At 60.1% G+C, this 113374-nt stretch carries 110 protein-coding genes, 3 tRNA genes and 1 pseudogene (1 of these 114 cut by a window edge); 58 read left to right on the top strand and 56 right to left on the bottom strand.

Annotated features, from left to right (window positions below; genetic code table 11):
• Positions 1 to 325: 325 nt before the first annotated feature.
• Positions 326 to 1990 carry an electron transfer flavoprotein-ubiquinone oxidoreductase gene (locus ASB58_RS08115; protein ID WP_096006488.1) on the top strand — a complete coding sequence of 555 codons (1665 nt, stop codon included), beginning with the start codon at positions 326 to 328 and terminating at the stop codon, positions 1988 to 1990.
• A 228-nt stretch (positions 1991 to 2218) separates the two neighbouring features.
• Here the strand turns inward: ASB58_RS08115 and ASB58_RS08120 are convergent, their stop codons facing one another.
• The 3 genes from ASB58_RS08120 to ASB58_RS08130 are packed head-to-tail and all read right to left on the bottom strand — an operon-like array spanning position 2219 to position 9099.
• Positions 2219 to 3127 (bottom strand): transglutaminase family protein, encoded by a 909-nt coding sequence (locus tag ASB58_RS08120; protein ID WP_118130531.1) that lies wholly within the window; start codon positions 3125 to 3127, stop codon positions 2219 to 2221.
• A 10-nt stretch (positions 3128 to 3137) separates the two neighbouring features.
• Positions 3138 to 5723, bottom strand: a complete 2586-nt coding sequence (locus tag ASB58_RS08125; protein ID WP_118130039.1) for a circularly permuted type 2 ATP-grasp protein — start codon at positions 5721 to 5723, stop codon at positions 3138 to 3140.
• Positions 5724 to 5778: 55 nt separating this feature from the next.
• A complete protein-coding gene (locus tag ASB58_RS08130; RefSeq protein WP_118130040.1) occupies positions 5779 to 9099 on the bottom strand; it encodes a transglutaminase family protein in 3321 nt (1106 codons plus the stop codon).
• Positions 9100 to 9313: 214 nt separating this feature from the next.
• Between ASB58_RS08130 and ASB58_RS08135 the strand changes: the two genes are divergently transcribed.
• The 3 genes from ASB58_RS08135 to ASB58_RS08145 are packed head-to-tail and all read left to right on the top strand — an operon-like array spanning position 9314 to position 12892.
• On the top strand, positions 9314 to 10768 hold the full coding sequence (locus ASB58_RS08135; protein ID WP_118130041.1) for a circularly permuted type 2 ATP-grasp protein: 1455 nt from the start codon (positions 9314 to 9316) through the stop codon (positions 10766 to 10768).
• Between the two features lie 3 nt (positions 10769 to 10771).
• Complete coding sequence (locus ASB58_RS08140; protein ID WP_096006484.1) at positions 10772 to 11728, top strand: alpha-E domain-containing protein; 957 nt, start codon at positions 10772 to 10774, stop codon at positions 11726 to 11728.
• Positions 11729 to 11743: 15 nt separating this feature from the next.
• A complete protein-coding gene (locus ASB58_RS08145) occupies positions 11744 to 12892 on the top strand; it encodes a zinc-binding metallopeptidase family protein (RefSeq protein WP_407920677.1) in 1149 nt (382 codons plus the stop codon).
• Positions 12893 to 12928: 36 nt separating this feature from the next.
• Here the strand turns inward: ASB58_RS08145 and ASB58_RS08150 are convergent, their stop codons facing one another.
• Positions 12929 to 13306 (bottom strand): YkgJ family cysteine cluster protein, encoded by a 378-nt coding sequence (locus ASB58_RS08150; RefSeq protein ID WP_096006482.1) that lies wholly within the window; start codon positions 13304 to 13306, stop codon positions 12929 to 12931.
• A gap of 208 nt (positions 13307 to 13514) precedes the next feature.
• Here ASB58_RS08150 and ASB58_RS08155 point away from each other — a divergent pair, with 208 nt between their 5' ends.
• Positions 13515 to 14732 carry a serine hydrolase domain-containing protein gene (locus ASB58_RS08155; protein WP_118130042.1) on the top strand — a complete coding sequence of 406 codons (1218 nt, stop codon included), beginning with the start codon at positions 13515 to 13517 and terminating at the stop codon, positions 14730 to 14732.
• 30 nt (positions 14733 to 14762) lie between these two features.
• A complete protein-coding gene (locus ASB58_RS08160) occupies positions 14763 to 15194 on the top strand; it encodes a hypothetical protein (RefSeq protein ID WP_118130043.1) in 432 nt (143 codons plus the stop codon).
• Positions 15195 to 15508: 314 nt separating this feature from the next.
• Here the strand turns inward: ASB58_RS08160 and ASB58_RS08165 are convergent, their stop codons facing one another.
• Positions 15509 to 16480: an IS110 family RNA-guided transposase gene (locus tag ASB58_RS08165; RefSeq protein ID WP_118130044.1), complete on the bottom strand. Its 972-nt coding sequence runs from the start codon at positions 16478 to 16480 to the stop codon at positions 15509 to 15511.
• A 321-nt stretch (positions 16481 to 16801) separates the two neighbouring features.
• Here ASB58_RS08165 and ASB58_RS08170 point away from each other — a divergent pair, with 321 nt between their 5' ends.
• Positions 16802 to 17848, top strand: coding sequence for a DUF2817 domain-containing protein (locus tag ASB58_RS08170; protein ID WP_118130045.1), 1047 nt, complete (start codon positions 16802 to 16804; stop codon positions 17846 to 17848).
• A 75-nt stretch (positions 17849 to 17923) separates the two neighbouring features.
• Complete coding sequence (locus tag ASB58_RS08175) at positions 17924 to 19672, top strand: alkaline phosphatase D family protein (RefSeq protein WP_118130046.1); 1749 nt, start codon at positions 17924 to 17926, stop codon at positions 19670 to 19672.
• On the opposite strand, the gene arfB is transcribed toward ASB58_RS08175, so the two are convergent.
• The 3 genes from arfB to ASB58_RS08190 are packed head-to-tail and all read right to left on the bottom strand — an operon-like array spanning position 19669 to position 21854.
• Positions 19669 to 20082, bottom strand: a complete 414-nt coding sequence (gene arfB, locus ASB58_RS08180; protein ID WP_096005350.1) for an alternative ribosome rescue aminoacyl-tRNA hydrolase ArfB — start codon at positions 20080 to 20082, stop codon at positions 19669 to 19671. The genes ASB58_RS08175 and arfB overlap by 4 nt on opposite strands.
• Positions 20083 to 20135: 53 nt before the next feature.
• Positions 20136 to 20852: a glutamine amidotransferase-related protein gene (locus ASB58_RS08185; RefSeq protein WP_118130047.1), complete on the bottom strand. Its 717-nt coding sequence runs from the start codon at positions 20850 to 20852 to the stop codon at positions 20136 to 20138.
• Positions 20853 to 20867: 15 nt separating this feature from the next.
• Complete coding sequence (locus tag ASB58_RS08190; protein ID WP_118130048.1) at positions 20868 to 21854, bottom strand: Lnb N-terminal periplasmic domain-containing protein; 987 nt, start codon at positions 21852 to 21854, stop codon at positions 20868 to 20870.
• Positions 21855 to 22020: 166 nt separating this feature from the next.
• On the opposite strand from ASB58_RS08190, the gene ASB58_RS08195 reads away from it, so the two are divergent.
• From ASB58_RS08195 to ASB58_RS08210, 4 genes are all read left to right on the top strand, one after another.
• Positions 22021 to 22995, top strand: coding sequence for a hypothetical protein (locus tag ASB58_RS08195; RefSeq protein WP_118130049.1), 975 nt, complete (start codon positions 22021 to 22023; stop codon positions 22993 to 22995).
• 405 nt (positions 22996 to 23400) lie between these two features.
• Complete coding sequence (locus ASB58_RS08200; protein ID WP_181977894.1) at positions 23401 to 25566, top strand: sensor histidine kinase; 2166 nt, start codon at positions 23401 to 23403, stop codon at positions 25564 to 25566.
• Entirely contained in the window at positions 25563 to 25994 is a 432-nt protein-coding gene (locus ASB58_RS08205; protein WP_118130051.1) for a response regulator, read from the top strand. The genes ASB58_RS08200 and ASB58_RS08205 overlap by 4 nt, the downstream gene beginning before the upstream one ends.
• A 13-nt stretch (positions 25995 to 26007) precedes the next feature.
• Positions 26008 to 28434, top strand: coding sequence for an EAL domain-containing protein (locus ASB58_RS08210; protein ID WP_118130052.1), 2427 nt, complete (start codon positions 26008 to 26010; stop codon positions 28432 to 28434).
• A gap of 12 nt (positions 28435 to 28446) precedes the next feature.
• Here ASB58_RS08210 and ASB58_RS20030 read toward each other — a convergent pair whose 3' ends face one another.
• Positions 28447 to 28608: a hypothetical protein gene (locus tag ASB58_RS20030; RefSeq protein WP_165771295.1), complete on the bottom strand. Its 162-nt coding sequence runs from the start codon at positions 28606 to 28608 to the stop codon at positions 28447 to 28449.
• A 251-nt stretch (positions 28609 to 28859) separates the two neighbouring features.
• Between ASB58_RS20030 and ASB58_RS08215 the strand changes: the two genes are divergently transcribed.
• Genes ASB58_RS08215 through ASB58_RS08230 form a run of 4 tightly spaced genes read left to right on the top strand, consistent with a single transcriptional unit; the run spans position 28860 to position 32156 of the window.
• Positions 28860 to 29462, top strand: a complete 603-nt coding sequence (locus tag ASB58_RS08215; RefSeq protein WP_118130053.1) for a PepSY-associated TM helix domain-containing protein — start codon at positions 28860 to 28862, stop codon at positions 29460 to 29462.
• 14 nt (positions 29463 to 29476) lie between these two features.
• On the top strand, positions 29477 to 29986 hold the full coding sequence (locus ASB58_RS08220) for a DUF2271 domain-containing protein (protein WP_118130054.1): 510 nt from the start codon (positions 29477 to 29479) through the stop codon (positions 29984 to 29986).
• Positions 29987 to 30003: 17 nt separating this feature from the next.
• Positions 30004 to 30858, top strand: coding sequence for a DUF4198 domain-containing protein (locus ASB58_RS08225; RefSeq protein WP_118130055.1), 855 nt, complete (start codon positions 30004 to 30006; stop codon positions 30856 to 30858).
• Entirely contained in the window at positions 30858 to 32156 is a 1299-nt protein-coding gene (locus ASB58_RS08230) for an NADPH cytochrome P450 oxidoreductase family protein (protein ID WP_118130056.1), read from the top strand. The genes ASB58_RS08225 and ASB58_RS08230 overlap by 1 nt, the downstream gene beginning before the upstream one ends.
• Before the next feature lie 121 nt (positions 32157 to 32277).
• Here the strand turns inward: ASB58_RS08230 and ASB58_RS08235 are convergent, their stop codons facing one another.
• Entirely contained in the window at positions 32278 to 34404 is a 2127-nt protein-coding gene (locus ASB58_RS08235) for a TonB-dependent receptor family protein (protein WP_118130057.1), read from the bottom strand.
• Between the two features lie 215 nt (positions 34405 to 34619).
• A complete protein-coding gene (locus ASB58_RS08240) occupies positions 34620 to 36701 on the bottom strand; it encodes a TonB-dependent receptor (protein ID WP_118130058.1) in 2082 nt (693 codons plus the stop codon).
• A 203-nt stretch (positions 36702 to 36904) separates the two neighbouring features.
• Here ASB58_RS08240 and ASB58_RS08245 point away from each other — a divergent pair, with 203 nt between their 5' ends.
• Both ASB58_RS08245 and ASB58_RS08250 read left to right on the top strand, forming a co-directional pair.
• Entirely contained in the window at positions 36905 to 38002 is a 1098-nt protein-coding gene (locus ASB58_RS08245) for a helix-turn-helix domain-containing protein (protein WP_181977895.1), read from the top strand.
• Positions 37938 to 39260, top strand: a complete 1323-nt coding sequence (locus tag ASB58_RS08250) for an amidohydrolase (protein WP_118130060.1) — start codon at positions 37938 to 37940, stop codon at positions 39258 to 39260. Before ASB58_RS08245 ends, ASB58_RS08250 begins: the two co-directional genes overlap by 65 nt.
• A gap of 183 nt (positions 39261 to 39443) precedes the next feature.
• On the opposite strand, the gene ASB58_RS08255 is transcribed toward ASB58_RS08250, so the two are convergent.
• The 4 genes from ASB58_RS08255 to ASB58_RS08270 form a co-directional block, all read right to left on the bottom strand.
• On the bottom strand, positions 39444 to 40394 hold the full coding sequence (locus ASB58_RS08255) for a pyridoxamine 5'-phosphate oxidase family protein (protein ID WP_118130061.1): 951 nt from the start codon (positions 40392 to 40394) through the stop codon (positions 39444 to 39446).
• 33 nt (positions 40395 to 40427) lie between these two features.
• Positions 40428 to 41057 (bottom strand): glutathione S-transferase family protein, encoded by a 630-nt coding sequence (locus ASB58_RS08260; protein WP_096005368.1) that lies wholly within the window; start codon positions 41055 to 41057, stop codon positions 40428 to 40430.
• A gap of 136 nt (positions 41058 to 41193) precedes the next feature.
• Positions 41194 to 42099: a LysR family transcriptional regulator gene (locus ASB58_RS08265; protein ID WP_118130062.1), complete on the bottom strand. Its 906-nt coding sequence runs from the start codon at positions 42097 to 42099 to the stop codon at positions 41194 to 41196.
• Entirely contained in the window at positions 42099 to 43013 is a 915-nt protein-coding gene (locus ASB58_RS08270; protein WP_118130063.1) for a LysR family transcriptional regulator, read from the bottom strand. Before ASB58_RS08270 ends, ASB58_RS08265 begins: the two co-directional genes overlap by 1 nt.
• Positions 43014 to 43185: 172 nt before the next feature.
• Between ASB58_RS08270 and ASB58_RS08275 the strand changes: the two genes are divergently transcribed.
• The 6 genes from ASB58_RS08275 to ASB58_RS08300 all read left to right on the top strand — a co-directional run bounded on the left by ASB58_RS08275 (position 43186) and on the right by ASB58_RS08300 (position 46928).
• Positions 43186 to 43686 (top strand): YHS domain-containing (seleno)protein, encoded by a 501-nt coding sequence (locus ASB58_RS08275; protein WP_118130064.1) that lies wholly within the window; start codon positions 43186 to 43188, stop codon positions 43684 to 43686.
• 69 nt (positions 43687 to 43755) lie between these two features.
• Positions 43756 to 44211 (top strand): DoxX family protein, encoded by a 456-nt coding sequence (locus ASB58_RS08280; protein WP_118130533.1) that lies wholly within the window; start codon positions 43756 to 43758, stop codon positions 44209 to 44211.
• A 50-nt stretch (positions 44212 to 44261) separates the two neighbouring features.
• Positions 44262 to 44549 (top strand): BufA1 family periplasmic bufferin-type metallophore, encoded by a 288-nt coding sequence (locus ASB58_RS08285; protein ID WP_118130065.1) that lies wholly within the window; start codon positions 44262 to 44264, stop codon positions 44547 to 44549.
• A 9-nt stretch (positions 44550 to 44558) separates the two neighbouring features.
• Positions 44559 to 45407 (top strand): MNIO family bufferin maturase, encoded by an 849-nt coding sequence (gene bufB, locus ASB58_RS08290; RefSeq protein WP_118130066.1) that lies wholly within the window; start codon positions 44559 to 44561, stop codon positions 45405 to 45407.
• Positions 45397 to 46140, top strand: a complete 744-nt coding sequence (locus tag ASB58_RS08295) for an HvfC/BufC family peptide modification chaperone (protein WP_118130067.1) — start codon at positions 45397 to 45399, stop codon at positions 46138 to 46140. Before bufB ends, ASB58_RS08295 begins: the two co-directional genes overlap by 11 nt.
• Positions 46141 to 46304: 164 nt before the next feature.
• Entirely contained in the window at positions 46305 to 46928 is a 624-nt protein-coding gene (locus tag ASB58_RS08300) for a hypothetical protein (RefSeq protein ID WP_118130068.1), read from the top strand.
• A gap of 15 nt (positions 46929 to 46943) precedes the next feature.
• Here ASB58_RS08300 and ASB58_RS08305 read toward each other — a convergent pair whose 3' ends face one another.
• Positions 46944 to 49001, bottom strand: coding sequence for a TonB-dependent receptor (locus ASB58_RS08305; protein ID WP_118130069.1), 2058 nt, complete (start codon positions 48999 to 49001; stop codon positions 46944 to 46946).
• A gap of 111 nt (positions 49002 to 49112) precedes the next feature.
• Here ASB58_RS08305 and ASB58_RS08310 point away from each other — a divergent pair, with 111 nt between their 5' ends.
• Complete coding sequence (locus ASB58_RS08310) at positions 49113 to 50261, top strand: acetyltransferase domain-containing protein (protein ID WP_118130070.1); 1149 nt, start codon at positions 49113 to 49115, stop codon at positions 50259 to 50261.
• Between the two features lie 116 nt (positions 50262 to 50377).
• On the opposite strand, the gene ASB58_RS20525 is transcribed toward ASB58_RS08310, so the two are convergent.
• The 18 genes and pseudogenes from ASB58_RS20525 to ASB58_RS08395 all read right to left on the bottom strand — a co-directional run bounded on the left by ASB58_RS20525 (position 50378) and on the right by ASB58_RS08395 (position 65662).
• A complete protein-coding gene (locus tag ASB58_RS20525) occupies positions 50378 to 51145 on the bottom strand; it encodes a methyl-accepting chemotaxis protein (RefSeq protein WP_425221983.1) in 768 nt (255 codons plus the stop codon).
• Positions 51146 to 51232: 87 nt separating this feature from the next.
• Positions 51233 to 52318: pseudogene (locus tag ASB58_RS20530) on the bottom strand (cache domain-containing protein); the annotation flags it as partial.
• A gap of 502 nt (positions 52319 to 52820) precedes the next feature.
• On the bottom strand, positions 52821 to 53420 hold the full coding sequence (locus tag ASB58_RS08320) for a hypothetical protein (protein ID WP_118130072.1): 600 nt from the start codon (positions 53418 to 53420) through the stop codon (positions 52821 to 52823).
• An 86-nt stretch (positions 53421 to 53506) separates the two neighbouring features.
• Positions 53507 to 53698, bottom strand: coding sequence for a 4-oxalocrotonate tautomerase (locus ASB58_RS08325; RefSeq protein ID WP_088277039.1), 192 nt, complete (start codon positions 53696 to 53698; stop codon positions 53507 to 53509).
• Between the two features lie 10 nt (positions 53699 to 53708).
• A complete protein-coding gene (gene dmpH, locus ASB58_RS08330; RefSeq protein ID WP_118130073.1) occupies positions 53709 to 54512 on the bottom strand; it encodes a 2-oxo-3-hexenedioate decarboxylase in 804 nt (267 codons plus the stop codon).
• Entirely contained in the window at positions 54509 to 55543 is a 1035-nt protein-coding gene (dmpG, locus tag ASB58_RS08335) for a 4-hydroxy-2-oxovalerate aldolase (protein ID WP_118130074.1), read from the bottom strand. The genes dmpH and dmpG overlap by 4 nt, the downstream gene beginning before the upstream one ends.
• Before the next feature lie 10 nt (positions 55544 to 55553).
• On the bottom strand, positions 55554 to 56492 hold the full coding sequence (locus tag ASB58_RS08340) for an acetaldehyde dehydrogenase (acetylating) (RefSeq protein ID WP_118130075.1): 939 nt from the start codon (positions 56490 to 56492) through the stop codon (positions 55554 to 55556).
• Positions 56493 to 56556: 64 nt separating this feature from the next.
• Positions 56557 to 57342: a 2-oxopent-4-enoate hydratase gene (gene dmpE, locus ASB58_RS08345; protein WP_118130076.1), complete on the bottom strand. Its 786-nt coding sequence runs from the start codon at positions 57340 to 57342 to the stop codon at positions 56557 to 56559.
• Between the two features lie 2 nt (positions 57343 to 57344).
• Positions 57345 to 58199, bottom strand: coding sequence for an alpha/beta fold hydrolase (locus ASB58_RS08350; protein ID WP_118130077.1), 855 nt, complete (start codon positions 58197 to 58199; stop codon positions 57345 to 57347).
• A 7-nt stretch (positions 58200 to 58206) separates the two neighbouring features.
• Entirely contained in the window at positions 58207 to 59667 is a 1461-nt protein-coding gene (locus ASB58_RS08355; protein WP_118130078.1) for a 2-hydroxymuconic semialdehyde dehydrogenase, read from the bottom strand.
• Positions 59668 to 59693: 26 nt separating this feature from the next.
• Positions 59694 to 60617: a catechol 2,3-dioxygenase gene (locus tag ASB58_RS08360; protein ID WP_088277025.1), complete on the bottom strand. Its 924-nt coding sequence runs from the start codon at positions 60615 to 60617 to the stop codon at positions 59694 to 59696.
• Complete coding sequence (locus tag ASB58_RS08365; RefSeq protein ID WP_088277023.1) at positions 60617 to 60946, bottom strand: 2Fe-2S iron-sulfur cluster-binding protein; 330 nt, start codon at positions 60944 to 60946, stop codon at positions 60617 to 60619. The genes ASB58_RS08360 and ASB58_RS08365 overlap by 1 nt, the downstream gene beginning before the upstream one ends.
• A gap of 99 nt (positions 60947 to 61045) precedes the next feature.
• The gene (locus ASB58_RS08370; RefSeq protein WP_118130079.1) at positions 61046 to 62107 is read right to left on the bottom strand and encodes an NADH:ubiquinone reductase (Na(+)-transporting) subunit F; all 1062 of its coding nucleotides are present in this window, start codon (positions 62105 to 62107) and stop codon (positions 61046 to 61048) included.
• Positions 62108 to 62117: 10 nt separating this feature from the next.
• Complete coding sequence (locus tag ASB58_RS08375) at positions 62118 to 62477, bottom strand: phenol hydroxylase subunit P4 (RefSeq protein ID WP_088277019.1); 360 nt, start codon at positions 62475 to 62477, stop codon at positions 62118 to 62120.
• A 62-nt stretch (positions 62478 to 62539) separates the two neighbouring features.
• Positions 62540 to 64084, bottom strand: a complete 1545-nt coding sequence (locus ASB58_RS08380) for an aromatic/alkene/methane monooxygenase hydroxylase/oxygenase subunit alpha (RefSeq protein WP_118130080.1) — start codon at positions 64082 to 64084, stop codon at positions 62540 to 62542.
• Between the two features lie 10 nt (positions 64085 to 64094).
• The gene (locus ASB58_RS08385) at positions 64095 to 64367 is read right to left on the bottom strand and encodes an MmoB/DmpM family protein (protein ID WP_118130081.1); all 273 of its coding nucleotides are present in this window, start codon (positions 64365 to 64367) and stop codon (positions 64095 to 64097) included.
• Positions 64364 to 65365, bottom strand: a complete 1002-nt coding sequence (locus tag ASB58_RS08390; protein ID WP_118130082.1) for an aromatic/alkene monooxygenase hydroxylase subunit beta — start codon at positions 65363 to 65365, stop codon at positions 64364 to 64366. Before ASB58_RS08390 ends, ASB58_RS08385 begins: the two co-directional genes overlap by 4 nt.
• Positions 65366 to 65410: 45 nt before the next feature.
• Entirely contained in the window at positions 65411 to 65662 is a 252-nt protein-coding gene (locus tag ASB58_RS08395; RefSeq protein WP_118130083.1) for a phenol hydroxylase subunit, read from the bottom strand.
• Positions 65663 to 66026: 364 nt separating this feature from the next.
• Between ASB58_RS08395 and ASB58_RS08400 the strand changes: the two genes are divergently transcribed.
• The 5 genes from ASB58_RS08400 to ASB58_RS08420 all read left to right on the top strand — a co-directional run bounded on the left by ASB58_RS08400 (position 66027) and on the right by ASB58_RS08420 (position 74751).
• Positions 66027 to 67742 (top strand): sigma-54-dependent Fis family transcriptional regulator, encoded by a 1716-nt coding sequence (locus ASB58_RS08400; RefSeq protein ID WP_118130084.1) that lies wholly within the window; start codon positions 66027 to 66029, stop codon positions 67740 to 67742.
• A gap of 301 nt (positions 67743 to 68043) precedes the next feature.
• Complete coding sequence (locus ASB58_RS08405; protein ID WP_118130085.1) at positions 68044 to 69039, top strand: WD40/YVTN/BNR-like repeat-containing protein; 996 nt, start codon at positions 68044 to 68046, stop codon at positions 69037 to 69039.
• 9 nt (positions 69040 to 69048) lie between these two features.
• On the top strand, positions 69049 to 71484 hold the full coding sequence (locus tag ASB58_RS08410) for an efflux RND transporter permease subunit (protein WP_118130086.1): 2436 nt from the start codon (positions 69049 to 69051) through the stop codon (positions 71482 to 71484).
• A 44-nt stretch (positions 71485 to 71528) separates the two neighbouring features.
• A complete protein-coding gene (locus ASB58_RS08415; protein WP_118130087.1) occupies positions 71529 to 73418 on the top strand; it encodes a DUF1302 family protein in 1890 nt (629 codons plus the stop codon).
• 13 nt (positions 73419 to 73431) lie between these two features.
• Positions 73432 to 74751: a DUF1329 domain-containing protein gene (locus ASB58_RS08420; protein WP_118130088.1), complete on the top strand. Its 1320-nt coding sequence runs from the start codon at positions 73432 to 73434 to the stop codon at positions 74749 to 74751.
• A 557-nt stretch (positions 74752 to 75308) separates the two neighbouring features.
• Here the strand turns inward: ASB58_RS08420 and ASB58_RS08425 are convergent.
• From ASB58_RS08425 to uvrB, 11 genes are all read right to left on the bottom strand, one after another.
• Positions 75309 to 75385 (bottom strand) — tRNA-Pro (locus ASB58_RS08425).
• Positions 75386 to 75462: 77 nt separating this feature from the next.
• Positions 75463 to 75822, bottom strand: a complete 360-nt coding sequence (locus ASB58_RS08430; RefSeq protein ID WP_083727851.1) for a MerR family transcriptional regulator — start codon at positions 75820 to 75822, stop codon at positions 75463 to 75465.
• The gene (gene ihfA, locus ASB58_RS08435; protein ID WP_083727852.1) at positions 75803 to 76105 is read right to left on the bottom strand and encodes an integration host factor subunit alpha; all 303 of its coding nucleotides are present in this window, start codon (positions 76103 to 76105) and stop codon (positions 75803 to 75805) included. The genes ASB58_RS08430 and ihfA overlap by 20 nt, the downstream gene beginning before the upstream one ends.
• 5 nt (positions 76106 to 76110) lie before the next feature.
• Complete coding sequence (gene pheT / locus ASB58_RS08440; RefSeq protein ID WP_118130089.1) at positions 76111 to 78489, bottom strand: phenylalanine--tRNA ligase subunit beta; 2379 nt, start codon at positions 78487 to 78489, stop codon at positions 76111 to 76113.
• A 39-nt stretch (positions 78490 to 78528) separates the two neighbouring features.
• A complete protein-coding gene (gene pheS / locus ASB58_RS08445) occupies positions 78529 to 79533 on the bottom strand; it encodes a phenylalanine--tRNA ligase subunit alpha (protein ID WP_118130090.1) in 1005 nt (334 codons plus the stop codon).
• Between the two features lie 107 nt (positions 79534 to 79640).
• Positions 79641 to 79997, bottom strand: coding sequence for a 50S ribosomal protein L20 (gene rplT, locus ASB58_RS08450; RefSeq protein WP_083727855.1), 357 nt, complete (start codon positions 79995 to 79997; stop codon positions 79641 to 79643).
• 31 nt (positions 79998 to 80028) lie between these two features.
• Positions 80029 to 80223 (bottom strand): 50S ribosomal protein L35, encoded by a 195-nt coding sequence (gene rpmI, locus ASB58_RS08455; RefSeq protein ID WP_083727856.1) that lies wholly within the window; start codon positions 80221 to 80223, stop codon positions 80029 to 80031.
• 61 nt (positions 80224 to 80284) lie between these two features.
• Complete coding sequence (gene infC, locus ASB58_RS08460) at positions 80285 to 80836, bottom strand: translation initiation factor IF-3 (protein ID WP_174704263.1); 552 nt, start codon at positions 80834 to 80836, stop codon at positions 80285 to 80287.
• Positions 80833 to 82758 (bottom strand): threonine--tRNA ligase, encoded by a 1926-nt coding sequence (gene thrS / locus ASB58_RS08465; protein ID WP_118130091.1) that lies wholly within the window; start codon positions 82756 to 82758, stop codon positions 80833 to 80835. Before thrS ends, infC begins: the two co-directional genes overlap by 4 nt.
• Before the next feature lie 180 nt (positions 82759 to 82938).
• Positions 82939 to 83015: transfer RNA gene (locus ASB58_RS08470), tRNA-Val, on the bottom strand.
• Positions 83016 to 83174: 159 nt separating this feature from the next.
• The gene (gene uvrB / locus ASB58_RS08475) at positions 83175 to 85184 is read right to left on the bottom strand and encodes an excinuclease ABC subunit UvrB (protein ID WP_118130092.1); all 2010 of its coding nucleotides are present in this window, start codon (positions 85182 to 85184) and stop codon (positions 83175 to 83177) included.
• 280 nt (positions 85185 to 85464) lie between these two features.
• On the opposite strand from uvrB, the gene ASB58_RS08480 reads away from it, so the two are divergent.
• On the top strand, positions 85465 to 86667 hold the full coding sequence (locus ASB58_RS08480) for an amino acid aminotransferase (protein ID WP_118130535.1): 1203 nt from the start codon (positions 85465 to 85467) through the stop codon (positions 86665 to 86667).
• 78 nt (positions 86668 to 86745) lie between these two features.
• Positions 86746 to 86821, top strand: a tRNA-Asn gene (locus ASB58_RS08485).
• Positions 86822 to 86870: 49 nt separating this feature from the next.
• Here ASB58_RS08485 and ASB58_RS08490 read toward each other — a convergent pair.
• Together ASB58_RS08490 and ASB58_RS08495 are read right to left on the bottom strand one after the other, a co-directional pair.
• Positions 86871 to 87470 (bottom strand): FMN-dependent NADH-azoreductase, encoded by a 600-nt coding sequence (locus ASB58_RS08490; protein WP_118130093.1) that lies wholly within the window; start codon positions 87468 to 87470, stop codon positions 86871 to 86873.
• A 103-nt stretch (positions 87471 to 87573) separates the two neighbouring features.
• Positions 87574 to 87894 carry a 3-phosphoglycerate kinase gene (locus tag ASB58_RS08495; RefSeq protein WP_118130094.1) on the bottom strand — a complete coding sequence of 107 codons (321 nt, stop codon included), beginning with the start codon at positions 87892 to 87894 and terminating at the stop codon, positions 87574 to 87576.
• Positions 87895 to 87991: 97 nt separating this feature from the next.
• Between ASB58_RS08495 and ASB58_RS08500 the strand changes: the two genes are divergently transcribed.
• From ASB58_RS08500 to ASB58_RS08510, 3 genes are all read left to right on the top strand, one after another.
• On the top strand, positions 87992 to 88885 hold the full coding sequence (locus ASB58_RS08500; protein WP_118130095.1) for a LysR family transcriptional regulator: 894 nt from the start codon (positions 87992 to 87994) through the stop codon (positions 88883 to 88885).
• A 63-nt stretch (positions 88886 to 88948) separates the two neighbouring features.
• Positions 88949 to 89788, top strand: coding sequence for an alpha/beta fold hydrolase (locus ASB58_RS08505; protein WP_118130537.1), 840 nt, complete (start codon positions 88949 to 88951; stop codon positions 89786 to 89788).
• 14 nt (positions 89789 to 89802) lie between these two features.
• Positions 89803 to 90369 carry a peptidylprolyl isomerase gene (locus ASB58_RS08510; RefSeq protein WP_096005486.1) on the top strand — a complete coding sequence of 189 codons (567 nt, stop codon included), beginning with the start codon at positions 89803 to 89805 and terminating at the stop codon, positions 90367 to 90369.
• Positions 90370 to 90374: 5 nt separating this feature from the next.
• Here the strand turns inward: ASB58_RS08510 and ASB58_RS08515 are convergent, their stop codons facing one another.
• Positions 90375 to 91499: a GNAT family N-acetyltransferase gene (locus tag ASB58_RS08515; RefSeq protein WP_118130096.1), complete on the bottom strand. Its 1125-nt coding sequence runs from the start codon at positions 91497 to 91499 to the stop codon at positions 90375 to 90377.
• A gap of 128 nt (positions 91500 to 91627) precedes the next feature.
• On the opposite strand from ASB58_RS08515, the gene ada reads away from it, so the two are divergent.
• From ada to ASB58_RS08620, 23 genes are all read left to right on the top strand, one after another.
• Complete coding sequence (ada, locus tag ASB58_RS08520) at positions 91628 to 92695, top strand: bifunctional DNA-binding transcriptional regulator/O6-methylguanine-DNA methyltransferase Ada (RefSeq protein ID WP_118130097.1); 1068 nt, start codon at positions 91628 to 91630, stop codon at positions 92693 to 92695.
• Positions 92688 to 93599: a DNA-3-methyladenine glycosylase 2 gene (locus tag ASB58_RS08525; RefSeq protein ID WP_118130098.1), complete on the top strand. Its 912-nt coding sequence runs from the start codon at positions 92688 to 92690 to the stop codon at positions 93597 to 93599. Before ada ends, ASB58_RS08525 begins: the two co-directional genes overlap by 8 nt.
• Before the next feature lie 291 nt (positions 93600 to 93890).
• The gene (locus tag ASB58_RS19835; protein ID WP_147336800.1) at positions 93891 to 94244 is read left to right on the top strand and encodes a hypothetical protein; all 354 of its coding nucleotides are present in this window, start codon (positions 93891 to 93893) and stop codon (positions 94242 to 94244) included.
• 98 nt (positions 94245 to 94342) lie between these two features.
• Positions 94343 to 94531, top strand: coding sequence for a hypothetical protein (locus ASB58_RS08530; protein WP_118130099.1), 189 nt, complete (start codon positions 94343 to 94345; stop codon positions 94529 to 94531).
• A 54-nt stretch (positions 94532 to 94585) separates the two neighbouring features.
• A complete protein-coding gene (locus ASB58_RS08535; protein WP_118130100.1) occupies positions 94586 to 94777 on the top strand; it encodes a hypothetical protein in 192 nt (63 codons plus the stop codon).
• A gap of 100 nt (positions 94778 to 94877) precedes the next feature.
• Positions 94878 to 95807: a hypothetical protein gene (locus ASB58_RS08540; RefSeq protein WP_118130101.1), complete on the top strand. Its 930-nt coding sequence runs from the start codon at positions 94878 to 94880 to the stop codon at positions 95805 to 95807.
• 97 nt (positions 95808 to 95904) lie between these two features.
• Positions 95905 to 96279 (top strand): nuclear transport factor 2 family protein, encoded by a 375-nt coding sequence (locus ASB58_RS08545; protein ID WP_118130102.1) that lies wholly within the window; start codon positions 95905 to 95907, stop codon positions 96277 to 96279.
• 72 nt (positions 96280 to 96351) lie between these two features.
• The gene (locus ASB58_RS19840; RefSeq protein ID WP_147336801.1) at positions 96352 to 96846 is read left to right on the top strand and encodes a hypothetical protein; all 495 of its coding nucleotides are present in this window, start codon (positions 96352 to 96354) and stop codon (positions 96844 to 96846) included.
• A 79-nt stretch (positions 96847 to 96925) separates the two neighbouring features.
• Complete coding sequence (locus tag ASB58_RS19845; protein WP_147336802.1) at positions 96926 to 97777, top strand: hypothetical protein; 852 nt, start codon at positions 96926 to 96928, stop codon at positions 97775 to 97777.
• Between the two features lie 103 nt (positions 97778 to 97880).
• Positions 97881 to 98231 (top strand): DUF6869 domain-containing protein, encoded by a 351-nt coding sequence (locus ASB58_RS08550; protein WP_118130103.1) that lies wholly within the window; start codon positions 97881 to 97883, stop codon positions 98229 to 98231.
• Positions 98232 to 98881: 650 nt separating this feature from the next.
• Positions 98882 to 99286 carry an Imm44 family immunity protein gene (locus ASB58_RS08560; protein ID WP_118130105.1) on the top strand — a complete coding sequence of 135 codons (405 nt, stop codon included), beginning with the start codon at positions 98882 to 98884 and terminating at the stop codon, positions 99284 to 99286.
• A gap of 80 nt (positions 99287 to 99366) precedes the next feature.
• Positions 99367 to 99849: an SMI1/KNR4 family protein gene (locus ASB58_RS08565; RefSeq protein WP_181977897.1), complete on the top strand. Its 483-nt coding sequence runs from the start codon at positions 99367 to 99369 to the stop codon at positions 99847 to 99849.
• 39 nt (positions 99850 to 99888) lie between these two features.
• Positions 99889 to 100224: a hypothetical protein gene (locus tag ASB58_RS08570; protein ID WP_147336803.1), complete on the top strand. Its 336-nt coding sequence runs from the start codon at positions 99889 to 99891 to the stop codon at positions 100222 to 100224.
• Between the two features lie 143 nt (positions 100225 to 100367).
• Entirely contained in the window at positions 100368 to 101936 is a 1569-nt protein-coding gene (locus ASB58_RS08575; protein WP_118130108.1) for a transposase, read from the top strand.
• Between the two features lie 186 nt (positions 101937 to 102122).
• Positions 102123 to 102662 (top strand): hypothetical protein, encoded by a 540-nt coding sequence (locus tag ASB58_RS08580; RefSeq protein ID WP_118130109.1) that lies wholly within the window; start codon positions 102123 to 102125, stop codon positions 102660 to 102662.
• A gap of 56 nt (positions 102663 to 102718) precedes the next feature.
• Positions 102719 to 103033, top strand: a complete 315-nt coding sequence (locus tag ASB58_RS08585; RefSeq protein ID WP_118130110.1) for a carboxymuconolactone decarboxylase family protein — start codon at positions 102719 to 102721, stop codon at positions 103031 to 103033.
• Positions 103034 to 103328: 295 nt separating this feature from the next.
• On the top strand, positions 103329 to 103748 hold the full coding sequence (locus tag ASB58_RS20440) for a GFA family protein (protein ID WP_118130111.1): 420 nt from the start codon (positions 103329 to 103331) through the stop codon (positions 103746 to 103748).
• Positions 103749 to 103825: 77 nt separating this feature from the next.
• Complete coding sequence (locus tag ASB58_RS08595; protein ID WP_118130112.1) at positions 103826 to 104143, top strand: antibiotic biosynthesis monooxygenase family protein; 318 nt, start codon at positions 103826 to 103828, stop codon at positions 104141 to 104143.
• A gap of 89 nt (positions 104144 to 104232) precedes the next feature.
• Positions 104233 to 104514, top strand: coding sequence for a putative quinol monooxygenase (locus ASB58_RS08600; protein WP_118130113.1), 282 nt, complete (start codon positions 104233 to 104235; stop codon positions 104512 to 104514).
• Between the two features lie 211 nt (positions 104515 to 104725).
• Positions 104726 to 105052, top strand: a complete 327-nt coding sequence (locus ASB58_RS08605; protein WP_118130114.1) for a hypothetical protein — start codon at positions 104726 to 104728, stop codon at positions 105050 to 105052.
• Positions 105053 to 105090: 38 nt separating this feature from the next.
• Positions 105091 to 105474: a GFA family protein gene (locus ASB58_RS08610; protein WP_118130115.1), complete on the top strand. Its 384-nt coding sequence runs from the start codon at positions 105091 to 105093 to the stop codon at positions 105472 to 105474.
• Between the two features lie 182 nt (positions 105475 to 105656).
• Positions 105657 to 106562, top strand: coding sequence for a YihY/virulence factor BrkB family protein (locus ASB58_RS08615; RefSeq protein WP_118130116.1), 906 nt, complete (start codon positions 105657 to 105659; stop codon positions 106560 to 106562).
• A gap of 204 nt (positions 106563 to 106766) precedes the next feature.
• The gene (locus ASB58_RS08620) at positions 106767 to 107966 is read left to right on the top strand and encodes a serine hydrolase domain-containing protein (protein WP_118130117.1); all 1200 of its coding nucleotides are present in this window, start codon (positions 106767 to 106769) and stop codon (positions 107964 to 107966) included.
• A 409-nt stretch (positions 107967 to 108375) separates the two neighbouring features.
• Here ASB58_RS08620 and ASB58_RS08625 read toward each other — a convergent pair whose 3' ends face one another.
• From ASB58_RS08625 to ASB58_RS08660, 8 genes are all read right to left on the bottom strand, one after another.
• Positions 108376 to 109089 carry a DUF2057 family protein gene (locus tag ASB58_RS08625; RefSeq protein WP_118130118.1) on the bottom strand — a complete coding sequence of 238 codons (714 nt, stop codon included), beginning with the start codon at positions 109087 to 109089 and terminating at the stop codon, positions 108376 to 108378.
• 168 nt (positions 109090 to 109257) lie between these two features.
• A complete protein-coding gene (locus tag ASB58_RS08630; protein WP_118130119.1) occupies positions 109258 to 110307 on the bottom strand; it encodes a porin in 1050 nt (349 codons plus the stop codon).
• Between the two features lie 221 nt (positions 110308 to 110528).
• On the bottom strand, positions 110529 to 111263 hold the full coding sequence (locus ASB58_RS08635) for an HvfC family RiPP maturation protein (protein ID WP_118130120.1): 735 nt from the start codon (positions 111261 to 111263) through the stop codon (positions 110529 to 110531).
• Positions 111260 to 112108 carry an HvfB family MNIO-type RiPP peptide maturase gene (locus tag ASB58_RS08640; protein ID WP_407920674.1) on the bottom strand — a complete coding sequence of 283 codons (849 nt, stop codon included), beginning with the start codon at positions 112106 to 112108 and terminating at the stop codon, positions 111260 to 111262. The genes ASB58_RS08635 and ASB58_RS08640 overlap by 4 nt, the downstream gene beginning before the upstream one ends.
• Positions 112109 to 112110: 2 nt before the next feature.
• The gene (locus ASB58_RS08645) at positions 112111 to 112347 is read right to left on the bottom strand and encodes an HvfA family oxazolone/thioamide-modified RiPP metallophore (protein WP_096006409.1); all 237 of its coding nucleotides are present in this window, start codon (positions 112345 to 112347) and stop codon (positions 112111 to 112113) included.
• Positions 112348 to 112444: 97 nt separating this feature from the next.
• On the bottom strand, positions 112445 to 112705 hold the full coding sequence (locus tag ASB58_RS08650; RefSeq protein WP_118130121.1) for an anti-sigma factor family protein: 261 nt from the start codon (positions 112703 to 112705) through the stop codon (positions 112445 to 112447).
• A complete protein-coding gene (locus ASB58_RS08655) occupies positions 112699 to 113304 on the bottom strand; it encodes an RNA polymerase sigma factor (protein WP_118130122.1) in 606 nt (201 codons plus the stop codon). The genes ASB58_RS08650 and ASB58_RS08655 overlap by 7 nt, the downstream gene beginning before the upstream one ends.
• An 8-nt stretch (positions 113305 to 113312) precedes the next feature.
• Positions 113313 to 113374: the 3' end of a beta-ketoacyl-ACP synthase III gene (locus tag ASB58_RS08660; protein ID WP_118130123.1), read on the bottom strand. The gene runs 1060 nt beyond the window's last position; 62 of the gene's 1122 nt are visible here — the last part of the coding sequence; its start codon lies off the right edge, out of view — the gene reads right to left on this strand; the stop codon is at positions 113313 to 113315.

Below are 113374 nucleotides of genomic sequence, written 5' to 3' on the forward strand. Positions count from 1 at the left end.
GACTCGCTTAACCGCTACAAGTACCTTCATGGTTGCCTCATTCAATGTGTAGCCAAAACAAAGCCCGAACAAATAGTGACCAGAAATAAAAAAACGTTCACAATAAGACTAAAGCGGGCCCGTCGTTCAAAAGCTCTTTATCATGACTTTCCAAGCACAGGCGGTCAATAGGAGCAATTCGACAAAAGGTCCAATAAAGGGCCAAAACGCCATCTTTGCGTTGGAGCGCAAAAAACGGGCTGTTATACTGCGCGGCTCAATGGATCACGGAAGATCATCAAAGAATCCAATTACATGTGACGGGCCTTGAGTTAGGAGATAAATTGTGGAACGCGAATTCATGGAGTTTGACGTTGTCATCGTAGGTGCCGGCCCCTCTGGCCTGGCAGCTGCATGCCAAATCAAAAAGCAAGCCGCTGAAGCCGAGCAGGAAATCAGCGTCTGTGTCGTAGAAAAAGGCTCCGAAGTCGGCGCCCACATTCTCTCCGGTGCAGTATTCGAGCCGCGCGCCCTGGAAGAGCTCTTCCCCGACTGGAAAGAGATGGGTGCTCCGCTGAATACCGAGGTCAAGCGCGATGACATCTATATGCTCACCAGCGCAGACAAGTCGACCAAGCTGCCCGACGCTATCGTACCCAAGACCATGCACAACCATGGCAACTACATCATTTCCCTGGGTAACCTCTGCCGCTGGCTGGCCGAACAGGCCGAAGGTCTGGGCGTCGAGGTGTATCCGGGCTTTGCCGCTCAGGAAGCGCTGATTGACGAAAACGGCGTTGTGCGCGGTATTCTGACCGGTGACCTGGGCGTCGACCGTGAAGGCAACCCGAAAGACGGCTTCTATACCCCGGGTATGGAACTGCGCGCCAAATACACCCTGTTCGCCGAAGGCTGCCGCGGCCACATTGGCAAGCAGCTGATCAAGCGTTACAACCTGGACTCCGAAGCTGACGCCCAGCACTACGGTATCGGCATCAAGGAAATCTGGGACATCGACCCGGCCAAGCACGAACAGGGTCTGGTGGTTCATACCGCTGGCTGGCCGCTGGATATCGTCGGCACCGAAAACACCGGTGGCTCATTCCTGTATCACATCGAGAACAACCAGGTTGTCGTTGGTCTGATCATCGATCTGTCCTACTCCAACCCGCACCTGTCGCCGTTCGATGAGTTCCAGCGCTACAAGCACCACCCGGTGATCAAGCAGTATCTGGAAGGCGGCAAGCGCGTTGCCTACGGCGCTCGCGCCATCTGCAAAGGCGGCATCAACTCCCTGCCGAAAATGGTCTTCCCGGGCGGCGCACTGATCGGTTGCGATCTGGGCACCCTGAACTTCGCCAAGATCAAGGGCAGCCACACTGCCATGAAATCCGGCATGCTGGCAGGTGAAGCTGTAGTCGAAGCGCTGAAAGCCGGGCGTGAAGGCGGCGACGAGCTGACCGGTTACGTCGACAACTTCAAGTCCAGCTGGCTGTACGACGAGCTGTTCGCAGCCCGTAACTTCGGCCCGGCGATTCACAAGTTCGGCCCGCTGTTCGGCGGCGCGTTCAACTACATCGACCAGAACTGGTTCGGCGGCAAGATCCCGGTCACCCTGCACGACACCAAGCCGGATTACGCTTGCCTGAAGAAAGCCTCCGAAGCGACCAAGATCGACTATCCGAAACCCGATGGCGTGCTGAGCTTCGACAAGCTGTCTTCGGTCTTCATGTCCAACACCAACCATGAAGAAGACCAGCCGATCCACCTGACGCTGAAAGACCCGAGCATTCCGCTGGAGAAGAACCTGCCGCTGTACGACGAGCCGGCACAGCGCTATTGCCCGGCTGGCGTGTACGAGGTGGTCACTCAGGACGACGGCGAGAAGCGCTTCCAGATCAACGCGCAGAACTGCGTACACTGCAAAACCTGTGACATCAAGGACCCGGCCCAGAACATCAACTGGATCGCGCCCGAAGGGACTGGTGGCCCGAACTATCCCAACATGTAACGCGCTCGCGCCTTACAGCAAAAAAACCGGCCACTGGCCGGTTTTTTTGTGGCTGGAAGCTGGAAGCTGGAAGCTGGAAGCTGGAAGCTGGAAGCTAAATCAGGATGGGCTCCTCGCAAAGCGAGTCAAACAGGGTTTGCGGACTGGAAGCAAAAAGCCAACATCCGCACCAACTCGGACTACTTCCAGCTTCAGGCCTCCAGCCTTAAGCCTTCAGCCGCCCCTCGCCTAAACCAACCTCCCCGCCGCTGCGTCGCTCTGCGGCAACACATCCACCGCCACACTCAACACATGCTCCCCACCGCCGGTCATCACGCCCTTGAGCGGTGTGACATCGGCAAAGTCGCGCCCCCAGCCGAGCACGATATAGCGCTCATCGGGCACGCAACCGTTGGTCGGGTCAATCTCCAGCCAGCCCCAACCGGGCACGTAGACCGCCAGCCAGGCGTGGGTGGCGTCTGCGCCGAGGAGTTTTTCCTGACCAGGCGGCGGCAGCGTTTCCATGTAGCCGCTGACATAACGGGCCGCCAGACCCAACGAGCGCAGACAACCGATGGCCAGGTGGGCGAAGTCCTGACAGACACCTCGCTTGCTGGCCAGCACGTCCTGCAGGGGCGTTGCGACTGTGGTGAACTCAGGGTCGTAGGTGAACTCGGTAAAGATCCGGGTGTTCAGCTCCAGCACCGCATCAATCAGGTTGCGGCCCGGCGTGAAGCTGCTGCGGGCAAACTCGGCCAGCTCGGCGCTCTGATAAACAAAGGGTGAGCTGAGCACATAGAGCCGGGCATCCAGGCAATCGCGGTTGGTCTGGCGCGGGTCCTGGCGCAGTTCCAGCACCGCTTGCTCCCAGGCAATGCCCGAGAAGATGTCGGCGAGTGGCCGTGGATGGGTGATGATTTCACTGCTGACACTCACATCCAGGCTGTCGTGTAGCGACTCGATGGAGAAGTACACCACCCGATTACCAAAAAAGTCGGTGCGCTCACGCATGCGGTCAGGACGCGGACTGATCTCCAGCTGGCTGTTGTTGCACTCCTGCCAGGGCAGTACACGCGGCAAAATACGCGCCTCGTTCTGACTTAGGCTAGCCGGGCCGCTGTACTGATAACGGGTGCTGTGGCGCAAAAGATATTTCACCAAAAACCTCTCAGGCCTGGCCGCTGAAGTGCATGCTGACTAACTGTCGAGGCGCTTCAACATGACTGAAATGACTGTGGGTGATGGCGTTGGACAGCTCAGCCATCGGTTGAATCAACTGATCCAGCAGCTCGTTCAATGCCTTGCGCGCCGAGAGGGAGCCTTCCAGATCCGACAGGGTTTCAATGTCGACCAGATGCAAGGCACTGGTCGCCTGGATAATCAGCCGCTGCTCCTGATTACGATACGGTGAGCTGCCAGGCGAAGGCAGCTTGGCAATCTGCGACCCCAGACGTTTGAGCATGTAACCAATGGAGCGCGGGTTGGCCTCGTCAAACAACAACAGGTCAAGAATCGCCAGCGGGTGCAGCTGTGAGCGATAGCGCCGACGGTAGACGGTTAGGTTGTCGGTGGTAGCCAGCACCACCTCCCACAGCGGAATACCGGGCTCATCAGCGGTCAGCAGCGCGAGCTTGAGCAACTCCAGCGAGCCGATGGCACGCTCCAGAAAACGACCAATATCAAGGAAACGCCAACCGTAATGGTGCGGCATGGTCTCGTTGCACAGACCGAAGAACGCTGCCAGATCCAGCACCATGGCTTCCAGGTGCCGCTGACCGACGACCACGCCACGGGCTCGTGACATGCTGTTGAAGTGCTGACGCAGGCTATTGATGGCACGCCAGGTGTCATCCCCAAGGTGGTCTCGTACCGCCCGACTGTTACGCACAAAGTGCCCGAACAGCACCGGCAAGCCGTCTGGCAGGTCATCGGCAAACATCTGCAGCAGGCGATCTCGAATGGCGATGTACTCGCGCGAGAAGCGGCTGTTGCTCGGCGCCTCCCCTTCGAGGTCGGCCGGCTCCAGTGGTATTTCCAGCGCACGCAGAAGATCTGGCATCAGCTGCGAGCCCGTTTCCGGGCGCTCATCCTGCAGCAGCCGGGCCAGCGCCTCGCGCAGCAGCCGGCCGCGGGTGTCCAGCCGCTCACCGTAGCGCCCCATCCAGAACAGGCTTTCCGCTACTCGGCATGGCAGATCCTTGCCGTCGCGCGTTACGACGATCGGCCCCAGTGCCTGACGCAGCAGGCTGATATGCGGCTGCGGCACCGGTGCCATGACCCAGATATCCTTGACCAGCCGACTCTTCATCAGCGGCGCACCCGGCTCACCAACCCAGGCCAGGCCGCCCGGCATGACGCGGTAATTACGCTCATTAACCGGTTTGCTCAGATCATCGGGCTCAACCAGGCTGAAAAAACGCAGTGTCGCGCTTTGCCGCTCCAGGGTGCCGGTCTGCGGGTTGAAACCCGGCGTTACCGCGGCTTCGATCGGCCTTTGGGCGGTAAACAGGTAAGGCTGGCGCTCCATGCTGATGCGCAGATCGCGCAGCGCCTCAAGGCCCATTTGATCTGCATGATAGAGGCGCCCCGGCTTGCTGATATCACGCAGAATCCAGCCATCTATCTCTGACTTCACCTGCTCCAGCGAGCGCGCGTCGCCACACCAGAGGGTTTCTCGGCATGGCAGCAACAGCTTCTCGCCCAGCAGCGCCTGACACAGCGCAGGCAAGAAAGCTGAGAGCCCTGGATGCTCCAGAATACCGGCGCCCAGCGCATTAGCGATGTGGACGTTGCCGCAGCGGGCAGCCTGCAGCAAACCGGGTACCCCCAGTAGCGAATCCGGACGCAGCTCCAGCGGATCACACCAGGGATCGTTGATCTGGCGCAGGATCACATCCACCTGTTTCAGGCCACCCAGGGTGCGCATGGCTACCTGCCCATCGCGCACTACCAGGTCATCACCCTCGACCAGCGAAAAGTTCATGTAGTTGGCCAGCCAGGCGTGCTCGAAATACCCGGGACTGCCCGGCCCCGGCGAGAGCAGCACGATGTTGGGCTGCTCTCGCTGCCCGTTGGCCAGACTGGCGAGACAGCGATGCTGGGCCTGCAGGAACCCGGCCAGGCGCTTGATCGGCGCTTCGCGGTAGATACTGGGCAGTGCGCGGGCCAGGGTAATGCGGTTTTCCAGCGCATAACCGGCGCCGGCTGGCGACTGAGTCCAGTCGGCCAGCACCTGCCAGCCGCCCTCGCTATCCCGTACCAGGTCGGTGCCGTGGAAGATCAGCAGCGGCCGCTCCACCTGTGGCGGATCGTCGGCGGCGGAAAACAGAAACCCGGGATGCGTGAAAATCAGCTCGGGCGGCAGCAGGCCTTCGCTGATGATCCGGCGAGCACCGTAGAGGTCATCAAGGATGTGTTCCAGCAGCCGACTGCGCTGGCGCAGGCCCGCCTCCAGCTCGTCCCACTCCTGGGTGCCGACCACCCAGGGCATGCAGTCCAGCTGCCAGGAACGCAGCTGCCCGGGGTCGTCTTCATACGGGTTGAAGGTAACGCCGTTCTCATGCAGCAGGTTCTGGGTTTCTTCCCAGCGGCCAGCCAGCACCTCGGAGCCGAGCTGCGCGACGTCCTCCAACAGCGCCTGCCAAGGCGCGCGCGGCTGCTGATCCTCGCCCAGCAACTCGTCGTGCCCGGCATATCCCGGATACTCCCCAAGGATGGCCTTGACGGCAGATCCCAGATTCACAGCTTGTTGCATGCAGCGCTTCCCGGTGACGGCTGAGAATCAGCAGCCTGATGTATGTAGCCGTCGATTATAAACCAGGACTGCGTACCCCGGCGCGCCGCAGATCGAGGGTATGCGGATACTCCTGACCCGGCGCTTGCTGAATCTCACTGATCTCGCCCTGGGTGTGGCCGTAGGCCCAGAAACGCGCCATGCGTCGCGCTTCGGCTTCGTTGGCGTTAACCGGGAAACGCTCGAAGTTACGCCCGGCCGGATGCACTACGTGGTACGTGCAGCCGCCCACCGAGCGCTCATTCCAGCTGTCCACCAGATCGAACACCAGCGGTGCCTGCACGGCGATGGTCGGGTGCAGGGCCGACGGCGGCTGCCAGGCACGATAGCGCACAGCAGCCACCGCCTCACCGGCTACGCCGGTCGGCTGCAGCGGCACGCGATAGCCGTTGCAGGTCAGCACATGCCGTGCCGGGTTGTAATCCTGCAGCTTGACCTCCAGCCGTTCCACCGACGAGTCGACGTAACGCGCCGTGCCGCCACCACTGACCTCCTCGCCCAGCACATGCCAAGGCTCGATGGCCTGCCGCAGGGAGATACGGGTGTCGCCATACTGCACCTCCCCCGCATGCGGAAAGCGGAACTCCAGGAAGGGAGCGAACCAGTCCTCGGCAAAGTCGAACCCATGCTCACGCAAATCGGCCAGCACATCGCACAGATCGCGCCACAGATAATGCGGCATCATCCATTTGTCGTGCAGCGCGGTACCCCAGCGCGCCAGGGGCTGCCGGTAGGGCTTGGCAAAGAAGCGCGCCACCAGGGCGCGAATCAGCAATTGCTGCATCAGGCTCATTCGCGCGTGCGGCGGCATTTCAAAACCGCGCAACTCCAGCAGGCCAAGACGCCCGGTTGCGCTGTCCGGCGAGTACATCTTGTCGACACAGAACTCGGCGCGGTGGGTGTTGCCGGTGATATCGGTCAGCAGGTTACGCACCAGCCGATCCACCAGCCAAGGCTGTGGCGCCTCGCCCTCGGGCATCTGCGACAGCGCGATCTCCAGCTCGTACAGCGCTTCATACCGGGCCTCATCCACCCGGGGTGCCTGACTGGTCGGGCCGATGAACATGCCGGAGAACAGGTAGGACAGGCTCGGGTGATGCTGCCAGTAGGTCAGCATGCTGGCCAGCAGATCCGGGCGCCGCAGGAACGGCGATTGCGCCGGAGTTCGGCCGCCCAGGGTCACGTGGTTGCCGCCGCCGGTACCGGTGTGACGACCATCGAGCATGAATTTCTCGGTGCCCAGTCGGGTCTGGCGCGCTTCCTCATAGAGGATTTCCGTGTTGCGTACCAGCTCCGGCCAGCTGGCTGCGGGCATGATGTTGACCTCGATGACCCCCGGGTCCGGGGTAATCATGAATTTCTCGATACGGTTGTCCGACGGCGGCGCATACCCTTCGATGCAGACCGGCATGTCCAACTCGGCAGCGGTGTGCTCGATACAGGCCAGCAGCTCGAGGTAGGGCTCCAGCCGGGTCAGTGGCGGCATAAAGACAAACAACTTGCCGTCACGTGGCTCGATGCACAGCGCGGTGCCGATGACACCACCCTCGCTCAACTCGGGCAGTTGTTCCTGCCAGTCCTGCCCGGCGGCCATGTGGTGCATGCCGTCATGCCGGGCGCTGTGCACAGCGCTGTAGCGGCTGGCCACCTCACCGTTCAAGTCAGGTAGTGCCGCGGCTTCATCGAACAGCGACAACGGCTGCGCCTCTTCACGGCGCGCAATCGGCAACGATGACAACGGCAGACGCAGGCCCATGGGCGAGTCCCCCGGCACCAGATAGAGCTGCTCACGCCGCAGCGGCCAGTCACCGCTGACCCAGCCACCCTCCTCCGCCCGGGTCAGCGGCAACGTGTAGCCCACGGTACGGTCGAGGCCTCGCTCGAGCAGGCGCGCAAGACGCAGGCGATTGTCGTCGTCCTGCAGGTCTTCACCACGCAGGTCAACGTCGATCGGCTGGGTACGCTCCAGCCAGAGGTAGTAGTAGGCATCTTCAAAACAGGGCAGCAAATACTGGGTCGGCACCCCCAGGCGGCGCATCAGCACCTCGGCAAAGCGTTTGGCGCTGTGCTCATCCGCTCCGTAATCGCGGTCCACATCAGCCAGCCAGCGATCGTCCTGCCACACTGGCTTGCCATCACGACGCCAATAGCAAGCCAGCGCCCAACGTGGCAGAGGCTCACCCGGATACCATTTACCCTGTTGGTAGTGGATCAGCGAATGCGGCGCAAAATGCGGACGCAAGCGCCGCAGCAGCCGCTCGGAAAGCCCCCTTTTGGTCGGCCCCTGCGCAGCGATGGTCCATTCTGGTGCATCCATGTCATCGATGGACACAAAGGTCGGCTCACCGCCCATGGTCAGACGCACGTCCAACTCATCCAGGCGCGTGTCTACAGCCTCACCCAGCGCCAGAATCTCGGCCCATTCGGTATCCGTGTATGGTTTGGTCACGCGCGGGTCTTCGTGCACCCGTTCAACGCTCATATCAAAGTGAAAGGTCACTTCGCAGGGATCACTTGCCCCGGTAATGGGTGCGGCACTGGAAGGCTCAGCGGTGGCCGCCAGCGGCATATGCCCTTCCCCCGCCAACAGACCCGAGGTCGGGTCCAGCCCGATCCAGCCGGCACCCGGCACGAATACCTCGGTCCAGGCATGCAGGTCGGTGAAGTCGGTTTCCGTGCCGGAAGGCCCGTCCAGCGCCTTGACGTCGGCGGTCAACTGGATCAGGTAACCCGAGACAAAACGGGCAGCCAGCCCCAGTTGACGGCAGATATGCACCAGCAGCCAGGCCGAGTCACGGCACGAACCGCTGGCCAGCTCCAATGTCTGCTCCGGCGTTTGCACGCCCGGTTCCATACGGATGCCGTAAGTAATGTCATTGGCCAGACGCTGGTTCAGGGCGACCAGAAAATCAGTGATCGAGCATTTCTCGCGGCTGACGGAGGTCAGCCACTCGCTCAGCAACGGCCCGGGTTTCGGGCTTTCCAGATAGGGCGCCAGCTCCTTGCGCAGCCCGTCCTGATAATCAAAGGGGAACTGTTCTGCGTACTCTTCGACAAAGAAATCAAAGGGGTTGATAACGGTCATCGGGGCAACCAGTTCAACCTCGATCGACAGGTGGCGCATCTTCTCCGGAAACACCAAACGGGCGACGTGATTGCCAAAAGGATCCTGCTGCCAGTTGATGAAGTACTCGCCTCCGCTAATCTTGAGGCTATAGGCATCGATCGGCGTACGGCAGTGCGGCGCCGGGCGCAGGCGCACCAGGTGCGGCGAGAGCGCAACCGGTTTGTCGAAGTCGTAGGTGGTCTGGTGCCTGAGTGCTACGCGGATGGTCATGACAAATGATCCCGATCAAGTGTGCGGCAGTGCCCGCAACGGTAGAAGCAATGGCTGTGCCAAGGCTCGACGATACTTAACCCTTAACACAGGTGGGTGACAATCTTCGTTGCCGACCGATACCAGCACGGAACAGGCGTGCCCCGATCCAGTGCATCTGGTATGGCAATTGCAGGCTGCACACCAACCTTCCCCTGGCGAACAGAGTAGCTGAATGAGTAAAGTAAACTGGGACGATTACACTTCGAAGGGCTTTTACGACGAACTCATCAAGGCACCCGGACAGCCCCGCGCGGAGGCCGAGCTGTTATGCCAGTATCTCGCCAATCTCGACGCCCGCGAGCTGGCCGAACACAAAACCGCCGCCGAGGTGGCCATCCAACTGATGGGCATCACCTTTACCGTCTACACCGAAGGCAACATGATCGATCGGGCGTGGCCGTTCGATATCGTGCCGCGCATCATTCCGCTGGCCGAGTGGCAAAAGACCGATGCGGGCCTCAAGCAGCGCGTTCAGGCGCTGAACATGTTTATCGATGATTTGTACCACGACCAGAAGATCGTCAAGGACGGCGTGGTACCCAGGGAGGTACTGGCCCAGTCGGTCAACTTCCGCCCGCAGTGCGTCGGCATTTCCACTCCGCACAACGTCTGGGCGCATATCTGCGGCTCCGACCTGGTGCGCGACAACGACGGCACCCTGTACGTGCTGGAAGACAACTTGCGCGTTCCCTCGGGCGTCTCCTACATGCTGGAGAACCGCAACGTCACCAAACGGGTCATGCCCGATCTGTTCGCCAACGGCCTGATCCAGCCGGTCGACGACTACACCGCCCAGCTCTACGACATGCTGGCCTCGCTCTCGCCGCGTCCCGGCGATGATCCGAGCATCGTCATCCTGACCCCCGGCATCTACAACTCCGCCTACTACGAGCACTCCTACCTGGCGCAGCAGATGGGCGTGCAGTTGGTCGAGGGCAGCGACCTGGTGGTGGGCGACGATGATTGCGTCTACATGCGCAAGATTGACGGTCTGGCGCGCGTGGATGTGATCTACCGCCGGGTCGACGACATGTTCATCGACCCCGAGGTGTTCAATCCCGATTCCATGCTCGGCGTCCACGGCCTGATGCGCGCCTGGCGCAAGGGCAACGTAGCGCTGGCCAACGCACCGGGCGCCGGGGTGGCCGACGACAAGGTGATCTACGCCTTCGTGCCCAAGATCATCGAGTACTACCTCGGCGAACAGCCACTGCTGCCCAACGTGCCCAGCTACCTGTGCATGTTTGAGGAGGACCGCAAGTACGTGCTGGACAATCTCGACACGCTGGTGGTCAAGCCGGCCAACGAGTCCGGTGGCTATGGCATGCTGATCGGCCCGCACGCCACCAAGAAAGAGCGCGACACCTTTGCCGAGCTGATCAAGGCCGACCCGCGCAACTACATGGCCCAACCCACGCTGAGCCTGTCTACCTCGCCCACCTTGTGCGGCAACAGCATGGAGCCGCGCCACGTCGATCTGCGGCCCTTCATCCTGTCTGGAGAATCCACCTGGGTTACTACCGGCGGCCTGACCCGGGTCGCGCTCACCAAGGGTTCGCTGGTCGTCAACTCCTCGCAGGGCGGCGGCAGCAAAGACACCTGGATCGTTGACCTGGCAGGGAACTGAATCATGCTTTCACGTGTAGCCGAAAACACCTACTGGATGGCGCGCTATCTGGAGCGCGCCGAAGATACCGCACGCCTGCTGAGCGTCACCAGCCACCTGTTGCTCGATCTGCCCCGCTCGACCAAGCTCGGCTGGGCCGAGATCATCGCCATTACCGGCAATGATGCCCTGTTCGATGAGCTGTATCCGACCCGTGACGAAGCCAGCGTACTGTCGTTCATGTGCGGTGACCGTCGCTACTCCGGCTCCATCCTCAGCTCACTGGCCGCCGCCCGGGAAAACCTGCGCACCACCCGCGACGTCATCCCCCGGGAGATCTGGGAAGAAGTCAATCAGCTGTACCTGAGCGTCAAGGAGCAGGTCGGTTCAGGCATCACTCCGCGACGCCGCGACGCCTTTCTCGGCCGCGTCATCCGCAGCTGCCAAACGGTCAACGGCTTGATCGAAGGCATCCTGAGCTATACCCAGGTACGCTCGTTCCTGATGCTGGGCCGCCAGCTGGAGCGCGCCGACATGACCACCCGCATTATCGATGTGCGCTCGGCCAACCTGCTGCCGCGCAGCGATGAAGACCTCAAGCCCTTTGAGACCCTGCAGTGGATGAGCGTGCTCAAGTCACTGAGCGGCTACCAGATGTACCGCCAGCATGTGCGCTTGCGCATTCGCGGACCGGATGTGCTTAGCTTCCTGCTGCAGGACCGGCTGTTCCCGCGCAGCGTGGCCTGCTGCATGGAGCGCCTGGCCAATGCCCTGCAAACCTTGCCGCGGCACGAACTGGCCCTGCAGGAGGTCGAAACCTGCCGGCGAGACCTGAGCAAGCCGGACGTCGCCCTGCTGGCCGCCGAGCCCGACGAGCTGCACGCCTTTGTCGACGAGATTCAGATCGACTTTGACGAACTGCACGCGGCCATCAGCCAAACCTATTTCGCCAGCCCGGAGCAACTGCAAGGCAGCAGTTGAGCGGGCACAGGAGGCATCTTGAGTTATTTCGAGCAACTGCTGCAACGCAGTCGCGGACAACAGCTGTTCGATTACCACCCCAATGGCTTGCTGCAGCGCTGCAGCTGCGGTCAGCCAATATTCTTCGACAACACCCATTGCGTGCGCTGCGGTGCCGAGCTGGGTTATCTGCCGGATCAGGGCCAACTGCTGGCACTGGAAGCAGACGCCGAGCACTACCGCACCCGCGCCGCCGAGCCGCGCCGCGTGCGCTGCTGCGCTAATCGCACCAGCGCCGCGCAGTGCAACTGGTTGATTCCGGCTGACAGCGACGCCAGCCTGTGCCTGGCCTGCGAGCTCAACCTGACCATACCCGACCTCAGCCAACCCGACAGCGATGCCCTGTGGCTTCAGGTCGAACAGGCCAAGCGCCGGCTGGTTGCCCAACTGGTGCTGCTGGGGCTATCCGTGGTGCCACGTCGACTGGACCCGGAACATGGCCTGGGTTTTCACCTGTTGCGCCAACTGCCGGGCGGTCCGCCGATCACCACCGGGCACATGGCCGGTGAGATCACCCTGGATCTGGCCGAAGCCGATCCGGCCAACCGCGAGCAGCGTCGCCAGCAACTGCACGAACCTTACCGCACCCTGCTTGGGCACTTCCGCCATGAGAGCGGCCACTACTACTGGGATCGACTGGTGCAGAACAGCGACTGGCTGACACCCTTTCGCGAGCTGTTCGGTGATGAGCGTGCTGACTATCAGGCAGCATTGAAGACGCACTATGAACAGCCCGTGCGTGACTGGCAGCAGCATTTCATCAGTCAATACGCGAGCGCCCACCCCTGGGAGGATTGGGCCGAAACCTGGGCGCACTACCTGCACATGACTGACACCCTGAATGCGGCGCTGGATTTCGGCATTCAGCCCGGCAGTCTGGCCATGCAGGTCGAACCCTTTGACAGCAGTCAACTGCCACCACTGCCGCTGGGGCAGGACGAACGCGAGGCTTTTCTGGATTTCTGCAATCGCTGGGTGCAACTCAGCAGCGTACTCAACGTGCTGGCGCGCAGCATGGGGCAAACCGATATTTATCCGTTTGTGCTGAATATCGACAGTCTGCGCAAGCTGTATCTGGTGCATGCGCTGATTGCCGACAGCAGCGCTCGCACCAGTGCGGCCTGAGACGCCGCACGCCGCTGTGGCGTGCGGCAACCCAGATCAGGCAGCGATCGTCGGGATCAGCCGCGGACGCGTCGGATTGGATGGCAGCGGGGGCAAGCCGTGAGCGGCTCTGGCGCGCTGACATTCCGGGCTGTCCTGGCCGTTTTCGCCATGATAGGGAAACTCCCGACACGGGCTGGGACGCTGCTCGTAAATACTGCAGCGCACGCCCTCACCGACCGTGCCCAGCAGCCCCACACAACGAGGTTTGGGCTGATTGGTGCCCTGCATGCAGGCACGGTAAGGCGTTAATTGTTCAGTCAGCTGGGTGGGTACGTCACCCCCTGGGGCGCTATCAGTTTCTCCCCAGTAAAAAGACACCCTGAATGTGGCGCAACAGGCGCCGCAGTTCAGACAGGGCGAATGGTCGCTCATTTCATCGCAATCCTCAGGCCGCTACGGAGCGCGTTTTTTACTCCGCGCCGCGCCGCCGCACAAGAGGTCTCACGCGGCAAACCCGACTTTATTTTGTAACCGCCATCACACCTCCGCATGACACGCCATTTGCCATCGCTGGTGCCTTCTGTCAGTGGGTCTGGCAGGCTACTATCGGGGATTCACGCACACGAGGGATACTTCACTTATGGCCCAAAGCAACTGCATCGCCGGCGTCGATCTGGAACGGATTTCACACATTGGCAGCCACCTGCAATCAGCCTACATAGACGCTGGCAAGCTGCCTGGCGCCCTGACGCTGGTTGCCCGGCGCGGTGAACTGGTCTACTGCCATGCCCAGGGCCTGCGCGACGTAGAGCGCGGCCTGCCGGTAGAGCGCGACACCCTCTTCCGCATCTATTCCATGACCAAGCCGATCACCTCCATCGCCCTGATGCAGCTGTACGAGCAGGGTCGCTTTCTACTCGATGACCCGGTGCACAAGTACATCCCCAGCTGGAGCAACCTGCGCGTCTACAAGACCGGCGTCTATCCGCAGATCCTGACCACCGCCTGCGAGCGGCCCATGACCATTCGTGACCTGCTCACCCACCAGTCGGGCCTGACCTACGGCTTCATGAACCGCACCAACGTCGACGCCGCCTACCGCAGCCTCAAGCTCGACGGCGGCCCCGGCCTGACCCTGGATCGCCTGATCGACGATCTTGCCAGGCTGCCGCTCGAGTTTTCTCCCGGCACCGCCTGGAACTACTCAGTGGCTACCGACGTCTGCGGCTACCTGGTGCAAGTGCTATCCGGCCTGACGCTGGATGAGTACTTCCAGCGTCATATCTTCGCCCCACTGGGCATGGTCGACACCTTCTTCACCGTACCCGCCGACAAGCTCCCGCGCTTTGCCGCCTGCTATCAGTTCCAGCCCGGTGGCAGCTTCAGCCTGCAGGACGACCCGCAGGACTCCAGCTTCAGCAAGGCCCACGGCTATCTGTCGGGCGGTGGCGGCCTGGTCTCCACCATCGACGATTACTACCGCTTTGCCCAGGCGCTGGCCAACGGCGGCGAGCTGGACGGCGCCCGTATCATCGGCCGCAAGACGCTCGAATTCATGCGCATGAACCACCTGCCCAACAACCAGGATCTGCCAGGCGTATCCGTCGGCTCCTTCAGCGAAACGCCCTACGATGGCAGCGGCTTTGGCCTGGGTTTCTCGGTCAAGATCGACGTCGCCAAGTCACAAACCAATGGCTCAATCGGCGAATACGGCTGGGGCGGCATGGCCAGCACCAACTTCTTCGTTGATCCAGTCGAGGACCTGCTGATGGTGTTTATGACGCAACTGATTCCGTCGTCGAGTTATCCGGTAAGGCAGGAGTTGCGGGCGATTGTGAATGGGGCGTTGGTGGATTGAGCATCAGGCTATGCGCCAAGGAGGGCTTATATGTTTCTGACCATACTTGCAGGGGTAAGCGTCTTTGTTATCGGACAATTTGTCCTGAAGCTTATCCTAGAGCCCATCGTCAGCTTCAAAGAGAGCCTCGGTGCTCTGTCGGCATCTGTCTTAGGCATACAGCGAAAAATAACGAACTGCGCTGCAACTCCGGACGATCGCAAAGAGATGCACTTGGTTATTTCGATGATTCTGGTGAAGAAGCAGGGAATACCTTTTTATCCAACAGTTGCCAGGCTACTGCGGTTACCATCAGAGCAAGACCTCATTGAATCGTGCAGAACGCTTAACTTCATCTCGACGGAGATGGTGAAGGAGATGTCCATGCACAAGGGTGGAATGGCAGGCACCATAGAAATATCAGAAGGACTGAAAGAGGTAAGTGACAAACTTGGCGTGAGAGTCGACTTCAGCCCACGTTAGCAATGCTGCTCCTGCTGCGCTGTCAGAACGACGTACTCACTCCAAGCCACCTTTTCGCCCTTACGGCGAGTCAGGGGAAATGCTTGCCCATTTCCCCTAACAACCCCTAGGGCACCCCGACAGCGCGGCCCTTCGGGTTCGCTGCGTTGCTCGATTTATCGGGGTGGCCGGCAAGGTGAGCCACAAAACTCGTCGCTACGCTCCTCAGACACCCTGTGGCTCTTTTTCCCGATAAATCTGTGCTACTCGCCCACGCAAACGGGGATCTTTAGTCCGTGCTGCAGCAAATGTTTGCGTAGATACCGTCTTCCCGATCAGCGTGCAAGTGCTCTGATCGGGTCGAACGGCTGACCTGATTTCAGTACGCCGTAGATGATGTGCAGCAGCTTACGCATGGCCGCGCAGACGGCCAACCGACCAGCTTTACCGCGTTCAGCCAGCCTCACTTTCATCGCTTTGATGACCGGGTTGTAGGTCATCGCCGACAGCGCTGGCATGTATAGCGCTGCGCGCAACCGGCCTGACCCGGTGCGAGAGATGGTCGACTTGCCTCGGTATATCCCAGATTCCTGCAAACGCGGAGTCAGACCACAGAACGCTGCCAGCTGCCTTGCGCTGTCGAATCGCAGGGGGCTGCCCAGCTCTGCCAGCAGCGTGGCGGTGGTGCCATCACTGACACCATCAATGCTCTTCATTAGCCGCTTTTGCTCTCGTAGGTCCGGGTCATTGTCGATGTGGTCGTTGATAGCGGTGTTGATTAAGGCGATCTGGCCGTCCAGGTGCTCCAGATGAACACGGATAGAGGCTTGGGCTGATTCTGCGCTAACGTCCAGACGGTTGCGCTCCATCTGCGCCAACTCCTTCAGGTCGGCAAGCCGACGCACCAGGCCGCGTAGCTGACGGATGCTCTCTGGCTCGGGCTCCCAAGGACGCAGTTCTTCCAGATGGCGCTGTGCGTAGCGGGCGATCAATTTGGCGTCGGTCTTGTCGGTTTTAACCCGGCGCAGCTCGCTTTGCGCATATTTGGCGATGCGTGCAGGGTTGATGACACAGACCTGATAGCCTTGCTGATGCAGATGCGTCGCCAGCGCTTCGTGGTACACGCTCGTTGCCTCCATCAGCACCCAGCAATGTGGCTCAGCATGTTTCTCTAACCATTGGTCAAATTGCTTGAAGCCTTCGGGGGAGTTCGCCAGTTTGGCTTTGGTGCGGTATTTATCGCGCTCCAGCGGCTTGGCGATGTCGAAGGTGTGCTTGGCGATGTCGATTCCGATAACGCAGGTCATGGGGCCTCCGGCTCTGTTGACAGGCGATCGTCACCACACTCTGTTCTACCTTGCGAATACGTGCTCAGGCGCTCAGCGCCGGCACCAGATGTCTGAGTGTGTTGGCAGGTGACGGCCCATCTACGAACCAAGCTCTTGAGGCTTCAGGGGCACACCGGCCTGTCACCTGCCGCCCGATGATCAGTCGGGGACCATGGTCACAGGAACCACAGTCAACATACAAGGGGCACGGCAAGCCGTGCCCGCCTCACTCACTCCGATCTGTCACTCCGCCGTCACAATAAGCTGCAACCATCAGGCTTCCCCACGCCCGAGTGCATCATGAGCGACGCGCAACACCAGATTCACCGTCACCTCCCCGAACACGCGCAGCTTGAACAGCTGCTGCATCAGGCGGCGCGGCATCTGCGGGTCAGTACGCCGCTACATGTACCGGTCAACGGGCTGTCCATTCCGGTACGCGTGATCGAGCTGGGCAGCCGCTCACCGCGGGCGCCGGTGATCGGCTTTTTTGGCGGGGTTCATGGCGTTGAGCGCATTGGCACGCAGGTGCTGATTTCCTGGCTGCACAGCCTGGTGCATCGGCTCGACTGGGACGATCAGTTGCGCGAGCAACTGGAGCGGGTGCGCCTGCTGTTTATGCCGATGATCAACCCCGGCGGCATCTGGCATCACCGGCGCAGCAATCTCAACGGCGTAGACCTGATGCGCAACGCTCCGGTGGACGCCATGGGTCCGGTGCCCTGGCTGGTCAGCGGCCACCGTATCAGCCGGCGCCTGCCCTGGTACCGAGGCAAGCTGGGCGCGCCCATGGAGGCCGAGGCGATGGCGGTGGTGAATACCGTACAGCAGCGCATGCAGTCTGCCCCCTTTGCCATGAGTGTGGATTGCCACAGCGGCTTTGGCCGCCGCGACCGGCTGTGGTGCAGTTATGCCCGCAGTCACAAGCCCATCGCGCATATCGCCGAGGTGCTGCGTCTCAAGCAGCTGTTCGAACAGACCTACCCGCACCACCACCCCTATATCATCGAGCCGCAGTCGATCAACTACACCACCCACGGTGATCTCTGGGACTACCTCTACGACCACAGCCAGGAGCACCAGCCCGACAACCTGTTCCTGCCCTTTACGCTGGAGATGGGCTCCTGGCTGTGGGTGCGCAAAAATCCCCGCCAGATGCTCGACTATTTCGGTTACTTCAACCCGGTCATCAGTCACCGCAAGCGCCGTGTGCTGCGCCAGCATCTGCCGCTGTTCGAGTTTCTGACCCATGCCACCCGCTGCTGGCGCACCTGGACACCTACTCCGCAAAGCCGCGATGCACTGACCAGCGAAGCTATCGAGCTGTGGTTTGTCGACAAGCCGTAACCTCCCCGTCGTCCCCCTGTCACGCACGGCTGGCATAAGGAAGCGCTGACCAACACAATCAACAGGAGCAGTAACGTGGGCGGATTCAATCGGCGGGATTTTTTGCGTGCCTCGGCTTTGGCCTTCGGCAGCATCGTGGTATCCAGTGGCTTGCAGGGCTGTCTGTCGAGCAGTTCTTCCAGTGACGACGAAACAGTGCGCGGCCTGGCCTTCGAACATGGCGTTGCCAGCGGTGATCCGTTGACCGACCGCGTGCTGCTCTGGACCCGTATCACACCGACTGACGGCAACAACGCCGACGTACAGATCGGCTGGGAAATCGCCACCGACAGCGGGTTCACCGACCTGGTCCACAGCGGCACCGCCAGCACCAATGCCGCCCGAGACTTTACCCTCAAGGTCGACGCGCAGAACCTGCTGCCGGGCACCCGCTATTACTTCCGCTTCAAGGTCGCAGGCGTGACCTCTCCCGTCGGGCGCTGCAAGACCTTGCCTGCCGGTAGCATCGAGCAGGTGCGCTTTGCCGTGCTGTCGTGCTCCAACTATCCCGCCGGGCTGTTCCATGTCTATGCCGCGGCTGCGGCCGAGTCAGAACTGGACGCCGTGCTGCACCTGGGCGACTACATCTACGAATACGGCAACGGCGGCTACGCCACCGAAGATGCCGCCGCCCTGGGCCGTCTGTTACCGGAAGACAACGCCAACGAGATCCTCTCGCTGGACGATTACCGCAAGCGCTATGCCCTGTACCGCACAGACACAGACCTGCAGTCGCTGCACGCCAGCGCGCCCTTCATCGCCGTGTGGGATGACCACGAAGTCGCCAACGACACCTGGCGCGACGGTGCCGAGAACCATAATGACGGCGAAGGTGACTTTACCGAACGCAAGCTCGCGGCCCTGCAGGCCTACTTCGAGTGGATGCCGGTGCGCCCGGCCAGCGACGACGATGAAGAAACCATCTACCGCCGCTTTGACTTTGGCGACCTGGTCAGCCTGCACATGCTCGACACCCGCGTCATTGGTCGTGACGAGCAGCTCGACTTTGCCGACTACATTGGTGCCGGCGGTTTTGACGCCGCGCGTTTTACCGCCGACATCAGCGATACCAGCCGCACACTGCTGGGCCTCGCGCAACTCGACTGGCTGCAGACGCAACTGGCTACCTCCACCGCCACCTGGCAGGTTCTCGGCCAGCAGATCCTGATGGGGCGTATGTTGCTGCCGGCGGAAATGCTCACCGCGCTGCAGAACCCGGGCGCAACAGACCTCACGGCCATGCTCACCGAGCTGGTGACCATCAAGCTGCGCCAGCAGGCCGGCGACCCGACGCTGACGCCAGCCGAGATAGCCCGTATCGAAACCCTGATCCCCTACAACCTGGATGCCTGGGATGGCTACGCCTATGAGCGGGAGGTCGTGCTGGGCACCGCCCGCACCCTGAACAAGAATCTGATCGTGCTGGCTGGCGACACGCACAACGCCTGGGCCAACAACCTGACCACACAGGCTGGCGATGCGGTCGGCGTGGAGTTCGCGACGGCCTCGGTCAGCTCACCGGGCCTGGAGTCGTACCTGGGCCTGAGCGAAGCGCAGATCCCGGCAGCCGAGCAAGCCATTACCACGCTGGTGGACGGCCTGCAGTACCTGAACGCCAATCAGCGTGGCTATCTGCTGGTAACCTTTACCGCCGAGGAGGCCCGTGCAGACTGGCGCTACGTAAGCACCGTCAAGGCGGCCGACTACAGCATGGACACTGCACGAGCTCGCAGCCTGCGTACCCTGCCCGGCGCTGGCAATCGCACACTGGTGCCAACGGCCTAAAGATCAACCTTGCCGCGTAGCTGCTTGGTCTGACCGCGCTTGACCTTGCCGTCCACCCGTTTGACCTGCGAACTGCGGGTCGGACGGGTCGGGCGCCGCTTCTTCTGTACCACACCGGCAGCCAGAATCATCTCGCGCAACCGGTTGATGGCATCCTCACGGTTCATTTCCTGGGTACGGTACTGCTGCGCCTTGATCACGATGACACCCTCACTGGTGATACGCGAGTCACGCAGTGCCAGCAGCCGTTCCTTGTAGAACGGCGGCAGGCTGGAGGTGTTGATGTCAAAACGCAGATGAATCGCGCTGGACACCTTGTTGACGTTCTGTCCGCCCGCGCCTTGGGCTCGGACGGCGCTCATCTCGACCTCCCAGTCGCCGAGCTGAACCTGATTGGAGATAAAAATCATGGGCGCTCCCGCGCTGAATGAAGGTGCAAAGCAGGATACGCCGCTACTGCGGCTCAGGCAAAGCCTGCGCCGCGCTGCAGGAAGTTGACGATCCAGTCGAACATCAGATCACTGTCCAGCTCCGCGTGCAGCGACGCCTTGCCGGCACGAACCCGGGCTGGCGGGATGCTGTGTGAGCGCATGTCCATCAGGTCGCGGGAGTAGGCCTTTTCAAACTCCGGGTGCCCCTGCACGCTGAGGAAGCAGTCACCGTACTGCAGCAGATAATGCGGGCAGAAGTCACTGCTGGCGATCACCTGGGCCTGGGCTGGCAGGTCGATGACCTGGTCCTGGTGGCTGACAATCAGGTCAAGCTTGTCCTGTGCCGGCTGCATCCAGGGCTGTGGTTCAATCACCTGGTTGAACGACACGCCCACGCCCCAGCCGCGCTCCGACTTCTGCACGTTGCCGCCCATAGCACGCGCCATCAGCTGGTGGCCGAAACAGACACCCACCAACGGCTTTTCCTCCGCCCAGAGGCTGCGCACGAAGCCTTCCAGCTCACGAATCCAGTCAAGATCGTCGTACACGCCATGCTTGCTACCGGTGGTCAGATAGACGTCGCACTCGTGCACATCGGCAGGCAACTCGCCGCGATGCGCCTGGTATACGCGATAGTGCATCTGCGGCAGGCGCTTGCGCAGCGCCTGTTCAAACATCTGCGGATAATTGCCATGCGCGCCCAGCAGCTCATCGGCGACATCATCACATTGCAACAGCCCTACTTTCATACCCTTCCACCTGCCTCAGTCATTTTCACAGCCCGGCACCCCTTGACGGATACGCCGGGAAAACGGCACATCGCTACCCTCATCCCGCGCCCGCTCGGTAATGCGACCCCGCTGGCGCAGCTCTGCCAGCGACAACCCCTTCTGCAGCCCGCCCTGGGCGTACACATAACTGTCCAGGTAGCCGCTGAGCAGCAAGCGAATGTCACTGCGCAGGTCCGGGCGAATACGCTGCATCAACGCGAACACCACATTGGTGCAGTTGGCCCGCACCGTGTGATAGAAGCGCGGACGTACCGCCAGACGATTGGCCGTCTCTACGTAACCCAGCAGCAACTGGCGGCCGGCGGCCGGCGACAGCCGGGTGCGATACAAAAACATGTCTTCGCCACGATGATTGCTGCGCACCTTGACGATATCGGTCTCATCGCTGGCGACGATGTTCAGTTCAAAGTGCTTGAAGAACCCGGCGATGGCCGAGTATTCCTGATCACGCACACGACGGATTTCGACCGACCAGCTCAGGTAACGGCCGTCGGTAAAACCAAAGGAGATCAGCATGTGGGCAATGGACCGGTGCCCCCAGAACGAGGTCAGCATATCTACCGAGCGTAAGGCTGACAGCGAGTACTCGCGGCTCTCCCAGCAGATCTGATAGTCCGTGGCGCTGCGCCAGTCAAAACAGCGCACGCGCTGCAGGCGCAGGCTGTCACCGTCCACCACGCCGGTAGTGGTATAGGCCATGTCGTCAGCCCAATCGCAGTTGCCCTTGGGCATAACACCCCGCCACCACAGCAGCAATGGCGCAAAACCGGCGAGGAAACACAGGCCCGCGCGCAAGGGCTCATCCCGCATGGCGAGCACCACAACCAGAGACATCAGCAACAGCCAGAGAGCAAGAGGAAGATAACGCAGGGCAAGGCGACGGGGACGGTGATACCAGAGCGCCGGCAGCGCCCACAGCGACACCAGCAGCACCACCAATACCTGCAAACACAACAGCATGACGCCTCCTCAACGGACCGCCGTTGAATACAGCGTTTCCACCAAGGCGCAGTCTACACGCTTGCACGCCGGGTGCCATCCACCAGACGGGCTATACTGCGGCTATGGGGCAAGGGGCTGGATTGCAGCCCTGCGGGGCTTACTTCCCGCTGAGGAGCCAGACAACATGAGCAGAGTCCATCTTGCCGTACTGTTGTTACCCGCCATCGCCTGCGCGCAAACCGTGCCCATTGACGACACCGACCTCGCACCCTGGGCCGTTGAGACCATCACACCGGTGCACGACCGCGTCACCCGCTGGGTCGACAGCACTGCGCGCAACCTCGACGGTTTCTTTGGCACGCTGGACAGCGACCAGGTAGAGAACGAGTCCTACCTGCGCCTGAGCAGCGACTTTGACTGGGCCGAATCTGAAGATTTTGAGATAGACCCCGGCATTCGTTTCAAGCTCGACCTGCCGACCACCCGCGAGCGCCTGCGCCTGATCATCGAGAGCGACCCGGAAGAGTCCCGCGGCACCCTGGGCGAGCAAGGCGCTGAACCCCTGCGCCCGCAAAATGACAGCCTGAGCAACACGGTCGTGGGTCTCGCCGGCCTGGGTAACGAGGACCCGTCGACGGGCTGGAAAACCCGCCTGGGTGCCGGCGTTAAAGTCCGCTGGCCGCTCAACCCGTATGCCCGCGCCAGCGCCGAACGGCTGTGGCAACTGGGCGATACCCCCTGGCAGCTGTCCAACTACAACCGTGCGTCCTGGTTTGAGGACGACGGCTATTCCGCACGCACGCAATGGGATATCGGCCGCCCGCTGGACAGCACACGACACCTGCGCTTTATCAGCCAACTGCAATGGCAAGAGGACTACGACACCCTGGAGTTCTCTCAGAGCGCGCAGATCAACCAGGTACTGGGCCATCGCAGCGCCATCCGCTATGCCGGCGTGATGGTCGGTGACAGCGCCTCCCATCCACGGATCAATGACTACTATCTGCTCGCCGACTACCGCCGTGACGTGCATCGGCAAATGCTGTACGTGGACATCGTGCCCGAGCTGCATTTCCCACGTGAATCGGACTTTCAACCGCGTTGGGCAATCAATCTGCGTATCGAAATGCTGTTTAGGGGGCAGCTGTCGCGCTACTAGGGTCTGTTGCCGTTTCGTTCGCCCGCCTGTTGCAGCCTGTAAAGCAGCCAATCAAGGAGCGAGGAGCGTAGGTTGTTCAACGCATCCCTGCGTTTCACCCCTGCGAGGCTGGCGCGCAAAAACGCTCCCGGCGTTTTTGTGGTCAGTCCACGTGAGCGACGCCAAGTGGTGGCTTTACAGGCGCAACCTCGGCGGCCCCACCCGGAGGGCCGGGGCCATTTTTCGGCCATGCTGCGTCGTCGGTCGCTTATGTAGAGCGACTAGACTGCACTCCCTCCGCCTTGCCTGGCCGGAAAATGGCCTCCGGCAGGCGGATGAACCAAACGGCAACAGACCCAAGGGAAGCATAAACTGCCGCAGCACCTATACTGCCGCGTAGGAATGGAAGCTGAAGGAACAACAACCATGACGCCAGGTACGCAGCACGGCAAAACCTTGCTTCTGTACTTTCTCGCGATCTGGCTGCCACCCGCGCTGCTGATTGCCATCGTCACCGCCTTGCTGGTCAACGATCAGCGCAAGCAGGCGATGCAGGCAGCCGTCATGGAGCAGCAAGCCGAGGTACAAACCGCAGAGAAAATACTCAGCGAACGCCTGTCCGGCGTACAGACTGACATTGTCTACCTGGCAGATCAGTTGCAACAGCTAGACTCGATACCCCAGACCACAGGATTGTTCGACACTTTTCAACGCCACCACCGGCAGTACTACCAGATCCGTCTGATCGACGCGGCAGGCCAGGAACGCGTCCGGGTCGAGTGGCGCGAGGACCACCCCCAGGCCCTGCCCCGGCAGGCACTGCAGGACAAAAGCTATCGATACTATGTACAGCAAGGCTTGCAACTGCCGCTTGGCAGCGTCTACCTGTCACCCTTTGACCTGAACGTCGAGCATGGCCAGGTCGAGACGCCACTTCGCCCCACCATTCGCGTTGTTACCAGGACCGGCAGCAACCACAGTCTGCCTGGCGCGCTAGTGGTTATAAACTATGACGGTCAGGGGCTGCTGGACGCCCTGGGCCGGCTGCAGGCACCCAGCGGCGCCGCGTTGTGGCTGGTCAACAGCAATGGCTACTGGCTCCACTCCGATCAGCCCGAGCAGACCTGGGGCTTCATGTTGCCAGAACGCAGTGAAGCCAGCCTGTCCCGGCAGCACGTACGACTATGGAGCCAAATGATCCGCCCGGATGCGGAGCAAACGCTGATCACCGATCAGGCAACGTACTACTTTGAACGCCTGGAACTGGCCGGCGCACAACAAGCCCCGGGCGAGAACACGCTGGGCCCCCTGTACCTTGTCTCACAGCTTACCCGGCAACAAGTCGACAGCGCGCACTCAGTCAACGCCGGCGCCTTCTGGCAGGCGGCGGCATTGGTGATGCTGCTGTTTGCCCTGCTGGCCGCGCTGCTGGCGCGCTCGATTGCTCAGCGCCGCGCCAGTGAAACACGACTCGGCCGGAGTGAGTCGTTGTTTCGGGCAATGATTGAAGCCGCGCCGGACGCAATCATCATTACCGATGCCGAGGGCACCATCACGCTGCTCAACGAGCAGGCCGTGGCGATGTTCGACTACACCCAGGATGAGCTGCTCGGGCAGAAGGTAGAGGTGCTGATACCCGCCGAGGCCGCCACACGTCATGTGGCCCACCGCGAAGGCTACGCTCGCGCGGCACAGCCCAGACCCATGGGCATGGGATTGAGCCTGAGCGGTAGACGCAAGGACGGCAGCCAGTTGCCGGTCGAAATCAGCCTCAGCCCCATCAACACCGCCGAGGCCCGGCTGATTTTCTGCGCCGTGCGCGACGCCACCGAGCGCCGCGCCACCGAACGCCAGATTCGCCGCCTGAACGAAGGCTTGGAGCGCCAGAATACGGAGCTGCAAGCGGTCAACAACGAGCTGGAAGCCTTCAGCTACTCCGTCTCCCATGACTTGCGCGCGCCGCTCAGGGCCATCGACGGCTTCAGCAAGATACTGCAGAGCAGCCTTGAGGGCAGTCTCAGCGAGCGCGACAGCGACTACTTCAACCGTATCCGCAAAGCCGCGCAGAACATGAGCAAGCTGATCGACGACCTGCTCACCCTGGCGCGTGTCACCCGCGCTGACGTCAAGCTGGCCAGCCTTAACCTCAGCCGTCTGGCCACCGCCGTCGCGGATCGCCTGCTGGAGAACCAGCCCGAGCGCAATGTTACCCTGCAGATAGCGCCTGACATAAAGGTGCTGGCCGACCCCGCGCTGCTGCAGGTTGCCATGGAGAACCTGTTGGGCAACGCCTTCAAGTTCACCTCCACCAAGGAAAAGGCCCTTATCGAGATTGGCTGCATGAGCAAGGATGGCGAGACGGTGGTTTTCGTCCGTGACAACGGTGTCGGCTTTGATATGAACTATGCTGACAAATTGTTCACCCCGTTCCAGCGCTTGCACAGCGCCAGCGAATTTCCCGGCACGGGCATCGGCCTGGCCTCGATCAAACGGGTCATGAGCAAACTCGGCGGCCGTATCTGGGCCGAATCCAGCGTCGGCGAGGGCGCCACCTTCTATCTCCAATTCGCCCGTATCGGAGCAGAGCAATGAACACACAGAGTATCCTGCTCGTCGAAGATAACCCGGACGATATCGCCCTGATGCTGCACGCCCTGAGCGACAACCAGATCGCCAACCCCGTGGTGGTTGTCGAGGATGGCGAGCAGGCCCTGCAAACCCTGTTCGGCGCAGCCGGACAAGCAGAACGTGGCGTCCCTGCGCTCATTCTGCTGGACCTCAACCTGCCCAAGCGCAATGGCCTGGAGGTACTGCGCGAGCTGCGCAACCACCCGAACACCCGTCTGGTGCCGGTGGTAATACTGACCTCCTCGCTGGAGCCCAGCGACCGCCTGAACGCCTATCAGGCCGGCGCCAACAGCTATTTGCGCAAGCCAGTGGACTTCGACGAGTTTGTTCATGTGGCACAGCAGGTCGGCAGCTACTGGCTCCGCCTCAACCAGCCAGCAGTGGACAACTGAACGGAGCGACACCATGAGTCCGGACGACCAAAGCAACCACTGGAATGTCCTCATGCTGGAGGACAACGAAGACGACGCGCTGCTGATCATCAACCACCTTGAGACCCACGGGTGCGACATCAGCTGGACGCGTATCGAGACCGAGCCTGATCTGCGCAAACATCTGGCAAACGACGAATGGGATGTCGTGCTGTCAGACTACAGCATGCCCCTGTTCGACGGCGTCAGTGCGCTGCGGGTGGTCCGCGAACTGGACCCGGACATGCCCTTCGTCTTTGTATCCGGCACCCTCGGAGAAAAGGCTGCCGTTGCTGCCATCAAGGGCGGCGCCCAGGACTACGTGGTCAAGCATGATCTCAACCGCCTGGCGCCAGTTGTCGAACGCGCCATCGCCGAGCAGGCGCTGCAAAAAAGGCATCGGCTGGCCCAGGATGTGCTGCGCAAGCTGTCACAGGCGGTCGAGCAGGCCGCCGACAGCATATTTATCACCAATCGCCAGGGCGAGTTCGAGTACGTCAACCCCGCCTTCGAGAAGATGACCGGCTACCGGGCAGAAGCGGTTGCCGGGCGCACGCCGTCGGTACTCAAGGCGACGCAGCAGAACCCAGCCGCCTACTCCGAACTGTGGGAAACCGTGTTGGGCAAGCAGACCTACCGCGGCACCCTGGTCAACCGCAAGCACGATGGCGCAACCTTCTATGAAGAAAAAGTCATCACGCCGCTGGTTAACCAGGCAGGGCAAATCACCCACTTTGTCTCGACCGGTCGTGACATCAGCGACCGGGTCAAGGCCGACGAGGACCGCGCGCGTCTCAATGCCATTCTCGAGGCAACTACCGACATCGTCGCCATTGCCGATGCCACCGGCGCCGTGATCTATGTGAACAAGGCCGGTCACAGCCTGCTGGCCGAGATCAAACCGGACAGCAGCGCGACCCAGGCGGCCGGTGAACTGATCGGCAACGCACTCGGACAGGCCGAAAAGCACGGCGTCTGGGAGCGCGAGTCGGTACTGTCGGGCGGTGACGGACAGACCATATACCTGCACCAGGTGATCATGTCGCACCGTGATCAGAACGGGAACATCGCCTACTTTTCCACCATTGCCCGCAACATCAGTGAGCGCAAGCAGTTCGAGGCAGAGTTACAGCATCAGGCCACTCACGACGTGCTGACCGGCCTGGCCAACCGCGTATTGCTGGCCGAGCAACTGCAAACCGAGATGAATCGCTCGCAACGGCGCAACAGCGTGACCGCGGTGGTGTTCCTGGACATGGACAATTTCAAGCGGGTCAACGACAGCCTGGGACACGGCATCGGGGATCAGTTGCTGCAACAGGTCAGTGTGCGACTGGGCCGACACATCCGGCCTAACGATATTCTCGCCCGCTACGGCGGCGACGAATTTGTCATTGTTGCCAGCGACCTGGAGAACGCCGATGCCATTACCGCCATCTTGGACAAACTGAACCGCGCCTTCGAACACCCCGTTCACGTCGCCAGACAGGATATCTTTGTCAGTTTCAGCGCCGGTATCGCCGTGTACCCGGATGACGGCGGTGACGCAGACACCCTGCTGCGCAACGCCGACTCGGCCATGTATCAGAGCAAGGCCGATGGTGGTCGCGCCTTTCGCTTCTATGCCCCGGCGATGAACGAGCGCCAGCAACGCTTGCTGGCCATGGAGTCAGAGTTGCATCGGGCGCTGGCGCGTAACGAGTTTGTTGTGTATTACCAGCCGCAGGCCGAGCTGGCCAGCGGCCAGGTGACGGGTGCCGAGGCACTCATCCGCTGGCGGCACCCGCAGCGTGGGCTGGTGCCGCCAGACGAGTTCATTCCGTTGCTGGAAGAAACTGGCCTGATCAATGAGGTGGGGCTATGGGTGTTGCGGCGCGCGTGCCTTGACATGACAACCTATACCCAGACCCACGGCCTGTGCCCTCGCGTCTCGGTAAACCTGTCGGCCCGGCAGTTCGCCTCTGGCGAGCTGGTGCAACAGGTCGCACAAGTGCTGGAGGAAACCGGCTTCCCGCCGGACCGGCTGGAGCTGGAAATAACCGAGCAAATTCTGATCAGCGACTTGCAGGCATCCAAGGCTATCCTCGGGGCGCTGCACGATATGGGTGTGAGCGTGGCGATTGACGACTTTGGCACCGGCTACTGTTCGCTGGCCTATCTCAAACGCCTGCCACTGCATGTATTGAAAATAGACCGCACCTTCGTCGCGGGCCTGCCGGCCGACCACAACGACCTGGCCATCGTGGAGGCGATCATCCTGCTTGCGCACAAGCTGGATCTGCAGGTGGTTGCCGAGGGCGTAGAAACCCTCGGGCAACTCGAGACCCTGCGCTCACTGGGCTGCGACATGGTACAGGGGTACTACCTCGGCAAGCCCGCACCACTGCAAGCTCTGGCAGAGACAGGCGCTTTGGCGCACTGAGCGCCTGGGCACTCAGTCGTCGTCGCGCAGCGTACGGCACACCTCGCCAGCGTCCAGCTCGTTCAATTCTTCGCTTTCAATCGGGCCTTCCCACTGATCATGCGGCGGGTCCAATTCCGGCAATGGCAGGTGCGGCATGTTGTTTTCACCCGGATGTTTCTGATCAAACGACATGACAATCTCCTGTTAGGGGTTCACAGCCTTAGTCAAGCAGAGCGCCGGGCAGGTTCAAGCCGATTGGACGAGCGGCACGTCAGGGCCTGGCCAGCAGCCACCCCCGCCCAACCCACAGGACCTTGGGCAGACGACGAGCACAACAGCAACAATCCTGACGGAAATTTGCACAAACTTTACAATTGAGAAGCTTTCTCAAATGCTGCATAACCGCTAGGCTAGCGCCTTCGTTTTTTTACGTATGCGGCATCATGAAATTACCTTTTCGTTTCGGCACCCTGCGCCAGTGGCACTGGATCAGCTCAGCCATCTGCCTGGCTGCCCTGCTGCTGTTTTCCGTGACTGGCATAACGCTCAACCATGCGCACCAGATAGAGTCCCGGGCCAAGGTCACGGAAATCGAAGCGACCCTGCCTGCCCCGCTGCAGGCCCATTTGCAGCGCCGTCCGCCGGAGGACGGCAGTCTTCCGACCGAGCTGGCCGGCTGGCTGGAGCAAACCCTGCCGATCAAGCTGGCCGGCACCACCCCGGAGTGGGATGGCGGTGAGCTGTACATGGGCTTTCCGCGCCCCGGTGGCGACGCCTGGCTGAGCCTGGATCTGGACAGCGGCGAGTTGCTGTTTGAAGACAGCGACCGGGGCTGGATCGCCTATCTGAATGACCTGCACAAGGGCCGGCACACGTCCGTTGCCTGGAGCTGGTTTATCGATCTGACCGCCGTGGCCTGTCTGCTGTTTGCCCTGACCGGACTGATCCTGCTGTACCGCCAGGCCAGCCACCGCCGCACCACCTGGCCGCTCACCACACTGGGGCTGCTTGTCCCGATACTGATTCTGCTACTGAGCATGCATTGAGAAAGGAGACCACAATGAAACCGCACCTGGCCTTTGCCCTGAGTGCCCTGCTGGGCAGCAGTGCTCTGCAGGCCGCCGAGGCACAACTCACCGTGCAGATTCCACGTCTGGATGTCGCCGAATACCACCGCCCCTACGTCGCCATCTGGCTGGAAAACGACGCCGGTCATGTCGCCGACCTGACCGTCTGGTACGACACCGAACTGCGGGATGATGAAGGCGAGAAATGGCTGAAGGACCTGCGCCAATGGTGGCGGCGCAGTGGCCGTGGGCTGGACCTGCCTATCGACGGTATCAGCGCCGCGACTCGCCCGCCCGGTAGCCATGACCTTGCGCTGCAAGACCTGCCGGCTTTCAAGGAACTGGCCCCCGGCGACTACGAGCTGGTGGTTGAAGCAGCTCGCGAAGTGGGCGGCCGTGAACTGCTGAAGGTGCCTTTCAGCTGGCCCGTCACCAGCGCTGCCGACCTCCAGACCCAAGGCAGCCGCGAGCTGGGCCAGGTTCGCCTGCAACTGACTCCCTGAATAACAAGGACACAACCATGAAACTGCTCAAACGACTCTCTGTACTGGCGGTTGCCGCCACCCTACCGCTGACCGCCGATGCCCACCGCGCCTGGATGGTGCCGTCTTCCACGGTGTTGTCTGGCGAAGCACCCTGGGTCACCGTGGATGCTGCCGCCGGCAATGGCATTTTCTACTTCGACCACTTCCCGATGATGCTGGAGGGCGTTGGTACACCGCCAGCCAACAGCAATCGCCAACCCGCCCCGCTCACCATCACCGCCCCCGATGGCAGCGAGGTTGAACCGCAAAACGGCCACCTGGGCCGCCTGCGCAGCAGCTTTGATCTGCAGCTGGAGCAGAAAGGCACCTACAAGATCGCTATCGCCAACAGCGGCCGGGTCATGGGCATGTACGAGCTTAACGGCGAGCGCAAGCGGGTCATGGGCAGCCTGGATGAGATCGTCAAGCAGATTCCGGCGGACGCCGAGAAGGTCAATATCATTCGCAGCGACTCGCGCATGGAGCTGTTTGTCACCTCCGGCAACCCGACCGAAGAGGTGCTGAAGGCAACCGGCCAGGGGCTGGAGCTGCAACCCGTGACACACCCCAATGACCTCTACGCCGACGAGGCCGCCGAATTCGTCTTTCTGCTCGATGGCCAACCGGCGCCCGGGCTGGAAATCGCCCTGATCCCGGCCGGCTCCCGCTACCGCGACAGCGAGCAAGCCCGCGACCTGACCACCGACGCCGACGGCAAGGTCAGCATTGAATGGGGGCAGGCTGGCCTGTTCTGGCTGGAAGCCGAATACAAGCAGACCGAAGGTCTGGAAGCGCCGGTAACCCAGCGCCGCGCCAGTTACAGCACCACCTTTGAAGTGCTTGCACCCTGATGAGCAGCACCGCCTGGGCGCTGGCGGCCAGCCTGCTCTGGCTGGCCGCCACCTGCTACTGGCTGCGCCCGTTGTGGCGCCGCCAACAGACCACTGGCGAGCACCAGACCCTGGTGGTCTGGGCCAGCCAGACCGGTCAGGCTGAACGCCTGGGCAGACAGGCGCTGCACGCACTACAAGCCGCCGGCCAGTCGGCCGCGGGCTTGCCGCTGGGGCGTTTAACCCCAGCCCATCTTCTTGCCTGTCGACAGCTCTGGCTGGTGGCAAGCACCTACGGCGACGGCCAGGCGCCAGACAGCGCGCAGGCCTTTGAACATCGCCTGATGCCGCAAGGCCCAGCGTTACCGGAACTGAGTTTCGCTTTGCTCGGGCTGGGCGACAGCCAATACCCGCATTTCTGCGCCTTCGCCAAACGGCTGGAAAGCTGGCTGCGCGACAAAGGCGCCCAGCCCTTGCAGGACAGTATCTACCTGGATAATCAGGACCCGGACGGCCTGGTGCGCTGGCGCGCCAGCCTGGCCCAGCACACCGGCCTGCACGAACTGCCGGAGGATGACGAGCAACCATGGCAGCCCGTGACCCTGCTCAGCCGCCGCGCGCTGAACCCCGGCAGTCCGGGGCTCACCGCCTGGCACCTGAGCTTGCAGGCTGATGCTCTGGGACGCTGGCAGGCTGGCGATCTGCTGGAGTTGCAGCACGCCGGGCAGCGCCGCCTGTATTCGATTGCCAATCAGGGCGATAACAGGCAGGTGGAGCTGCTGGTCCGCCATGTCATGAAAGACGATGGCAGCCAGGGGCTGATGTCCGGCTGGCTGTGCCAGCAGGCAGCCCCCGGCAGCCTGGTCGAGGCGCGGGTGCATCATAATCCGTCATTCGCGCTACCCGACCGTCGCGCACCGGTCATTCTGATTGGCAGCGGCACGGGGCTGGCCGGCCTACGTGCTCTGCTGCAAGAACAGCTGCAGCGCGGGCAACCCGCCTGGCTGTTGTTTGGTGAACGCAGCCCGGAGCATGACTGCTGGCTGGCCAATGAACTGGATCACCTGCCAGCTGAACAGCTGTTGGTACAGCGCTGCTTCTCACGTGCGCCGACATCCGCTGCAGCGGGTTACGTACAGGACCTGCTGCGCGAGCAACCAGAACGCCTGCATGACTGGATCGATCGCGGCGCCAGCATTCGCGTCTGCGGCAGCATGGCCATGGGTCAGGCGGTAGACAGCGTGCTGCAGGGGTTGCTGGGCGCCAGCGCCATCAAACAGATGGCGGCTGACGGCCGCTACCGTCGCGATATCTACTAAGGAAGCGCCAATTAATTCCACACGCCCTCTGCGGGTGCTCAAGCGTGCAGCAGCCCGGCCGGATGCGGCCCAGCCTGAACGCCCGAGGGCATGCGGAATCAATCAGTACTTCCCTAACCACTCAGAGCCAATTCCAGGAAAGCCCGGCGTACACACCAAAACCTTCACCGGGCGTCAGGCGCGCGGCTTCTGCTCCGTTGTCGTTGTAGCCTGGGGTCACGGTCGCGGCGTAGTGCTCGTCAGTCAGGTTGCGCAGGTCCAACCAGGTCTGCCAGTCGCCCTTGGGCGCATCGTAGCCCAGGGTAGCGCCAAAAATCGTGTAGCTATCGGCATTCCAGGAGTTGGCGTAATCCACCGGCACTTTAGACGCATACTGGGTATTCAGCCCCACATAGATACCCGCCGGATGCTGATAGCGCAGCTCACCCTGGTAGTAATGGCGCGGCAGCCCCGGCAGCGCATTGCTGCCAAAGGTGTCGTCATCACGGTAGTGGAAATCACTGAAGGTATACGCCTGACGCAGCGCCAGCGCGCCCAGTTCGTCACCCTGCCACAACGTGCTGCTCAGACCCGCCTCGATACCCTGATGCACAGTGGCGCTGGCATTGGACTCGGCAAAGATGTTCGGTTCAATTTCGACCGTCAGCAGTTCATGGTTGACCCGCGAGTAATACCAGGCCAGGTCCCACACACCAACGACCGAATCCCCCCGCGCGCCGACCTCAAAGGTCGTCGCAGTCTGGTTATCCAGACTGACCGGCGTACTTTGGCGATTGCTCCAGGGCTGATTGCTGACCGGGAAGCGGGTTGGCGAGCCCCAGATCATCGACCACGGGTGCGGCGGCTCGACTGAACGAGACAGGTTGCCATATACCTCGGTACCGGACTCCAGCTGATAACGCAGGCCCAAACGCGGCGCGTAGTCCCAGGTGCCCTCATCCAGACGCTCATTGGTCTCCGGCCAGGTGACCTCGACCTCGCGTTGGGTGTAGATCAGTGCCAGTCCGCTGCTCAGCCACAGGCGTGGGGCCAGCTCCAGCTGGTTACTGATATGCAGCACGTTATCCGAGCCCTGATGCTCATATTTGCGCATCAGCGTGCCAACCGGGTAGACCGTGCCATTGGCGTTAAGCGGCTGGTAGGCGGTTTCCTTCGAATCGCTGCTGGGCAAATTGGTGGTTGTCCGCCAGCCGACAGTGGTGTTTGAGTTCAGTCCGAACAGCTGGTGCTCACGCTTATAGTTGAGCGTGGCGCTGATGTCGCTGTAGTCCACTCGGATGCGGTACGGGCTTTCCATCAGGTCCATCGGGTAATGGTGGTAGACCAGCCCCATCTCCAGCGTGCTGACGTCGTCCAGACGCAATGTGGTCTTGTTGGCCAGCCAGGTGCTGCCCGGCTGCTCGCGCTTGGCGTCGCGGGCAATGTTGGCCGGGTTGGCCTGGGTCGGGTCGTCGTCGATCTGCGACTGGGTCAAACGCCCCGGGCTCTGGTGTTCGGTCTCGCGATAACGCAGGTAGAAACGGGTTTCCAGATCCGGAGTCAGCTGCAGGCCGACGTTGGCGACCACACCCTTGCCACTGCCGGCGGCGTGATCCTGCTGGCCGTCGTAGTGCAGGTCGGTGATACCCACGTAATAATCCAGATCACCGATTACCTGACCGGATGCGATATGGCGCTTTAGGTAACCGTCGCTGCCCGCCTCCATGCGCAGCTGCAGACGCGGCGCATCAAAACCGCTGCGGGTGATGTAATCGACCGCCCCGCCCAGTGCCAGCGCACCGCGCTCAAAACCGTTGGCACCACGCAGCACCTCCGCGCGACTGAGCCACAGCGGCTCCAGCAGCTCATAGGGCGTACCGCCCGAACCGGTCAGCGGCAGGCCATCGAGCAAAATGTGATTACCGGAGGCATGGGCACCCGGCCCACGGTTGATGCCGGAACCACGGATGCTGATCTTCACGCCCTCGTTGCCGGGGGACTGGGCATACACGCCCGGCTGATAAGCCAGCACATCAGCGACGCCAGCGACCCGCCCCTGCTCAACCTGCTGCATATCAACCAGATTGGTACCGCCCGGCACCTCGTTCAGCGCCTCACGAGCCTTGGCGACCTCATCGTACTTCTGCCCCGCAACCGTAATCGCGTCCAGTTGGGCAACCTCATCGGCCTGGGCGAACGCGGGTGATGCCATCAGACAGGCAAGAAACAACGGCGCCAGACGTTCCGGCGGGGAGATCAGGTTGGACATGCAGTGACTCCGGCAACAGACAGGGAAAATGCGAACGGCGCATTTTACTGGTTTCCCCCGCCCGAACAACCAAGCGCCAATGCCGTACAGCGAACGTATGGTCAAGGGCAATTCGGGTGCCGATTGGTGACGGCGGCGGTGCCGCCACCTGGGGTGCATGCCATTATTCGCAAGGCGACCTTCCACGACTACGACAGCACGGCTCCCAAGCCTGATCAGAAGCTGTAACGCGCCGCCATCCCCAGCGTCATCGGCGCACCCACATCAAGCAGGTTGTCGCCCTGGTTGTTGGTGATGTAACGCTCGTCGAACAGGTTGCGCACATAACCACTGACCGTCAGATCGCCTATCGGATATTCCGCATTCAGATTAACCAGCACCACGCTGTCGTTGTGGCGCTCGCCGGTCACCTCACGCGCCGCGTTGGTGTTGAAGTTGGAAATGCTCTTGCCCTGGTAGACCGTATCCACACCCAGCATCAGCCCATTGCCGAAGGTGTAGTTGGCGCCGAGGTTAGCCATGGTCTTGGGCGCGAAGACAAACTCGCGGCCGCTGAGGTCGACGCCGTCGCGGACAAAGTCCTCGTACTTGGTGTCGTTGTAGGCAAATCCCGCGTTGAGCAGCCACTGGGCGTTGAGCAGATACTCGGCCGACAGCTCCAGGCCGATCATACGGCTGCTGGCCGCGTTGGCCACCTGCACGGTGTTGTCACTGAGGTTGAGGAAGGACACCTGCTGGTCCTTCCAGTCGGTGTGATAAAGATTGGCGCTGGTGCGCAGACGGCGATCCAGCCAGCTGGCGCGCCAGGCCAGTTCAAAGGTGCTGGTGAACTCGGGGTCGTAGCTGTCATGCGCTGCCCGGGTGCGGACGTTGACACCGCCGCTGCGATAACCGCGTTGCCATGTCAGGCCAATCAGCTGGGTGTCGGACAGGTCATGGCTGATGCCGATCTTGGGCAGCAAGACACTGGAGCTGAGCTTTTCATCAGCCACCGGGTCGGTGGCAATCCCCAAGGCATCTACCGGGTAGACGATCTCGGTGTGGTTCTTCTCATGGTCCCACCGCAGGCCGGAGATCAGCTCCCAGTCCTCGACGAAGCGCCAGTTCACTTCGGTGAACAGCGCCTGACTGTTGATGGTGGTATCGCCCTGCTGATCAAGCAGCACGGTACCGTTGTTGACCAGTTGGTCGTCGATCTTGCCGCTGGAGCGTCCCAGATACAGGCCGACCAGTCCATCCAGTTGATCGGACGAGTAGCCCAAACGCAGCTCCTGGCTGGCCAGGCTTTGTTCGTGGTGGCGCGGTGATGTCTGAGTGACGGTCGGCAGCCGGTCAAAATCCAGTACCGAGTGATACTCGGACCAGGTGCCTGAGGTGACGCTGGTCAGCACCAGGCTGTCGGACAGGTCGTAGTCCAGTCGGGCCGTTGCGGTGGTCTGCTCCAGCGTGTTGTGGGTCTCGGTATTTTCGTAAAGCTTGAAATAGTCCGGCTTGCCGGCCGTCGCAGCCACGGCGTTAACGCCACTGCGCTGCTCGGTGCGCGCCAGCGTCAGCAGCAGCTCGGCCTCATCTGACGGCAGAATCAGCAACTTGCCGCGCACATTGCTGGTGCGCAGCAGGTTGGCGTCCTTGTTCAGCGTGGCATTGTCGATGTAACCGTCCTGGGTCTGGTAATCAACGGCGATACGGCCGGCCATTACGCCATCAACCAGCGCGCCATTGGCCATCGCGGACGCGCCCTGCTCGCCGTACTTGCCGACGTTGCCGCGCACGGCGAACTCCGGATCAAAATGCGGATTGCGCGTCTGCATGACGATGGCACCGGCCAGCGAGTTGCGCCCCTGCGTGGTGGACTGCGCCCCACGGTAGATCTCTATCTGCTCCACATCCCACAGCGGCAGCGGGTTAAGTGTCAGCAGCCGGTTTACTTGAAGGGCGTCGTCCACATACACCGAGACGGCGCCGTTCATCGCCGCCGGGCCTTGATCGTCAAAGCCGGTGACCGGAATACCGCGGATGCCCCAGTTCTCGTTGCCCGACTGGGCATACACACCGGGCGTGCGCTCAAACACGCTCTGCAGGTCAACGTCGCCGTGATCGCGCAAATCGTCAGCCGTCACCACCGCGACACTGGAGAGCGTGCGCTCGGCGGTACGCTCTATCTTCTCGCCGGTAACCACGATCGAGTCCAGATACAGAGTCTGCACCTGCTCGTCATCAGCTGCAGCAGCTGACGTCGCCGTGATTGCGCCCAAGGTAACCGCTACCGCCAGGCTGGTACGTGTGAACTGCTTCATCCGCGCATGACTCCTTTCCTGAACATGACTGGCGATACGGCCAATTCGATGGGTGCAAAATATTATCGATTGCAATCGTATTTGCAAGATTTACTTGCTGGCCGCCCGCCGCCAGCACACCCAGGATGGCGCGATCTGCACTTGTTCACCGGGATCGCGCTAGCGACACTGGGCGCTGTCCATCGCGCCCAGGTCTCCCCCTCATGCCGCAGCCAGCGCCGTCCGCCTCCGCCGAGCACTTCGAAAAGGTCCTCAAGGGTCTGCGTGCCTGTGTGCCGAGCGATCCGCTGGAGGCCGCGCTAGTACGCCATCAGCTGCGCGGCATGTCTGCCAGAGAGCGGGTTCCGCTGGTAGCAATCCGGCAGTTGGTAGAGGAGCTGGCCCAGCAGCAGCAAGACCCATGGCTGCTGGTACGCGCGTTCAGTCATCTGGATTATTCGGCTGCGTTTTTGGCGACAACCTACCTGGGCAACGCGCGCACCCTGCGCGATGCTATCCAGCTGAGCCAGCGCTATCTGGACCAGAACAGTGATCTCACCACCCTGACGCTTGAGCAAAGCGGGCCGTTGGCGAGCATCATCGTCACCCCCAATGCCCAGGTGAGTGCGAGCGATCAGCAATTGGTTGCCATGCTGTATGGCGTGCTGCGCACGTGCCAGGGGCTCGGTTTACAGCAGGCGTCGGCCGGCATCGCCGCCATGCCGGAGCAGGCGCTTGCAGCATGCCGCCAGCTGCTGCGCATACCAGTCACGCGGCTGGACGGTGCCCTGCGGGTGGAGCTGCACTTTCCGGCGCTGGAGCTGGCGCGCGCACTGAACGCCAAACAGCCAAACATCGCGCGACTGGCCAGACGAGAGCGCCAACTGATTCGCAACCGCGCCAACCACCGTTGGAGTGAATCCGTTCAGCTGCTGCTCGGCGCGCTGTTGCCACGAGGCGAAACGCGCCTGTCGCGCTGCGCCAGTCTGCTGGCCGTGGCGCCCCGCACACTGCAACGACACCTGAGCGCAGAGCAGCAACCGTTCAACGAGCTGCTCAGCACCGTTCGCCGGCAACTCTGCCTGGAGTACCTGCGCGACGGGCATCGCGACGACACCCTGGCGTTGCTGCTGGGCTACCGCCAAACCAGCCAGTTTTACCGTCAGTTTCGTCTGTGGTTCGGCTGCTCTCCGAGCCAACTGCGCACCCGCCTTGCACCTGAAACACTCACAACAACCACAACAAGAGGACGCATCCATGCGCCGCCGCACCCTGCTCCCTACCCTGCTCCTGCCCTTGGCTCTCACCGCGAACGCTGCTGAGGACACGCTCGACGAACGCCTGGCCCGCAGCGCCGAGGCAATCCAGCCAAAAGCCATCGCCTGGCGCCACGACATCCACCAGCATCCTGAGTTGGGTAATCAGGAGCACCGCACTGCTGCGCTGGTCGCCGAACACTTGCGCCATTTGGGGATGGAGGTAGAAACCGGCGTTGGCACCACTGGCGTCGTCGGCTTGTTGAAAGGCGGTAGACCCGGCCCGGTTGTCGCCCTGCGCGCCGACATGGATGCCCTACCCGTACTGGAGGCCACCGGCCTGCCCTTCGCGTCCCAAGTCCGTCAACAGTACCAGGGCGAAGAGCGTCCGGTGATGCACGCCTGTGGCCACGACGCCCACGTCGCCATCCTGATGGCTACCGCCGAGGTGCTGGCGGGCCTGAAGGACGAGCTCCCGGGGAGCGTGAAATTTATCTTCCAGCCTGCCGAGGAAGGTCCCAGCGACTACGTCTACGATGGCCAACGGCACTTTGGCGCGCGGCAGCTGGTTGAGGCCGGCGTGATGGAGAACCCAGACGTTGCTGCGGTGTTTGGCCTGCACGTGACTGCCTCCATGCCGACCGGGCTGATCGGTTATCGCAGTGGGCCGGTGATGGCCAGTTCGGGTGATCTGCATATCCGCGTGCAGGGCAAACAGACCCACGGTGCCCAGCCCTGGGACGGGGTCGACCCGATCGTTACCAGCGCCCAGATCATCAACGGCTTGCAGACCATCGTCAGTCGACAGACCAACATCATGCCGGCACCGGCTGTGGTCACCATCGGCACCATCAACGGCGGCAGCCGTCACAACATCATTCCGGATGAAGTCGTCATGACCGGTACCGTGCGCACCTTCGGCGACCAGGTGCAGCAGCAGGTCAACGAGCGAATAGAGCGCACTGCCAGGGGCATTGCCGAGGCTGCGGGTGCCAGCGCCGATGTAAGGATCGTGGATAACTACCTCACCACCACCAACCACCCGACGCTGACCGAGCAAATGGTGCCGACCCTGCAGCGGGCGGCGCATGAACGCGTGGTGGTTTCACCGATGGTGACGGGCTCAGAGGACTTTTCCTACTACGCCAATGAAGCGCCGGGCCTGTTCGTGTTTCTCGGGGTGACCCCGATGGCCCGGATGGGCAAGGCAGCGCCCAATCATGCTCCAGGCTTCATCATCGACGATGCCGCCCTGCTGACCGGCGTCAGAACACTGAGCATGCTGGCCAGCGATTACCTGCAGCAGGCCCGCTCTGCGGAGTGAACGGCAACGTCCCGGCACCGCGCTCGCGGCGCCGGGCAAAGTGACGACGCGTATCGCCTGATCGAATGGCCTCCGCTTGATGTACAACACAGAACCAGCGGCCAGGGTCTGTTGCCGTTTCGTTCGCCTTGCCTGGCCGAAAAATGGCCTCCGGCAGGCGGATGAACGAAACGGCAACAGGCCCTAACCCTTCGGCCAGATCCCGGTCCGCTTCAACGCCGGAGAGAAGGTCTCAAACTCCCAGCGCAGACGCGACCCGCCTGGTCGCCAGACCGCCTGTTCAACCTGCAGATGCCACAGGTGCTCGACACCCTCGAAACCGCCTGCATCAGGTATGTCCCACTCAAGCTCCACGCTGCCAGAGACCTGCAACAGGTCACCGCTGGCAAAGTCGACAAACAACAGTCCCGCACGCGGGTTAAGCAACAGGTTGCCAAGCGTGTTGAAGAAGCGATTGCCGGAAAATTCCGGCATGGTGAGGCGGTTGCCTTGCACTTTTACGAAACCGGGCCAGCCGCCGCGATGGGACACGTCAACAGCAGGTTCGCGTCCCTCCTGCGGGACGCAACTGGCAACAAAACAGGTATCGGCCAAAGCGATCAGCGCCCGCATCTGCTCGGTCAGGATCGCCGAGTGGACGGCTGGTGAGCCGCCTGCAGACGGCCCGACAGCGGCGGTAAGCTGGCGCTGTTGAATAAACTGCGGACAGTTGCCGAAAGCCTGCGTTACCTGCACGCTCATGCCGGCGTGGTCGATCGCGTCAACGCGTCCGGACAGGCGATTGCGCCGACGCGTCTGCAGATCGATACCCAGCAGACCCAGTGTACGGGTTTGCGCCACAGCAACCGCGCACGGATCCTGTTCACTGAACAACGCGTCCAGTCGCAGCACGGAGGGATCAGGAGACCAGGCAAACCCTGGCTCACCTTCCAGCAGGCCAGCCCAGAGATCGCCCTGCGTCGATACCGTACCCGCCACCACAAAGCGCAGCAGCGGATAGAACGCCCGATGCTGCTCGGGTAGCACCGGGCTCAGTACGCGCGGGCCCACTTCAGCCATGCGCGCGGCCACGCCGAGGCGGCGCTGCAGTTCCCGCTCACCCGCGTGCCATACAGACTGTTCAGGCTTGCTCATGAGGCCGCCCTCCCCACGTGACCAGCAACGCCCTTACGCACTCTGCAGCCCCACCGCCGATCGCGCCATCGGCACAAACCCCGGCAGATCTTCAATCTGCGCCAACCAGGCTTGCACGCGCGGATAGTGGGTGAGCGACACGTTGCCCTCGGGTGCATGGGCTACATAGCTGTACAGCGCGATATCGGCGATGGTGACCTGCTCGCCGGCGAGATAGCGGCTGGCAGTCAGCGTGCTCTCCAGCAAACGCAGCAGCTCATGCGCGGCAGTGATGGTGCTCGGCGCATCGAAGGGGGCGCCAAACAGCGTAATCAGGCGCGCCCGCGCAGGCCCGGCTGCCAACTCACCGGCAGCAACCGACAACCAGCGCTGCACGCGCGCCGCCCCGACAGCATCACATGGCAACCAGCGATCAGTCGGGTCGTACTGGCTGGCCAGGTAAACCAGAATAGCGTTCGAGTCGCTCAGCACCGCGCCGCGATCTTCGATCACCGGCACCTGGCCAAAGCTGTTGAGAGCCAAAAAGGCCGGCTGCTTGTGCGCACCAGCGGCAAGGTCGACGAAGACGGTTTCGTAGGGAAGGTTCAACAGCGACAGCATCAACTCGACGCGATGCGCGTGACCAGACAACGGATAGCGATAAAACGTGATCGAATGTGACATGGAAGACTCCAATAATAGCGTGATGCACAACGGGTAAATGCGCCTGCCGCAGATGCCCTAGGGAGTCTTATCTTGATACCCCACACGGATGTGCGGAATAACCACAAACTGCAATCCTTTATTGCGATTTATGAAATTAGCTGCCGTTCAGCGCCGGGTGAACCCGCAAACGCGCAACCGCAAGGTCAACAAAGCTGCGCACCCGCGCAGCAGCCCGGCGCCCCTCGCGGTAGACCACATGGACCGGCAGCACCGGCAGTGCGAAGTCCTGCAGCACCGGTTGCAATCGTCCCTGCGCCAGCGACTCGTGCACCTGATAGCTCATGCAGCGCACCAGCCCGGCGCCCCGCTCGGCGGCGGCAATCGCCGCATGATTAGTCGCGCAACTCAAGCGCGGCAACAGGGCATAACGCTTGACGCTACCTTGCTGGACAAACTGCCACTCCGGCGTGCGCGAGTCGGCGGATGAATGCACGATCTGATGATCAATCAATTGCTCGGGGTGCGACGGCACTCCATGCCGAGCAAGATACGCCGGGCTGGCGCAGATAATCCGCCTGACCTCACCCACCTTGGCGGCGAACAGGGTTGAGTCAGGCAACGCGCCAACCTGAATCGCGACCTCAATACCTTCTTCATGCAGGTTGGGTACCCGATCCTGATAGACACCAAACACCTCAACCCGCGGATGCGCCTGCAGATACTCCAGCAGGATGGGCGTCATCAACGACTGGCCAAACAGCAGCGGCATGGATAGCTGCAGCCGCCCTTGCGGAGAGGTGTGCAAACCGCTGGCCGAGCGATCAGCATCGGACACCTCAGCCAGGATACGCCGGCAGTCCGCCAGAAACCGCTCGCCCGCCTCAGTAAGCCCCACACCCCGCGTGCTGCGCTGCAGCAGCTTGACGCCAAGGCGCTGCTCCAGCGCATCAATGGCGCGGGTGACGGTCGGTGGCGACAGAGACAAGCGGCGCGCGGCGGCGGCCAGGCTGAGCTCATCCGCGACGGCCTTGAATACGGTCATTTCCTGAAACCGGTCCATCAGCCGTTCTCCTTGCCCTGCAGGGCGCGGTCAGCTGCCAACTGGGCGACGCAGAAGTCGACAAATTCGCGCACCTTGGCAGGGATCCGACGGCCACCTTGATGCACAACATGAATCGGTAAGGGCTCAAGCTCAAAGTCTTCGAGCAACAGCTCCAGCGCGCCGCTCTGAACAGCCTCTGCGATCTGATACGACAGCACGCGCGTGATGCCCCAGCCCAGCTTGGCTGCGTTAATGGCCGCCTGGTTGGCCGTGACCACCAGACGAGGCTGGGGAATTACCTGAATACGGCCCTGCGGCCCGCTGAACTCCCACTCGGTCAGCAGCGAACTGCTGGCCGACATGACCACCGACGCGGCCTCCAGCTCACTCGGGTGAGACGGCCGCCCATGCCGTGCCAGATAACCTGGTGACGCGCAGACTACACGGCGAACCTCACCCACGCGGATGCAATTGAGGTTGCCGTCCGGCAGATCACCGATGCGCACCGCCACATCGATCCCCTCATCAAGCATGTTGACGACACGGTCAACCAGCAATGCCTTGATCTGCACCGCCGGATGATTGGCCAGATAGTCGACCATGACCGGCGTGACGAACAGCTCACCAAACAACACCGGCGCCGTGACCGTCAGCAGGCCGCGGGCCTGCGCGTGCACACCACCCGCCGACTCCTCGGCTTCGTCCAGCTCTGCCAGGATGCGACGGCAGTCCTCGACATAGCGCTGACCGGATTCGGTGACATGCACACTGCGCGTGGTACGCGCCAGCAGCAGGGTGCCGAGGCGTTGCTCCAGCGCAGCCACCGCCCGGGTGACACTGGGCGCAGACATGCCGAGCTTGCGCGCTGCCGAGGCAAAATTCTGCTCCTCCGCAACGGCCTGAAATATCTGCATTTCCTTGAATCTATCCATGTTCCGCTCCCGTCAGGTGCGGATCAGGTTAGACCAATAATTTCATTTTTAACAATAGTCACTTTCTAAATAAGGCTGTTCTTTGATTTTTTGAATGCACTTACAGTTCGAACCGTCGCTGCACAGCAGCACATAACACTGACTGAAATCGCATCAATCGAGGAGCTATACCATGAAACTGAAAAACGCTTTTATCGCCAGTTCGCTGGCCGTTGCCCTGGGCTTTGGCGGCGCGGCACTGCTGACGGCTACCAGTACCTACGCCTACGACGAAACCTCTACATCGGCGATCAACGTTGATGAGCATCGCGTCAACCTCAAGGGCTACGACACCGTGTCCTATTTCCAGGGCGCCCCGGCTGAGGGCAACAGCCGCTTTGCGGTCGAGCATGACGGCGCGCTGTACTACTTCGCCAACGCTGAAAACATGAAGACCTTCCAGGCCAACCCCACTGCCTATGTGCCGCAATACGGCGGTTACTGCGCGATGGGCGCGGCGCTGGGCAAGAAGCTGGATGTCGACCCGAGCCAGTACAAGGTGGTCGACGGCAAGCTCTACCTCAACGTCAACGCAGACGTGTTCCAGAAATGGGCTGAAGACGTACCGGGCAACATTGCCAAAGCCGACAGCAACTGGCCGCTGATCAAGGATCTGGCGCCGAATGCCCTGTAAACCGGCACTGCGGTGGCAGTCACGCTGCCACCGCGGCCATCGGTGGCCCTTTCCAACGAGGTAATCATCATGCTCTCCCCCTCTGCATACCGATCCTTGCAGGCTCCGCTGCAAGATGGCCTGTTGCTGGCCGCACGCGTGTTCCCTGGCGCCGTGTTCTGGCAGTCAGGACGCACCAAGGTCGATGGCTGGCAGCTCAACGATACTGCGCTGTTCCTGTTTCAGGAGGAATACCAGTTGCCCTTGATCGACCCGGCAGCCGCCGCTGCGTTGGCAACCCTCGGCGAACACCTGCTGCCAGTCATGCTGCTGATGGGCTTGGCAACCCGGCTCGGCGCAGCCGGGCTGCTGATCATGACGCTGGTCATTCAACTGCTGGTGTATCCGTCAGCCTGGGCGACCCACGGCACCTGGGCGGTACCGCTGTTGCTGCTGATGCTGCAAGGCGGCGGCCGGCTGTCGCTCGACCACCTTTTCACGCGCTGGCGAGCACCACCCCAGGCGCCCCTGTGCACGGCGCCTTGAGCGTCGGTCAGCAGCGTAACCACCTTATCTCCATCCAAGAGGACTGAATCATGGATCGTCGACACTTCAATACCGTTCTCGCGGCGTCTCTGCTGGGCGCCGTCGTCGCCGGCAGCACACAGGCTAACGCCGCCGGCATCAACGCAGGCAAGGAAAAGTGCTATGGCATCTCGCTGGCAGGTCAGAACGACTGCGCTGCCGGCCCCGGCACCTCCTGCGCCGGCACGTCCAAGATCGACTACCAGGGCGATGCCTGGACGCTGGTGCCCTCCGGCACCTGCACCAGCATTGAAACCCCGCACGGACTTGGCTCGCTGACGCCGATCCAGCGGCCCTAGGAGTCTGTGATGCACATCGCCCCCTTGAGCCGAGGTATTGGCGTAGCCTTCAAACCGCAGCACTTTGCAGCACTGATCGCCAATATCAGCGGTATCGACCTGCTGGAGATTCATGCGGAGAACTACTTTGGCGACGGGGGGCTGCTGCACCACCAGCTGGAGCGCCTGTGCGCGCTGCTGCCGTTGTCGATCCACGGGGTCGGCCTGTCACTGGGCGGCGCGGCGCCCCTCAACCCGCAGCACCTGCAGAAGCTGAAACAGCTGTGTGACCGCTACTCTCCAGCGCTGGTGTCAGAGCATCTGGCCTGGGCCGGCGACGGTCAGCAGTTTCTTGCCGATCTGCTGCCGGTCGCCTACACCACGGACACCCTGAACCGCAGCGTAGACCACGTCGCCCAGCTGCAGGACGTGCTGGGTCGCCGGGTGCTGATCGAAAATCCGGCCAGCTATCTGAGACTGAAAGACAGCCATCTGCGCGAAGCCGACTTTCTCGCCGAGCTGTCAGCTCGCAGCGGCTGCGGGCTGTTGCTGGACCTTAACAACCTGCTGATCAACTGCCACAACAACGGCGGGACGGCAGATCAGTATCTGCGCGCACTGCCACTGCACAGCATAGGTGAGGTGCATCTTGCCGGCCACGCCCAACACCGCCTCAACAACGGTCGCACCCTGCTGATCGATGATCACGGCAGCGCCGTCACCGAGCCCACGCTGCGTCTTTATCAACGCCTGCTGCGCCTGGCCGGCAGCCGGCCGACGATTATCGAGTGGGACCGCCAGGTGCCCTCCTGGGCCCGACTGCTGCAGGAGGTAACCCGCGCCCGGCAATACCAGCGAGGACAGATCAATGACACCTGACCAGCAACGGCAATTCAGTCAGGCGCTCTCGCTCCCCGCAGAACCAGCGCCCCTGCATCTGTTTGCCGGCGCGCCGGAAGAATGCGAGCAACGTTTTCAGGTCTATCGCAACAACGTCAGCAGCGCGCGGGTGGATGCATTACGCCAGACGTTTCCGGTGCTGGAACGGCTGCTTGGCGCAGACTACTTTAGCGCCGTGGCAGCGCTGTTCGTCCGCACCGCGCCGCCGCCCTCTCCCACACTGCACGAGTACGGTGACGGCTTTGGCCATTTCCTGCGTCAACTACCGGCCTTGTCGGGCATGCCGTGGCTGAGTGAGGTGGCCCAGATCGAGCGCGCTCGGGTGCGCGCCCTCCATGCGGCAGATCGGCAGGCTTTCAACATGGCAACATCCATTGCTGCCCCGGCACAGCTGCTGGCGGTGCCACTCGCCTGGCACCCGTCAGTGAGCCTGATACGGGCCGCCTCTCCGGCCTATTCGCTGTGGCACAGCCAACGACGCTCATTGCCACCACCGCCAGCAGCGCAGTGGCAGCCAGAGGACGTACTGGTCTGGCGCCGGGAGTTTGACTTGCAGACCGCGCAGGTGTCTGGCGAACAGTGCACCCTGCTCAACCAGCTACGCCAAGGCCTGTCGCTCGCCGACGCAGCGGCCGCAACCGGCCGTGCCCCGGCAGAACTGGCTGCAGATTTGTCGCTTTTATTGGCCTGGGGCTGTCTCTGCCCAGCCTGACAGCAGCCGGCGGCCGGCTGCACGCGCCCGCTGCCGACGGGCACGGCATTGGAGCGACCGACCAAGCTCGGGCACAATCACGTTGATGTACCCGCTATTGGCGGCAGTATCCTGCCATGGACGGTGCAGATATTTATTCAGCGGCGAGCAAGGCTCAAAGGGACATGATGGACGGACTGAACTGGATCTGGTTACACGCGGCAACCCTGGCAGGAATCGGCACCCTGCTTGCCTTGCTGATCACGCTGACGGTCTGGATTCGTCTGCTGCGTCATCGCGCTCGACCGTTCCAGATCAGCGCCGCCGACGTTCATCCTTCGCTGCTGCCCGGTGACTGGACGACCTATATCCGCATCAGAAACCGCAGCGACCAGCCGCTGACCATTCAGCGCATCGAAATCTGGGGCCCACGTCGTCACTATTTGCGCAACCAGAACGGTGAGCTGATCGAAGGCAGAAACCTGCCTGCGGTGCTGAGCGTGTTCAGCCAGGACAGCGCCACCCTGGCCCCCGGCGCCACCTTCTCAACCTCCAATCACGACCTCGATCACGATACGGCAGGGGACCTGTTTGCCAGCGCCAACCAGTTGGGCGTGATCACCGATCGCGGCGACTATGCCCTGACACTGCCCAGACTGCAGGTACACAAGATCACCGCCGCCGGGCCGGACTTTCAGCTCGAAACCGGCAACCGCTGGATGCATCAATTCAACAGGGTACGAGTATGGGCAGCAGGTAAAACCAAACAGCCAGCGCTAAGGCGCTGGCTGCTGGGGATGAGCGAATAACGCCAGACTGCTGCGTTACAACTTGACGTTGAGCGACAGATAGGCCGAGCGGCCGGGCGCTGGTGAGAACATCGGCTGGTCATCGCCGCCCCAAAAGAAGTTGTCGTACCAGACATACTCGTACTCATAGTCGGTCAGGTTTTTCACCTGCAGATCGACACTGAGTGTGGGCGACACCATATATTCGGCACTGACATCCAGCACCGCGAAACCGCCGTATTTGCCCTGCTCGTTCTGCTCATCAATGTAATAGTCACCCTGGGCTCGCGCCTGCAGGCCCAGACGCCAGTCCGGGGTCAACTGGTAGTCGGTTCCCAGGTTGGAGATATAGCGCGGTGTGGAGAACACCTCATTGCCGGCCAACGATGTGCCGGACGCGGTGTAAGCGCTCTTCACCTTGGCTTCCTGGTAGGCATGCGACGCCCAGACACTCCAACGGTTGTTGATGCGCGCATTGACCTGCAGATCAACACCTCGACGCCGTGTCTCGCCCAGGCCCACCGTGGTGCCGGTGCTGGGCATGTTGGCTACCTCGTCGGTCGCATCCTGCTGCCAGATGGCGATCCGCGCCTCGGTCCCCGCCAGCGGGCTGAACTTGATACCCAGCTCCTTGCCGGTGTTGATTGACGGCGCAAAGCTGGTCTGCCCGGCGGTCATGTACGCTGGTGCGCCTGAACCGGTCAGAATCTGAAAGGTGCGTCCCCAGTTGGCATAGATATTGGCATCCGGCGTCAGGCTGTACACCACACTGAGCTTGGGCTGCAGAATCGAGCCGTAGTCCTGCAGGTCCGCTTCGATGCCACCGGGCAGATCCGTTTCGCCATAGAACCGGTCGACCCGATAGGCAGGAATGATCTTCAGCGAATCGGTTGGCTCGATCACCGCCTGCAGATACACACCCACATTGTCGAGGGTATAGGCGTCATCGTTCTGGACGCGGGCCGGCGTGGCGTCAAAATCAGTCGGCACGCTGTAGTTGAAGCGCGTCCGGCGATACTCGTTATCCTGATGCTCCGCGTTGAGACCGCCCTCCAGTGTCAACCAGTCGTTGGCAGTCCAGCTCAGGCTGCTGAGCATGCCGGTCTGGCGCTCATCCCACTGGCGACGTTGACGCGGCGCACTACCCGGCTGATAGCCGGTAAAGGTGATCTGCCGATCGTCGTCATAGCGGTTGTAGTAGAGCTTGCTGTTGAGATTGAGCGTGTCGCTCGGCTGCCAGTCCAGATGCAGCGCAGCCTGATGCATGTCGCGGTCGTCGCCGTCGTTGGCGTTTTTCGGGTCGGAGCGCGTGCGACTGGCTGCCAACTCCTCACGGGTCATGAAACCGGACTCTTCGGCTTCATGATGGTAGACACGGGTCACCAGCCCCAGGCTGAAATCACCGTCGTCATTGGTGTAGAACCACTTGCCACCCAGGGAGTATTTGTCCGAGTCCGAGTGATCACGAAACCCGTCTGACTGCTGCTTGGCGAGGAAATAGTTCTGCGCAAAGTTCAGCGACTCGCGACCGATCGCCAGCTGCAGCTCGCGGGTATTAAAGCTGCCGTAGGTAAGCCGGGCGTCCGTGTAGTGACCGCCCTGACGGGTGACAAAGTTGATGTTGCCACCAATGTTATGCAGGCCGTACCGGGCGTCGTTGGTACCGCGCACAACCTCGATGTACTCCAGGTCCAGCGGAAAGACCATGTCAGTAAAGCGCTGATTGCCACTGTTGACGTTGCTGGGCACGCCATCAATCAGCGTTTTGATGCCATTGATGTAGCCTTCGCCATTGAAGGCGCGCAGCGTCGCCTTGCCTGACTCCGCGCCCTGACCGGTTTCTGTAAGCTGGATGCCGGGCATCTGCCCCAACAGCTCCCAGCTGGTGGACACGTTCTGCTGCTCGATTCTGTCAGCGCCCAGCACATCGACTGAGGTGAGCACGCGACTGCTGCCTGCCATCGCCGACTTGTTGGCATTACCCACCACGGAAATCTCACCGAGGGTAATAGTCGATTCACCGCTGGGGGCGGCATGCACAGCGGTACTGCCGAGCGCCACGGCAAAAGCCAGGGGACGGAGTGCGTAGTTCATTGGGGAGTCCTTGATTCGAAGCAGGGGTCAGTCGGAGATCAGGCTGGCGCGCCAGCGAGGCAGAACGTTATACTATCACGCCAAATGTTGACACCCCCTCTCGACAAGAAAATGACCCCTACGCAAAACACCCGTCTCCAGTCCATCGATGCCCTGCGCGGGCTGGTGATCCTCTTCATGCTGCTGGACCATGTCCGGGAAACCTTTTACCTGCACATGCAAGTCAGCGATCCGATGGACGTGCTCCACACCGATCCGGCGCTGTTCTTCAGTCGCACGCTGGCGCACCTGTGCGCCCCCGTCTTTGTGCTGCTGACCGGCCTGGCCGCTTTCTTGTACGGCGCCAAGCACGACAGCCGTGCGGCGGTATCGGGTTTTCTGTTCAAACGTGGGCTGTTCCTGGTGGTGCTGGAGCTGACACTGGTCAACTTCGCCTGGACCTTCCAGTTTCCGCCAACGGTCATCTACCTGCAGGTGATCTGGGCCATTGGCTTGAGCATGCTCGCACTCGCTGCGCTGGTTTGGTTGCCTCGCTGGCAGCTGGTCACGCTGGGGCTGGGGCTGGTGACCGGGCACAACCTGCTCGATAGCGTGCATTTTGTCCCGGGTGACTGGGGCTACGTACCCTGGGCTATCCTGCATGACCGCGGCTGGCTTGAAGTCAGTGATCAGCTGCGACTGCGGACTTCCTATCCGCTGCTGCCCTGGATTGGTGTGATCGCGCTGGGCTACGCGATGGGGCCCTGGTTTGCCGGCAGTACCAGCGCAAGCCAGCGGCAGCGCTGGCTGCTGGGCAGCGCACTGGGCGCCCTGGGCGCCTTCGCCGTGCTGCGACTGCTCAACGGTTATGGTGAAGCGCCCTGGGCAGTGCAGGACACGGCGCTGCGCACCCTGATGAGCCTGCTCAACATCACCAAGTACCCGCCGTCACTGCTGTTTCTGGCGTTGACGCTGGGCGTCGGTTTGCTGCTACTGCGCCTGTTTGAACGTATCGACAGCAGCCGCCTGATTGGCTGGCTGGCCGTCTTCGGTGCCGCGCCTATGTTCTTCTATTTGCTGCACCTGTATGTGCTCAAGTTACTTTACCTGGCCAGTGTCGGCGTCTGGGGCACCAACCAGGGACAGTACTTTGGCTTCGACAACATCTGGGCCATCTGGCTTTGCGCTCTGGTGCTGAGTGTTGCCCTCTACCCGCCCGTGCGCTGGTTTGCCCGCCTGAAGGCCCGGCGCCGAGATATCAGCTGGCTGAAGTACTTCTAGGCGGCTTCATCCGCCGCGCACGGCGACGTTATCGGCCACGGTCGACTTCTGATTTTGCACCGGTGTATTGAACGGTGGCCTTTGGCGCAACGCCATCGGCCCCTTTGCTCGCTCTATCAAGCGCGGAAGCGCCCGACCAGACCGTGCAACTGCTCGGAGAGCTGTGCCAGTTCCTGCGAATCGCGGTGTGCTGACTGAGCAAGATTTTCCACCAGCAGCGCGTCGTCCTGAATCTGGGCGATGTGCCGGTTGATATCCTCCGCGACCTGGTGCTGCTCCTCCGCCGCTGCCGCAATCTGGGTATTCTGGTCGCGAATGTTATCCACGGCACCCCGAATCTGCTCGAAGCTCTGACTGGCACGGCCGATACGTTCAACGCTGGCCTGTGACATTTCCAGACTGTGTTGCATCTGCGCCGTGACCTCCTGCGTGCGTCGCGCCAGCCCGCCCAGCAGGCTATCAATTTCGCCGGTGGAGTCAGCGGTGCGCTTGGCAAGCGCACGCACCTCGTCAGCCACCACAGCAAAACCACGTCCCTGATCCCCTGCCCTCGCCGCCTCAATCGCCGCATTCAGGGCCAGCAGATTGGTCTGCTCGGCGATCGCCCGGATCGTCCCCAGAATGCTGTTGATGTTCTGGCTGTCCTGCTCCAGCGCCTCCAGTGCCAACGCCGACTCTTTGAGGTTCTCGCTAAGGCGGGTGACGCTGTCGGTCGCATCTTCAATCTGCCCCTGGCCAGCGTGTACCTGACGCTGACCGTCGTCGGCCGAGGTCGCCGCTGCGCTGCATGAACGCGCCACCTCGTTGGCCGTCGCAACCATTTCGTTGAAGGCGGTAGAGACCATTTCCACCGCACCACGCTGGCGCTCAGCCACGTTGTTCATATTGTCGGCAACCTGGGTCGAACCCTCAGAACGCTCGCGCAGCGCTGCTGATGCCTGGATGACGTTCTGTACCAGTTGGCGGATGCTCTCCAGAAACTGATTGAACCAGCGTGCCAACATCGCGGTTTCATCCTTGCCCTGCACCGCCAGGCTGCGCGTCAGATCGCCCTCGCCCTGCGCGATGCTCTCCAACCCGCCGGCCACACTGCGAATCGGGTTGACGATCAGCTTGGCGAATAGCGTACCGACGACCGCAAACACCACACCCAGCACCAGCACAATAACTGCAATCTGCCAGGTCAACGCGTTAGCGCTGGCCATCACCTCATCACGCTCGATCAGGCCAATGAAGCGCCAGCCCAGCGCCTCGGACGACCAAATGTTGGCCATGTAATCAGTGCCGTCGATCTCAACCTCGAGCAAGCCCTCGGCGCCGGCCATTCTGGCGTACTCGCCACCCAGATCGGCAAGCGACTTGAAGTTGTGATCGGCGTTGCTTGGATCAACCAGCACATTGCCATTGGCCTCGACCAGCATCAGGTAGCCGGTATCGCCAATCTTGATCTGTTTGACAAGATCAGTGAGCTGTTTAAGGGACACATCCAGCCCCACCACCCCGGCAACGTTGCCTCGTGCATCATTGACGGTGCGCACCGTACCAATAAGCACCGCATCGTCTTGCGCCCAGTAGTAGGCTCCCGTACGCAGCGTCTGGCCCGGCGACTCCATGGCTCTCTTGTACCAGGGCCGCACACGCGGATCATAATTCTTCAACCCGGGGTCTCTGGGCCAGGTGGCGTACCCGCCATCCACTCGCCCATAGGAGAGGTACGCCGTGGTCGGATGCGCCTTGGCAAACTGCTCGAACAGGTCTTCCAACTCACGGTTAGCCTCGGGCAACGGCACGCTCGGCGCATTTTCCGAGGAATAATTCTTCAAGTCTGGCGCGGCAACCAGCGGCGGCAGCGCCGCGACATAATCGACGCTCTCGCTGATGCCCTTGAAGAACATGTTCATGGCATTTTCGATCTGACGAATCTCTCGCGAGCTGCCATCAAGAAAGGTTGCCTCCGCCTGCGCCCGCAGGTTGTAGATCACCACCGCTGCTACCAGGAGAATCGGCAGACACGCGATAGCGACAAATGCCCAGGTCAGCTTCTGCTTAATATTCATTCGACGCTCTCTTAAGAGTAGGACAACTCGGCCCGGCACAGCGCCGCACAAGAACAACCTGAAAAGGTTATCGGCCTCGCGGCGAGGCGCTTGAGATCCACACGTAAATATAGTCTCGGAGGGGCAAGTTGAGTGAGGATGGCGTTGGGGCGGGCCGCTCCCTTACGCAGCGACTAGTGCGCGAGCATGGCTGCTCTGCAAGTAGCCGAGGCCTCACAAGGTGAGGATGGCAACAGTCGAGCGACCTGATATTCCCAATCGCCTGAGTCAGCTATTTGGTGAAGTACCCACTAATCAGGTGTGGTTCGGCGACACACTGTACATCTGGACTGGATTCAGATGGAGCCACCTCGCGGTGATGGTCGATCTGTATGCGCGCTGCGTTGTCGGCTGGAGAGGGTATCGCGATGAGTTTCCGTGTCGGTATTGACGCCCGGCATAAGCATACGGCGCCTCCGGCGGTAGTCAGTCGAAACCACAGGAAAGGCTGAAAAAAAGCGCATCAGGTCATCCATCCAAACCCAAGCAACGCCCTTCCAGCGTCATCAAGGTCATAACCAAGCAGGCGCTCAGGTAGCCGCATTCCAGCCAGCCCGAGGGCGGCCTGCAGCAGACAGACGGTGCTGGCCCTTGACTGCACGACGCTGGCAGCGACGTCCAGGCCTTTCACGGCTTGGCGCCAGTGGTACTGTTCAATCCACGATGACATAAGGTCAAGCCAGGAGGAGTCGTACAGCGACTTCAGGCGCTGGCCCCCGTCAACGCGATCCAGGCATACAAGCAGCGTACCTTTCTCGCGCCAGTCGCTCAGTGCCTGGCCAATACCGCTGTAACCCGGCTCTTCAAAGTTTGCCGCTAACCGCAGCTCAATACATTCGCCGGCGAAGTCGCCAAACAGTTCTGCGGCAATCTGGTCCAGCGGTGAGCTGGCGCTGCGCTGCACCGATGCGCGAACACCTCGGCTTGAAAGCCCTTCGGCCAGGGCTGACAAGCGCTCGCCATCCGTGCCGCTGCCGATCAGTTGCAGCCTGTCATCCTGATCGGCAATCGTGATAAACAGTACCGCCTCCGGCCTTGCACCAGAGGCAAGCAACCGGGCCATCAAGGGCCCCCTGCCTGGATCTGCCTGCCGTTCTTCCCGGCAGGACAGAAACAGCACGGGCAAGAGCGGTCTTTGCGCTGATGCCACTAGCGACGCACCTTGCTGGCCGGCTCGCCACCAATGCCGAAGTGCGACTTGGGCATTTCACTGATGATCACCCGAACGCTCGGCAGGGGCGCATCCAGCGCCCGGACAATGGCCTCGCTCACTTCGCGAATCAGCGCTTCCTTCTGCTCGTCGCTGCGACCTTCCAGAATATGAATCTGTGCAATCGGCATGGCATGCTCCTTAAATGAATCGGCAGGTGACGCTACCCAGCGCCTGGTAGCGCACGCTGATATTGTCGCCCGCTTCGACGGTAATGGCCGCGGTGATACCGCCGGTCATGATGAAGCTGCCGGCCGGGATGTGCTCGCCGCGCTCGGCCAGCAGATTGGCCAGCATGGCGACACTCGACGCCGGGTGGCCGAGGACCGCTGCGCCGGCACCAACATCAACCACTTCGCCGTTCTTCTCCACCACAACACCGAAGTTTTTCAGGTCAACGTCTTCGACGTTGGCCATCATGCCACCGGTGATAAAGCGCGTTGAGGAGGCGTTGTCGGCCACCACGCTGATCAGATCGAACTTGAAGTTCTCGTAGCGCGAGTCAATCACCTCGACCGTCGGCACCACATAATCGGTCGCTGCGAGCACATCGCCGATGTGGCAACCCGGGCCCTTGAGCGGCGCCTTGGTCACAAAGGAAATTTCCGCCTCGATCTTCGGGTGGATCAGCTCGCTGGTGTCCACCACGCCGCCGTCGGGCACACTGAAATAGTCGGCCAGGAAGCCGTAGATCGGGGTTTCCACGCCCATCTGCGCCATTTTTGCCCAGGAGGTCAGGCCCATCTTCAGGCCGACGACCTTGTTGCCGCGAGCCTCCTTGCGCCGGCGGATTTCCCACTGGATATCGTAGGCATCGGCGAAGGTCATCTGCGGGTAGTCGTTGGTGATCTTGTGGATGTCGTGCGCCTGCAGCTCGGCGTTCTCGATGTGCTCGGCCAGTGCCAGTACCTGCTCGGGCGTCAGGGTGCGTTTCTGCTCTTTCATGCCGACTGCTCCTGTTTTTTCAGCAGATCCAGTGCCACATCGACGATCATGTCTTCCTGGCCGCCGACCATGCGGCGCCGGCCCAGCTCGACCAGGATGTCGACGGTTTTCAGACCGTATTTCTGCGCCGCCACCTCGGAGTGACGCAGGAAGCTGGAGTAGACGCCGGCATAGCCCAGCGCCAGGGTTTCGCGGTCAACCCGCACCGGACGGTCCTGCAGCGGGCGGACGATGTCATCGGCGGCGTCCATCAGGGTGTAGAGGTCGGTACCGTGCTCCCAGCCCAGCCGTTCGGCGGCGGCGATGAACACTTCCAGCGGTGCGTTGCCGGCGCCGGCGCCCATGCCGGCCAGGCTGGCGTCGATGCGGTCACAGCCCTCTTCCACCGCGGCAATCGAGTTGGCGACACCCAGGCTCAGGTTGTGGTGGGCGTGCATGCCGGTCTGGGTTTCCGGCTTGAGCACATCCTTCAGCGCGCGGAAGCGGTCACGGATATCCTGCATGCCCATGGCGCCGCCGGAGTCGACCACGTACAGACAGGTCGCGCCGTAGTCCTCCATCAGTTTGGCCTGCTGCGCCAGGCCCTGCGGGGTCTGCATGTGGCTCATCATCAGAAAGCCGACGGTATCCATGCCCAGCTTGCGGGCATGCTCGATGTGCTGTCTGGAGACATCGGCTTCGGTGCAGTGCGTGGCGACCCGCACGATGCGTGCCCCGGCACTGTAGGCGTTGTCCAGGTCATGGGTAGTACCGATACCGGGCAGCAGCAGGGTGGCGATTTGCGAGTGGGTGATCACTTCGGCTACCGCCTCGATCCATTCCAGGTCGGTGTGGGCACCAAAGCCGTAGTTGAAGCTGGAGCCCTGCAGGCCGTCACCGTGGGCCACTTCGATGGAGTCGACCTTGGCCTTGTCCAGTGCGCGGGCGATGTCCTGCACGTTCTTGATCGAGTACTGGTGGCGGATCGCATGGCTGCCGTCACGCAGGGTGACGTCGGAGATATAGAGTTTCTTGCCGGGATTGAATGTCATGGTCGTGTCCTCAGGCCAGGTTCATCGACTGCGCCATGCGCTCGGCGGTCGCCAGCGCCGCAGAGGTCATGATGTCGAGGTTTCCGGCGTAGGCCGGCAGGTAATGGGCGGCACCTTCGACTTCCAGGAAGATCGAGGTTTTCAGCCCGCTCAGGTGGCCAAGGCCCGGTACGTTCAGCGGCTGCTCCGGCGGGATCACGTCGAACTGCACCTTCTGCTTGAGGCGGTAACCCGGCACGTAGCTGTTGACCGCCTGCACCATTTCCTCGACCGAGGCTTCAACGGCGGCCTGGTCGGCCAGTTCACTGAGCACATAGACGGTATCGCGCATGATCAGCGGCGGCTCGGCCGGGTTCATGATGATGATCGCCTTGCCGCGACGGGCACCGCCGATCACTTCAATCGCCTTGGAGGTGGTTTCGGTGAATTCATCGATGTTGGCGCGGGTGCCCGGGCCGGCGGATCGTGAGGAAATCGAGGCGACGATTTCGCCGTAGTGCACCTTGGCCACACGCGAGACCGCAGCCACCATCGGGATGGTCGCCTGACCGCCACAGGTGACCATGTTGACGTTGGTCTCGCTGATGTTCTGTTCCAGGTTTACGACCGGCACGCAGTAGGGGCCGATGGCCGCCGGGGTCAGATCGATGATGCGCAGGCCCGGCTTGTGACCGCGCAGCAGCACTTCGTTGTGCCTGTGGGCACCGGCCGAAGTGGCATCAAAGATAAAGTCGATGTCGGCAAATTCCGGCATCCTGACCAGCCCATCCACCCCTTCGTGGGTGGTGGCCACGCCCATGCGCGCAGCACGCGCCAGGCCATCGGATTCGGGGTCGATACCCACCATGGCACCCATGGCGATATGCTGACCGTTACGCAAAATCTTGATCATCAGGTCGGTGCCGATGTTGCCCGAGCCGATGATCGCGGCTTTCAGTTTCTTGCTCATTGTCTTTTCCCTCTCTGGGAATAATCCGCTGTGCAGGCGTGACTGCGGGGCCACGCCCGTCGAGTCACACGAAACGCACGCTGGCCGTGCCCATACCACCAATGCTGACCTGCATGAAATCGCCGGCCTTGACCGGCTCAAGCGGCACCAGCGAGCCGGACAGGATGACCTCACCGGCCTTCAGGGAAATGCCGAAGCGGCCCAGGGTGTTGGCCAGCCAGGCAACGCAGTTGACCGGTGAGCCCAGCGCCGCAGCGCCTGCGCCGGTACTGATGATCTGGCCGTTCTTTTCCACCACCATGCCGCAGGTCACCAGGTCGATCTTGCGCGGCGATACCGCCTGATCACCCAGTACAAACAGCCCGCAGGAGGCGTTGTCGGCGACCGTGTCCTGAATCGCGATCTTCCAGTCCTGGATACGTGAATCGACGATCTCGAAGCACGGCATCACGCATTCGGTTGCCGCCAGTACATCGGCGTTGGTGACCCCGGGGCCGGTCAGGTCGCGCTTGAGAATGAAGGCAATCTCGCCTTCGGCGCGCGGCTGCATCAGCTTTTCGCTGATCGGCATGGCTTCACCGCTGTTGTAGACCATGGCATCGGTCAGGTAGCCAAAATCGGGCTGGTGCACATTAAGCATGTTCTGCACCGCCTTGCTGGTGACACCGATCTTCTTGCCGATCACCCGCTCACCGGCGTCCAGCCGGTTCTGCAGCATGCGCAGCGAGATGTGGTAGGCATCGTCGATGCTGATATCAAAGCCGCGGCTGGTCAGCGGGCTGACCGCCTCGCGCTTGAGCATTGCCTGGTACAGCTCGTCGCCAAGCTGGTTGATCTGAGTCTGATCCATGGTCAGTTCGCTCCTGAAGCGCTGTCGGCTTCGCTGAGAAAATCTTCCACCAGCCGCGCAAAGCGACCGGCATGTTCGATCTGGGTCCAGTGGCCGCAATGGCCATAGACATGCAACTGGGCATTGGGAATCAGCTGCGCCAGCTGCAGTGAGGCCTGCAACGGGATGACCTGATCCTCGCGCCCGTGGATAACCAGCGTCTCGTGCCGCACGGCGCAGATATCCGCCTCGTTGCTGGCAAGGCCGTCGACCCAGCGCTGGCGTGGCGCCGGGAACATCTGCGCAAAGGATTCCTGGAACCCGGGGCGGATACTGGCCTGGTAACGCAGCTCGGCCAGTTCGTCGGTAACCAGCGCGCGGTCGTAGGCAAAGGTATCCATCAGGCTGCGCATGGTCTGGAAGGACGGCTCATAGCCCCAGACCCGATCCAGCCCGTCGGTAATCGGAAAGCTCACGCCAACGCTGCCCATCAGCACCAGCCGGCGCACCCGCTGCGGATAGCGAATGGCGAGCGCCAGCGCGATACCGCCGCCAAACGAGTTACCCACCAGATCGGCCTGTTCGATACCCAGTGCATCGAGCACGCCGATCGCATGCTCGACCCAGACATCGCGCTGATAATCCGGGTTGGCCGGGCGCTCGCTGTAACCGAAGCCCAGCATGTCGGGCGCAACGACCCAGCGCTGCTTGGCCAGCTCGGGCATCACCAGACGCCAGTTGGCCCAGGCGGTAACGCCCGGCCCGGAGCCGTGAATCAGCATCAGCGGGAAGCCTTCGCCATGCTCATGCACGTTGGTCTGGTAACCGCCGGCGGTGATGCTGCGGCCCAGTTCGGGACTCTCTACTGCAACATTCATGAGCACCTCACAACTTCACGCAGATGTTTTTCATTTCGGTGTAGAACTCGAGCGAATGCACCCCGCCCTCGCGACCGATGCCAGACTGTTTGCTGCCGCCGAAGGCGGTACGCAGATCACGCAGGAACCAGCTGTTGACCCAGACAATGCCGGCCTCCAGCTGACCGGCGACCCGGTGCGCACGGGTGACGTTCTCGGTCCAGATGGCCGAGGCCAGGCCATAGGGCAGGCTGTTGGCCAGGGCCACGGCTTCTTCCTCGCTGTCAAACGGACGGATATGGCAACAGGGGCCGAAGATCTCTTCGGTGACTACGGCCGAGTCGTCCTTGAGGCCGGTCCAGATGGTCGGCTGCACCCAGGCGCCGTGGGCCAGCTCTGCCGGCATGTCCGGCACGCCGCCGCCGGTAATCACGGTTGCCCCGTCCTCAACGGCTTTCTGGTAGTAGGACAGCACCTTCTCGCGGTGCTTGAGGCTGATCAGCGGACCAAAGTTGCTGGTGGCATCGTCCGGCGGGCCCAGCACCAGTTGCTCGGCACCGGCTTTCAGGCGCGCGACAAACTCGTCGAAGATCGGGCGCTGAACGTAGATCCGCTCGGTGCCCAGACACACCTGACCGCAGTTGGCAAAGGCCGAGCGCAGCGTGCCCTCGATCGCCTTGTCCATGTCGCAGTCGGCAAACACGATGCCGGCATTCTTGCCACCCAGCTCGAGGGACACCTGACGCACGCCGTTGGCGGCCGCCTTCATGATGGTTTCGCCGGTGCCGGTTTCGCCGGTGAAGGTGTAGGCATCCACATCCGGATGTTCGGTCAGAAAGGCGCCGGCCGAGTTACCGCCAAAACCGTGCACCACGTTGTAGACCCCATCCGGCACCCCGGCCTGCTGCATGACCTCACCCAGCAGCGCAGTGGTGGTCGGCGTCTCCTCGGAGGGTTTGACCACTACTGTATTGCCGCAGGCCAGTGCCGGACCGACCTTCCAGGTCATCAGCAGCAGCGGCAGGTTCCACGGACTGATCACACCGATCACGCCCTTGGGCCGGCGAACCGCGTAGTTGAGTGCACCGGCGCCGTCCGGCGTGGCCATCTCGAACGCCTCGGCGGCGACATTCTTTACCAGGTCGGCGAAGACCTTGAAGTTGGCGGCGCCACGCGGAATGTCGATATGGCTGGCCAGTGAGCGCGGCTTGCCGGTATCCAGGCACTCGGCTTCGAGGAACTCGTCAAAGCGCGCCGTGATGCCATCGGCAACCCGGTGCAGGATGGCCGTGCGCTCCTCGACCGACATACGGCCCCAGGGCCCTTTCAGCGCCGCCCGCGCTGCGCGCACGGCGGCATCGACTTCCTCGCGCCCGGCTTCATGCACCTTGCTCAGCACCCTGCCGTTGGCCGGGTTGATATTGTCGAACAGACGACCGCTGGCCGAGCCGACGTACGCGCCGTTGATGTAATGCTTGATTTCTTTCATGGCTAAACAGCTCCCGCCAAAGTGGGTCAGGTCAGTACGGTGAGGAAACGCTCATTGAGCTGACGGTCGTGGTAGAAAATCGCCTTGCCCAGCTGTTCGGCTGCCCAGGTCACCGGTTTGTGGTCCGGATAGTTGTAGTCACCGCCGCAGAACACCTCGTTGCGGTTGCCGGAGGGGTCGAAGAAGTAGATGGTCTTGCCGTGGGTCAGGCCGTGGCGAGTCGGTCCGATGTCGATCGAGGTATCGGTCATGCTGATCAGGTCGGCGGCGCGCAGCACGTCCTCCCAGGTTTCGAGGAAGAACGAGGCGTGATGAAACTTGCCCTTCTCGGGATGCATGATGAAGGCCACGTCATGCGCTTTGGTCGAGATACTGAGGAACTGGGCGATGCGGTCGCCGTTCTCGTCCAGCACCTGCTCGGCCAGGTAAAACCCGAGCACATTGACGAACAGATCGTAGGTGGCCGCCAGCTCATCGCCATACATCAGGCAGTGGTCGAAACGCACCGCGCGCATGCCCTTGAGGTCCATTGGCCAGGCCTCCGGGTTGACCTCGGTGACACCCCACTTGCCGGTATATTCCTTCTCGGCATAGAGCTCAAACGTGTGCCCGCTGGGGGCGACAAAGCGAATGCGGCGGCCACAGCCGCGCAACTCGCCGGCCGGAATGTGCTCGACCGGGCAGCCCCAGGCGAGCAGGTCCTGCTCCAGCTGCACCAGCGTTGCCTCGTCCACCACCTTGAAGCCCATGAAATCCATGCCGGGCTCATCGGACGGATTGAGCACCAGCGAGAACTTGTCGACTTCGGTCCAGGCTTTCAGGTAAATCCGGCCCTGCTCGTCACGGTCGGTTTCGATCAGGCCGACCAGGTCGCGATAGTGTTTCAGGGCGGCTTCGGCATCCAGTACCCGGATCTGCACGTGACCGGGACGCATCACACCTTTTCTCATCACATCACCTCATTGGAATTGTTGTTGGTGCCTGCCAGCTCGGGCGCTGGTCGATATTCAAAGCTCAGGTCACTGCGCGGATAGACCCGACAGGCCAGTACCCGTCCGCAGCGGCGCGATGCCTCGTCTACGTGTTTTTTACTCATGGGCCCGCAGCTGAACTCGCCGCTGACCACCTGGACCTTACACAGGCCGCAGCCACCGCCGCGGCAGCCCACCGGAATGCAGCGCTTGCCGGCCAGCTCCATCGCCTTGAGCAGCGAGTGATCGCTTGCGCAGTTGAAGCGCAGACCTCTGACCAGTTCGGTCATTTCGAATGTGTCAGTCATCGTTGTTATTCTCGACTGCCGTTCGTTTGCTCACGTGAGAGCCCTTTCACCTGTCACTGCGGCAATGCGCAGCCGGGGGCCGGCTTTCACGTCCCGGATTCAGATCCGCTTGAATAGCGCCGAGCGCTGGGTGTCCTCTGCACCGTCGGCGGCGGTGTAGAACCGCTCCATGAAGATGTCGCGCTCAAACAGCCGGCCCTGCATCAGGGCGGTAATAGCCGCATCGATCATCGGCGGCGGGCCGCACAGGTAGGCCTTGTGACCGGCAAAACGGCCGTCAAAGTGCGCCTTGGCAGCGTCGTGCACATAGCCACGGAAGCCCTGCCACTCGCTGTCATCGGCCGCCTGGCTGAGCGCCGGTACGTAGGTGAAATTGGCGTGGCTGGCAGCCAGTTGCTCGAACAGCTCGGCGTTATAGAGTTCGCTGCGGTTGCGCGCGCCCTGAAACAGGGTGATCTGGCGGCTGTCGCCCTGCTCCAGCAAGTCGAGAATCATCGACTGCGGGCTGGACAGCCCCGAGCCGCCGGCAATAAAGATCAGATCGCCCGGCTGCGAGTTGCGCACAAAGAACATGCCGTAGGGTCCGGACAGCGACAGCTGATCACCCACCTTCAGTTGCTGATGGATGTAGCCGGTGGCTGCGCCACCTTCGACCAGCCGCACATGCAGCTCGACCTCATCCGGCCGGCTCGGCGGATTGGCCAGCGAGAACGCACGGCTGCCCTCAATGCCCGGCAGTTCCAGGTTGATGTACTGACCGGCCTGAAACTGCATCGCGCGATCCAGCTTCAGGCGCACGCCCAGAATGGTCGGTGACAGTGGCAGCAGTTCGCTGACCGTGGCTTGGTAGTCCTCTACCGAATAGCCCTCGAAGTCCTCATCCACATCGATGTCGGCCTCGATGGTCACATCGCTCTGCACCGTGGCGCAGCAGGCCAGCACCTTGCCTTCGTCGCGCTCGACATCCATCAGCGCGAACGGTGAGGCCTCGCCGATATCCACGTCGCCCTCCAGCACCTGCACCTTGCAGGTCGCGCAGGTGCCGTGGCCGCAGGCAAACGGCAGCCAGACGCCCTGACGCAGCGCGGCCTGGAGGATGGTCTGGTCTTGCTCGACCTCGATCTGTTCGCCGGTCGGCTCAATCGTGACTGTGTAGCTCATGACCGCCTCCTCAGATTGCGCCGCCGGCGATACCGTCAAGGCCGGGTACGCGCAGGGTCAGCAGCGCTTTGTGCGCCACCCCGTTCTGCGCCAGGCTGAGCGCAGGGTCCGGGCTGAACGGCTGATTGTTGAGCTGCCACTGGGCCTGGCCAAAGTCCAGGCCGGCGGCCTGCGGGTGGGCGGCAATGGCCGGGCGCACAACCTGCTCGCAGAACTCGCCCATGCTCATCTCGGGCGACGCCAGAAAGGCAAACGGCGAACAGAACAACAGATGGTTCGGCCAGTACAGATAGACCAGTTGCATGCCATTGAAGTTGGCCTGCAGGTCACGCGGTTCGGCGCTGTATTGATAAAGGGCTTTAACGCTCATAGAGATCACCTTGTTCTTGTTGTCGCCCCGACCTGTCGGTCGGGGCCGGGTGTTATGAAAGCTCAGGCGGCGTCCCGGGAGTCGTCATCGCCCCCGAGCGGCCGATTGCCCTTGATCGCCTGCCAGCGCTGGTGATCCGGCGAACCCACGTATTCGAAATTGTCCTGGCCAATATTGATGTGGTAGTACTTCGAGACCACGGTCTCGACGTCTGCACCCTCGCAGTTGCCCTGATAGATCTGGTGCACCGGCAACCAGGACTGGATGTACTTCTCGGGCTCGTACTTGAAAATGTCGCAGCAGCCATCCGAGCAGAAGTGATAACGCTCGCCCTCGTGCTCGAGTGTGCGCAGGCTCAGCTGGGTCGGATCTCCGTGCTCGGTGAACAGAGTCGGTACCTGACACACCTGGCACAGTTGCGGCAGGGTGTTGTTGTAGAAACGCTCACCCTTGTCCTGCATCTTCTGCCAGTGCTCGAAACGCGGGCGGTAGTACTTGTCGAAGGTGTCCGGGTACTGCTCGGACAGCCAGTCCATTTCCGCTGCACTGGGCAACCAGGTATGGAAGTTGGTGGCGTGGCTGTACTGATAGAAGGTCGACCACAGCTGATGGCTGATGTGGTTCTTGCCGTCGTTGGCCACGTCCTGATACTTGGGCGGGCGAATGCCGTAACGCTCCAGATCCTTGAACAAGGCGCCGCCGTTCTGCTCGTAATAGACCTCCCACGCATCCTTCCAGGACATCACCTTGTTGGGCAGCATGTAGTCCATCATCATGCTGACCAGGCTGAGCAGGCGGTAACCGCGCCAGAACCACTTGTCGATCCAGTGCTGCACGATCGGCACGTTGTCCTCATGCTGTTCGAGCATGAACTTGATGACCTCAAGGCCCAGGGTCATGTGGCGGGCTTCGTCCGATTGCGCCGAGAAGCCGAAGGTCACGGTGGCCATATCGCCGTTGTAAGCCGCGCCGGACATGAACGGCACGAACAGCAGGTTGGTCAGCACATATTCGAACGAGAACGAAATGGCAGTCAGAAACTCGAACGGGCCAGCCGAGCGAGCGTCGTCAAAGAACGACTTGGGCACCGACAGGAACCAGACCCGGTCGTGCATGTGGGCAAAATCGTGCAGGCCGTTGAAGTGCTTGTTGTAGTGACTCATGGCGTGCAGCTGGGTCTGCACGTGACGCAGCTCGTCAATCGACTGCATCTGGCAGGCTACCCGCGCACCGGCACCGCTGAAATGCCGGCCGACCTTGGCGTAGCCCTGAAACGCGCCGTATTCGAGCGGCGAAACACCGGTCAGAAACAGCTTGAGGGCGTTGACGTAGCGCGCATCGGAAATATTCTGGTGGCCGTTGTTCTGGGCGAAGGCGTCGAAGATGGCGTACAGCTTCTTCTCTTTCTCGGCCTGATACTTCCAGTAGGCATCCATGGTCAGGCGGAAGGGGTCTTCCCACTTGTCCCAGTCGGTGATCTTGATCCCCTCGAAGCGTTCGTAGGGAAAGATGTCTTCCTTCTTCTGGTAGCTCGGTTCCCAGGCCATGTCGCGGGTCAGGTACTGGTACTTGTCTTTGAGGCTGAGCTTCTTGTTCTTGGTAGCCATGAGGGGTCTCCTAGTTTTTCCACTCGAGGATGAAGTGGTCTTCATCCTCATCCACGTTGCCGCCGATGCTGATCACGTCCAGGAGCATTTCCTGCACGTCCCACTCACGACCGATCTTTTCCTCAACCGTGGCGCGATTGATTACCAGGCGCTTTTCAGCCTGGATGCGGATCATGGCCGGGTGGTGCTGCACTTCGGCGTGGGGGTTGTCTTCGGCAATCGCCTCTACCAGGTAGCGAACGTTGTCGTTGTCCTGAAAAACGATGAAGGCGAGCTGGCTCATGCGGCGACCTCCTCGACGACCAGGCCGAGCTTCTTCAGCCGCTGGTCGAATTGGCCAACCACCTCGTCCAGCGCTGCGACACCGACGCTGGCGTTGGCGAGCGGCTGCAGGGCAGCGATGACCCGCGGCTGCCAGTGGGCAATCCAGCGCTGCAACTGCTCGGCATTGGCATCACTTTCCGCGCGCACGGTCTTGAGCATGGCGTCGACCCAGCGGCAGGATTCGGCTTGCCAGTCACGCATGAACTCGGTGAGCATCGAGACATCCTCGGCCCCCTGCTCCGCCAGCCATTGATCGAACTTGTGATACATCAGCGGGTACAGCAGGCCGTCGATCAGCAGGTTCTGCAGTACGGTCAGCTCGAACCAGTCCTTGACCACCAGACTGTCCTCAACCAGCTTGCGCAGCGGCTGCCAGAGCGCGTCTTCCATCCAGTAGGTCTTCGAGCGATCCAGAGCCTCGCCGGTGCTGCCATCGATCAGCAGGGCAATGCGCGACAGGTACTGGCCCATGCCCAGGCGGTCCATGGCCTGATAGATGTGCATCTGGGTGACCGTGCCGGCCACCGCATCGCCAGCGATGCTGCTGTTGTTCATGTTGGCGCCCAGCTCCATATGGCGCAGCGGCACCAGCAGACGCAGCAAGGTTTCCTGCAGCGCCTCCGGCATGCGGGTCAGCAGATTGCGCTTGTCGCAGAAGCTGAAGCTGTGCTCGGCGGCCTCCTGCATCTTGGCGCGGTTCTGCACGTAGGCACCGTAAAAGAACTGGCGCGGATCGCTTACCGCGTACCAGTCGGCCATGCGGATGGCGGTGCGGGTCGGGTCATTCAGACCGTGCTCGGCGTCCCACAGGGGGCGGTAATGGAAGTTGGTGGTCGCCTCGATATCGAAGCTGGCTTCCTGATAGCGCGAGGCAGGCTTGTCGCCAAAGCGACGCTTGATGTTGCTGTAGGTGTGCCGAATCGGCTCCACCGAGTTGGTTTTGATTTCAATGCTCATGACAACCGTACCGTTTTGTTTTTGTAGGGGTGTGTCGGATCGGAATCAGCGCTGGCCTTTCTCGCCGAAGCGCCACTTCACCATGTCCTCGTCAACCTGACGGGCCATGGCCTCATCCATGTGAACAACCTGGTTGTGTTTGCAGAACTGAACGAAAGCGTCTTTCGGAAGCACCAGTTCAACGAACAGATCGGGGTGACCGATGGCGAAGTCGAACTCGACAAAGCGGGCGTCCGGTTCGCTGCGCACCCGAACCCAGCGGGTCATCTGGTCAAAGCTTTGGGCGGTCTGGCTCATAGGACTTCACCGTACTTGTTGTTGTGTGCAGACCTACAGCAACGGCTATGCCAGCCAGCAAGAAAAGGGCGAAATAAGACCCCAACCAATTGATATTTAATATTTTTTATTTTTATCCATTGAGAATTTGCTTCACTGGCAATGGTCAGCCGAGGGAAGAATCGAGGAGGGAATTTGATGATTTGATGAAACAGCGATGCGTATGTCAGCAAATGCTCACCCAACGCAACGCAGCCGTGCCCAATTAATCATTTGGTTGATTTCTAAGCGCAGACAGCGTCAAGATGCCGAGACACTCAGCGCCTCACAGCATATTGTGAGACAGCGCAAACCGCCCAACAAAAACAACAGGGGCTAACGCATCATGGCGATCAGCTACAAGCCGCACCTGCAGTATTCGGACTATCACGATCTGACCGGGCAGATCCGCTTTCAGAGCACTGACGGCAAAATCTGGTTTGCCGAGCAGCGCATGCTGCTGATGCAGGTGTCCGCCATGGCCAGCTTCCGGCGTGAGCTGGTCAACACCCTCGGTATCGAGCGCGCCAAGGGCTTCTTTCTGCGCATGGGCTACCAGTCGGGACTCAAGGATGCCGAGCTCGCACGTAAACTGAGACCAAACAACAACGAACTCGATATCTTCCTCGTCGGTCCGCAGCTGCATTCGCTCAAGGGCATGGTCAAGGTCAAGCCGATCCAGATTGATCTTGACCACCAGACTGGCCACTTCTATGGCGAGCTGGAGTGGGTAGACTCGTTTGAAGTCGAGATTTGCCAGACAGAGCTAGGACTCATGCAGGAACCCGCCTGCTGGTCACTGCTCGGATACGCTTCCGCCTACAGCTCCTCATTCATGCGACGTGAGATCATCTTCCGCGAAGTCAGCTGTCGCGGTTGCGGCGATGAGCGCTGCCTGATCGTCGGCAAGCCGGCGGAGGAATGGGAGGACGCCGAGCAGTTCAAAAGCTACTTCAGGGAAGATCCCATTATCGAGGAGCTGTACGACCTGCAATCGCGGCTGAGTTCGCTGCAAAACGACCTGGATCAGCAGGAAGGCCAGTACTACGGCATTGGCCAGTCGAGCGCCTACAAAAAGGTCTGCAAAACCATCGACAAAGCCGCCAAGGGTAAGGTTTCGGTGCTGCTGCTGGGCGAGACCGGCGTTGGCAAGGAGGTGATTGCACGCAGTGTGCATCAGCGCAGCGAGCGTGCCGACAAGCCGTTCGTGGCCGTCAACTGCGCCGCCATCCCGCCCGATCTGATCGAGGCAGAACTTTTCGGCGTTGAGAAAGGCGCCTATACCGGGGCTCACCAGGCGCGCGCCGGGCGCTTTGAGCGAGCGAGTGGCGGAACCATCTTTCTCGACGAGGTCATCGAGCTACCGCCGCGGGCACAGGCAACCCTGCTACGCGTTCTGCAAGAGGGGGAGTTGGAACGAGTTGGCGATTCAAAAACCCGCAAGATTGATGTGCGGGTGATTGCCGCCACCAACGAAAGCCTGGCCGATGCCGTCGAAAAGGGACGCTTCCGAGCTGACCTGTACTACCGCCTGAATGTGTTCCCGGTTCAGATTCCGCCACTGCGGGAGCGGCAGGAGGACATTCCGCTGCTGGCCGAGCACTTCCTGCGCAAGTCGCACCATGCCTACCAGAAGCGCACCCTGGGGCTGTCGGACAAGGCGCTGGAGCTGTGCCTGAACTACCACTGGCCAGGCAATATCCGCGAACTGGAAAACGTCATCGAACGCGGCGTGATTCTGACCGACAGCAACGAGAGCATCAGCCAGGACGCGCTGTTCGCAGTCAGCCCGGAGATTATCGAGACATCCTGCGATGACCGTCTGAACGATTTCGGCACCATCGTCCATGGCAGCGACGTTGCCACCGGAGGCGACTGGGTATCGCAGATTCTGACCTCCGGCGTCAGCTTGGAAGAGGTCGAAAACAGCCTCATGCGTCGCGCCATGGAGGACGCCGGCCAAAACGTATCCGAGGCCGCCAGGAGGCTGGGGCTGACACGCCCGGCGCTGGCATATCGGCTGAAGAAGTCCGGCATTCTGGAAGAGAGCGAACAGCACTAGCCCGGCAGCGACTACCCGCCCGAATAGCTCCTTGCACCGGGCAAGGAGCGCCCTCTCACCCGTCAGAGCAACCCAGTCCGACCCCGCGCTTTACCAAATCAGCAAGCCCCGCCTGCACTTTTATCAATTGATCAAATTACCCTGCCCGAAACGCAGCTGCATTCCCGCGAAAAACCCACCATCCGACAAAAACTCGTTACCAATCAGCCAGTTGGAATTATGCGAAAGCGCTGGCACAGCGCTTGCTACTGAGCCTCTGTCGCTCCGTGAATAAAAATAAAACCCTGATTGGTGACATACCATGTTTGACATACCAACACCTCTCCGAGGTGCGCCGGGTCGTCGGCATCTGCTTGCCGGACTGGCTTGCTCGATGTTCCTGACCGGCTGCGAGGCGCCGCTGAATCTGGACGCGGTAGAGCGCCAGCACAGCGAAGCCCTGCAACGCACCGACTTCTACCAGGCCATGGCCAGCAATGGTGAAACCACCCTCATCGTGGGTAACGATGGCGTGGTGCTGCGCAGCAGTGATCAGGGCACCAGCTGGCAACGCCAGCCGCTACCAACCAGCATGAGTCTGGTCGATCTGGATGTGTGTCCGGACCGCAGTTTCATCGCCCTGAGTTTCGACAACCAGCTCTGGCACGGCAGCCCGGATGCCAGCCAGTGGCGCAGCCACGCGCTGCCCAGCAGCGAGCAGATGATGGCCACCGCCTGCGCGCCGGACGGCAGCTGGTGGGCGGTCGGCAGTTTCAGCACCCTGCAGCACAGTGCAGACCAGGGCGCCAGCTGGGACGAAGCCAGTCTGGATGAGGACGCCATTCTCACCACCCTGCAGTTCATCGACGCCGAGCACGCCGTGGTAACCGGCGAATACGGGCTGGTCTATCAAAGCCGCGACGCCGGGATCAGCTGGGAGCCGGCCGGCAGCCTGCCTGACGAGTTCTACCCCCACGCCAGCTTCTTCCGCGACCTCGATGAAGGCTGGGTCGGTGGCTTGAACGGTTTTATCTGGCACACCCGCGATGCAGGCGAAACCTGGCGCAAGCAGCCCAGCGGCACCGAAGCGCCGATCTTCGGCTTTGTCAGTGATGGCAACGCGCTCTATGCCCTCGGCGAAAACACCACCGTACTCAGCCTGCACGGCAGCCGCTGGCAGCCGCTGGCCACGCCCAATCAGCCCCTGTATCTGCGTGCCGGTCTGCTCGTGCCCGAGCAGCATCTGCTGGCGGCCGGCGGGCGCGGCACGCTGCTGAATATTCAACTCCCAAAGGCCCTGGCGGCCAGCGCTGACTGAGGAACCGACATGTCTGGATTACATCGTTTTACCCATGTCATGCACGGTCTTGAGGTGTGGATGTTCAACAATCCGCGCAAGGTGCTGGCCGCCATCGCCCTGCTGACCCTGCTGTTTGCGCTGCGCATACCGGGGCTGAAAATCTATACCGACTTTGCCGATCTGCTGCCGCAGGAGCACCCCTATATCGCGCTGCACAACAGCATCAAGGATAGCTTCGGCGGGGCCAACGTGCTGGTCGTGGGCGTCGCCTTCGACAACGGTGACATTTTCTCCAACGCCAACCTGGCTACCATCGACCGGGTCACCCAGGCTGTCGACAACCTGCCCGGCGTCAACCACAACCTGGTGACCAGCGTCACCCACCGCAACTCGCGCAAGATCTGGCTGACCGAGGTCGGCTCGATCAACTCCGAGCCCTACTTTGACGCGCAAAACGGCAACTACAGCGATGAGCAACTGGCGCAGATGCGCGCGGATGTGGCCGCCAACCCGCGCATCTACGGCCCGCTGGTGTCATCCGACTTCAAGATGGCGCTGGTCAAGGCGCAATTGATCGAAGGCCAGCTCGACTACGCCGCCACCTTCGCCCAGTTGCAGGCCCTGCGCGAGGCAGAAAGCGGCAATGGCGTGACCCTGTATGCCACCGGCCAGCCGGTACTGGTGGGCTGGGCCTACACCTACATGGACCAGATTCTGCAGATCTTCATCTTTACCGTGCTGATCATGCTGTCGCTTCTGGTATTCCATTTCCGCAAGACATACGGGGTGCTGATTCCCCTCGGCGGCGTGCTGATCTCGACCATCTGGGGCCTGGGCATCATCAGCCTGCTGGGCTTCAACCTGGATCCGCTGGGGCTGGTTATTCCCTTCCTCATTGCCGCGCGGGCGATGAGCCACGGGGTGCAACTGGTCGAGCGCTACTACGCCGAGGTGCGTGTTCTTGGCAACGGCCCGAAAGCGGCCAGGGCGACCTTTGACAGCCTGTTCCGCCCGGGCTCGCTTGGCGTGGTCTCCGACGCCGTAGGTCTGTCGCTGATCGCCATCGGCTCCATTGCCCTGAATACCAAGCTGGGCGTCTATGCCTCGCTGTGGGCGATGACCGTGATCCTGACCGTGCTGATTGGCGTACCGCTGCTGCTGTCGATCCTGCCGACACCGAAAAACCCCGAGATCAAGGAAACCTTCCTGCGCCATATCGGCGCCACCTGTGCCCGCACCGTCAGCCGTCCGGGCGCAGCGCGGGTCGTGCTTGGCGCTGCCGCGCTGGCCATTGCCCTGGGTCTGGTCGCCGCCTCCCAGGTACGTATCGGCGACTCGGAGCCGGGTTCACCCATCCTCTACCCGGACCACGACTACAACCTGTCGTCCAAGGAAGTGAATGACCGTTTCCCCGGCTCCGAAGAGCTGTACATCATCGCCGAACACGCCGAGAAAGGCGGGCTGAAAAAGCCCGAGGTACTGCGCGCCCTGCAGGACTTGCAGGCGCACATGCTGGCCGATCCGGCGGTCGGTGGCAGCAAGGGTCTGCCGGACCTGATCAAGCAGGTCAACCGGCTGATGCACAACGACGATCCACGCTGGTTCCAGATCCCCCATGAAGCGGACTACGTCGGCGGCCTGATGTTTACCTATATGGCGTCGAGCCCGATTCCCGGGGCGTTGAACGAGTTCAACGATACCGACGATCGCATCGCCAACCTGGTGTTCTACTACAAGGATCGCCAGGGCGAGACCATCCGTCGTGCCATTCACATGGCGCGCGAATGGATCGCCGAACACGACGGCCAGGTTGAAGGCCTGACCATCCGGCTGGCCGGCGGCACCCTCGGCGTTGCCGCGGCCATGAACGAGTCGGCCTTCGAAACCAATCTGGTCGTGCTGCCCCTGGTATTTCTGCTGATCTTCGCCTTCGTGATGCTGTTCTACACCTCCTGGCACGCCGGGCTGATGATGCTGCTGGCGATGACCTTCGCGACCACCCTTACCTACGCCTACATGGGCCTGGCCGGACTCAACATCGACATCAACACCGTGCCGGTCATCGCCGTCGGCATTGGTGTGGGCATCGACTACTCGATCTACATGATGGACCGCATCCGCGAGGAAATGGCCAAGAGCGGCAGGCTGGTCGATGCCGTTCGCCAGGCGATCGCCACCACCGGCATGGCCATCAGTTTCACCGCCGTCACCCTGATGGCCGGCATCGTCATGTGGGTGTTGCTGTCGGACCTGCGCTTCCAGTCCGACGCGGCAATGCTGCTGTGCGTGATGATCGTCATCAACGGCCTGGCCGCCATGCTGCTGGTGCCCTCCTGGGTGCTGGTGATGCGCCCGCGCTTCATCACCGATGTCTACGCCGACGAGGATGGCATCCTGCATGCCGATCGCCCGGCAGCCAGTGCCCCGCAGCCTGTCGGGGCGCTGATAACGGGGCAAGGCTGAGCTCGACTCGTCCTACCCTACCCCACTGAAATGAGGAACTGCCAATGCAAACAAAAATAAAAGGCCTCGGACGCTGGAGCCTCGCTCTGGCGAGTGGCACCGGGCTGTTGCTGAGCCCGCTCAGCGCTGCGATCGCCAGTGAGGAAACCGAGATAACCGGCTTCTACGAGAACGCGACCTACGTGCGTGACTCCGCAGGGCTGTCGAAATTTCGCAACACGGTGCAGATCAACGCCGAGCGCGAGTTCGGCGAACTCGGCATCTTCAGCAACGTTTCCTGGAACGGCGTATTTCGTGGCAGCTACGACGGGGTCTACGACCTCAACAGCAGCGAATACGGCCGCCGCGCCGGCGGCAGCATTCGCCTGGAGAACACCAGCGGCTTAGGCGGCAGCACCAGTGTGCCCCACGGCGGCGGTCTGCAATTGCCCAACACCTTTAATGTGGCCAATCACCCCAACAAAGGCATGATTGTGCTGGGTGAGAACCTGCATAGCACCAGCGGCGGTGTCGCCTTTGGCGTTCCGGTGCGGCCCTGTGATGTCGACAGCCGCGGCTGTATCAACGGCTACCTGGATCAGGACACCAACGACCTGCGCTTCTCCGAGTTCAATGACCGGCTCGACTTTATTCGCGAACTGTACGTCGACTTCGACTACAACTTCGACAACGGCCATATCCTCAGCACCCGCCTGGGCAAACAGCAGGTCATCTGGGGCCGCACCGACCTGTTCCGGGTGCTGGACGTCATCAACCCGGTCGATTTTTCGCGCAACAATATTTACGACGAGCTGGAAGACATCCGCATCCCGATGTGGATCGTCAAATCCGACTACCGCATGGGCGCCGGCGATATCTTCGATGACCTGAACGTCTCCTTCGTCTGGAACTTCGACCGCTTCCGTCCGCACAACATCGGCCAATGCGGTTCGCCCAACGTGATTCTCGACGCGGGTTGCTTCTTCCGCGGCATGAACACACTCTGGGAGCACGGCGGCACCGTCGCCAACTTTGCCAATGGCTCGATTGCGACCGACTTCGGCCCCGGCCAGATCGGTATCCGCGAGGCGCACATGCCCGACTGGAGCCTGTCCAACACCCAGTTCGGCATCAAGCTTGAAGGTGTCTATCGCGACCTTGGCTTCTCGCTCAACGCCCTCACCTATCGCAGCCAGCTGCCCTCGCTGCGCGGCGGTATTCCGGCGCAGAACGGGTTCACCGGTGAGACCGGCATCTGGCCCTACCTGATCGCGTTCGACATCCACTTCCCCCGCGTCAACCTGATCGGCGGCTCGCTGGACTACTACGCCCAGGCGCTGGATACCGTGTTCCGCGTCGAACTCGCCCACACCGAAGGGGAAGAGTTCGCCAACACCATGCAGACCCGTTTGTTCTCGGAGAGCAACGTCACCCGCTATGTGGTCGGTGCCGACAAGAACATCTTCCTGCCGTGGCTCAACAGCCGCCGCGCCTTCCTGTTCTCGGGTCAGATCTTTGGCCAGCACATCCACGAGTACCAGAGTGAGCGTCGGGCCCTGGGCCGAGTCGGCATGCCGGACTGGAAAGCCAACTGGATCGGCACCCTGCTGGTCAAGGGCTGGTGGATGAATGACCGATTGAGCCCGCAACTGCTGGCTGCGCATGACTTCCGCGCCGGCGCCACCACCATCGCACCGAGCATCGAATGGCTGGTCAGCGACAACCTGCGGGTCATCGGGGGCGCCAACCTGAAGGTCGGCAGCGGTGCCAACAAGTTCGATGACTGCCGCACCTGCAACCCCTGGGACCCCTTCACCGCCGCCTATCCGGGCCACCCCGAAGGTTTCAGCCTGGGTCTGACCGGTTATGAGCCGCTGGGTCGCTTCCGCGCCGGCCCGCTGGGCATGGCCAAAAACCAGGACGAACTGCAACTGACCGTCCGCTACAGCTTCTGATTCGGAGAACAGCATGAACAACAACAAGCACACCCGTATCCTGGCCGGCGTACTGACGGCACTGGCGATGGCCTGCACCGCGCAGGCCCAGGCCGATGTCGTCGACAACAGCTTCTATCCCTATCGTGAGTCCGCGCCCAGCGCACCGGGGCTCATCACCGGCATGACCATCAATCAGGCCAACGTTGCCCAGTTCCGGGACATCATCGACCCGGCGTTCTACAACTTCATCGAACAGGGCTGGGTTGAAATCAAGGTCGGCGAGACCACCTCCTTCGACCTTCATCCCAACTACGTGGAAGCCAGCCGGGCGGGTCTCGGCAACGTCAGTCTGGGTGCCAAGCCCGGCGAGCTGAACGGCTGGCAGGCCGGACGGCCGTTCCCGGAAGAGCCGGATGCCAGCGATCCGCGTGCCGGCGAGAAACTCGCCTGGAACTACAAGTACGGCTACAACTGGGGCGACAGCGCCGCCATCTACCCGTTCTACTGGAAGTATCGGGACATGAACACCGACAAGGTTGAGCGCACCATCAAGTTCAACTTTCACTTCCTGAACTTCACCGGCCGGGTCAATCAGGAGCCGCTGCCGGCGATCACGCCCAACCCGTCGGAGCTGTTCCGCGGTATCTACGTGCAAGTGCTCGAGCCACATGATGTGCGCAACACCCAACTGCTCATCCACCGTGCCATGGACGACCTCAAGCGCGACAACTCCTGGCTGTATCTGGGCTTTCAGCGCCGCGTACGCCGCCTGGCCACCGGTCAGGTCACCGACGCCTTCCTTGGTTCAGACTTGATGATCGAAGACTTCGAGGGCTACAACGGCCGTATTTCCGACATGAACTGGGCCTACAAGGGCACCCGTTACATGCTCATGCCTTTCTATAACCACAACGAGCTGCAACTCGATACCGAAACCCATCAGGACAGCGACGGTTATCAGGTCGTGGCGTTCTCCGGCAAGGGCGGTTGCTTCCCGAACATCACCTGGCAGCTGCGCAAGGTCTACGAAGTGGAGGCCACCCCGGTCGACGGCAGCCACCCGCTGTCCCGCCGCGTGCACTTCATGGATGCCCAGACCTTCACCATCCCGCGTACCGTGGCCTATGACCGCAAGGGCAGCATGTGGAAAACCTTCACCATCGGCCAGGCCCACCCGGACCACCACCTGCCTGCCAACCAGGGCAGTGGCGTATCCATTGACGACAGCTTCAGCATGATCGACGTACAGGCCATGCACTGCACCACCGGCCAATTCAAGGGCCAGGTCGACCCCAGCCTGAGCACCCCGGACATGTTCAGCGTTCAGCACATGCGCGCCACCGGGAACTGATCAGCAACACCGGCACTGCTCCGTATTAAGCCCGCGCAACGCGGGCTTTTTTTCGTCTACTCCCAGCGGACATACCAGCTGGCGCTCTCGCCTGCTCCCATGAACTTCCTTCTGAAAGGACATTAGCATGTCAGCTCTACGCCCTCTGACGCGACGCCATGTGCACACCTCTTCTTATAACGGCACAGGCCGCATCAAACTAGGCTCGTTCCGACCATTTGCCAGACCGGGATCTGCAGATTGCAAAAGTCAAAACCGACAAACAAAAAACACAGTAGCCGAGCCCCATGGCACGAGTGCTGTTTGATAGTGACAACGCACTGGCGAATTCTGCCGAGCATTAAAGGTTGCGACTCGATAAAACGGCGCCCCGAATGCAAAACTCAGCCCTCATCGACGTCACAAACAAGTGTGCAGTGGATGGCCAATAGCGAACTGAGAACGCACTCAACGCAAATAAGGCAATGTCGAGAAATTCGGTGAGGCAAAAAGTGGGGCAAAAATGCGAGACAAATAAAAAGGGGTTAGACCGTATCGATCTAACCCCTTGATTTTATTGGTCGGGACGGAGTGATTCGAACACTCGACCCCTTGCACCCCATGCAAGTGCGCTACCAGGCTGCGCTACGCCCCGACGATGCTTCGGTTTGTCTGCCGAAGCGGGTCGCATAATACATTAACTATCTGAAATGAGAAAGTTTTTTTTGGTCATCAGCGAACGCGAAGTACGTTAAGCACTTCTTCCAGCTCGGCAATGGTCTGACGAATCAGTTGCTTGTACTGGGTGAGGTCTTCGCGGGCTTCTTCACCTGACAGGCGCTGACGCGCCCCACCAATGGTGAAGCCCTGATCATACAACAATGCCCGGATCTGGCGGATCATGAGGACATCCTGGCGCTGGTAGTAGCGTCGATTACCACGACGCTTGACCGGCGACAGCTGCGGAAACTCCTGCTCCCAATAACGCAGAACGTGGGGTTTCACTGCACACAGCTCGCTGACTTCACCAATGGTGAAGTAGCGTTTGCCGGGGATAGCCGGCAATTCGTCGTTATGGCTGGGTTCCAGCATAGGCTTCTACTCGTGCCTTCAGTTTTTGTCCTGGGCGAAAGGTCACTACCCGTCGGGCAGTAATGGGTATTTCTTCGCCAGTCTTGGGATTACGTCCGGGGCGCTGACGCTTGTCGCGCAGATCGAAGTTGCCGAAACCCGACAGCTTCACCTGCTCATTAGTCTCGAGTGCGTTGCGAATTTCTTCGAAAAACAACTCGACCAACTCTTTGGCTTCGCGTTTGTTGAACCCTAACTCTTCGTACAGCCGCTCAGCCATTTCCGCTTTTGTCAGAGCCCCCATTAGACCTATTTCCTTAGTGTGGCGTTGAACCCTTGCTCCAAGGACTGCAGCACTCTGTCCATGACAGCATTCACCTCGTCATCAGTAAGAGTGCGCGACGAATCCTGCAACGTCAAGCCGATTGCCATGCTTTTTCTATGCGGATCAATACCTTTGCCCTCATAAACGTCAAACAACCTGAGGTTTTTGAGATGGGCTCCGGCTTCTGCACGAATGCAGGACAGCAGATCCTCGGCCAGCACGTCACGGTCCACCACCAGCGCTATGTCACGTCTGACTTCAGGGTAGCGGGACAATTCCACAAAGCGTGGTAACTGACCCTGGCAAATTTTCGCCAATGCCAACTCGAACACAAAAACGGGGCCGTTAAGGTCCAAGTCAGCAACCAGCTGCGGATGCAGCGCGCCGATCAGGCCGACCTGCTCCTCGCCATTGAGGATGCAAGCCGACTGGCCCGGGTGCAGTGCCGGGTGGTCAACCGGTGCAAAACGGAAAGCAACACCGGCTGCGCTTTGCGCCAGGATGGCTTCAACATCAGCTTTGACGTCAAAGAAGTCGACCTTCTCGGCACCATTGGCCCAACCTTCTGGCTGTCGGCTGCCGGTCACGATACCCGACAGCATGACTTCCTGCAGCAGGCCATCCCCGCCCGGGATAAAGCGTTGGCCAGTTTCAAACAGACGTACCCGGCTTTGCTGACGGTTCTGGTTGTACTGCGCGGCCTTGCTCAGACCCGGCCACAGCGAGGGACGCATGACGGCCATGTCGCTGGAGATCGGGTTGGCCAGGGCCAGAGGGTCGATACTCGGCTCAAACTGCTTGCTCAGGCCCGGCTCGATGAAGCTATAGGTAATGGCTTCGTGGTAGCCACGAGCAACCAGCAGGCGGCGTAGCATCGGCAGCTCACCGCGGGTTTCGGGCTTGCCGGCCAGGGTCAGTGCCGCTGTCGGCGCGCTGACGGGCAGGCGGTTGTAGCCATACAGGCGAGCCAGCTCTTCGATCAGGTCGACTTCAATGCTGATGTCGAAGCGGTGGCTGGGTACATCTACCTGCCACTGACCATCTGCCTGGGCGCTCACACCCAGGCCGAGCCCCTTGAGGTAGCCGACCACGTCGGCTTCGCTCATCTGCATACCCAGCATCTGGGTAATGCGCTCATTGCGCAGGGTAATCTGCTTGAGCGTGGGCAGCGCGCCCTGCTCTACCGCCTCGATGACCGGACCCGGCTCACCGCCAACGATCTCCAGAATCAGTGCGGTGGCACGCTCCATGGCTTCGCGCTGCAGCTGCCAGTCCACGCCGCGCTCGAAACGGTGCGAGGAGTCGGTGTGCAGGCTGTAGCCACGCGCCTTGCCGGCGATGGCGATGGTATCGAAGAAGGCGCTTTCCAGGAACAGATCACGGGTGTTCTCGCTCACACCGCTGTGCTCCCCACCCATGATGCCGGCCATGGCCAGCGGACGCTCGTGATCAGCGATCACCAGGGTATCGGCACGCAGGCTGATTTCCTGGCCATCCAGCAGCACCAGCTGCTCGCCCTCTTCGGCCAGGCGCACACGAATGCCGCCCTTGATTTCGGCGAGGTCAAAGGCGTGCATCGGCTGACCCAGTTCGAGCATCACGTAGTTGGTGATGTCGACCACCGCATCAATGCTGCGGATATCGCTGCGACGCAAGCGCTCGACCATCCACAGGGGCGTAGCGCGCGACAGGTCAACATTGCGGATCACCCGGCCCAGATAACGTGGGCAAGCCTCGGTAGCAAACAGCTCTACCGGACGCACCTCTTCATGGACAGCCGCGACCGGCTCGACCTTGACACGGCAAACCTCGGCGCCATAGTTGGCACCCACTTCACGGGCCAGGCCGGCGATAGACAGGCAATCGCCACGGTTCGGCGTCAGGTCGACTTCAATGATGGCGTCATCCAGGCCCAGGTACTCGCGCACGTTCTGCCCGGCCGGGGCATCCTGCGGCAGCTCATAGAGGCCGTCGTGATCTTCTGAAACCTTTAGCTCGGCCGCCGAGCACAGCATGCCGAAGGACTCGACACCACGCAGCTTGGCCTTCTTGATTTTGAAGTCCTCACCCAGCACGGCGCCCACCATGGCGAACGGGATCTTGATACCAGCGCGAGCGTTCGGCGCCCCACAAACAACCTGAAACTCCTCACTGCCATTGCTGACGCGGCACACACGCAGCTTGTCGGCATCGGGGTGCTGCTCGGCACTGAGAATCTCGCCCACCACAACGCCGGAGAACTCACCGGCTGCCGGGGTAACGCTATCTACTTCGAGTCCGGTCATGGACAGGCGCGCCACCAAGTCGTCACGAGAAACGTCAGGGTTTACCCAGGTGCGCAGCCACTGTTCACTGAATTTCATTATCGATTCCTGCTGTCAAAAGGGTTGCGGGTGCGGCGCTCAACGGAACTGCTCAAGGAAACGCAGATCGTTGTCGAAGAAAATGCGCAGATCGCCCACGCCATAACGCAGCATGGTCAGACGCTCTACACCCATCCCAAACGCAAACCCCTGGTATTTCTCCGGGTCGATACCGGACATGCGCAGCACCTCCGGGTGCACCATGCCGCAGCCCAGCACTTCCAGCCAGTCGGCCTTTTCTTCGCCGTTCTTGACTACGCGGCGGCGAATATCCACCTCGGCTGACGGTTCGGTAAAGGGAAAGAATGACGGGCGGAAGCGCACTTCCAGATCCGCCTCGAAGAATTCGCGCAGGAACTGCTCAATGGTGCCCTTCAGATCGGCAAAGCTCACACCCTCGTCGATCAGCAGGCCTTCGACCTGGTGAAACATCGGCGAGTGGGTCTGATCCGAGTCACAGCGATAGACACGACCCGGGCAGATGATGCGGATCGGCGGCTGCTGGCTTTCCATGGTGCGCACCTGTACCGGGGAGGTGTGGGTACGCAGCAGGGTGTTGGCGTTGAAGTAGAAGGTGTCGTGCATGGCACGCGCCGGGTGATGGCCCGGAATATTCAATGCCTCAAAGTTGTGGTAATCGTCCTCAACCTCGGGGCCTTCCGCGACGGTGTAACCGACGTGGGCAAAAATCTGTTCAATCCGCTCCATGGTGCGGGTAACCGGGTGCAAACCACCGGTCGTCTGACCACGGCCGGGCAGCGTGACATCCACACGCTCGGCAGCCAGACGGGCATTCATCGCGGCGCTTTCCATCTCGGCCTTGCGCCCGTTGAGCACGCTCTGTACCTGCTCTTTGGCCTGGTTGACCAACGCGCCAACCTTGGGACGCTCCTCAGCCGGGATGTTGCCCAGGGTCTTCATCACCTGAGTCAGCTCGCCCTTCTTGCCGAGGTACTGCACGCGGATCTGTTCCAGCGTAGCCACATCTGCGGCCTGTTTGATTGCCTCAAGTGCTTGTGCGACCAGGGCGTCAAGGTTTTCCATCAACACGTACTCCAGAAACAAAAATAGGGGAAGAGCTTGGAGGCTCTTCCCCTATCATTGACGTTGCCAGCCACGCCGCGAGGCGCGGTGATTGTCGTAACGAGGGCTTAAGCCAGGCTAGCCTTTGCTTTTTCGACAATCGCGGTAAACGCCGCTTTTTCGTTCACGGCCAGATCAGCCAGAACCTTACGATCGATCTCGACGGACGCCTTTTTCAGACCGGCGATCAGGCGGCTGTAAGACAGACCGTTCTGACGAGCACCAGCGTTGATACGGGCAATCCACAGCGCGCGGAACTGACGCTTGCGCTGCTTGCGGTCACGATACGCATACTGACCAGCTTTGATAACCGCTTGCTTGGCAACGCGGAACACGCGTGAACGCGCACCGTAGTAACCTTTAGCCAGCTTGAGAACTTTCTTGTGACGCTTGCGCGCCATGACACCACGTTTTACACGAGCCATTGCTTTCTTCCTCTAACCTGTACCTTGATGATTAACGCAGACGCAGCATGCGCTCGACTTTTTGGACGTCAGCAGCGTTCAGCTGCGAAGTGCCGCGAAGTTGACGCTTACGCTTGGTGCTCATCTTGGTCAGGATGTGGCTTTTGAAAGCATGCTTGTGCTTGATGCCGTTCCCGGTTTTCTTGAAGCGCTTGGCAGCGCCACTTTTGGTCTTCATCTTTGCCATGTTCAGTTACTCCAAATTGAAGTGCATCAAATAATCGCAAGGCCTGGCGTTGCCCTGGAGATTACTTTTTCTTTTTGGGGGCGATGACCATCATCAGCTGACGACCTTCCATCTTCGGGTGCTGTTCCACGGTGCCGTATTCAAGCAGGTCGTTTTCAACCCGCTTCAACAGCTCCATGCCCAGCTCCTGATGGGCCATTTCGCGACCACGGAATCGCAACGATACCTTGGCCTTGTCCCCTTCAGAGAGGAAACGAATCAGGTTGCGAAGCTTGACCTGATAGTCACCCTCTTCCGTCCCTGGACGAAACTTGATTTCCTTGATCTGAATCTGCTTCTGATTCTTGCGCGCGGCGGCTTGCTGCTTCTTCTTCTCGAAGATGTGCTTGCCGTAGTCCATGATGCGGCACACGGGCGGTGCCGCATCGGGGGAGATTTCAACCAGATCCAGCTTGGCCTCTTCAGCGGCGGCTATCGCCTCCTGAATGGATACGACGCCGACCTGCTCTCCGTCGGGGCCAATGAGGCGCACTTCGCGCGCCGTGATGTTTTCGTTAATCGGCGGGCGTTGCGCAGCTTTTCTGTCTTGTCTCATCTCGCGTTTAATCTTTATTGCTCCGAATTCGGGCGGCCTCGTTGTGCGATAGCGCTGTCGAGGAATGCAGTGAACTCGGTGATAGACATCGAACCCAGATCTTTACCCTCTCGCGTGCGCACGGCCACGGTTTGCGATTCTACTTCGCGGTCTCCGACTACCAGCAGGTAGGGAGTCTTGTGCAAAGTATGCTCGCGGATTTTAAAGCCGATCTTTTCGTTTCTCAAGTCCGCAACGGCACGATAGCCCGAATCAGTGAGAGTTTTCTCTACTTCGGCACAAAATTCAGCCTGATTATCGGTAATATTCAGCACCGCAGCCTGAGTTGGTGCAAGCCAGGCCGGGAAGTCACCCGCGTAGTGCTCGATCAAAATCCCGATAAAGCGCTCGAAGGAACCAAGAATCGCGCGGTGCAGCATGACCGGCGTCTTGCGCGCGCCATCTTCAGCCACATACTGCGCGCCTAGACGACCCGGCAGCATGAAGTCCAGCTGCAGCGTGCCGCACTGCCAGACCCGACCGATACAGTCGCGCAGCGAAAACTCGATCTTCGGACCGTAGAATGCCCCCTCGCCCGGCTGCAACTCCCACTCCAGACCCGCCTCGTTCAGCGCATCCTCCAGACCTTTTTCCGCCTGATCCCAGAGCGCATCGTCACCAACGCGGCTTTCCGGGCGGGTAGACAGCTTCAGCTCAACATCGTCAAAGCCGAAATCACGGTAAACCTTGAGGGTCAGGGCGATAAAGTCTGCGGCTTCTTTCTTCACCTGCTCATCGGTACAGAAGATGTGCGCATCGTCCTGAGTGAAACCGCGCACGCGCATCAGGCCGTGAAGCGAGCCAGACGGCTCGTTACGGTGGCAGGAGCCGAACTCGGCCAAGCGCAGGGGCAGCTCGCGGTAGCTCTTCAGACCCTGGTTGAACACCTGGATGTGGCACGGGCAGTTCATCGGCTTAACCGCGTAATCACGGCTTTCCGACTCGGTAGTGAACATGTTGGCAGCGTAGTGCTCCCAATGACCGGAGCGCTCCCACAGCACGCGGTCAACAACCTGAGGCGTTTTGATCTCTTTATAGCCTGCATCTACCTGCACCTTGCGCATGTACTGCTCAAGCACCTGGTAAATAGACCAGCCATTGGGGTGCCAGAACACCATACCAGGCGCTTCTTCCTGGGTGTGGAACAGGTCCAGGCGCTTGCCGATCTTGCGGTGATCGCGCTTCTCGGCCTCTTCCATCCGCTGAATGTAGGCAGCCAGCTGCTTTTTGTCTGCCCAGGCAGTGCCGTAAATACGCTGCAGTTGCTCGTTCTTCGCATCGCCGCGCCAGTAGGCACCAGAAATCCGGGTCAGCTTGAAGGCTTTCAAAAAGCGGGTGTTCGGCACGTGCGGACCGCGGCACATGTCGACGTATTCTTCGTGGTAGTACAAGCCCATCGCCTTCTCGTCGGGCATATCCTCGACCAGACGCAGCTTGTACTCCTCACCACGGGACTCGAACACCTTGATGACCTCGTCACGCGGGGTCACCTTCTTGATTACGTCGTAATCGGTGGCGATCAGCTCGGCCATGCGTTTTTCGATGGCCGCCATGTCATCCGGCGTAAAGGGGCGCTCGTAGGAAATGTCGTAATAGAAGCCATCATCAATCACCGGGCCGATCACCATCTTGGCGGTGGGATACAGCTGCTTGACGGCATGACCGATCAGGTGAGCACAGGAGTGGCGGATAATCTCGACGCCTTCCTCGTCCTTGGCGGTGATGATCTGCAGGGTTGCGTCCTGCTCGATCAGGTCGCAGGCATCGACCAGGCGACCATCAACCTTGCCGGCGATCGTCGCTTTGGCCAGGCCGGCACCAATCGATTGGGCGACTTCGGATACGGTAACGGGATTATCGAAACGACGTTGACTGCCGTCAGGGAGGGTAATAACGGGCATGTGCCACTCCTTCTCAGTGGTGACCCCTACGCAAGGCCACATGATGGAAACGCCGCACGAATGCCCCGCTGCAGTTCATACCGGTGTCACGATTACCGGCAGCCCTCATCAGGCTACTGCAACAGCACGCCGTACGGCACAGAAACAAAAAACCCGGCCACAGGGACCGGGTTTTAAATTTGGTAGGCACGATTGGATTCGAACCAACGACCCCCACCATGTCAAGGTGGTGCTCTAACCAACTGAGCTACGTGCCTGCGATGGGGGCGAACTTTACGCACCACCCCGCACACTGTCAAGCACTAAGTTACTGAAAACCTGAAAAAACCTTGGTTGCCAGACAAGGCGCTCAACAAACAACCAACCACTGTCTAATCTTTATCCAAATCGCTCAAATAAAGACCAGAAAAGCGGCCTCAGGCCTGCATCAACTGATCGCGCAGCTTCTGGATCTGATCGCGCGCCTGGGCCGCAGACTCAAACTCCAGATCGCGCGCATGCTGCAGCATTTTCTCCTCCAGCTCGCTGATGCGCCTGGTGATCTCTGCTGGCGTGCGCGGTGCGGCATAACCTGCAGCGTCTTCGGCGGCCTTTTGCTGACGCCGACGACCGCTGCGACTACCCGGCACCACCGCCCCTTCCAGAATATCCGCCACGCTCTTGGTGACGCCACGCGGCGTAATTCCGTGCTCTTTATTGAAGCTGATCTGCTTCTCGCGGCGGCGCTCGGTTTCACCGATGGCGCGCTCCATGGAGCCGGTGATGCGATCTGCATAGAGAATGGCCTTGCCGTTCAGGTTACGCGCGGCCCGGCCAATGGTCTGAATCAGCGAGCGCTCGGAACGCAGGAAACCTTCCTTGTCGGCATCCAGAATGGCGACCAGCGACACCTCCGGCATATCCAGACCCTCGCGCAGCAAGTTGATACCCACCAACACATCGAAGGCGCCGGTGCGCAGGTCGCGGATAATCTCGACGCGCTCCACCGTATCGATATCCGAGTGCAGATAGCGCACGCGCACACCGTGATCGCCCAGATAGTCCGTCAGATCCTCGGCCATGCGCTTGGTCAGCGTGGTGACCAGCACGCGCTCTTCCTTATCCACCCGCAGGCGAATCTCCGAGAGCAGGTCATCCACTTGCGTTGTGGCCGGACGCACCTCGATCTCCGGGTCGACCAGACCGGTCGGACGCACTACCTGCTCGACCACCCGACCAGCATGGGCTTCCTCATAGGGGCCTGGCGTGGCCGAGACAAAGATGGTCTGCGGCGAAATGGCCTCCCATTCGTCAAAACGCATGGGCCGGTTGTCCAGCGCCGAGGGCAGCCGAAAACCGTAATCGACCAGCGTTTCCTTGCGCGAGCGGTCGCCCTTGTACATGGCGCCGACCTGCGGCACCGAGACGTGGGACTCATCGATAATCAGCAGCGCATTGTCCGGCAGATAATCAAACAGCGTCGGCGGCGGCGCACCCGGCTCACGACCCGATAGATAGCGCGAGTAGTTCTCGATACCGTTGCAGTAACCCAGCTCCAGAATCATCTCCAGATCAAAGCGGGTGCGCTGCTCCAGACGCTGAAACTCGACCAGCTTGTTCTGCTCCTTGAGCACTGCCAGACGTTCTTCCAGCTCCACCTTTATATGTTCCACAGCTTCAAGCAAAGTCTCACGCGGCGTCACATAATGGCTTTTAGGATAGATAGTTACGCGCGGAACCTTACGCAAAACCTCACCCGTGAGCGGATCAAAGAAGCTGATCGTCTCGACCTCATCATCGAACAATTCGATACGAATCGCCTCCAGGTCAGACTCGGCCGGGAAGACATCAATCACATCGCCACGCACCCGGTAGGTGGCACGCGCCAGCTCCATGTCGTTACGCGTGTACTGCAGCTCGGCCAGGCGGCGCAGCAGCGTACGCTGATCTACCCGATCGCCCCGATCCACGTGCAGCACCATGTGCAGGTAAGACTCCGGATCACCCAGACCATAGATGGCCGACACTGTGGCGACGATGATCGCATCCGGACGCTCCAGCAGCGCCTTGGTCGCCGACAGCCGCATCTGCTCGATATGGTCATTGATGGAGGCATCCTTCTCGATATAGGTATCGGAGGACGGCACGTAGGCCTCGGGCTGGTAATAATCGTAATAGGAAACGAAGTACTCGACGGCGTTGTTCGGGAAGAACTCCTTGAACTCGCCATACAGCTGCGCCGCCAGCGTCTTGTTGGGCGCCATGATGATCGCCGGGCGCTGCATTTTCTGAATCACATTGGCGATGGTGAAAGTCTTGCCCGAGCCGGTCACCCCCAGCAGGGTCTGGTGCGACAGGCCCGCCTCCACGCCTTCCGTCAGCTGGGCAATGGCGGTCGGCTGATCACCAGCCGGCTCGAAGCGGGTTTGCAGGTTGAACTGACTCATCACTACCGGACCTCACAGGGCGATACAAATGAACATGATAACGCAGCCGGCCACGTCAGGCGCTGTCGCCATTTCGTTCCGGCCTGCGGATTCAGGATACGGAACATGGGAACCCGATTGGAGTTATGCGTTCAGTTCTCTATAATAAACGGCCGCTAAGACGTCATTGATCGACCCGGTTGGCGGAGTACATCACCTCCCGCCTGCCCGCCCGCTCGATGCCCTGCACCGGCACAGCCCGACACCCTACATTCACTTGAATATCGAGTTTGCCCATATCATGAGTTTGTTTTCCCCGGTAGAACTGGCCCCGCGTGACCCCATCCTTGGCTTGAACGAAGCATTCAATGCCGATACCCGTGCGAACAAAGTCAATCTGGGTGTTGGCGTGTACTGCAATGAGGCCGGTAAGGTACCGCTGCTGCGCGCTGTGCAAGCGGCAGAAGAGGCTCGCGTGGCCGAGCACGCCGCCCGCGCCTACCTGCCGATCGACGGCCTGGCGCCCTACGACCTGGCCGTACAGAAGCTGCTGTTTGGCGCCGATTCAGCACTGCTGGATTCCGGCCGCTTGATTACTGCCCAGGCCTTGGGCGGCACTGGTGCACTGAAACTCGGCGCGGACTTCCTCTACCGCCTGACCGACAAGCGCACCGTGGCGATCAGCAACCCCAGCTGGGAAAACCACCGTGCGCTGTTCGAAGCCGCTGGCTACGACGTGGTCAACTACACCTATTTTGACCCGGCGACCAACGGCCTGAACCTGGACGGCATGCTGGCCGATCTGGAAGCGCTGGCCGAAGGCAGCGTGGTCATCCTGCACGCCTGTTGCCACAACCCGACGGGCGTTGATCTGGGCCTGGCCGACTGGGCCAAGGTGATCGACGTCGTCGGTCGCCGCCAGCTGGTGCCCTTCCTGGATATCGCCTATCAGGGCTTTGGTGAAAATCTGGAAGACGACGCCGTTGCCGTGCGCCTGTTTGCCGAGTCCGGCCTGCCCTTCCTGGTGGCCAGCTCCTTCTCCAAGTCCTTCTCGCTGTACGGCGAGCGCGTTGGCGCCCTGACTATGGTCACCGCCAGCAAGGAAGAAACCGCACCGGTACTGTCGCAGCTCAAGCGCGTCATTCGCACCAACTACTCCAACCCGCCGACCCACGGCGCCAAGGTCGTTGCTGCGGTACTGACCAACCCTGAGCTGTACGCCCAGTGGGAAGCAGAACTGGCCGAGATGCGCGACCGCATTCGCGACATGCGCGCCGCACTGGTCGAGAAACTGCAGGCCGCCGGCGTAGAGCAGGACGTCAGCTTTATCCAGCGCCAACGCGGCATGTTCTCCTTCTCTGGCCTGAGCAAAGACCAGGTCGCTCGCCTGGCAGATGAGTTCGGCATTTACGCTGTCGGCAGCGGCCGTATCTGTGTAGCGGCGCTGAACACCAGCAACATTGATGCCGTGGCAACCGCCATGGCGGCAGTGATGAAGGGCTAAGCTTCAAGGCCCGGTTGCAAAACCGGGCCTCAAGACGTTGACTTTGATCGATTTTTTGGTAAAGTGCGCAGCGTCCGATCCGCGATAGCTCAGTCGGTAGAGCAAATGACTGTTAATCATTGGGTCCCTGGTTCGAGTCCAGGTCGCGGAGCCAAATTGAAAAACCCGGCATCAGCCGGGTTTTTTATTGCCTGCGATTTACCTTACGCCAGCGCGGCCAGTGCTTCGTCCGCCTCGGCCCGGCCTTTAGCTGCTTCCTCCGGCCCCATCGACTGCCCCTCTACGTTGACGAACTCAACATCGGTGATGCCGATGAAGCCCAGCAGCTGACGTACGTGCGGTGCCTGGAAGTCCAGTGGCGAACCGACGTAGCGACCACCGCGTGCAGTCACCACGTAGACCTTGCGATCCGGCGTCAGGCCGATCGGGCCAGCCTCGGTGTACTTGAAGGTGCGGCCCGCGCGCAGCACGTGGTCGAACCAGGCCTTGAGGGTGGAGGTCATGCCGAAGTTGTACATCGAAGAGGCAATGACGACGACATCAGCGGCCAGCAGCTCATCAATCAACTGGTCAGAGCGCGCGGACGCAGCCTTCTCTGCATCAGTCTGCTCTTCAGCGGGCTTCATCCAACCGCCCAGCAGGGTAGCGTCCAGGTGCGGTACGGCCTCCGCACCCAGATCACGGGTCACCACCCAGGAACCCGGGTATTTGGCCTGCAGCCGGGCGACCAGGTTGTTGGCGTATTCACGGCTCAGAGAGCCTTCCTGGCGGGCGCTGGACTGGACGACAAGAATCTTTTTCATGGTGTTGCTCCATCAATGTTGGCGAGATGGAGCCATGATAGAACCAATAAAAAGATAAAAAAGCGCAAAAAGACGCTTAAAAATATCGATGAAACTGATAGATTTAGCTGGCATGGCAGCTTAGCGTGATACGCACACGGGTGATCGCACGCAGGAATGACTGGCTGATCGTTGTGCTTTCTCCCGCAGCCAGCTTGACCCGCCGCGGCGTCGGTCGCTCCGGCCCATTGACGAAGGTCGCCTCGCACAGCGCGGCAGCGCTGCCGGTGTTGCGCAGCAGCACCGTGGCGATATTGCTCATGTCGGTCGTCTCAGCCTCGATGCTCACGCCTTCGAGCTGGCTTTGCAGATCAATCGGAAAGGCCTGCACACCGGCAGGCAACAGGCAGGCAAACAACAGACTGGCAGCGGCAATGATGCGCATGGTTAGCTCCTGGCGGCAGATCGGTTAGCGGCACTACGCTGGCACCACACGGGACATTCACTTGTCCCGCAACCACAATACGGCAGAGGATGGCAGGATGAAAGCACCCCGTGTAACCCTTGAGCAATGGCGCACGCTGCAAGCCGTGGTAGACCATGGCGGCTTTGCCCAGGCCGCCGAGGCGCTGCACCGATCGCAATCCTCGATCAGTTACACCGTCGCCCGCATGCAGGAGCAGCTGGGCATCCCGCTGCTGGAAATAGAAGGCCGCAAGGCGGTACTGACCGAAGCCGGCGCGGCCCTGTTGCGCCGCTCCCGGCAACTGGTGAATCAGGCCAGCCAACTGGAAATGCTGGCCAGCGAGATGGATCAGGGTTGGGAGGCAGAAGTACGCCTGGTGGTCGATGCCGCCTACCCCACCGATCGTCTGGCCAGCGCCCTGCGCGCCTTTATGCCGCAAAGTCGCGGCTGTCGGGTCCAGCTACGCGAAGAGGTGCTGTCCGGCGTGGAAGAGCGACTGCAGGACGGCACCGCTGATCTGGCCATTTCTGGCCTCAGCATCGCCGGCTACCTGCCACAGCAGCTCAACGCCGTACAATTTGTGGCTGTTGCGCACCCGGATCACCCACTGCACCAGTTGCAACGCACCCTCACCCACGACGACCTGGCGACGCATCTGCAGGTCGTCATCCGCGATTCCGGCGAGCGGCAACCACGCGATTCCGGCTGGCTGGGCGCCGAGCAACGCTGGACCGTCGCCAGCCTCGGCACAGCCGCGCGCCTGGTATCCCGTGGCCTGGGCTTCGCCTGGCTGCCCGAGCATGAAATAACTCAGTATCTGAACAACCAGCAGCTAAAACCCCTGCCGCTGGAGCAAGGCGCCCAACGCTCGGCCTACCTGTTTCTCTATGCCAACAAAGAGCGCCCGGTCGGCCCCGCGACGCGCATTCTGGCTGACCTGATCATTGAACATTCGATGACAGAGCATTGAAGGGCTTCAATTCCCCGTAATTTCACGCCTAGAATGGCCCTTTCGGCCATTCGGACCCTGCCCATGCCGCAGATCACGCTGAACGACTGTCAGTTTCACTACACCGACCAGGGCTCCGGCCCACCGCTGCTGCTGCTGCATGGCCTGGGCTCCAGCGAACAGGACTGGGAATATCAGCTCCCTGCATTGACGCCGCACTACCGGGTGCTCTGCCTGGACATGCGCGGCCACGGCGGTACCGAGAAAACCGGCAAGGGCTACTCGATTGAACTCTTCGCCCGCGATTGCCTGGCCTTTATCCGCGCGATGGATCTGCACAAGCCCCATATCGTCGGCCTGTCCATGGGCGGCATGATCGCCTTCCAGCTGGCCACCGACGCCCCGGACGTCCCCGCCAGCCTGACCATCGTCAACAGCGCCCCAGAGGTCATCCCGCGCAAACCGCTGGAATACTGGATGGCCGGCAAGCGCTTGTTCTTTGCCCATGTATTGCCCATGCCGGCGATCGCCAAGGGCCTGGCCCGGCTGCTGTTTCCCAAGCCCGATCAGGAGCATCATCGCCAGACCTTTATCGACCGCTGGTGCGCCAACGACCGCAAGAGCTATCTGGCCTCCCTGCGTGCGATTGTCGGCTGGGGCGTCAGCAACCGGCTGGATCGCATCAACTGCCCGGTGCTGGTGGTCAGCGCTGACCGTGACTACACGCCGGTCGAGCACAAACGTGAGTATGTCAGTCATCTGGGGGATGCGCGGCTGGAAGTCATCGCCGATTCACGGCATGCTACGCCGGTCGACCAACCGGACACCTTTAACCAGTTGCTGCTGGGTTTTCTCGCCGAGGTCGACAGCGGCCCGGCCGCCGCAATAACAGATCCCGCCCAAGCGGGACTTACAAGCCCCTGACCACGGAGTCATCCATGCTGAAACACCTGATTGGCGCTGCCGCCCTAACCCTGTTCAGTACCGCCGCCCTGGCCGACAACCCCCGCGTACAGTTGAGCACCAGCCTTGGCGATATCGTCGTCGAGCTGAACGAAGAGCAGGCCCCCATCAGCACCGAAAACTTCTTGCGTTATGTTGAAGCCGGCCACTACAACGGCGTCATCTTCCACCGCGTGATTCCGGGCTTCATGATTCAAACCGGCGGTTTTGACAGTAACATGCGTCAGCTTGAAACCGGCAACCCGATCAAGAACGAAGCAGACAACGGCCTGAAAAATCGCCGCTACACCCTGGCCATGGCCCGCACCCAGATCGTCGACAGCGCGACCAGCCAGTTCTTTATCAATCTGAGCGATAACGACTTCCTCGACCACGGCGGCCGCGACTTCGGCTACGCCGTCTTCGGTGAGGTGGTCAGCGGTCAGAACGTCGTCGAGACCATCGGCAAGGTACAAACCACCAGCCGCGCCGGCCACCAGAACGTCCCGGTCAATACGGTCAGCATCATCAGCGCCACTCGTCTGGAAGACGGCGCCGAGTAAGCCCGCTACTCAGCTGCCTGCCGGAATGGCAGGTAGCTGCGCGCATCCTCCCGATACGCCTTCACCCCAGCGCGCTCGCGCAGCAGAAAATCCCCCACCGCCTCATGCAGCCCCGGTTGCAGCTTGTGCCACGACTGCGTCAACACCGGTTCAAAGCCGCGCACCAGTTTGTGCTCGCCCTGAGCGCCGGCATCAAAGCGCTTTAACCCTTCAGCAATACAGCGCTCCATACCTTGATAAAAACAGGTTTCAAAGTGCAACCGGTCGTACTCCTCCAGGCAACCCCAATAGCGACCGTAGAGCGTATCGCCACCGACCAGAAACAGCGCTCCCGCCACCGCCCGCTCGCCCTGCATGGCAAACAACAGGCGCACATTGGCGTTGCAGTAGCGGCTCAACAGCGTAAAAAACGCCGGCGGCAGGTAGGGCTCCTGACCGCGCTTGTAATAGGTGGCCGCGTAGAACGGATAAAACTGCTGCCAGGCGGCGGCGTCCAGCTGATCACCCGCCAACCAGCAGAAGTGAATTTCTTGGTCGCGAATCGCCTGCCGCTCCTTGCGAAAGTTCTTGCGCTTGCGCGAGTTACAGGCCGCCAGAAAATCATCGAAGCAGGCGTAATCGCGGTTGTACCAATGAAACTGACACCCCAGACGCTGTAACCAGCCGCGCTCGGCCAGCCATTCATTCTCTGCTCCGGTATTGAACAGCAGGTGCAAGCTGGACACCCGCTGCCCCTGCAGATCGACATCCAAACTGTCCAGCAAGGCGCCGGCCGCATCGGCGTCACGGGCTATCAGCCGCGGCCCTTGCACCGGCGAAAACGGCGCCGCGCTCAGGTACTTGGGATAATAGGCCCGCCCTGCCCGCTCCCAGGCGTCCGCCCACTGCCAATCGAACACATACTCACCCCAGGAATGATCCTTGAGATACAACGGCAGCAGCGCCTGCAACTGGCCATCGCGCTCCACCACCCGGTGCGCCGGCTGCCAGCCAGAGGCCGCGCACACCGCGCCACTGTCCTCCAGCGCACGGATAAAGCCGTGACTCAGAAACGGGTAGTCGGCCGCCAGCAGGCCATCCCAACAGGCAGCAGCAATATCATTGATGGACGTGAGGTGTTTGGGCACCATGGATCAACTCGGCAGGGTCATGTTCAGCCCGATGATGACCGCCTGCCGATTCAGTAGCAAGATAGTGGACGCAGCCGCTGGCCCCCGCAGGCAACATCGGCAATATCACCCTCGGCGAGAGTCCGCCCATGACGCACACAGACACAGCCAGCCTGACCCAGCAGCGCTGGCAGCAGATTCAGCAACGTGACCCGGCAGCCGATGGCCGCTTTATCTACGCCGTGATCACCACCGGCGTGTACTGCCGCCCCAGTTGCCCGTCCCGCCAGGCCAAGGCCGAGAACCTGCGCTTTTTTGACAACACCGCCCAGGCCCGCGCCGCCGGCTTTCGGCCCTGCCTGCGCTGCAAGCCAGACGAAGCCCCCGGTGCGACGCGACACAGCCGCATCACTCAGCTCTGCCGCCTGATCGAGCAGGCAGAGCAAACACCCACACTGCAGCAACTGGCCGATAGCGCCGGATTAAGCCTCTGGCACCTGCAGCGCGAATTTCGCCGCGAAACCGGACTCACCCCGCGAGAATACGCCCGCGCCGTGCGCCAGCAGCGCCTGCAGCAGCACCTCAGCGGCGCCGGCACCACCACCGACGCAGCCTATGCCGCTGGCTACAGCTCCTCCAGCCACTTCTACGCCGACGCCGCCTCGGAGTTGGGCATGTCCGCCAGCGACTACCGCCAGGGCGGACAACAGCAACAGATCCGTTTTGCCACCGGCCCCTGCCCGCTGGGCCGCGTCCTGGTTGCTCGCAGTGATCTGGGCGTGTGCGCCATTTTGCTGGGTGATGATGATCGCCAGCTTGAGGACAACCTGCGCGCACGCTTCCCCAACGCCCAGTGCACACCCGATCACGGCTTGGCAGACCAACTGCGCACTGTGACCGCGATGATCGAAACCCCGCACCAGGCACCAACACTGCCGCTGGACATACGCGGCACCGCCTTCCAGCGTCGCGTCTGGCAGGCGCTACAAGCAATACCGCCAGGCGAGACGCGCAGCTACGCCCAGCTGGCTACAGCACTGGGTACACCGACCGCCGCTCGCGCTGTCGCCGGTGCCTGCGCCGCCAACCCGCTGGCCATAGCCGTCCCCTGCCACCGCATTGTGCGCGGCGACGGCAGCCTGTCCGGCTATCGCTGGGGCGTGGAGCGCAAACGCGCGCTGCTGGAGCGCGAAGCACAAGGCGTAAAGGATGACTGACCTGCACACTCGCCTGGCAATCGCGCTGCCGGCGGACTTTCGTCACACCGACGTGCTGCGCTTTTACGCACGCGATCGGGAACAGGTATCGGAACGCACGCAAGATCAACGCATCGAAAAGGCCCTGCATTGGCAAGGCCAGCCCGCGCTCCTGCAGCTGGACCTCAGCGCCCCCGACACGGCTCGCGCCGTATTGAAGGGCGCAGAGGCCGACCCGGCGCAGCTGCAAGACCAGCTACGCAGCATGCTCGGCCTCAAACAAGACATCACCAGCCTGCATGCAGCCCACGGCAGCCATCCGGAGATCGCCCGCCTGCTGGCCTACACACCGGGCCTGCGCATGCCGCAAAGCGCCAGCCCCTTTGAAGCCGCCTGCTGGGCCGTCATCGGCCAGATGATCAGCGTAGAAGCCGCCATATCGGTCCGCCGCAAGCTCATTCGCCAACTCGGCACACCGCTGGCCAACGGCATGATCTGCCACCCGCTGCCCGAACAGCTGCTGGCCGCCAGCCCCGAGCAATTGCGCAGCTGCGGTCTCTCCGCCAGCAAAGCCGCCACCCTCATCCGCCTGGCAGGCGCCGTAGAAAGCGGCGCCCTGCCCCTCGACAACTGGGCAACGCTGCCGCAACCGCCAGCCGATGAGATCAGCGCCGCCCTCAGCCAGATCAAAGGCATCGGCCCTTGGACACAAAGCTATATCCTGCTGCGCGGCTACGGCGCACTGGATGGCTCCCTGCACGGCGACGTCGTAGTACGCAAACGCCTCGGCGCCCTGCTCAACCTACCCGAGCCGCCAGACCAGGCCTTCACCCAACAATGGCTAAGCCAATTCGCCCCCTGGCCCGCCCTGGTCGCCGCCCACCTCTGGGCCATGCCAACCGACACCCCAACCAAAGACTACTAAGCCGCAAACCGGTAGCGCCTGGTCAGTAAAATGGTGTATTGATGAGGCACAACCCTGCCAGGCACGGCGGACACTCAAGCGCATACCGGGCATACCGGCACTGACGGGTAGTAACGCATTCACGTAATCACGCAGTCGCGCGAATACGCTCAAACCACCAAGGAGGGTGATAACCACATGATTTCACTTAAAAAAGCCCCCAGCACAACCGACCGACGCGCGGAGTTATCTCGAATGCACGGTTATGTATTAGTGCTGCGTGCTGTCTAATCACTGTTAAGTTTACGAATTATGAATCTAGCACTTGTACAAAAAGGAATTGGTTTGGCTCTTGTTTTGAGTGGCGCAGTGCTTCTTGCTCTCAAAATAACGAGCATTCCCGAAACCAAGGAAAGTTGGGATGCTTGGGCTTCTCCAAATAGTGGCACATTCTTATTCATTGGAGCGCTGGCTGCTGAGTTACTATTCTTGGCTGCTCGCTTTTTTCTAGGCTACGTTCATTTAAAGAGCAAGCATCTTGGCCCTTGGGGTTTCTACCCCTTGATAGTGTTTGTTGCACTAAGTGGCCTGTCAGGCATTATTTTAGGTGTTGCGAGCTTGGCTATTCGTATTTGGCAGGGGCAAGGTTATGCAGCAAAAACTTAACAAGCCGCTCAAATACGTTCCGGCCACAAAAAGCGTGGCCTCCACCGGACTCGCTAACGCTCGCCGTTTAGCGGGGCGTTAGCCACAAGGAGAAAAGCATGAGTAACGCCCAAAACCTGGATGCAGTTTATGAAAAGCTAAAGTCATCGCCACACTGGAGAGATGATTTCAAAATCGAGGAAGTAGAAGACGCTGGTGGCATCAAGGTGTATCGAGTAAAAGCCGACGACCAAGAAGCATCAACCATTCTTGCTATAGCGCGCCTTAATGAAGTCCTTCAAGGCTAATCAAACGCAACGCCTTAATCCCAAGATTAAAAACTGGTTGGCAACGAGAACAATATGAAATATTTAGTTTCTTATGAATGCCAAAGCAATGAAGGCCCAGTAACTGGAAAGTTTGAATTCGAAGCTAAAAAAGAGCCAAAGCCAACAGACCCAAGCATTATCGAGCAAGCTCTTAAAGATTCTGTAAAATTTCACAAGTCTGGCATGGCGGGCTTATCGATAACCTCGATATCTTTGGCATCATAGCCGTGCAAAGGGCTAACAAATGGTTCAAACCGTTCGCTGCGCTCACTGGGACGGGCTAAAGACCGCCCCTTAACCAAACGTTAGTCACTAAGGAGGATTTGTGGCAATAGAGTCACCTTTATTTCAAAGCGCAATGGAGCTGCTTGGACACTCATTGTCACATTACAACGGTAAGAAGGAGCTTGACCGGAAGCTGGTGATCCTCCATCTAGCTAACTCTATCGAACTGATATTAAAAGACTTGGTTCTTGACTCAGGCGAGTCCATTTATAAGAACCCTAAAGAAACGATCACAATACAGGGCTGCCTGTCTGCGCTTGAAAAACATGAGATTGAGGTGCCTTTCCTTAATAAGGTGGAGCTACTCATCGATGAGCGTAACGCACTCCAACATCGATTTGGGTCGCCAAATGAGCTCACCAGCATCTTTTATATGAATATTGCTCAAGAGTTTTTTAAGCAAGTACTCAAAAAACACTACGGCCAAGAATATGACGAGATCATTTCTCAGTTTGCTGAGGAGCAAGACCTCGCTGTCTATAACCTAAGCAACCCATCAAATGACCAAGAGCTCGAAAAGCTACTGGAGCTTGCTAAAATTCATCCCTTAGGAGCACTTCTCTCTGCTTGGTCATATTTTGAAAAAGCGACAGAAGCATTCATGTCTGAAGCTGGGTTGGATTTTGGTAGGCGGCGACCATTCATGATGGAGCTGACACGGGGGCGTCTAGCTCATTATGGAATAACTCTGCCAGAGCAGCTCCTACTGAAAATTCAGACTATGCGGCATATCAGAAATATGTCAGCACATGGCCGTTCTGAACCGACTAAGGAAGAGGTTGTTGAAACAATCGAGACCATCGAAGAGTTAGAGCGGTATTTACAAAGCCTCGACAAAGACGAGATTTCAGAGCGCGCTCGACCTGACAAAGAAGAATATGAAGAAAGGCAAAGAGAGTATCTGAAAGAGCGAGAAGCCTTGAAGGACCGCCGTCAACGCATGATGGAGTTCGATCAAATTGACGACTAACCAGTGCAGGCATGGCGGCGCGCTTTCCATTGCGCCTTCGGCTCCATTCCAAGCACGCGCATGCTGCAAGCGTTAGGCAAAAACACGAGAGAATACTATGGATAGCAACATCGAGATAGGAAAGGCGGAAGAGCAGTTGCGCCAAGCTATGCTTGCCTCAGATGTTGGAGCTTTGGATAAGCTTCTTTCTCCAGGTCTCATTTTCACAAACCACCTTGGTCAGTGCTTGGGCAAAGAGGCTGATCTTTCGGCCCATGAATCGGGTGCTCTCACCATTTCTAAACTGGAACCTTCGGAACAGCAAATTAAGTTGGTCGGAGATGACGTGGCCGTTGTTACAGTGCGGGTCCAGCTTTACGGAACCTATGCTGGTCAATCTGCTGGTGGTGACTTCCGATTCACACGTGTTTGGGCACAATTATCAAACGGTCATTGGCAAGTTGTGGCAGCTCATGCTGGCATAATTGCCTAACAAAACGCTCCAGCCGATGCGCTAAAGCGCACGGCTGAGCTTCGCGTTGGGCGTACAAACGAAGGGGCAGCTATGTCAAATACCCAAATTGCTTTTCTAGATCGCAGTAAGGTGCCTAACCGGGAGGCTCTTCAGGCATCTATCCACGCTCTGGGCTTCAACCTCGAACTACATCCAGAGTTCACGCCATTCGACGACTCCGGCTTTTCACCGTGTATTTTGGATGGCACGCCAGATGTCGGGTTTGAGGTGTTTTATTCCACTACTTCTGAAGTTGCAGAGGCTAATCCGCACCTAATTTCAATCGCAGGAGGCCGCGACTATAGCATCAGCATGGTATGGCGCGGCAGCATGAAAGACTGTGCAAGTGTTATGGTTGTGAGCTGTGCTTTGGCGAAAGACTTTGGTGCGATTATCAGTTACGAGGGAGAACCTCCAGAGCCTTTCGAGCGCTTACTTGAAAACACGAAATCTATCTTGATCGAGGCTGCTAAAGAAAAGCCCCGAAAAACAGCGACTGCAAACCCACCACCCGCGCCTGCAAAACCATGGTGGCGTTTCTGGTGAGTCAGCCGCCCAACAAGGCTTTCAAGCGGACGGGCTTCGCCCGCCGCTTAACTTGAGCGTTAGATTTACAGGGGAACTCATGGAGTACGCAGGACGCAAGTGGTTTTATTCCTACAGAAAACTGTTTGGCATTTGTTCAGAGCCGAAGCTCATTTCTACGACAAATAGGATTCTGAGCCAGTATTCGGCTTTAACTAAGAGTTGGGAAACAACTACTAATTCGGAATGGACGTGTCGCCACTACCTGTCTACAAAAATGATTCTTAATGCTACCGTTCTCACGAACGCATTGGATTATTCAAGTGAAGTGGGGATGCGTATTGCAAACCCGTATTTTGAATATTATGCGACGCTTTCCATAATTCGGGCACTTGTTTATACCATTCCAAGTGAAAGTTGGAATAATGGTAAACTGATGTCAATTTCTCATTCTAAAGCCATCAATGTTGCCTTTGACTGGCTCGCAAAATTTGATGTTGCAACGGCTGATCGACTAAAGAGGCTCTCCCTGCAACTTAAAGCTCAGAGAGAAGTTATCTCTTATAAAGCTCCGGCAAGTGGAGATTCGATATTAGATAATTCTTATGACCTATTTGAGTTGCTAATTATTGTTACGGAGGCAGCCCAGTTAAACTCAGAATTATTAGAGGCTTCTGTCAAAAAGAATGCGTCTCCGGAAAACTTTTTTGTTGAATATGAGCATGTTAAACAAATTTCAAAATTTGAAATTGAAGGATTTTCTTTTTCAGACCCTGAAGACAATCACAGGCTTGATTATATAAGTCGGAAACAGCCACAACCCTTGAACCTAGCGTTAACAATGACTGAAGGTCAAACAGAAGATTTTATTGGAGCTTGGGATGGTGAGGAGGAAGGGATGTTCAACAATGGATCTCCTGCAAATTGGCAGGAAATATTTGATATTCCCTAGAGAATCTAACAGTGCAAGTCACGGCGACGGTTTTTACATTGCGGCTTCGCCTCCATTTCAAAACCGCGCGTGCTTCGCGGCGTTATGAATATCAAGGTGGTGCATGGATCACAGCCTGAGTGGCAAATGGATTGAGTACTATGTCACTGGAGATAAAGAGTTGTTCTGGGCTTGGGAGGCGCTTGATGACCAGGTCCGCCATACTCCAGAGCAGGCATGGCAACATATCTTGAACGTCTTGGCCGAAACGAATAGTGAATATGTACTTTCGAACTTGGCTGCAGGGCCGCTTGAAGATCTTCTCGTTCTCCATGGTCCCGCATTTATCGAGCGCATCGAAATTGCATCCCGCCAGATGCCTGAAATGGCGAAGCTTATGGCTGGGGTTTGGCGCAACAATATGTCAGATTCTGTATGGGAGCGTGTGCATGCGATCCAGACAAAATATTCATAACCAGTCGCACCAGTTCGCGGCCGGTGGCCGCCGGACGTCCCTGTCGGGCCGCCGCTGTGATTCGCGTTAGGCATACGTATGGAGACGCAAATTTCTGTAATAGCTCTTATTATCTCAGTGCTTTCTTTTGGGATGGCACTGTATTTTTGGCGGCTACAATTCCGCCCTATTGTTACAGTTGGCGTGCGGACTTCCTCCGCAGGAAACGTAGCCATAGCATACTCACTGAAAGTCATGAATTCCGGCTCAATCCCGGCAAAAAATATCCAGCTGAGGATCGACGAAGAGTCGATAATCGATGTTCTAGGTAGTGACGCGACGGAGGAAAATCGGGCTCGATGGATAAGATCAGTTAATGCCAATGAGATTAGGATTCTTCAAAACGGCGATTTTACTACCTGCAGCTTCGGTACGAGCCAATCCAATGATAACGGCTTTTGGAAGTATGGCTCTGAAGTACCTATTCGTATAAGTTACAAAGGATGGTTCGGCTACAAATACAGCGATACGCAGATTATAAAAATTCAGGATTCCGATTCATTTACCGGCTACATGTGGGGTTCAAATGCCTAACAAGGTGCTGCTACGGAAAATTTACTCGCTGGTGCTCCTAAATTTCCGCAGAGCGCGGCGTTAGCTGCCACAAGAACATGCGTTTCTTCTTCAGCGGAGAGTTAGATGTCGAGGTAGTTGACCGCTACCGTCCGGTACGTCAGAAAGTCGAGTCGCGCCTCAACTCCGCACTTGGTACGAAGTCGTATGGCGAAGCCATCAACACTATTGCCCTCATACCGATCATCGTAAGTCCGCAATTCACTGAAGGTCTAAAGGAGCGGCGCTTGTTAAAGAGAGGCGAGAAGGTCGCTGATTACAGACTCTTCATCGACCATCAAGCCTTTGTAAGAGCTGGAGATCAAGGTCGAGAGCAGCTACTCATTCAAAACCTTCTCATAGCTGTCAAGGATATTCATCGCAAGCTGAAAGGTGCGTTTGATGGCCAGACCCTACAAGAAGACATACGCGCCCTGTTTCCCGAGGTCTCAAGTGGCAGCTAACCCTTCCATCGAGAGAACTTCGCCCGGCAAGCCGGGCGCCGCCTCTCATGTCAAACGTGAGCTTCCAGGGAGCAAAGTCTGTGCAAATAATTGAAAGAATTATAAGCTCAGAAAGTGGTACTTCCGCGACTCTTGACGCTGTTGAATTCGCTGAGAAAGAGCTGGGATTTTCACTGCCACCATTGTTAAAAGAAATTTATTTGCAGGTTGCAAATGGCGGCATTGGGCTAGGTTACAAAATTTTGGGCGTAACGGGTGGCCATACGTCCGATGAAGGTGATTTAATTTCAGAACTCTATACAGTTTTAGGTGGGTCCGATCCGGAAGACCCCGAATGGAAATGGCCTAAAGGATTAATTCCTTTTTGTCATTGGGGTTGCGCCATCTACTCCTGTTTTGATGCTACTAAAATCGACTATCCGGTAGTGTGGTTCGATCCAAACATGCGAGAAATCGGTGAACCAATGGATCAGCAGTTTATTCAACATAAGAGCACTCTAGCCGAGTGGTTTAATGGCTGGTCAAATGGAGACGACCTCTGGGCCGAAACATATGGCTCATAACAAGCGGCTGCACAGGACAAAATTTCGCTGTCACCTTTTGTGCAAAAACACGCACAAAAGCCGCCATCAAAAATTTGCTCGGTGAACCCGGCGTTGAGCGTAAAAGCGATGACGCCTCAGATTCCCGAAGTAAAAGAAATGCTCGAGGCTGGTAGGCGCTATCTCGCGGGGAGCTGCTCAATTCAAGAGCTGAACGGATATGCCAGCCAGCTCGCCACGGTAGTGCGTTTTTTTGAAGCTCATCCCAAGATAAAAGAAACCGCGGATGAATGGGCGACCATGATTTACCGGCGATGGAACGAGTGGAACGATGTTAAGGAGCCGCTATCCGCGGAGGACTTCCGAACGTGGCTGAAAGATCAATTGCTCAATTAGCGTGCAGGTTACGCCCAACAAGGCGCTCAAATCGCTCACTTCGTTCGCTGGGACGGGCTAAAGCCCGCCCCTTAACCAAACGTTGAGGCTGTAGAAAAACCCCTGATTTGGTAGTCTGGCGTCAGATCAACAAGGAGTGTTGCATGCCACGCTTCAAGCCGTACGACTACAGCCAGCACAGCATGGTGGTGATCAACTACCAGGAGCAGCTTCAGCCCGGCACGTTCGAGTACGCTGTTCATTATCTGATTGAACACAAGCTGGACCTTTCGGTCTTCCATCCGCGTTACAGCAACGATGCCACAGGCCGGTTAGCCTATGACCCGGCCATCTTGCTCAAGATCATTCTGTTCGCTTATTCCAAAGGCATTACCTCTAGCCGCCAGATCCAATGGTGCTGCGAGACCAACATTCTGTTCAAGGCGCTGTCCTGCGATACGGTTCCGCATTTCACCACCCTGGCCAGTTTTGTCAGCGAGAACGCCACGGCGATCGAAGCGGTATTCGAGCAGGTGTTGCTGGTGTGTCATCAGCAGGGTTTGCTGGGTAACGAGCTGTTTGCTATCGACGGTTGCAAGATGTCCTCCAATGCTGCCAAGGAGTGGTCGGGCACCTTCAAGGAGCTCAAGGCCAAGCGCGGCAAACTGCGCAAGCTGATCCGTCACCATCTGAACGAACACCGCCAGCATGATGCGGCGGAGACAGAGGTGGAGATGGAGCGAGCCATCCGCCACGGCAAGATGATCCTCTCGCTGGATCAAGCGATGGAAAAGGTAGATCGGTTTTTAAAGACCCAGAGTCCAAGGATGGGCCAGGGTAAGCGCCGCAAGGAAGTGAAGAGCAATATCACGGATAATGACAGCGCCAAGATGACTACCAGCAAGGGCACGCTGCAAGGCGACAACGGCGTCGCCATGGTGGATCGCAAGCACCAGATCATCATTGAGGCCCAAGCCTTCGGCGAAGGGCAGGAGCACCATACCCTCAAACCCATGCTGGAAACCTTGGAGCAGCGTTACGCCCGACTGAAGATTGCCGATGCTATCTATCAGCACGGCGTGGTAGTCACCGCCGATACCGGCTTTGCCAACGAAGCCAACATGCAATACCTGCGCACCAGACAGATCAACGGCTATATACCGGACAACCGCTTTCGTAGTCGTGACCCGCGCTTTGCTCTGCAAAAAGACAAGTACGGCAAGCGCCACCAGAAGCCCGCAAGCGTGACGCGTAGTCCGACATTCCCGGCCAGTGCCTTTGATTTTGATCCTATACACATGACCTGCCGCTGCCCGGCGGGCCAACAACTCAGCCACCGTGGCGTGCGGACAAATGACGCTGGTGTACCGGTAGCCTATTTTGAAGGACGCTTGCTGCAATGCCGAACCTGCCCCAAGCGCGAAGCCTGTATGCACAACCCCCAGTCTGCAGAGCACCGCAAGGGCGCGGGGAGGCAGGTTTCGTTTCGATTGGAGGCGAACCGGCAACCGAGCTACACCGACTGGATGAAGCACCGGGTGGACAGCCCCGCGGGCAAAGCGATTTACAGCCACAGGATGTCGGTGGTGGAGCCGGTGTTTGGGAACATCGGCACCAACAAGCGGTTGAGCCGCTTCAGCTTGCGCGGCCGCAGCAAAGTTCAGGGCCAATGGCAGTTGTATTGCCTAGTCCACAATCTGGAGAAGCTGGCGAATTACGGGCAATGCGGCTGACGACGCTTCAGAGGTGGCCGTAGAAAGCCTTGCAAGGCTTGTTTGGCGGATACCAGATCATGCCAGCGTATTTGAATACAGTACGGCCTGAGCGACTTTGGGCCAAAAGATAAACAAGGAGATGGCTGGAGTGAGCCCGGAATGGGTTTTTCTACAGCCTCGTTGTGTCTATGAATAAGGAGACCTATGGCTCTATTAGCCGAAGAGATAGTTGAAGAGTGGCTAAATCGCCAAGGTTATTTCACGATTCGCGGGATACGCCTGGGCGTCAACGAGGTTGACTTAGTGGCTGTGAAGTTTTCGGAAGGCCAGGAAGTCAGATGTCGCCATATAGAAGTTCAGGCATCAATGCGGCCAGTCAGTTACATATCGAAAGTTCCGAAAGCTGCGCGGAAGACTGGTCGAGCGCCGAATAGTGCAGCACGCTCAGAAGAAGAGTTGGTTGACGGTGTAGCCGAGTGGGTCGAAGGCAAGTTCTTTTCCGAAAAAAAGCGGGCCCTCATGCAAACCCTCTGCAATGGGGATTGGTCATCAGAGCTGGTCATTAACAACGTCAAATCCGAGAAAGAAGTCGGTCTGATCTCGGATCGAGGGATTACTATTCACCGTCTCTCCGATATTGTTCTGGAACTGAACGATAGCTCGAAATTTCCCATCAAGAGCGCTGCCGGGTCTGACTTTATCGATCTGCTTCAGATGGGCGCAAACACACAACAAGGCGCGTAAGTCGGACGGCTTTTAGCCCGCCGCTTCGCTCAGCGCTAGGCCCAAAGGAAGCATTTATGACAGTTTCAAACGCTTTTGCCTTATTCATGCAAGAAGCCCCGGCTCATGCAAGGGCGTGGATGCAAGTCGCGAAGTCACTTGATGCCGCCAGCGCACTTGACAAAAAGACCAAAGAGTTAGCGTACATTGCTGTTCTCGCAGCCACAGGCAATAACTCAGGCATTCCATTTCATGTGCTTTCAGCAAAGTCACATGGTGCAACGAGACAGGAAGTATTGAGTGCTGTTCTTGTTGGCTTGCCGGCGGTGGGTGCCGTTGTCACTAGTGCAATCCCTGCTGCGGTAGAGGCTTATGATGGGCAAAACGAATAAGTCCTGGCACCAGCAAAATCGCATGCCTAAGAACGCAACGCTGCAGCAGCGTATTGCATGGCACTTAGCTCATACTGAGGCTTGTGGGTGCCGTCCAGCCCCGCCATCCATACTCCAACTTATTCCTAAGAAAGATGGGCAGATTATTGAAGCCTAACAAATCGTTCAAGCGTCAGTTGTTAGCTACTTGGGCGACTTTCACACCACAGCTTTGGGGTTTTCCTGGGAAAAGCCCCAAAAGCCGCAACGTAAAAACTCGCGATTAGCTCGATTCAACGTATCAAAGGACTTATTGATGAAAGGTGAATGTCTCTGCGGAAGCGTGAAGTTCGAAATTGAAGGGGAGATTCGAAACCTCTATCAATGTCACTGTTCGTTGTGCCGTAAAGCCACTGGAGCGGCGGCCAATGCAGCTACCTTTGTACAGGCCGCTGTTTTTCGTTGGGTGTCAGGTGAAAGTGCTATTAAGTCCTACAACAAGCCTAGTGGTTTCCGAAGCGATTTTTGTTCGGTGTGTGGGAGTCCGGTTCCCAACACCCTGAGAGACAGTGGAATGATTTGGATTCCTGCCGGTTTGCTTGATGATCCGGTTACTGCGAGGATAGCTGTTCATCTCCATACAAGGTCCGCTGCCCCTTGGGAGCAAGAGTCTGCCGAGTGTGTTCGACTGGATGGTGGACCTGAGAGCCTGGAATCACTCCACAGGCTGTTGTAGTTTTTCCGGCCTGCGGCCTCCACCGTACGCCCCTGTGAGGGCGCCGTTAAACTAAAGCGTTAATGCCAGAGGAATCCATGTCAGAGATAGCCAAAACCCCTGAGCCGCCGTACTACGCGGTGATTTTTAGCAGCTATCGCACCGAGGGCGACAATAGCTACGGGGCCATGGCGAACCGCATGGTTGAGTTGGCTGCAGGCCAGCCAGGTTTCTTGGGTGTGGAGTCTGTGCGCGAGGATTTAGGTATTACTGTTTCCTACTGGGAAAGTCTTGAGTCCATCACCCAATGGAAGGAAAACGCAGAGCACCGAGAAGCTCAAAGACTCGGCCACCAAAAATGGTACTCCAGCTTTCGGGTGCGCATTGCGAGGGTTGAACGTGAGTACGGCATTTAACCAGTCAATCAACTGCGCTCCCTGCATTGCGCTCGTCCACCGGGCGCCCCTGCAGGGGCGTCGCTTACTTCCGCGTTGTTGCATCGGGCATGTCTAAATTCATTCTGGAAGGCTATATCGTGGTACCCAACAGCGACCTCGCACAGGTGCTGGCCGCGCTTCCTGCCCATATCGAGCTCACGCGCAATGAAGCAGGCTGTTTATGCTTTGAGGTCACTCAAAGCCTGGAAGACGCAAACGTTTTCTATGTTTATGAAGAGTTTATTGATCGGGGCGGGTTTGAAGCGCACCAGCAGCGCGTTAAATCGTCAGATTGGGGTAAAGCCGCTGCGAATGCGCAAAGGCACTACCAGGTGACGGAAGCTATCTAGCTGTTCAGGCGCATAAAAATGTGGTTAGACCCGATCGTTTCTCTACCGCTTCGCAGTTATGAACGTTGGCCAACGTCAATGCCTGATCAGACTTGCCTGGTCCTTCGCTGATACATGGCATCCATTCCCGGCCATCCTGCAAAGCGGCGTCACCAAGGCCGGCGCATACCACACTGCAGACACCTGACAATCGCATGCCAAGGAGGCTAACGTGATCCAACTTCAGCACATCCGGCAGTCACTGTTGAATGAGAACATTCCACGCTGGCGAAAGCAGGCAATCTTTGTACTCCAAGTTCTGGCGATCAGCTCCGGTATCGTTCATTTCAGCGTCTATTTCGACTTTGCAGCGGCCCCTCGGCAACTGTGTATATCCTTTAGCGCTATGGTCGCCATCGGGGCAATTGCGCAGCTTATCGCTAGCTGGTTTGTGTTCCGGCGCAGGGTGCCTGCCTACCTGTGGGTCTGCTGCTCGGTATGGGTGATCGTGAGCTTGTTTTGGCAAGGGCTAACGGTGGTTTTATGGTCGGTTGCGTAAGCTGTCCACCCATGTCATCAACCCCATCAGGACACGCCATGCATCAAGGTAGCTGCCTGTGTGGGGCGGTGGTGTTTGAGCTGCTGTCTGAGCCCAAGGCGACCACCCACTGCCATTGCAGGATGTGCCAGAAGCAACACGGCGCGGCCTTTGCCACCTACGCCAGCCTGCCTGCTTCGGATTTACGTTATCTCTCAGGTGAAGACTGCCTGTCCCGCTATCACTCGTCGGAACGGGTTATTCGCACGTTTTGCCGCATTTGTGGTTCGAATATCACCTGGAGCGGCAGCAAGCAATTTGCAGACTGGATCTCGGTGGCGGTGGCGACCCTCGACACACCGTTCTCGCCAAAAAGTATCAGACAGTCTCACACAGACTCCCGAGCCTGTTGGCTGGAATCCAGTCAGAGCACAGAGGCCTGACCGGCTGACACGCTTGGCGCAGGTGACGTGCCGAGCCGTCCTCCGCCTGCGCCCTGCCCTTGCACCCGCACAGGAACGCCGGTATACAACCGGGTGTCCATATCATGGCGTACCAAGATACAACTCACTTCAGGACACGGCTTTTTAACAATGACGTTCAGCTCCCACGGCAGCAAGCCCTTATGATCAAGCACTGGTTCGGTATTTTCCGCGCAGCGGTACAAAACTGGCTTGATAGTCAGGCGTTTATCTATGCCGCAGCGCTAGCCTTTTTCACGGTGTTTTCCATTGCGCCGGTACTGGTTGTGGTGGTCGCGCTGGTGGGTCTGGTGCTGGGTGAGAGCGCGGTGCAGGGGCAACTGTTTGCGCAGCTGGAGGGCACCATAGGGCCGGAGGCGGCGGGCGTCATTCAGACCGCGGTGGCCAACTCGCAGATTGATCAGAGCGGCATCTGGCCGGCGCTGATCGGGATATTTGCCACTATCGTCGGTGCCACCACGGTGTTCGCCAAGATGCAACAGTCGCTGAACCAGATCTGGGGCGTGGCGCCGCGGCCGTCGCGCAACAACCTGTGGCTGCTGGTGAAAAGCCGCTTGCTGTCACTCACCCTGATTCTCGCCATCGGGTTTATTCTGCTGGTGTCACTGATGCTGTCGGTCGCCTTCAGCGCGGTCATGGCTTTTGCTGACAGCTGGCTGCCGATTCCCGGCCCCGCCATGGTAGCCATGGAGTTTGCCCTGTCGCTCAGCCTGACTACCCTGCTGTTTGCGTCAATGTTCAAGATCCTGCCTGATGTACTGCTGTCCTGGCGCGATGTGCTGGTGGGCGCCTTTATTACGGCGATACTGTTTACTATGGGCCGTTTTCTGATTGCCCTGTATCTGGCCTACTCCGCCACGGCATCGGCCTACGGCGCCGCCGGCTCACTGGCGCTGTTGCTGCTGTGGGTGAACTACTCTTCCATGATCTTGCTGTTTGGCGCGGCCTTTACCCGGGCGCATCTTGAAGGCCGCGGCAAGCACGTACGCCCCAAGCGCACAGCGGTGCGCGTGCAGCGGGAGCTGGTCGCCAAGGCGCCGCAGGACTGAGGAAAACGGAAAGCCCTTGGCCGCCTGGGGTATTTAGCAAGCGACGGCCAACGGACCACACCTGCTTATTTCGCTGCGATCACGTCCAATCGAGGGCGTATGTCACGTAAGTTACGCGTGGGGAGCCTTGATTGATGCCATATGCCCGCTGCATGTCGCATCAATCAGCGCGCCCTGAACAATAATAAAAGACGGAGTACACACATGAAGAAAGGGATTATCGCGCTCATCGTGCTGTTGGGCCTGGCCGGCGGTGTCTTCTGGGCCACCGCCGATGACGATATGCGCCGGTTGGCGCTCAACCTGCCGACCGACAGCAATGTGCTGTTCTGGAGCAGCGATCAACGCGATGCGGCCTTTCGTGCCATGGACCGTTTGCCGGTACTGAGCGAATCTCGCGTCATTCCCGCTGGCGGCGACGTATATCCGCTGCCTGAGGGTGAGCCGCTGGATGTGGGTGTCGATGTCGATGCCTTCATGACCTCACAGCACGCTGCCGCGCTGGTGATCGTGCACAACGGCAAAATCCGGCTGGAAAAGTACGGCTTGGACTTTGGCCCCGACGGACGCTGGACCAGCTTCTCGGTCGCCAAGTCGTTCACCTCTACTCTGGTCGGCGCGGCCATTCAGGACGGCTATATCAAGAGCGTCGACGATATGGTGTCGGACTACATTCCCGACCTGAAAGGCTCGGCCTACGACAACGTCACCATCAGACAATTGCTCACCATGACCTCGGGCGTCGCCTGGAACGAGGACTACGCTGACCCGCAATCCGACGTAGCCCTGTTCAACTCCCACAAGGCCGACCCGGGCGTCGACGTAACCGTCAGCTACATGCGCCAATTGCCCGCCGAGGCCGAGCCGGGTACCAAGTGGGTGTACAAGACCGGTGAAACCAATCTGATCGGCGTGCTGGCCAGTTCTGCTGCCAACAAACCACTGGCCGAATACCTGTCCGAGAAGATCTGGATACCCTTTGGCATGCAGCAGGACGCCAGCTGGATGCTGGGCTCCACCGATCATGAGATTGGCGGTTGCTGCGTGCAGGCAGCCACTCGCGACTACGCCCGCTTTGGTCTGTTCATGCTGGGCGGTGGCGTTGCCGGTGGTGAACAGGTGCTGCCGGAAGGCTGGATTGCCGAGGCCACCACCAAGCAGGTGGACATCGGCCGCCCGGGTGCCGGTTACGGCTTCCAATGGTGGACGCTGGATGACGGTGCCTATATTGCGCAGGGCATCTTCGGCCAGGGCATCTTTATCGACCCCAACCGCCAACTGGTGATCGCCTCCAACGGTAACTGGCCGCAAGCGACCGACAGCCAGGGCGGCACGCAGAGCAAGGACCGCCTGGCCTTCTTCCGCCAGGTGCAGCAGGCCATTGATGCCGAGGCGGCGCGCTAGGAGTACGCGCGGCCACGCCTTCGGCTTAGACCGCCCTACGGACGAGTGCCTGCACTAAGCCACCGGCGGACTGGCGGCGGATAAATTTACGGTGGACAGGTCTTTGATTTGTCCACCATGGGCCTTGGGCTGGTCGACGCCAATGAGACCTAAGCGCGGCCAACGCTACGCGATTGACCGCCCTACCGAAGAGTCCCCGCATTGAGCCACCGGTGGGCTGGCGGCGGAGAAATGTACGGTAGACAGGTCATTGATTTGTCCACCATGGGCGTTGGGCTGGTCGACGCCAATGAGACCTAAGAGCGGCCAACGCTACGCGATTGACCGCCCTACCGGCACATGCCAAAAAAAATCCCCGCGCAAGGCGGGGATAAACGTGCAGCACACAAGCTGACGGGGCATTACATTCTTACTGAGCGGCCCACTCCAGGAAGGCGTCGCGGCCTTCCGGGCTGAGCATCAGGTAAATCTGCTTAAGGGTTGCCAGGGTGGAGGCGTCGTGCGGCAGGGTTTGGGCCGGAGCAGCGGCCTGCGACGGTGCCGGGATAGCAGCCGGGGCAGCGGCGCTTTGGGCCTGCGGTGCAGCGCCCAGCGGGGCAATGCCGTTGTCCTGGGTGGCAACGACAGAGCCGCCACCAAACATCTGGCCGAGCATGGAGACGTAACGCGGACCCGGTTCGCTGGCAACGCGCTCGCCGGTGCGGGTGTTGACCGCGTAGCCGGAGAAGTCATCTTCCATGGCTTCGGCTTCACGCAGGTTGCTCGGCTCATCAATCTCAAGGCGCCATACATCGCCGGCCTGACCGTTAACCAGGAAGGTGGCGCTGCGGGTGCGGACGATTTCGTGGCTCAGGCCACCGCCTACGTCGTAGCCATTTTCAAAGTAGGCATTGATGCGGTACTTGCCGGGCTGCAGCTCCAGCTGACGCAGGCTGTTACCTACCATGCGGTTGGCTTCCGGTGCCGGCTGGCCGTTGATGTTCAGCACTTCCAGGGTGTTGGGCATTTCGACTACCAGCACCTGGGAGGTCGGCTGTTCGGCGCCCGAGTAAAGTTTGACGGGGGCCTGCTGGGCACAGGCAGACAGCAGTGCAGCGGCGGCGAGACAGAGCAATTGACGCATGGGATAAAACTCCTGGCACAAGTGAACATTGGGTCCGTTGGTGATCACCATTCATGACCACTTGGCGACGAGATTAAGACTGTTGGATGTCACTTTAATGACAAAGCCGGACTGTTTTCTGTAACAGTCCGGCTTTGTGGTTACTTCTGGTCCTGTCGTGAGACGGGATTAGAAGTCGTAACGCAGGCCTACGGAGAAACCGGAAGCGTCTTCACCAGCAGCACCCGCCGGGTTGGCGGTACGTGCTTGACCCCAAGGAGTCAGAGCAACGTTTTCGTCGTTCTCGGTGATGGCGTAGTTAGCGTAGACACGAACAGCCTTGTCCAGCTTGTGCTCAATGCCAACAGCGATCATGTCGGTGTCGTAGTTGTCGGCGTCGGAGTCACGGGTCATCCACATGCCTTTCAGGGCAGTGGCCGAAGCCAGCTTGAACTCAGCGCCCAGGCCGTAGGTGTCGGAGGTCAGCTGATCCTGTACGGCAGCGGTAGCAGCCGGGTTGGAGTAGTCAACAGTCTGGTAGAAACCAACCAGCTTGATGCCGTCAGTGATCTTGAAGGCACCAGCAGCGCGGACGCCGTCACGCTCGCCGCGACCGGTATCTTCTTCAGCCGTTTCGTAGGCAACAGAAGCTTCCAGAGCGTCGCCAGCATAGTTCAGCGAGCCGCTGAATACGCTTTCGTCGGTGTCTTGGTCAGCAACAGTACCTTCTTGTACGGAGTAACCCAGTTTGGCGAAGAAGCCGCTCATGTCCGGAGTGGTGTACTCGATGGTGTTGTCATAACGCTCGTCGAAACGGGCGTTGCCGACGCGAGTCAGGTTACGCATGTCGCCGACTTGGTCGCCGAACAGGTTAGCCGGGCCACGAGCCGCTTTGAAGGGGCTGTCGAAACGACCCATGCGTACAGAACCGAAGCCGCCTTTCAGACCGACGAAGGTATCGCGGGTGTTGAAAGAGCTACCGTTGTCGGTGCCGAAGTCAATCTGCTGCTCGATCTGGAAGAAGGCAGACAGGTTGGAGTTGATTTCGTGGTCACCCTTGAAGCCCAGACGGGAAGAGTTGCTGGACAGGTTGGTTTCGGAGTAATCAGCACCGTCATCCAGGAAATCCACAGATACGTGGGCGCGGCCGTAGATGCTTACGTCGGCCATGGCGACGGCCGGGATGGCAGCAGCCAGTGCAGTAACAGCGAATCCAGCGATGTGCTTGCGCAGAGTCATTGAGTCTTCCCTCAGTAGTTTTTTGCGTTGACAGTGAAACAACACATTGGGGCTCGTTGATGGGACGGGCCCGGTGTTGGAGGGAATATTCGCAGTGCCGTATTTCAGATCGGTTGCGCAAAGATGAACATTCGATGACAGGGGAACTTTCTCCTGCGCATCGAACTCAGTCAGCGGCGTGATTTGGCAAAGTCAGTGAAATCAGTCAGATAGACAGAAAATCAAGAGGCAGGATCAGCAGATCGCAGCACGTCTGCCGCGATCCAGTCATTCAGCATCGCCAGCGCACCGGCAATAAAATCATCGTCTGCTGTCACATTCAGCTGCGCCAGTGCCGCGCGTAAAGACAACGGCTCGCGGCTCAGCAAATCAGCCAGCCGCCAGGCAAAGGGGGTCAGCTGCATAAAACGCACACGGTCTTGCCCGTCACGCCATACCAGCAGGCAGGACGGCTGTGCTGGCGGCTGAGTAGGCTGGTACTCCGGCCCCAGCTCCTGCACCGGCCACTGGTACAGCAAAGGCCAGGCAAGCGGCGACCAGGCCAGCAGGCAATCTGCACTCGCAGCGCCCTGCCCGCCCGGCGGAATCTGCTGATCACTGATATCCAGTGCCAGTTCCACCCACTCGTAGTGAGCGAGCTCCAGCAGCCACGGCGGGTCATCGGCGCTGGCCTGGTAGCCCTCCTGCAGCCAGTCGATAAATTGCTCGCCGATGTCGCGAAAGTACGGTGACTGGCAGCGGTGCTCGGCAACGAACGCATCGATCAACTGGTCCCAGCGCGCCGCCGGCAACACCTTGTGCAAAACTGGAAAAGTGCCACGCACAAAGCCTTCGATATTGTTGCGAATCAGCCGCTCGTAAACCGCCACCCGCTGTGCCGGCAACGCCTCGGGCAGCGGCTGCCGGCCCGGCGCGCGCACTCTCGCGGTAAAGCGCTGCTGCAGGTCCTTGTTCATGCGTGCACCGCCGGCAAAGTCGCAGCCTGCTGGTAGCGGCGAATCTGCTGCAATTCGGTCTGCAACTCATCCAGCGGCGGCATGTTGAAGTCACGCTCCAGCAGTGTCGGACGCACACCGTGACACGCATAGGTATGCTGCAGCAGCGCCCAGACCGGGTCGATGATCGCGGCGCCATGACTGTCGATCTTCAGGCCGGGCTCGGCATCGAAGTGCCCTGCCATGTGCAGGTAGGCGATGCGCTGCGGGGGCATCGCGCTGATGTAGGCGGCAGGCTCGCCACCCAGGTTGATGCTGTTGACGTAGACGTTGTTGACGTCCAGCAGCAGGTTGCAGTCGGCCTCGTCCAGCACCGCAGCAACAAATTCGGGCTCGCTCATCTCACCGGGCAGGGTCAGATAGGCCGAGACATTTTCAATGATAAGGGGTCTGCCCAGGGCGTCCTGTACCTGCGCAATGCGCTCGGCTATGCGGCGCACGTTGGCATCGGTAAAGGGCACGGGCAGCAGGTCGTAAAGCTGGCCGTGGTCAGCACAGGCACTCAGGTGCTCGCTGTAGACCTGAACCTGGTTGGCGTCGAGAAAGACGCGCAGATCGTTCAGCAGGCGCGTATCCAGTGGTGCCAGCCCGCCCAGATTGAGTGACAGGCCATGACAGATCAACGGGTAACGCTCGGCAACGGCGCGAAACTGACGCGCCAGCCGGCCGCCCAGGCCGATCCAGTTTTCCGGCGCCACTTCTAGAAAATCGGCCACCGGGCGGGGCGCCTGAGCCAGCGCACCGAGCAGGCTGCGGCGTAGCCCCAGCCCGACTCCGTGCACTGGCAGATTGACGGTCGCGTTCACTCTCAGCTACCGCAAGTGCCTTCACCGCACTTGCCTTCGCGGTCGCCCTTACCTTCCTCGTCGCCGCAGGAGCCTTCGCCGCACTTGCCTTCCATGTCGTCGCCGCCGTGGTTGTCAGCCAGGCTGTAGCCACTTTGCAGCTCGGACACAGCGAAAGGATTGTCTGCCGCGTGCACTGCGCCGGTGGCGGCCAGCAGGCTGGCGCTGAGGGTGAGGACGGCTGTGTTGATCTTCTTCATGCGCATTCTCCAGTAACGTCTGATATCGAGCGTGACGGATTGCCACCCTCTACATACTAGACGTTGCTGGTTTGTCGCTGTTACAGGCCTGCTGAAATCATTTTGAGGAGTCACTCTGATCGGGCTCTGAGGCACGCTGCTGCTGAGCCTGCATGGCCCTGAGCAACGTATCTAGCTCGGGCGCCTGCTGATCTGGAAGCTGACGAATCACCCGCTGGCTGACGCGCAACTGGCGAATGAAACGGCGACAGTGCACGCACATCGCCAGGTGCATGCGCACCGCGATCCGCTGTTTCAATGTCAGCTCGCCATCCAGCAGATCACTGGATAAAGCAACCAGATCCTTGCACTTCAACATTCGCCGGTTTCCTCAAAATGCTCCAGAGTTGCAAACACGCTCAAACGGGCGCGATGCAGCAGTACCCTGACATTTGAGTGGGAAATGTCCAGCAGGTTACAGATGTCGGGCAATTCCAGTGCCTGACGCTCGCGCAGCATCAGCACGCTGCGCTGCAGCTCGGACAGGGTGGCCAGGGTATGTTCCAGGCAGTCACGCAGGGCCTGCTCGTTGAGCAACGCCTCGGGGGAGTCGGTATGCCACAGGGAGGGAGCCTGAGCCCAATGACCGTCGGCGGCAAAGCGCGCGTCATCGATGGTGCCGTGCGGGCCGGTGATGTCGTCCAGTAGCACCTCGCGCCGCTGCTTGCGCAGGCGACTCTTGGCGGTATTGGCGGTGATGGTCAGCAACCAGGTTTTCAGGCTCGCGCGCCCGGCAAACCCCTTCAGATTACGGACCACGGCCAGCCAGCTGTCCTGCACGACCTCGTCGGCACTGGCAGTGCCGACGATAGCAATCGCCACCGCGCGCATGGCGCCCTGGTACTGCTGCACCAGCTCGCGGTAGGCAGCCTGCTCGCCCTTGAGCAGGCGCTGGATCAGGTCCTGCTCATTGGGCATTGCGGTAATCAGCCCTTGCGCACGATCACGCTGCCGATGGAGTAACCGGCGCCAAAGGAGCAGATCACAC

Source organism: Pseudomonas abyssi (assembly GCF_003444685.1).
Taxonomy (GTDB): Bacteria; Pseudomonadota; Gammaproteobacteria; order Pseudomonadales; family Pseudomonadaceae; genus Halopseudomonas; species Halopseudomonas abyssi.

What these genes read in the sequence shown, in the direction of transcription:
- ASB58_RS08620 (WP_118130117.1), top strand. Translation starts at nt 106,767, where the DNA reads ATGAAGAAAGGGATTATCGCGCTCATCGTGCTGTTGGGCCTGGCCGGC.
- ASB58_RS08205 (WP_118130051.1), top strand. Translation starts at nt 25,563, where the DNA reads ATGAACACACAGAGTATCCTGCTCGTCGAAGATAACCCGGACGATATC.
- ASB58_RS08365 (WP_088277023.1), bottom strand. Translation starts at nt 60,946, where the DNA reads ATGACTGACACATTCGAAATGACCGAACTGGTCAGAGGTCTGCGCTTC.
- ASB58_RS08595 (WP_118130112.1), top strand. Translation starts at nt 103,826, where the DNA reads ATGTCAGAGATAGCCAAAACCCCTGAGCCGCCGTACTACGCGGTGATT.
- ASB58_RS08505 (WP_118130537.1), top strand. Translation starts at nt 88,949, where the DNA reads ATGCCGCAGATCACGCTGAACGACTGTCAGTTTCACTACACCGACCAG.
- ASB58_RS08500 (WP_118130095.1), top strand. Translation starts at nt 87,992, where the DNA reads ATGAAAGCACCCCGTGTAACCCTTGAGCAATGGCGCACGCTGCAAGCC.
- ASB58_RS20525 (WP_425221983.1), bottom strand. Translation starts at nt 51,145, where the DNA reads ATGAACAACGTGGCTGAGCGCCAGCGTGGTGCGGTGGAAATGGTCTCT.
- ASB58_RS08325 (WP_088277039.1), bottom strand. Translation starts at nt 53,698, where the DNA reads ATGCCGATTGCACAGATTCATATTCTGGAAGGTCGCAGCGACGAGCAG.
- ASB58_RS08265 (WP_118130062.1), bottom strand. Translation starts at nt 42,099, where the DNA reads ATGGACCGGTTTCAGGAAATGACCGTATTCAAGGCCGTCGCGGATGAG.
- ASB58_RS19840 (WP_147336801.1), top strand. Translation starts at nt 96,352, where the DNA reads ATGTCAAATACCCAAATTGCTTTTCTAGATCGCAGTAAGGTGCCTAAC.
- ASB58_RS08530 (WP_118130099.1), top strand. Translation starts at nt 94,343, where the DNA reads ATGAGTAACGCCCAAAACCTGGATGCAGTTTATGAAAAGCTAAAGTCA.
- ASB58_RS08195 (WP_118130049.1), top strand. Translation starts at nt 22,021, where the DNA reads ATGAGCAGAGTCCATCTTGCCGTACTGTTGTTACCCGCCATCGCCTGC.
- thrS (WP_118130091.1), bottom strand. Translation starts at nt 82,758, where the DNA reads ATGCCCGTTATTACCCTCCCTGACGGCAGTCAACGTCGTTTCGATAAT.
- ASB58_RS08155 (WP_118130042.1), top strand. Translation starts at nt 13,515, where the DNA reads ATGGCCCAAAGCAACTGCATCGCCGGCGTCGATCTGGAACGGATTTCA.
- ASB58_RS08350 (WP_118130077.1), bottom strand. Translation starts at nt 58,199, where the DNA reads ATGAATGTTGCAGTAGAGAGTCCCGAACTGGGCCGCAGCATCACCGCC.
- ASB58_RS08615 (WP_118130116.1), top strand. Translation starts at nt 105,657, where the DNA reads ATGATCAAGCACTGGTTCGGTATTTTCCGCGCAGCGGTACAAAACTGG.
- ASB58_RS08255 (WP_118130061.1), bottom strand. Translation starts at nt 40,394, where the DNA reads ATGAGCAAGCCTGAACAGTCTGTATGGCACGCGGGTGAGCGGGAACTG.
- ASB58_RS08300 (WP_118130068.1), top strand. Translation starts at nt 46,305, where the DNA reads ATGATGGACGGACTGAACTGGATCTGGTTACACGCGGCAACCCTGGCA.
- ASB58_RS19835 (WP_147336800.1), top strand. Translation starts at nt 93,891, where the DNA reads ATGAATCTAGCACTTGTACAAAAAGGAATTGGTTTGGCTCTTGTTTTG.
- rpmI (WP_083727856.1), bottom strand. Translation starts at nt 80,223, where the DNA reads ATGGCAAAGATGAAGACCAAAAGTGGCGCTGCCAAGCGCTTCAAGAAA.
- ASB58_RS08560 (WP_118130105.1), top strand. Translation starts at nt 98,882, where the DNA reads ATGCGTTTCTTCTTCAGCGGAGAGTTAGATGTCGAGGTAGTTGACCGC.
- ASB58_RS08165 (WP_118130044.1), bottom strand. Translation starts at nt 16,480, where the DNA reads ATGACCTGCGTTATCGGAATCGACATCGCCAAGCACACCTTCGACATC.
- ASB58_RS08480 (WP_118130535.1), top strand. Translation starts at nt 85,465, where the DNA reads ATGAGTTTGTTTTCCCCGGTAGAACTGGCCCCGCGTGACCCCATCCTT.
- ASB58_RS08535 (WP_118130100.1), top strand. Translation starts at nt 94,586, where the DNA reads ATGAAATATTTAGTTTCTTATGAATGCCAAAGCAATGAAGGCCCAGTA.
- ASB58_RS08550 (WP_118130103.1), top strand. Translation starts at nt 97,881, where the DNA reads ATGGATCACAGCCTGAGTGGCAAATGGATTGAGTACTATGTCACTGGA.
- ASB58_RS08170 (WP_118130045.1), top strand. Translation starts at nt 16,802, where the DNA reads ATGAGCGACGCGCAACACCAGATTCACCGTCACCTCCCCGAACACGCG.
- ASB58_RS08575 (WP_118130108.1), top strand. Translation starts at nt 100,368, where the DNA reads ATGCCACGCTTCAAGCCGTACGACTACAGCCAGCACAGCATGGTGGTG.
- pheS (WP_118130090.1), bottom strand. Translation starts at nt 79,533, where the DNA reads ATGGAAAACCTTGACGCCCTGGTCGCACAAGCACTTGAGGCAATCAAA.
- ASB58_RS08260 (WP_096005368.1), bottom strand. Translation starts at nt 41,057, where the DNA reads ATGTCACATTCGATCACGTTTTATCGCTATCCGTTGTCTGGTCACGCG.
- ASB58_RS08630 (WP_118130119.1), bottom strand. Translation starts at nt 110,307, where the DNA reads ATGACTCTGCGCAAGCACATCGCTGGATTCGCTGTTACTGCACTGGCT.
- dmpG (WP_118130074.1), bottom strand. Translation starts at nt 55,543, where the DNA reads ATGACATTCAATCCCGGCAAGAAACTCTATATCTCCGACGTCACCCTG.
- ASB58_RS08150 (WP_096006482.1), bottom strand. Translation starts at nt 13,306, where the DNA reads ATGAGCGACCATTCGCCCTGTCTGAACTGCGGCGCCTGTTGCGCCACA.
- ASB58_RS08275 (WP_118130064.1), top strand. Translation starts at nt 43,186, where the DNA reads ATGAAACTGAAAAACGCTTTTATCGCCAGTTCGCTGGCCGTTGCCCTG.
- arfB (WP_096005350.1), bottom strand. Translation starts at nt 20,082, where the DNA reads ATGATTTTTATCTCCAATCAGGTTCAGCTCGGCGACTGGGAGGTCGAG.
- ASB58_RS08215 (WP_118130053.1), top strand. Translation starts at nt 28,860, where the DNA reads ATGAAATTACCTTTTCGTTTCGGCACCCTGCGCCAGTGGCACTGGATC.
- ASB58_RS08410 (WP_118130086.1), top strand. Translation starts at nt 69,049, where the DNA reads ATGTCTGGATTACATCGTTTTACCCATGTCATGCACGGTCTTGAGGTG.
- ASB58_RS08635 (WP_118130120.1), bottom strand. Translation starts at nt 111,263, where the DNA reads ATGAACAAGGACCTGCAGCAGCGCTTTACCGCGAGAGTGCGCGCGCCG.
- ihfA (WP_083727852.1), bottom strand. Translation starts at nt 76,105, where the DNA reads ATGGGGGCTCTGACAAAAGCGGAAATGGCTGAGCGGCTGTACGAAGAG.
- ASB58_RS08405 (WP_118130085.1), top strand. Translation starts at nt 68,044, where the DNA reads ATGTTTGACATACCAACACCTCTCCGAGGTGCGCCGGGTCGTCGGCAT.
- ASB58_RS08430 (WP_083727851.1), bottom strand. Translation starts at nt 75,822, where the DNA reads ATGCTGGAACCCAGCCATAACGACGAATTGCCGGCTATCCCCGGCAAA.
- ASB58_RS19845 (WP_147336802.1), top strand. Translation starts at nt 96,926, where the DNA reads ATGGAGTACGCAGGACGCAAGTGGTTTTATTCCTACAGAAAACTGTTT.
- ASB58_RS08495 (WP_118130094.1), bottom strand. Translation starts at nt 87,894, where the DNA reads ATGCGCATCATTGCCGCTGCCAGTCTGTTGTTTGCCTGCCTGTTGCCT.
- ASB58_RS08190 (WP_118130048.1), bottom strand. Translation starts at nt 21,854, where the DNA reads ATGCTGTTGTGTTTGCAGGTATTGGTGGTGCTGCTGGTGTCGCTGTGG.
- ASB58_RS08320 (WP_118130072.1), bottom strand. Translation starts at nt 53,420, where the DNA reads ATGGCCCGGTTGCTTGCCTCTGGTGCAAGGCCGGAGGCGGTACTGTTT.
- ASB58_RS08490 (WP_118130093.1), bottom strand. Translation starts at nt 87,470, where the DNA reads ATGAAAAAGATTCTTGTCGTCCAGTCCAGCGCCCGCCAGGAAGGCTCT.
- ASB58_RS08380 (WP_118130080.1), bottom strand. Translation starts at nt 64,084, where the DNA reads ATGGCTACCAAGAACAAGAAGCTCAGCCTCAAAGACAAGTACCAGTAC.
- ada (WP_118130097.1), top strand. Translation starts at nt 91,628, where the DNA reads ATGACGCACACAGACACAGCCAGCCTGACCCAGCAGCGCTGGCAGCAG.
- ASB58_RS08510 (WP_096005486.1), top strand. Translation starts at nt 89,803, where the DNA reads ATGCTGAAACACCTGATTGGCGCTGCCGCCCTAACCCTGTTCAGTACC.
- ASB58_RS20440 (WP_118130111.1), top strand. Translation starts at nt 103,329, where the DNA reads ATGAAAGGTGAATGTCTCTGCGGAAGCGTGAAGTTCGAAATTGAAGGG.
- ASB58_RS08160 (WP_118130043.1), top strand. Translation starts at nt 14,763, where the DNA reads ATGTTTCTGACCATACTTGCAGGGGTAAGCGTCTTTGTTATCGGACAA.
- ASB58_RS08600 (WP_118130113.1), top strand. Translation starts at nt 104,233, where the DNA reads ATGTCTAAATTCATTCTGGAAGGCTATATCGTGGTACCCAACAGCGAC.
- ASB58_RS08125 (WP_118130039.1), bottom strand. Translation starts at nt 5,723, where the DNA reads ATGCAACAAGCTGTGAATCTGGGATCTGCCGTCAAGGCCATCCTTGGG.
- ASB58_RS08250 (WP_118130060.1), top strand. Translation starts at nt 37,938, where the DNA reads ATGCGCCGCCGCACCCTGCTCCCTACCCTGCTCCTGCCCTTGGCTCTC.
- pheT (WP_118130089.1), bottom strand. Translation starts at nt 78,489, where the DNA reads ATGAAATTCAGTGAACAGTGGCTGCGCACCTGGGTAAACCCTGACGTT.
- ASB58_RS08280 (WP_118130533.1), top strand. Translation starts at nt 43,756, where the DNA reads ATGCTCTCCCCCTCTGCATACCGATCCTTGCAGGCTCCGCTGCAAGAT.
- ASB58_RS08220 (WP_118130054.1), top strand. Translation starts at nt 29,477, where the DNA reads ATGAAACCGCACCTGGCCTTTGCCCTGAGTGCCCTGCTGGGCAGCAGT.
- ASB58_RS08225 (WP_118130055.1), top strand. Translation starts at nt 30,004, where the DNA reads ATGAAACTGCTCAAACGACTCTCTGTACTGGCGGTTGCCGCCACCCTA.
- ASB58_RS08240 (WP_118130058.1), bottom strand. Translation starts at nt 36,701, where the DNA reads ATGAAGCAGTTCACACGTACCAGCCTGGCGGTAGCGGTTACCTTGGGC.
- bufB (WP_118130066.1), top strand. Translation starts at nt 44,559, where the DNA reads ATGCACATCGCCCCCTTGAGCCGAGGTATTGGCGTAGCCTTCAAACCG.
- ASB58_RS08655 (WP_118130122.1), bottom strand. Translation starts at nt 113,304, where the DNA reads ATGCCCAATGAGCAGGACCTGATCCAGCGCCTGCTCAAGGGCGAGCAG.
- dmpE (WP_118130076.1), bottom strand. Translation starts at nt 57,342, where the DNA reads ATGGATCAGACTCAGATCAACCAGCTTGGCGACGAGCTGTACCAGGCA.
- ASB58_RS08130 (WP_118130040.1), bottom strand. Translation starts at nt 9,099, where the DNA reads ATGACCATCCGCGTAGCACTCAGGCACCAGACCACCTACGACTTCGAC.
- ASB58_RS08385 (WP_118130081.1), bottom strand. Translation starts at nt 64,367, where the DNA reads ATGAGCCAGCTCGCCTTCATCGTTTTTCAGGACAACGACAACGTTCGC.
- ASB58_RS08270 (WP_118130063.1), bottom strand. Translation starts at nt 43,013, where the DNA reads ATGGATAGATTCAAGGAAATGCAGATATTTCAGGCCGTTGCGGAGGAG.
- ASB58_RS08525 (WP_118130098.1), top strand. Translation starts at nt 92,688, where the DNA reads ATGACTGACCTGCACACTCGCCTGGCAATCGCGCTGCCGGCGGACTTT.
- ASB58_RS08140 (WP_096006484.1), top strand. Translation starts at nt 10,772, where the DNA reads ATGCTTTCACGTGTAGCCGAAAACACCTACTGGATGGCGCGCTATCTG.
- ASB58_RS08135 (WP_118130041.1), top strand. Translation starts at nt 9,314, where the DNA reads ATGAGTAAAGTAAACTGGGACGATTACACTTCGAAGGGCTTTTACGAC.
- ASB58_RS08650 (WP_118130121.1), bottom strand. Translation starts at nt 112,705, where the DNA reads ATGTTGAAGTGCAAGGATCTGGTTGCTTTATCCAGTGATCTGCTGGAT.
- ASB58_RS08625 (WP_118130118.1), bottom strand. Translation starts at nt 109,089, where the DNA reads ATGCGTCAATTGCTCTGTCTCGCCGCCGCTGCACTGCTGTCTGCCTGT.
- ASB58_RS08310 (WP_118130070.1), top strand. Translation starts at nt 49,113, where the DNA reads ATGACCCCTACGCAAAACACCCGTCTCCAGTCCATCGATGCCCTGCGC.
- ASB58_RS08245 (WP_181977895.1), top strand. Translation starts at nt 36,905, where the DNA reads ATGCCGCAGCCAGCGCCGTCCGCCTCCGCCGAGCACTTCGAAAAGGTC.
- rplT (WP_083727855.1), bottom strand. Translation starts at nt 79,997, where the DNA reads ATGGCTCGTGTAAAACGTGGTGTCATGGCGCGCAAGCGTCACAAGAAA.
- ASB58_RS08210 (WP_118130052.1), top strand. Translation starts at nt 26,008, where the DNA reads ATGAGTCCGGACGACCAAAGCAACCACTGGAATGTCCTCATGCTGGAG.
- ASB58_RS08295 (WP_118130067.1), top strand. Translation starts at nt 45,397, where the DNA reads ATGACACCTGACCAGCAACGGCAATTCAGTCAGGCGCTCTCGCTCCCC.
- ASB58_RS08415 (WP_118130087.1), top strand. Translation starts at nt 71,529, where the DNA reads ATGCAAACAAAAATAAAAGGCCTCGGACGCTGGAGCCTCGCTCTGGCG.
- ASB58_RS08585 (WP_118130110.1), top strand. Translation starts at nt 102,719, where the DNA reads ATGACAGTTTCAAACGCTTTTGCCTTATTCATGCAAGAAGCCCCGGCT.
- ASB58_RS08610 (WP_118130115.1), top strand. Translation starts at nt 105,091, where the DNA reads ATGCATCAAGGTAGCTGCCTGTGTGGGGCGGTGGTGTTTGAGCTGCTG.
- ASB58_RS08340 (WP_118130075.1), bottom strand. Translation starts at nt 56,492, where the DNA reads ATGAGCAAGAAACTGAAAGCCGCGATCATCGGCTCGGGCAACATCGGC.
- ASB58_RS08395 (WP_118130083.1), bottom strand. Translation starts at nt 65,662, where the DNA reads ATGAGCCAGACCGCCCAAAGCTTTGACCAGATGACCCGCTGGGTTCGG.
- ASB58_RS08355 (WP_118130078.1), bottom strand. Translation starts at nt 59,667, where the DNA reads ATGAAAGAAATCAAGCATTACATCAACGGCGCGTACGTCGGCTCGGCC.
- ASB58_RS08370 (WP_118130079.1), bottom strand. Translation starts at nt 62,107, where the DNA reads ATGAGCTACACAGTCACGATTGAGCCGACCGGCGAACAGATCGAGGTC.
- ASB58_RS08400 (WP_118130084.1), top strand. Translation starts at nt 66,027, where the DNA reads ATGGCGATCAGCTACAAGCCGCACCTGCAGTATTCGGACTATCACGAT.
- ASB58_RS08185 (WP_118130047.1), bottom strand. Translation starts at nt 20,852, where the DNA reads ATGAAAGTAGGGCTGTTGCAATGTGATGATGTCGCCGATGAGCTGCTG.
- ASB58_RS08580 (WP_118130109.1), top strand. Translation starts at nt 102,123, where the DNA reads ATGGCTCTATTAGCCGAAGAGATAGTTGAAGAGTGGCTAAATCGCCAA.
- ASB58_RS08375 (WP_088277019.1), bottom strand. Translation starts at nt 62,477, where the DNA reads ATGAGCGTTAAAGCCCTTTATCAATACAGCGCCGAACCGCGTGACCTG.
- ASB58_RS08515 (WP_118130096.1), bottom strand. Translation starts at nt 91,499, where the DNA reads ATGGTGCCCAAACACCTCACGTCCATCAATGATATTGCTGCTGCCTGT.
- uvrB (WP_118130092.1), bottom strand. Translation starts at nt 85,184, where the DNA reads ATGAGTCAGTTCAACCTGCAAACCCGCTTCGAGCCGGCTGGTGATCAG.
- ASB58_RS08305 (WP_118130069.1), bottom strand. Translation starts at nt 49,001, where the DNA reads ATGAACTACGCACTCCGTCCCCTGGCTTTTGCCGTGGCGCTCGGCAGT.
- ASB58_RS20030 (WP_165771295.1), bottom strand. Translation starts at nt 28,608, where the DNA reads ATGTCGTTTGATCAGAAACATCCGGGTGAAAACAACATGCCGCACCTG.
- ASB58_RS08230 (WP_118130056.1), top strand. Translation starts at nt 30,858, where the DNA reads ATGAGCAGCACCGCCTGGGCGCTGGCGGCCAGCCTGCTCTGGCTGGCC.
- ASB58_RS08645 (WP_096006409.1), bottom strand. Translation starts at nt 112,347, where the DNA reads ATGAAGAAGATCAACACAGCCGTCCTCACCCTCAGCGCCAGCCTGCTG.
- ASB58_RS08420 (WP_118130088.1), top strand. Translation starts at nt 73,432, where the DNA reads ATGAACAACAACAAGCACACCCGTATCCTGGCCGGCGTACTGACGGCA.
- dmpH (WP_118130073.1), bottom strand. Translation starts at nt 54,512, where the DNA reads ATGAAAGAGCAGAAACGCACCCTGACGCCCGAGCAGGTACTGGCACTG.
- ASB58_RS08285 (WP_118130065.1), top strand. Translation starts at nt 44,262, where the DNA reads ATGGATCGTCGACACTTCAATACCGTTCTCGCGGCGTCTCTGCTGGGC.
- ASB58_RS08360 (WP_088277025.1), bottom strand. Translation starts at nt 60,617, where the DNA reads ATGAGAAAAGGTGTGATGCGTCCCGGTCACGTGCAGATCCGGGTACTG.
- ASB58_RS08390 (WP_118130082.1), bottom strand. Translation starts at nt 65,365, where the DNA reads ATGAGCATTGAAATCAAAACCAACTCGGTGGAGCCGATTCGGCACACC.
- ASB58_RS08200 (WP_181977894.1), top strand. Translation starts at nt 23,401, where the DNA reads ATGACGCCAGGTACGCAGCACGGCAAAACCTTGCTTCTGTACTTTCTC.
- ASB58_RS08235 (WP_118130057.1), bottom strand. Translation starts at nt 34,404, where the DNA reads ATGTCCAACCTGATCTCCCCGCCGGAACGTCTGGCGCCGTTGTTTCTT.
- ASB58_RS08545 (WP_118130102.1), top strand. Translation starts at nt 95,905, where the DNA reads ATGGATAGCAACATCGAGATAGGAAAGGCGGAAGAGCAGTTGCGCCAA.